Raw genomic sequence first — 115343 nt, forward strand, 5'->3', positions numbered from 1 at the left:
ACAATTTACTTTAAAAAAATTGATCCGGTAGTTCAGCTGGTTAGAATGCCGCCCTGTCACGGCGGAGGTCGCGGGTTCGAGTCCCGTCCGGATCGCGGAAGTTTTCTCAATTTCTTTTTAAAAAATTGATCCGGTAGTTCAGCTGGTTAGAATGCCGCCCTGTCACGGCGGAGGTCGCGGGTTCGAGTCCCGTCCGGATCGCAGAAGTTTTCTCAATTTACTTTAAAAAAATTGATCCGGTAGTTCAGCTGGTTAGAATGCCGCCCTGTCACGGCGGAGGTCGCGGGTTCGAGTCCCGTCCGGATCGCAATAAGTAAAGCCTGTAATTTTTTACAGGCTTTTTTATTTGTTAATGAAGATTCAATTGTGCTTATTCTGTGTGGACTTGGTTCTTAATATCAATAGGGCTTAACTTATTTACGTATTCCTGTGGAAATATTATCTGCAGATGTGTAGAGTCTTTCAGAATAACAAAGTCTGTGCTGTATTTTTATTGAATAAGGCATACAGCATATCTTTCTGATAGAAACCCAAAATCATTTTCTAAGAATGCATAAACAAGTTTTTTTAGATAAAAGGCTAAAAAATGCAGATCGGAAAATATATTCTTACTCCTTTTCCAAAGCAGCTTCGACTGCAATGACAGGGATATTATATTATAAAATCCGGAACATTGCTATTCCGGATTCTGTAACCTTTTTATCAAATATATCATTTATGGTATTTACCTATAAAGATTTTTTAAACAATTGAATGGTCATGGTTCCCCGTCCCCAATTGTAATTCGGCTGGTTTCCTCCGTCCCACATATTGTAAACAATCATACAGGTTCCCGCTCCACTCCCTTCTGCATATCCTGCTAACCTGTAGGTCACGGTCATATCAGAAGAGGTATTATTAGTGATGTCTTCTGAAAAATTACCATTGATAGTTCCCATTCTTGAAGATGAAGCTAATCCTTTTAGGGATATCTTTCTGGAGCCCTCCTGCTGTTCTACACCATCTTTGTAAAATGTAACCCCGATGTAAGAGAGCCTATCCGGATTTGCGCAATTTAAATCATGAGTACCAGCGGGAATAGAGTAGTTCAAAATGACTCTGCCAACAGTATTGGGAGGGATGGTAATAGTTCTGCTGAAATTAACTAAATCTATATTTGAGTAGCTTATAATAGGGTAGTTGTAATCATAATGTACAGAAGTTCCTGCCTTATTGACGAATATATCATCTAAACTGAATTTATCAGGAGGAAACATAGCTTCCACAGGAACTTTTTTTGCTGTTCCGTCACTTTTCAGCACTACAATTCTTTCTGTAGCGGCTACACCTGTTTCATCCGGAACACCTCTGAATCTTACATTTCCGTCTACATCCAGCTTTTGGCTGGGAGACATGGCGTAATTGATATCAGAACGCCCTATTCCCATATTCCCGTTCTCATTAATTACGACAGCTGGCCGGTCACTGGTAGAGAATGTAAGAGATGAAGAATTGCTTGTTCCGTTTCCCCAATAATCGGCTTTTATCCCTGCTAGTGGAAAATCAGCTCCTGAAATCTTTCCATTAAAGGATAATTTTCCAAGTTCCGTTCCTGAAGATAAGTTATTGGTTCCGGTTCTTTCTAATGCAAGCCAAGGAGAATTGTTTACAGATTCTACTTTTAGCTGATTACTTCCTGCTGTAGAACTTTCTTTTATATGTAATCCGCTGTCGGGAGATGAAATACCGATTCCCACCAAGCCATTGTCTTTAATCACAAAATCAGTATTGGCTGCCCGTCCTGCACCGGAAGACGTATTCCCTAATTTTACCATTGTATTAACAGGATCATCAATAAAAGCATCCGGCGTAAGGTCTCCGGCGGGTATATTTCCTGCATTCAGCTTTTGCCACTTATTCAGGCTGCCGTCAAAATAATAATAACCGGAGCTCTTAATATCAACAGTCTGGCCTGCCGGGGCTGTATCAGCGGCTGTAACATACACCATTGCTCCTGCCTGGCTGGCTGTATAGGTCTTTGCTCTAAGCTGGGCTCCTGTAATTCTCGGTGCAATAATACCGTCCAGTACATTGGTAGAAGTGGGCTTTCCTGTTACATCTAAACTGGCCTGAGGAGTTGCAGTATTGATTCCCACCTGGGAAAATAGAGGTAATGAAATTAAAATACTACCTAATAATAAAACATTTTTTTTCATCTTTTTAAATCATTCTGTATTGTGCCGCAAATCTACAGGATATGGAAATTGGAAAAGAATAAAGGGGTACAACACTAATACAACATTTGTTATTTTGCTTTATTTTACCGGAGATTTAGTTTTTTGGATGGATTACATGATGAACTTTAAAGTTTTGATAATAAATAAAATAAAAAAATCAATCAATTTTATGCCTTGTTTTTGAATGTGTTTTCGGAAGTATTTCCAAATTATATTTTAAATAAAAAATTAATATGTAAGATTAAAAATATTAATTATAATTATTATCTTCGCTCGATAATAGAAACCACAGGTTGTTGAATTAATGGAAAAGATACTTTAGGTTTATTTGTGTATGGGGAATGTTTTTAAAATCAGGGAGTTAAGATATATACCCAGATGGTCGGTTTTTCTTATTGATGTTTCTGTCGTCTTCTTTTCAGTTTTAGTTTCATATTTTCTTTTGAGCAGTCTAGAGGTAAAGCTTAACTTTATTAAGTATCAAAAAGAAAAAATATTTTCAGTCGTCCTTATTAATATTCTGTGTATAGTTTTGTTCAAAACGTATGCAGGAATTATCAGACACTCTACTTTTTTTGATTTTTTTAAAATTGTATGGTCTTCAGGCAGTGCTCTTATCGTCTTGCTGGTTTTGAATTTTATATCGGAACTGGTATTGGATAACCCTATATTTTTATACCCTGTTCTTTTTTTATTTTTCTTTATTTCTATTTTTCTGATGTTTTTTTTCAGAATGATAACCAAAGAGCTTTTTGATGTCTTAGATACTAAGGATACTCCATCCAAAGCAAGGATTGCTATTGTAGGGGTAGAGGATACTTCTGTTTCATTAGCAAAGGCTATTATTCATAATCCCGATCATCCTTATCAGCTTGCAGGATTTCTTAGTGCAAGATCAGATTCAAAAAAAGCAATGTTGCTTGGTCATAAAATTTATAATAAAGCGCAATTTCTTAGGAGTGATAATCTGAAAGAACAATTTGATGCGGTTTTGATCAAAGATATGATGACAAAGCTGGAAATAGAAGAATGGACGAGCTTTGCTTTGGATAAAGGACTGAAAGTATTAAAAGCACCGGTAACCAATATCATAAAAGATGATCATAAGGTGGGAGACATTCGTCCTCTTCAGATTGAAGATCTACTGAATCGTCCGACAATCAGAATAGAGAATGATGAGGTAAAATGTTATCATATTAATAAAAATATTCTGGTAACCGGAGGAGCCGGATCTATAGGTAGCGAAATTGTAAAACAGGTTGCTCAACTAAAGTCATCACTTATTGTAGTGGTAGATCAGGCTGAATCTCCTTTATATGAGCTGCAGCTTGAATTATTGGAAAAATTTCCCAATCAAAGGTTCAAATTTATACTGGCAGATATTTCAAACTATTCCAGAATGGAAAAATTGTTTGATGATTATCAGTTTTCAATAGTGTATCATGCAGCCGCATACAAACATGTGCCTTTAATAGAAGATAATCCTCATGAAGCTATTTTTGTAAATATCGGAGGAACTAAGAATGTAGCGCTCTTATCAAAAAAATATTGTGTTAATCGTTTTGTGATGGTATCTACGGATAAAGCTGTGAACCCTACCAACGTGATGGGAGCATCAAAAAGAGCAGCTGAACTTTTTGTACAGTCTTTACAAAATTCTTCAGGTAATACAACAAAATTTATTACCACACGTTTTGGAAATGTATTAGGTTCCAATGGTTCTGTCATCCCGCACTTCAAAAAACAAATAGAAAAAGGAGGTCCGGTAACGATTACTCATCCCGATATCATTCGTTATTTTATGACTATTCCAGAGGCATGCGAATTGGTACTTCAGGCAGGAACAATGGGGCAGGGGGGTGAAATTTATGTTTTTGATATGGGAAAACCTGTTAAAATCCTGGATTTGGCAGAAAGAATGATAAAATTATCAGGATATACTCCGGGTATTGATATTAAAATTGATTTTATCGGTTTAAGACCTGGTGAAAAGTTGTATGAAGAGCTTTTAACAGATAATGCTACAACAATTCCTACGCACCATGAGAAAATTATGATATCCAGAGATCCATTAATGAAGTTTGAAGATATAGAGAATTTGAGCAAACAAATAATCCTGGCAGCAATGAATAAAGATAGCTTACAGATTGTGAGAATATTAAAAATTATTGTTCCCGAATTTATAAGCAATAATTCGGAGTTTGAAATACTTGACAGCGTATCTTAATATGAAGTGTGTGAATGGAATTAAAGAATAAAATACATGAAAAATTAATATAAAATAATAATTTTGCTATTTTAATTCCAAACGGAATGAAAATTGCTAGAGAAAGAATTAATTTAAATATACAGATTATAAAAGGCTTCAGATCACTAAATTTACTAATATATGTAGTGAATTATATGGGGATGGCTTTCTTACAGTAAGTATCTTAAATTAATAGAGATAGATTTAAAATAATAACACAAGTAGACTTAGAATAAATAACATATGAATAAAAAGATTATTACATATATAACACTGTTATCGGTTATTTTGCTATCGTGCCGACCGAAGCAGAATATGGTTTATATGTCAAAACATAATATGGAAGAAGAGGTTGCAAAAGCTAAATTTCAGGGATTGCATATTCAGGAAGGAGATGTTCTCCTGATTCTTGTATCTGCACTGGATGAAATTGCTGTGAAGCCTTTTAACCTTAATACTGCAAACAAGGTAGGAAGTGATGGTAGCAGAGGAATTAACCAGTATGTAGAACCAAGTCAATACCTTGTTAATGAAGAAGGCTATATCTCCTTTCCGGTTTTAGGAAATGTTTATACTAAAGGAATGACACAGGTGCAGCTAAAACAGGAACTTGAATCACGTCTTAAGAGATATCTGACAGATCCATTGGTGACCATTACCCTTAAAAATTTCAATGTAAGTGTTTTAGGAGAAGTGAAAGAGCCGGGGCAGAAAGAAAGTGTTTCTCAGAAAATCAATATTTTTCAGGCACTTGGACTTGCAGGTGATATGACGGATTTCGGAGACCGTACCAATGTAAAGCTTATTCGTACTGATGATAGCGGAACAGACCAGATTGTTAATATCGATCTTACAAGATCTGATGTTGTGAGTTCGCCATACTATTATATGAAGCAAAATGACATATTATATGTACAGCCTGACAAAAATAAACAGGTTCAGGCTAACTCGAATCCGAACAGAGCCCTTACATTCCAGATTATTGGTGCTTTACTGACAGCTGGTACACTTATTATTGCTTTAACTCGTAAATAAAATATGCAGCAGATAGAATTTCAGGAAAGTGAAGAATCTTTGGATTTAAGAAAGATCATTGGAAAGTATTTAGTCAAATGGCCTTGGTTTATAGCATCGATGTTATTATTCGTTATTGTGGCCTTTATATATCTAAGATACGCTGTACCTCAATATGAATCGACAACTACCTTAAAATTTGATAAAAAGCAGTCTGATTTAACAGGAGCATTAATAGATCTTGATAACTTGGGACTTGGTTTAGGAAATGCAGATGAGCTTAAAAGTGAAGTAGCTGTAGTAAGCTCCAGACCAATCCTGATGAAAGTTGTTGAAAACTTAAACCTTAATATACAATATTATAATTCGGGTGAGATAAGGGATTCCGAATTATTTGTCAAAGTACCGATTGTTGCGAAAATTATTTCTTACAATAACACCAAAAAGTTCATTTCTTCCCAATATATGGTAAAGGAAGTTAACGGAAACGAATTTGTTTTGGAAGATAAGGACAACAAAAAAATAAAGGGAGCTTTCGATAAAAGCCTGGCACTTGATTTCGGAACTGTAGTTCTTCAAAAAGTTCCGGGTCTTACCTTTAAAGATAAATATAAAATTGTATTCTGGAATCCGATAGAGAAGATAAAATCTTTGGAAAAAAAGATTCAGGTTGATCTCCCGGATCAGAAAGCGATGCTTATGGACATTAAGATAGTAGGAACTGTTCCTGAAAAGTCAGAAGCCATTCTTAATGAAGTAACCAAACAGTATAATCTGGATGGGCTAAGAGATAAAAATTTACAAGCTCAAAATACACAGGAATTTATCGATAAACGATTAGAAGTCATTTCACGTGATCTTTCCGGAGTTGAAAATCAGAAAGAAGATTTCCAGAATCGTAACCAAATTGTAGACTTGCAGGCTCAGGCGCAGCTGGCACTTCAAAATACAAACGATAACACAAAACAACTGCTTCAGCAGCAAACACAGGTTGATCTTCTTAACTCTCTTCAAAATGAAGCTGCAAAAGGAGATAATCAGCTTATGCCTTCAAATTTAGGACTTAATCCTGCTTTGGAACAGGCAATTTCACAATATAACACTCTTGTTATCACCCGAAATAAAACTTTGAAGCAGGCTACCAATGAAAACCCTGCTGTGATAGAAATGAATAAAGAAATTTCTTCGCTGAAAGAAATTGTGAGGGATAACATCCGCCAGCAAAAAGCAACGATTCAGGCATCTATTGCGCAGATAAACAGCCAGATTTCAGCCAGTACAGGAATGATTGAAAAAGTTCCCGGACAATCGAAAATTTATAGAGGTATCGAACGTCAGCAGAATCTTAAAGAACAGCTTTTTCTTTTCCTTTTACAGAAAAGAGAAGAAAATGCAATCAATCTTTCTGTTAATGTTCCGAAAGCTAAAATTGTAAACCCTGCTTACACTGATGATATTCCGGTTTCGCCTAAGAAAAATATCATTCTTTTGGCTGCTGCCTTATTGGGATTAATGCTACCACTTGTAGTGTTCTACCTTTTCTTTATGTGGGATGATAAAATCTACAACCGTACAGATATTTCAGAAAATTCATCACTTGGGGTACTGGCCGATATTCCTGCTCTTAAAGATGATCAGCTTCACCTTGTACAGAAAAATGATTTCTCAGAATTGGCGGAAGCGTTCAGAATATTGGTTTCCAATCTTAAATTTCTACTTCCTAAGAAAGATTCGGCGAAAGTTATACTGGTAACTTCTTCAGTGAAAGGAGAAGGAAAAACATTGGTTTCAGTGAATCTTGCTCTGACATTGGGAAGCAAAAACGGAAGATCATTACTAATCGGTTCGGATGTTAGAAATCCGCAGATACAGAGATATGATGATGAGCGTGTTAAGAATGCTGGTCTTACGGAATATTTATATGATGAAACGACAGATGTAGAAGACCTTATCCATACTTCCGATACCAATCCTGAATGTGATGTAATCTATGCGGGATCTATCCCTCCAAATCCTCAGGAGCTTCTTTCCAATGGTCGTTATCAGAAGCTTATCAGTGAGATGTCTTCCCATTACGAATATATTGTGATCGATTCTGCTCCACTGATGCTTGTTTCAGATACATTGAGTATTTCCGATACAGCCGACGCTTCTCTATACGTAGTGAGATCGGGAGTATCAAGAAAAATATTATTAGATTTTGCAAATAAACTCGTTAAAGAATCAAAAATATCAAACGTCTCTTTCGTGATCAATGATGTTGCTAAAAATGTCGGTGGTTACGGGTATGGATACAACTATGGCTATGGTTACGGATATTCAGCTGATACGAAGAAAAAATGGTGGCAGAAGCTTTTTAATAAATAAATCAAATTATCTTCAAAATAAACATTAAAATAAAGTAAGAACATCACATATAATATGAATATACAGAATAAAATTGGGGTAATCGGACTGGGGTATGTAGGATTACCTCTGGCCCGTTTATTTGCAACAAAATACGCGGTAGTTGGTTTTGATATTAATCAGGCCAGAATTGCAGAACTTAACAGCGGAAAAGACTCTACTTTGGAGGTGGAAGATGAAGTACTGCAGCCGGTTTTAGTAAAAGAGAATCCATTTTCAGGTTTATCAAAAGGATTGCTTTGCTCATCTAATATAGAAGATATTAAAGAGGCTAACATCTATATTGTAACTGTTCCTACACCGGTAGACAAACATAGTCGTCCGGATCTGACACCTTTATATAAAGCATCTGAAACAGTAGGAAAGGTACTGAAAAAAGGGGATATTGTTATTTATGAATCTACTGTTTATCCCGGTGTTACAGAAGAAGAGTGTATCCCTGTGCTGGAAAAAGTTTCGGGATTGAAATTTAACGAAGATTTTTTTGCAGGATATTCTCCTGAAAGAATCAACCCGGGAGATAAAGAACGTACCGTAGAGAAGATCTTAAAGGTAACTTCAGGTTCTACACCGGAAATTGGTAAAAAAGTAGATGAATTATATAAATCTGTAATTGCAGCAGGTACCCATTTGGCACCAACTATCAAAGTAGCTGAAGCATCAAAAGTGATCGAAAATTCACAGCGTGATATTAATATTGCTTTTGTGAATGAGCTTGCAAAAATATTTAATCTTTTGGACATTGATACTCATGCAGTTTTGGAGGCAGCAGGAACGAAATGGAATTTCCTGAAATTTAAGCCAGGACTGGTAGGAGGACACTGCATTGGGGTCGATCCATTCTATCTTGCCCAGAAAGCGCAGGACGTAGGATATTATTCTGAGCTGATCCTTACCGCAAGAAGGCTGAATGATTCTATGGGACAGTTTGTAGCTTCTGAGGTGGTAAAAACAATGATTAAGAAAAGAATCAACATTACGGATGCCAAAGTGCTGAATCTTGGAATCACATTCAAAGAAAACTGTCCGGATGTGAGGAATACGAAAGCAGCAGATGTTATCAATGCGCTAGAAGATTATTCCATCGAAGTTACAACGTACGATCCGTGGGCAAATCCAGAAGAAGTAATGCACGAATATGGTATAAAATCTACAAATTCTCTTGAAGATGTGGAGGGGCAGTTTGATGCAGTTGTTCTCACAGTTTCTCATGACGAATTCCTGAATATTGATCTTTCCCGTTATCTGAAGGAAGGAGGAGTTTTATATGATGTTAAAGGAATTTTAGAGAAATACGATAATCGTTTATAAAAAATTAGAGAATGAAAATAGCAGTTGTAGGAACAGGATATGTAGGTTTATCTAATGCCGTTCTATTGGCCCAACATAATGAAGTTGTAGCTTTAGATATTGTTCAGGAAAGAGTAGAATTGCTTAATTCTAAAAAATCTCCTATTGAAGATGACGAGATCAGCAACTTTCTAAGTACTAAACCACTTAATTTCAAAGCCACTTTAGATAAAAAGGAAGCTTATGATAAGGCTGAATATATTATTGTTGCCACCCCCACAGATTATGACCCTACTACCAACTATTTCGACACAAGCAGTGTTGAAAATGTAATTAAGGAAATTGCAGAATATAATTCTGATGCTGTAATTATTATTAAATCTACAGTTCCGGTGGGGTATACCGTAGATTTAAAAAGCAGAATGCATTCAGATAACGTGGTGTTTTCTCCGGAATTTTTAAGAGAAGGCAAAGCTTTATATGATAATTTATACCCTTCCCGAATTATTGTCGGGGAACAAAGCGAGAGAGCAAGGATTTTTGCAGAATTACTGAAAGAAGGAGCCGTAAAAAAGGATATTCCTGTTTTGTTTACTAATCCTACTGAAGCAGAAGCTATTAAGTTGTTTTCAAATACCTATCTGGCATTGCGTGTGGCTTATTTTAACGAATTAGACAGCTATGCACAGATCCACGAACTGGATACCCGCCAGATTGTAGAAGGTGTTGGTCTGGATCCAAGAATTGGTTCGCATTATAATAATCCATCTTTTGGATACGGAGGATACTGCCTTCCTAAGGATACCAAGCAGCTTCTTGCGAATTATAATGCTGTTCCCAATAATATTATTCAGGCAATTGTAGATGCAAACAGAACCCGTAAGGATTTTATAGCAGATTCTGTACTCGCCAGAAAACCAAAAAAGGTAGGCGTTTACCGTCTGATCATGAAAGCAGGCTCCGACAATTTCAGAGCATCTGCCATACAGGGAGTAATGAAAAGGATTAAAGCCAAGGGAGTAGAAGTGGAAGTATTTGAACCGGCACTTAATGAAGAGTCTTTTTTCGGTTCCAGAGTGGTAAAAGATTTAGAGCTTTTCAAGAAAGAATGCGATGTAATTATTTCTAACCGTAATGCTTCGGAACTTGCTGATGTACAGGAAAAAGTGTACACAAGGGATCTATTTGGTAATGATTAAAAGTAAATAAATTGTCGAGTACAAAAAAGATCGCAAAAAATACAATACTACTCTACATAAGGATGATCATCAATATGGGGATCTCCTTATATACTTCAAGGATTATTTTACAGAAGTTAGGAGTAGAGGATTTTGGAATATATAATTTAGTGGCTGGGGTAGTTGTATTATTTTCTTTTTTAAATAATGCAATGACAAGTGCTACTCAACGATTTTTGAATATTGAATTAGCTTCAAATAGTAAAGAAAAAGTTAATAGGGTGTTTTGTATGAGTCTCAATATTCATATAATTATCTCAGTTATCGTATTGATTTTGTCAGAGACTATTGGATTGTGGTTTTTAAATTACAAATTAAATATTCCTGTTAACCGGCTTAATGCAGCAAATTTTGTATTTCAGTTTTCTATAATTACAACAATCATTAATATCATTAGAATACCTTTCAATGCTACTATACTTGCGAATGAAAGGATGTCATTCTATGCCTATCTGGGGATAGCAGAGACAGTGCTAAAACTAGCTATTGTATTTTTATTATCGCTTTTTGTTGATTATGATCAGCTGATAATTTACTCCTTTTTATTATTACTGGTCAATCTTATAGTGAATGTAATCTATAAAATTTATTGCTTTACCAACTTTAAGGAAGAAACTGCTTACCATTATTTTTCTGACAAAAAATTGTTCAGAGAACTGTTATCTTTTTCCGGCTGGAGCTTATTCGGACAAGTGGCTGTTTTGAGCTCAACGCAGGGATTGAATATGATTATGAATATATTCATAGGTGTTACTGTAAATGCAGCCTTAGGTATTGCGAATCAGGTCAACAGTGTTTTGTATAGTTTTGTTTCCAATATGCAGGTAGCATTTAATCCACAGATTACACAAAGTTATGCTTCAAATGATTTGGAAACACATAAAAAATTAGTCTTAAACACTTCGAAATATTCAGTATTTCTTTTTTTGGTTTTATCAATACCGATCTTATTACATACTGAATTTATTTTAAAATTATGGCTGGGAGTTAATTTACCTCAATATCTTGTAAGCTTTACCCAAATCGTTATCATTGGTTCTATCATTAATGCTATAGTTGGGCCGTTTTGGATGTCTGCTAATGCAATTGGAAATATCAGAAATTATCAGTTAGGTGTTTCATTGATATTATTATTAAATCTCCCACTGGCATATATATTCTTAAAATTAGGTTTTTCTCCTGTCTATATTATGAGTTTAAACGTTATTTTGAATTTATGCACATTTGTGTTTCGTTTTCTTTATGTTAACCATAAACTGAAATATGATTTGCCAGATGTACTACTTTATTTAAAACAGACCTTCCTGGTTATTTTCTCTTGTTTTATTCTGGTATGGCTCATAAAAAAAGTACATTTTAACAGCTACTTTTTTGCAATATCTTCAACCATTGGAGCTGAGATTATTTTGTTTGTATTAATTATTCTTATTGGTATTAAGCGGGAAGAGTATTTACAGGTTAAGAAAAAAATCATTAAAAAAATAGGAAATAAATATGGATTTATTTAGCAGAATAAAAAATAAAGCAAATTCAATTATTAATAATATAAATAATAATGCCAGAGTAGACAAAATTGCTGATGAGATTACTAATTGCAAGTCGAAGCGAGTATTTTTATTTCAAACTCCTACCCATACTAATATTGGGGATCATGCTATTGCTGAAGGACAGCTGAAGTTTTTTCAGGAAAATTTACCCGAACATCATATTTTTGAGATTAACCAGTCTCAGATGAAGTATTTTATAGAAAAGTACAGACATACTATTCATCCTGATGATTTGATATTCATTCATGGTGGTGGAAATTTTGGGAATGAATACATGAGGGAAGAAAATTTGAGAAGAATGGTCATTCAAAACTTCCCTGAAAATAAAACTATATTGTTTCCACAAACAATCTATTACAGCAATGATCAGATTGGTGAAGCTGAATTAAAAAGAACACAGGATATTTTTGAAAAACATGCAAACTTGATTTTGACAGCCAGAGAGGAACAGTCATTTGAATTAATGAAAAAATATTTTCCAAAAAATAAAGTAATTCTGACTCCCGATATTGTTCTTTACACTGAATATAGCTTTGAAAATGAAAGAGAATATGCATTGGAAGTAATCAGAAATGATCAGGAATCAATACTGACAGCTGATGATAAAGATAAAATTACCCAAATCTTAAAAGAAAGATTTAACAAAATAATTAAATCTGATATGCATTGTGATAAAATAACAGATTTAGATATAAAATCAGTTAGAAAGAGAGTATTGACTAATAAACTATTACAGTTTTCTAAAGCAAAAATAGTGGTCACTGATCGATTACACGGAATGGTTCTTTGCATAATTTCTGGAACGCCATGCGTGGTTTTTTCAAATTATAATCAAAAAGTTATAGGAACCTACAACTGGATTAAATATCTGAAATATGTAAAGTTTGTTAAGAATGTAGAGGAAGCAAACAAAGCAATAGATGAGTTATTGAGTAACGATAACTACGAAAAATATAATCCTCAGGAGATAAGGAAGTTTTACTTACCATTAATAGAGAATGTAAATGAATGATGTTTTTTTATCAATTATCGTCCCCATATATAATGTTGAAAATTATATAGAAAAATGTATTGCCAGCATAGTACAAAATACTTCTGCTAATTTTGAACTGATTCTGGTAATTGACGGATCTCCGGATAATAGTATCAGTATCTGTAATAAATACAAAGAAACTGATAATAGAATTGTCATCCTGGAAAAAGAAAACGGAGGGCTTTCTGATGCCAGAAATGCAGGATATAAAATAGCCAAAGGGGAATATATTTGGTTTGTTGATGGTGATGATTATATTGAAAGTGATAGTATTGACATCTTTTTTAAAAAAATTAATAAAGAGACAGATATTTTCTTATTTAATTATCAGGAAATTTATGAAAATAAAATTGTCAAATTTGAAAAATTTGAAAATGAAGAAAATATCAGTGGCCACAATTTGCTGTTAAAGTATAATAACTACGGTATTCAGGCATGGACACAGATCTATTCCAAAAAATTCTTAGATCAGCATAATATCATATTTGAAAAAGGAGCCATATACGAGGATGTATTATTTAATACACAAGTATACAGTAAAAATCCTGAGCTGCAGGTTATTGACAATATCTTTGTAAATTATGTACAGAGGGGAGAGTCGATCATGAAGAAAAAGCAGACTATCAAAAATGTACAATCAGTATTAAAAATTTTAGAACTCTATAATAAGAAGGAAATAATAGACTTTTTTCCAAAAAAGTTCATCATAAATAGGCATCACTACTATTTTAGTTTGCTGTTCATTTTTTTACATAAGAGCAATATGAAAAAAGATGAAATTATGGATCTTTTAAATACTATCAGTGCCAAAAACTTTTTTGTTTTTACCAGACACTATGATTCTTTTATTGTGAAGCATATTAAAAGAAAGCTATTTCCTTCCAAATCGATTTTTATTTATAAAAACTGGACCTTTATTTTCCTTCTGATACGATTGGATAATTTGATTAATAGATGAATTACTTAAAGAAAAATATAACCCCAATATTAATTATTTCTCAAATATTTGGTTTATACGGTGGTATGTTACAGGCACCGAGAATTCTTGCTATTTTATTTTTACCATTATTAATAAGGGAGTTAAATAAAAAACTTATAAAAGGGAAAGAGTTTTTATTCTTTTTCTTTTCTTTTATTATTTATTGTGTATTGTCAATGTTATTATTAACATTTAATAATGACCAATCCCTAAAAGAGTTTGCATATGCATTAATAAATTTTATCATTTTCGTTGAAATACTGACTTTTAGCAAGTATGTCAGCTTAAATAAACTGATAAATGGCTGGGTTATATTTGTATTACTAAGTATTCCGATTGCAATTATAGAAATTAATTTTAATTTGCACTTTTCCAATTCTAAATTTGGAGATGATACGGTATTAGGAGGGGTTGGAACGCTTAGAAAATATGCAGCTATTACTTTTGGAAATTATAATTTGTACAATCACCTTTTGGCGATTTCATTTCCCTTTATTTTAGCAAAATTTAAGTTCATTACGAACAAGTTATTTAAAATATTTTATATTGTTTTTGTTTTAGCGATCGTCTGGGTTGTACTGACTAATGCAAGCCGCGGAACAATGCTGTGCTTGTTAATCTCTACAATTATTTATATTATTTTTTATTCCAGTAAGTCAATAAGCAAAACCATTATTTACACATTCATTTCAATAATAGCATCCTTTGCAGGGTATTTATATGTAATGAATAATGCCGCATTTGCTTACTTAAAGACAAGAATCGAGCAAAAAGGGCTGGAAGACAATTCAAGAAAGGAAATGATTAATGTCGGTATCGATATGTTTATAGACTCAAAATTTCTGGGTGTGGGAGCTGGAAATTTTTCGGAAACAGCTAGTAAAATGACGAACAATCCTATCCTTGTACCCCATAATTTATTTATAGAATTACTTTCTCAATATGGGATCATTGTCTTTGTTGCATTTCTCTTATTGTTATTTAAAATTTTCAATCCGAGAAGGATTTTTAAAAAGCGTGAAATTCCAAATTATATTTTATTAGGATCATTATTGGTAATGCCATTAGCATTTACAATTAATAGTGTTTATTTAAATAATCCTTACATGTGGATTTGGCTAGCAAGTCTTTATTGTATATCATCATTTTATAAAACGACAGCTAAAAATGTTAATTGATCATATAGATAAAAAATATTCATCGTTAAGACAAATTTCTAAAGCGCAGTCTTTAGCAAGATTTTCTATAAGAAAATTTTCAAATTTTGTCTTTCCGATATATCTCAAAAACACGAAGAAAGAAATTTTACTTCCCGAAAAATTGTCGGAAAATATTATTGTATCACTCACAACATTTCCGGGAAGGATATCCAAATTATGGATGGTTATAGAATGTATGTTACGACAAACTCTGCTTCCCAATAAAATTGTATTGTATTTGGCAAAAGATCAGTTTCCGAATGAGTTAAAAGATCTACCGGATAATCTGATGGGTTACTACAATAAGAAGCAATTGGAAATAAAATTTGTAGAGGAAGATTTAAGGTCTCATAAAAAATATTACTATGCCTTTAAGGAATATCAAAATGATGTGATCATAACAATAGATGATGATATTTTTTATCCGTCCAATATCATTAAAGATTTAATGGATTTGCACGAAAAATTTCCTGATACAATTTGTTGTCACAGAGCGCATAAAATCGTGAGAAATGATGATAATACAATAAGCAAATATTCTAAATGGAAAAAAGTCTTCGGAAATTGTGGACCGACATTTGATCTATTTCACACAAGTGGGGGAGGGACTTTATATAAGAGTAACTTTTTTAGTGGAGAAGTTCTGAATAAAGATGCATTTGTCAGCTTATGTTTTATGGCGGACGATGTCTGGTTGAATATGATGGCTCAGTTGAATAAGACAAAGACCGTGAAATCCGGTTATTTTTCAAACTTAATTCCCATTGAAAATAAGAATTCGCTCTTTAAGTTAAGTCAGGAAAATGTTGCGGATGGAGGTAATGATAAGCAGTTACAGAATCTGATTCAAAATTATAATATTGATAATTATGAAATATTTAGGTAATTTTATAAAGCTTAGTGCGGTATTATTATTTAGCTTTTCGTTTGCTCAGCAAAACAGAGTAAGCAGATATAATGCAGATATGCAGGCATCCAAAAGTTATGGTCTGCAGAAAATGGAATTGTCATCGGTCAGTAAAAATACTTACGATTTCATGGCATTGGGATATTTTATCAATGCCAATAACAATATGTATCTTAAAACAAAAGATAAAAAATATATTGATACTAATATTTCTGTCATAAAACCAATTCTGATTGATACCAATTCAAATACCTCATACCAGAAAAACGGCTGGGTGATGAATGTAAGAAAAGGCAATCAGAATGCAAAAGCGAACGGCCAGGAACATTTAATTTCAGAAGGATACTTTTTCCGATACATCGGTGAGTTTTTGGATATTTTAAGCAAAAATAAACTGTATACAAATTATCAGCCGGCGATAGAAAGCGGTTTAAAATACTCCTTCGATAAATGGAAAGCCAGAAGCTTTAGCCAATATGGAGATTATTCTTTATTGTTTCATCAGAGGCTTCATACAGGAGCAAACTGGGCAGTTGTGGCGCTATATCTGATGAAGTATGATGAATCTGATAAAAGTTCATATGCTACATTTGTTAATCAGTTTGATCAGCAGCTGAAAAAAGCATTGGTTTTAAACAAAAGCACAGGTAGCATTTTGTATTATACATGGAACAGTACCTATCCGGATGCTTTTTGTAAGGCTTTACAGAAAATTAAAAATTATAAGCCTGTTGTACAGGATGTATCACATGGAAATCATGTCGTATTATATTTAATAAAAGCAAAAGAATTGGGAAATGCCAATTGGGCTGACTTTAATTTCAGCTACCTCTGCAATACCCTGAAGCTTAAGATTCTGAAAGGAAACAGTATTGCCGATAATGTAGACGGTACTACAGATCCAAGTGTCCAGAATACAGGATGGAAAATATCTGATGGCTGGATGAAGCTTATTTATTTTGATACAAGTTTATACCCTTTAGTTGAAAAAAACCTTTCAAATTACAGTAATAAAATTAGCAATTCTTCTTTAGAACTGCAGTTTAATTCAATCTATCCATAATGATACTTCACATTACAAACGATTACTCAGGATCTACAGTTTATAAAAATTTAGTGAGGGAGCTGGATAATAACGGGGCAGGGCAGATTGTTTATAATCCCGTTCGGGAGGCCTCCAGAATAGGGAAAAATAAAATAGATTTTGAAAATACTGGCTCTCAGATTATCTACAGTCATATTTTATCAAAATATGCAGATCGGGTTTTTTATCAGAAAAAAATTAAAAAAATAGTACAAGACATTGAAGCAAAAATAGACCTCAAGACCGTCAGATTTATTCATGCTCACACATGGTACAGCGACGGTGGAGTGGCTTATGAGCTTCATAAAAAATATAATATTCCATACATAGTAGCAGTGCGCAATACAGATCTTAATCTGTTTTTGAAGTATTTTCTGCACAAAAGAAGTTACGGAAAAAAAATACTTCAGAATGCCAATAAGATCATAACGATTTCGGCTGTCTATAAAAAAAGAATGCTGGAAGATCCCCGTCTGTCTCATATTATGAATGATGTACAGCAAAAAGTAATGGTGATCCCAAATGGTGTAGATCCTTACTGGATAGAATCAAAGGTTGCAGAGAGAAAAATTGCTGAGGACAAAAAAAGCGTTCAGCTGCTGTATGTTGGGAAATTTGATAAGGGAAAAAATGTCTTTAACCTTGTTAATGCTGTTAAGAATCACAATCACAAAATTCAGAACAAAATAAAATTAACACTGATTGGAGGAGGAGGAAATGACGAAAAAAGGATTCTCGATTCCATTAAAAACGATCATTCCTTTGAGTTTATAGGAAAAGTAGACAGTCTGCCTGTTCTAAAATCCTATTACGAACGAAGTGACTTTTTTACTATGCCTTCCAAAGCAGAAACCTTTGGTTTGGTCTATATAGAAGCGCTTCTGCAGGGCTTACCGGTAATGTACACGCAAAATGAAGGAATCGACGGTTTTTATGACGATTCTATCGGGGAAAAAGTAGAAGACACTTCTGTTTCTGCGATCGAACGGGCGCTTGAACGTTTAATCCAAAAACAAAATCATTATAGTTTTGATATTGAACAATTGTTAGAAAATCATGACTGGAAGAGAATAGCTGAAGTATACCAACAATTATATACAGAAAAAAAATAATGAATATATTATACATACACCAATATTTCGTAACTCCTCAGGAACCTGGAGGAACAAGATCATATTGGCTGGCACAGGAACTTATTAAAAACGGGCATAAAGTTACTATGCTCACCTCATCATCCAAATTTTCAGAGGATATTAAAGTTGTACAAATTGATGGTATTGAAGTCGTTTATATAAAAGAAGACTACGACCAGAATATGAGTGTTTCCCGAAGATTAAAGGCTTTCCTGAAATTTATGTACAAATCATCGGTGCTGGGATTGAAACAGAAAGATATCGATTTGGTAATTGCTACATCAACGCCTCTTACAATAGGTATTCCGGCACTTTTATTAAAGTGGTTTAAAAAGAAACCTTTTGTTTTTGAAGTAAGGGATCTTTGGCCGGAGGTGCCAATACAGATGGGAGCCATAAAAAACAGATGGACTATAAAAACAACCCGTCTGCTGGAAAAAACGATTTATAAAAATGCTTCCCGTGTTATTGCACTTTCTCCGGGTATGCAGGATGGAGTCGTAAAATATATTCCAAAAGAAAAAACATCAATGATTCCTAATATGGCTAAAATGGACGAATTCTGGCCCAGAGGAAAAAACGATCAACTGATGGAAAAGCTTGGTTTAAAAAAGGACTCCTTCAAAATAGTTCATTTTGGATCTCTGGGATTGGCAAATGGAGCTCATTCAATTGTTGAATCCGCCAAATTATTAAAAGATAGGGAAGATATAGAATTTCTTTTTGTAGGAGGAGGTTCTACCGAAAAAGATCTGATAGATGAAGTAGAAAAAAACAATCTTAAAAATGTGAAATTTCTAGGAAAGTTTCCTATGACTGACGTATCTGAGATTGTCAATTTTTCAGATGTTTCTATGATTTCCTTTTTGGATCTCCCGATTTTGTATACCAACTCTCCCAATAAACTTTTCGATTCGTTGTCTGCAGGAAAACCTATTATTGTAAACTCTGCAGGGTGGACGAAAGATATTGCCGAAAAATACCATTGCGGATATTATGTAAATCCAAACCGTCCGGAAGAGCTTGTACAAAAAGTACTTCATCTTAAAGACAATCCTGAATTGGTAAAGAAGATGGGGCAGAATGCAAGGAAACTGGCTGAAACAGTGTACGACAAATCTATCCTGTGCAAAAAATTTGTTGACGTTATCGAACAAACAGAATAAGTGATCAGGAGAAAGCATTTCGTACATAAGTGCAAGTAGGTATTTGTTCAGTTATTTTTTACAGATACCATCATAAGAGTGGGCAGAAAATACTAAATATCGGATGAATATTAAAAAAAAGTTGATTGTTACTGTAGAAGAAAAATTACCTGAATTTTGAAGGATAAGCTCTTAAAAAGCTTTTACAGTAAGAAATCTTATTTTTTTGTATTTGACAATCTGTACCTTAATAAAAGCTTTGAAAGAAAAGGAATGCGTTTCTTTGGAAAAGCTAAAAAAAACTATATATTTGCACCAGTTAAAAAGCAACTACCTTAATTGATCCGGTAGTTCAGCTGGTTAGAATGCCGCCCTGTCACGGCGGAGGTCGCGGGTTCGAGTCCCGTCCGGATCGCAAAAAGTCTTCTAGAAATAGAAGACTTTTTTTTATTTATACTTTCATGGGAAAATACAAAGGTTTCTGCTGCCTCTGTTTTTTCATTTTTTACGATTACAGATGGAAAGGTTGGCAGAGAAAAAGTCATTGTTTTTCTGCTTATGAATCTGCCGTGGCTGGCTTTTTGGATGTTTTATTATAACAGATTGAGCATCCGTCTTAATATAACCAAACGTTAATACCATATTAATCATGAAAAAACAATTTCAAAACTGGACTCTCTTTTTTATATTAGGAATCATTGCGATAATTGCGGGATTGATTGCTTCTGTTATTCTGATGACAGGAGTTTCTGCCGCTGATGGATTGTTCGGAATGTATATTCTTTTCAGCCTGATTCCAATATTACTTGTGATTATCATAGACCGGATTTCCGTATGGAAATTCGGAAATAAAAACGTCAATAAAGTTCAGTTTTCACTACTGCTGTTGATCGTATTCTTATGGATGATTAGATTTGTAGTGAATCTGATTATGTAAATTATTCTTATGAAAAAATTATTGCTAGTCTGTATGACCCTTTTTTCAGTTGCGATCTATGCCCAGCCTTTTACATTAAAGTCTGTAGGAGAAGCAAAAGAATTCAGACTGAAGCTTTATTACGGAACTCAGGGTAAAGGAGCGTTTGTACAATATTCCGGAAAGAAAGAAATTATTCCCTTACAGATAAAAAGTTTTAAAGTAGATGACAGCGGAAGAAGTGACGGACAGCCGGATATTAATTATTACGTCTGGAATGAAGAAATTGATGGTAAAGTCACCGGAATATATACCTTCGAAATGATGCATCATACGGCTTCAAACATTACTTATATAAGAACAAAAGACAATAGAAAGTTTACGATGGAGATGATTGAGGATGAAAAAAAATATGACGGAGGCAATCAATATCTTCTTCATGATGTGATTCTTACCTTTAATCATTTTTATAACAATCATCTTATTATTACTTATCCTGATGGAAAAAAGACAGCTACAGAACTTCCGGCTCCGGATACACCTTCTTTTGCCAGACAGAGTATTATAGAAGACTATAATTTTGACGGTTACGATGATATCGCATTTTCTGTTCCAGACGATGGAATGGGCGTTTACAGGATGTTTGAAATATATCTGTATCATCCCCAGAGTATACGTTTTGAAAAGCTCAGAGAACCGGATTATTCCCACTCAAGCTGTTCCTGCTTATGTGATGTCACTGTAGAAAAAGATAAGAAACTTTTAATAACAGGATGCAGAGGCGGGGCACGATGGCATCAGGATGTTTACCGATTTAGCAAAAAAGGAAATTTAGAATGGATTTCTACAAGAGAAAATACTGATGAATAATTTTTATTTTCAATCGTTGGAAATACCTTTAAAACCTATTATTTTTTTTGAGAATGTTAAGGATAACTCCTCATTTACAGTGATAAAGCCCCCGTTTTTTTACGGTATTTTTAAGATTGTCTTTTAGGATTCAAATTTAGGTCTGATATTTGTACTGGGTAGCCAAACTAAATGGCCGATTTATTTATGAAAAACATATCTGTGAAAAAATCCTTTTTTTATGCCTGCTTATGCGTTTTTTCTCTTGTCTCCTGTAAAAAGGAAATAGAAAAAATAAGTGATACTTTTAAAGATACTGTTTCTTCTTCGGAAGTTTCGGAGGTAGAAAAGGATTCTATAAAGAAAGATTCTGTTCCTGTAGTAAAAAAAGAATCCGTTCCGCCTGTCATGCAGGAGAATGGTTTTTATAATGCTTTTGTTCTTCCAAAAGATAAAAAAATGCGTGATTCTGTTTATGCAGAATTCAGCAAGAAGTATAGTGTAGAGGAAAGAACAGCTATTTTAGCCTTAAACAGATTAGATTCTAAAAGTAAATGGAATGCCGATACATTGGTAGTCCCTGCGAAAATAGATACAACATTGATGGCGTATTCGCCATTTCCAATGCAGCTGGATGTATTAAGCGGAGTGAAAAAGTTTGTCATTTTCTCATATCCTATACAGGCTTTTGCGGTATACTCTAATGGAAGCCTTGTAAAATGGGGTCCGACAAGTATGGGGAAAAAATCAGCCCAGACCACAAGGGGACTTACTTTTGCCAACTGGAAAAAGAAACTGGCTATTTCCACCGTGAGCAGCGAATGGAAACTGCCCTATAATTTTAATATCCACAACATAGGAGGGATAGGGTGGCATGAATATACACTTCCCGGATATCCTGCCTCACACTCATGTTTACGATTGCTGAGAAAAGATGCCCAATGGCTGTATTCCTACGCAGATACCTGGATTCTGAATCCCGGTGGTGCTACCACTAAAGCCAGAGGTACAGCAGTAATGGTATTCGGAGATTATAAATGGGGAGGAAGAAAACCATGGAGAAATCTTTTGGATGATCCTAATGCCAACAATATTTCCGTTGAAGAATTGACGAAACTTTTAGAACCAGACGTTCCGAAGATGCTTAAAGAACAAAGCAACAGAGAAAAAGTGGCAGATTCTATCAAAGCAGCCAAAGCAGCAGCACCTATTCAGAATGAAAAGCCTGTAGAACCTCTATCTAATTAATTTTCTTTTCAAACTGTAACGTAGATTCTTCAGCAAACTTTCTAAGCTTAAGCATTTCCTCTTTACCTTTATGTTGTCCGAATCTGGCAGCAATATACGTAAGAAGAATAAAAAATAACATGATAAAAGAAGCGCTCAGTGCCCAGGGGTATTCGGCGCTTTTTATTTGCTTTTCTACATAATACATAGTGAAAAAGGTCATCCAGAGAATAGAAAAAGAAAAATAAAGAAACATAAAGAATGTCCACACAGCAGAACTTGGACCAAATACTCCGCGTATTGCCGTATGCTCATCCTCCATTTCTATCCGTAAGGCAAGACAGGGTTTCCAGTAGTTATCATATTCTGTTTTTATCCAGATCGTAGCCACTTCTTTATTGATGTTTCCTGAAAACTCATCTTTATGCTCTTCCATATATTTTTTCAGATTTTCAGCATACTCTTCCTTGGTAAGATGCGTAAACATTTTAAATCTGGGTCTGGTTCTTATTCTGTCTAAGGTGGTTTCTTCAGTATTCATATGATTATTCTTGATATGGAATAGGATCTTGAAGGGTAAAACTTAGCATAAGTTTTTCATTTTTCCTTTGAATCAGCATATTGATAGTCCGGCCTTCATTAGATTTCATAAGTTCTACAATTTTCTCCAGTGTCATCTCAGAAGTCTGGTCTCCATTAATACTTAAAATTCTGTCATCCTTTTTAAGGCCTGCTTCATAGGCCGGAGAATCTTTTCTTACTCCGGCAATGGAAAATATAGGTTTTAAACTGAATTTATATTGAAATGCATCTTTATAGGCACCGTTTACGATAGTTGTAGATTTTTGGGTTTCAATATTTATTCTGTCTTGCTGCCATTCCAGTCCGTCCTGTTTGAAATCCAATCCGCTCATATTAAAATGAAAAGGATCATTAAAGTATCTGTTTCTTTTCAAATATAACCTTTTGTTGGGATAATCAAAAATCACTGTAAACCTGCGCATAATTTCACTGCCTATGGAACCTTTTCTGTTTTCCACTAAATTAACGTGCTGTATAGAGAATTCATCCGGCATTGAAGTAAGAGGTTTTTCAAACTTAAAATTTCCAAGGTAAAAATTATGAATACGGCTTCTTTTACCATAAATATCTCCATTGAAACCACGGCCGAGAAAATCATCAATATTAGGTCTGTTATAAACAAAATTTTTAATAAGAGTGGGGAAGAGCCATATCGCATCACTGTTTCCAAGATCAATCAGCAGTTTTGAATCTTTCTTTTCATTTGTCATTTCTACACCTGCATACAGATAGGGTTTATCTCTTTCAATGGTAATGGGGAATTCTTCAAATTTTCTGATTTTCTTTTCTGAAAGAGCTGCATTTTCAAACACAGTTATTTTCTTGGATGAATAATCAATATATATAGGGTGGTTTTTGAAGAAATGATATCCGATCACTCCGTTTACAGGAATTCCTACGTGTGGAGAAATGTTGAATTCTTCATCAATAATGATATAAAGAGACATAGTGGTATTGATGATCCCATCACCTATTTTACCAATATTGCGTTCGGACTTCAGCCCATCAATACTTAAGCTACCGCCAAGGCCGGAAAATTTGACTTTTTCAACATTGCTTAGCTTCACTTCTTTGTTTTCCAGGCTAAAAAGAATGGTTTCAGAAACTCCCGTATCCAGAAGAAACGTAAGTTCAGCACCATTTATATTGATCGGAATAAAGATAAGATTGTTGATAAATTGAAAAGGAATAACTGCTTTTTTAGTATTGATCAGTTCAAAAGTATTCTGGGCATTTACAAAAATGCTTAGAAATAATCCCAGTAAAAGCAATTTAAATTTCATTTACTGAATTTAGTGATTTTATCTTTATAATAATAAAAAAACATTCCAAAAGCTGGAATGTTTATATAAACTACAATGAAGTAGTGTTTTTTATTGAATTTGTTCTAAAACGGTTTTATTTACTTTGAAAAGAAGTCCATTAAATCCATATAATTCTTCTGATTGACCCCATGCCCGCTCATATATTCTCTGAAAGTGAAGTAGCAGCTAAGATCATAAAGAAGATCTGCCGCTTTTCTTCCCCATTCAAGTGGAATTACAGCATCGTCCGTACCGTGAGAAATGAAAAAACGAAGTCCCTCCAGTTTCTTTTTATCTTTTACAATACCGTCCAGAATTTTATCTTCGGGATAACTGCTCATACAGGCAACACGACTGAAAAGCTCAGGATGTTTTAAAGCCAAAGCATAACATAATATACCGCCCTGGCTGAAGCCGCAAAGATGAGCTTTACTCTCCGTAAGTCCATAATGGTTGATAATCTTCAGCATACTTTCCAGAACTGCATGTAAAGATTCCTCTGCCTGGGGAACATCGATGAAATTTTCGGGATCATTAAAATTGATATCATACCATGAGTATCCTTCAAATTGAGTATCACGTGGAGCTCTGAAACTTACAATGATCCAGTCATTGGGAAGTGTTTCTCTAAAACTGAAAAGATCCTGCTCATTGCTGCCATAGCCGTGAAGCATAAAAAGAATGGGAGTTTGGGAAGTAATATTTTCCGGCTCTCTTACTAGATAATCTAAATTCATACAGCAAAGATAATTAAATTACCTGCAGAATCTTAACTTTTATTATTCACACAACGAACTTCTGCCACATAATGGTTTATGTGTAAAGATTAATTCTTTGGAGTATATTTTTGAATTTTCCACACGCTTTTTATTTTTATTGATTTGATATTATTTGGAAATCTTTATTGGAAAATTTTCATAAAAGTTATTTTTATATTAATAAAAAACTTATATTTGAAACATTAAAAAATCTATTTGGAGAAATGAAGCAATTTTACAATTCAAAAAGTTTACTTAGACTTTCTTTTTTATTCGTTTTATTATTTTCTGTAATCACCGTTGTTAGTTCTTGTAAAAAAGATGACGATGAAGAATTTCAGGATCATGTGGTTCAATTCGAAGTGAAGACAACTTCCGGAGGAAGTATTATAAGTGTTGTAACACAAGTAGGTACAGCTCAGAATACAATATACAATACTCCGCAGTCTCCTGTAACTTCACCATGGACAAGTGGAGAATTCTTTGTGAATTCCAGCCAGGCACAGCTGAATCTTGATGCTAACGCTTCAATGCCGGATGATAATTCTGAATTGACAATCACCCTTTACATTGATGGTGAGGTGGCAAGAACAGTGAAGAAGAAAGGTAAAGGTGTATTGGTTGCTTCTATTGATTACAGCTTCTTAGAACCGTAAATTACTTTAACATTATAAAAAAAAACCGCTTTTAAAGCGGTTTTTTTATTCTTCAATCAGACGTTGCTGTAACGCTAAGTTGATCAGTTCTGTTGAGTTCTTTGCTTGAAATTTCTGTAGCAGATTCTTACGGTGAGTGTCCACGGTAAGTGGACTTAAAAACAGTTCTTCAGCAATTACATTACTTGTTTTTCCCTGTGCCACCATCTGTAGAATTTGTTTTTCCCTTTTAGTAAGTCTGGGAACAGGAAGATGAGTCTGGGAAGGAAGACTGAGAATCTGTTTGGTTTCATTGCAGAAAACTATATCTCCCGAAAGTGCCCCTCTTATACCTATTACAAGATCATCAATGGACGTGTTTTTGAGAAGATAACCGCTCGCTCCGTTTTGTATAGACTGCATAATAATGCTTCGTTCCGAACGGTTACTGAACATAATCACAGAGGTATTTGGCGATATTTTTTTGATTTCCCTGCAGAGTTCCGTTCCATTAGAATCGGGGAGGGTAATGTCCAGAAGAACAATATCCACCATTTCTGAACGGATGAAACTTAATGTTTCTGCTCCGGATGCAAAACTTCCTGCTACATTAAAGAAAGGCTGGCTTTTCAGCATCATTCGTAGTCCTTCAATAACAATAGGATGATCATCTACAATAACAATATTTATTTTTTCATTCTCCATGGATGTTGAGTTCTATATTAATTGTTGTTCCCTGATTATCAGAACTTATTTCCATTTTTCCTTTCAGGTAGTTGACTCTGTTTTTCAGATTACGAAGTCCCATACTTTTGGTAGTGTTTTCTATATTTTTATCGAATCCTTTTCCGTTATCTTCAATCGTTATCAGAAAATTCTCGCCGGATTGTGAGCATTGAAGCAGGATATTGCTGGCCTCGGCATGTTTTACAGCATTGGCCAATAGCTCCTGTACAATTCGATAGATATTAAGCTGGACATTTAAAGGTAATTTCTTTTCAATATCAATAGCCTGAAAATCAATTTCAAGGTTTTTTCTGTTGTAAAATTCACACAGGTCGAGTATAGCGGTTTCCAAACCAAAATTAAGCAATGATTCAGGCATTAAGTTTCTGGCTACATGCCGGAGTTCACTTACAGAGCTGTCCAGCTGTCCCAGTATCTTATAAAACTCCTGATCTTTTTCAGGGTGCAGGTGGTTGGAAGACCAGGTAGAAAAATTGATCTTTACTCCGGCAAGCATTCCTCCCAGACCATCATGAAGGTCTCTTGCAATACGTTCTCTTTCCCTTTCTTCACCGTCAAGAATGGCTTTGGTTAACGATAATTCTTCCTTTTGCTTAATATCATTGATTCTCTGTTCGTTTATTTTTTTGTTTTTTCTGAAAATAATAAACAGGAAGATCAGAAGACTTAATGCCAGTAATAAAACAAGACCCATTCCCCACAAATAAGAGTTCTTCTTGTTTACTTCCAGATCTTTTTGATTTTTCTCAGCATTTAAGGTTGCTATTTTTCTTTCTTTCTCAGCGGTATTGAATTTAGATTCAAGTTTGTTGATTTCAATTTTTACATTCTCTGTATTAAGGCTGTCATTCAACCTGGAGTATTTCTGTTCCCATATCAGCGCTTCTTTGGTATCTCCCGATTCTTCATTAAGTAAAGAAAGCTGTTTGTAAAAGGTTTTTCTGTTATTAAGATCAATAGCTAAAGATTTTTCTTTTAAAACATCTTCCAGGGTAGTCTTGGCCTCCTTATACCTTTTAAGTTTCTTTAAAATATCAAACTTGTTGAAATAAAACATTTGAGCCAGAAGATTCTGATTGTACTTTCTGGTATAAAAAATTCCCTTTTCTATCACAGGAAGTGCTTCTTCATTTTTTTGGCGGGTAATATACAATAAGGTTTTACTGTAATAATAAAATGCATTGGATGAAGATTCAGGATATGCTTTGATAAGTTTTTCAGCTTTACGCAGATACTTTTCCGCTTCATCTCCATGGGCCTGATAACAGAAATTGTTGGCAGCATTGAGATAGGTAAAAAATAACTCAGCAGAATTGGGGTAGTTTTTTTCAAGGATTTCCAGGGCTTTGTTATTGTAATCCTCAGCTTTTTTAAACTGAGCATTATAAGTAAGAATAACCGCAAGCTGAGTATATAGAAATCCTAAATTCCTGCTGTTTTCATATTTTTCAACCAGTGGGATACTTTTTTCAAGCATTATCTTGACCAAAGGAATATAACCCTCTTTATCCTTTTGAGAAACTCCGTAGCTGTACCACGCGAGTGCCTGAAAGAAATCAGACTCTTCATTTTTGAACTTCGATAACGATTGTATCGCCTGTTGATAGGAAGCCGCAGCTTTCTTCTTATTCCTGTCCAGATTATATTGTCCTTCGTAATAATAATATTTTGCCGAAATAAAAGGATTGTTTTGAGCCAGTATTTTCCCTTTTGCAAGATATTTTTTACTTAAAACGGAATCACTGTTCCTGTAATAATTTGATAAAAGGAATGAAGCGGTTGCTTTTGATGTATCGGGATAAGTTCCTTTTGTAATGTTTTGTAAGCTGTCTATATAAGATTTCTCATTAAGCGGAATGATTTGTTGGGATTGTAACGCAAAAGACAAAAACAGGCTTAACAGGACAAGTAATCTCTTCATTATGGATCGATTCTGTAGAATATTTTTTTAAACGCTCAATTTAACTAAAAATTTTAGCATAAAAAATACCTGAATTTAGGTAGAAAAAATTACTGGTTTTTAAGGATTGATAGACGTAGGTGATGCTCATAGCTTTGCAAACATCAAATCATGAATCATAGAATATTCAATATAGTAACTAAAATTTAAACAAAAAGATTATGAAAAAAATGAGAATGAATCAGCTGTTAAGAGGAGCATTTGTTGCAGTAATAGCAGCAATGTTTATTGGATTTACGGCTTCATGCAGTAAAGATAACGATGACAATGAGAATGGAGCAGGGAAAAGTCATAAAGTGGTTTTTAAAGCAATCGCTTCTTCAGGAAGTAATATTGATGTAGCGGTGTACGGAATTGACGGTAACCCAACTACAGCATCAAGTCTGAGCGGATCAACATGGTCCAGCCCTGAAGTGACATCAGAACCCGGAGCATACAGTGCCAATGTTGCCGTAAACGCAGTTGGACCGAATGCTTCTGCAACTTTGAAGGTTCAGATCTGGGTAGACGGAGAGTTGAAGAAAGAAGGAACTTCCAGCGGACAATATCTGTCAGCTTCTACAAGCTATACATTTTAATATTAAATTATTTAGGACAAAAAAGCGGCGCTGAGATCATTCTCAGCGCCGCTTTTATATATATTCTACTAGTTTGCTTTTACAATAAAGTAGCTTTTCTTACCTTTTTGTAATAATAAGAACTTACCATCGATAAGATCTGTTTCATTAGCGGTAAAAGTATCATTCACTTTTTGCTTGTTGACAGAGATTGAATTTCCTTTGATCTCTCTCTGAGCTTCACTCTTAGATTTTAAGAACCCTGATTTTTCAGAAAGAAGATCAATAATATTTACTCCTAAAACATCAGCTTTTGCAATTTCTTTCTGAGGAACCCCGTCAAAAACTTCAAGGAATGTTTCTTCATCAAGACTTACAAGATCTTCAGCAGTAGAACGGCCGAAAAGAATTTCAGAAGCTTTAAGCGCTTTTTCATACTCTTCTCTTCCATGTACCCAAACTGTAACCTCTTCTGCAAGTTTCTTCTGTAATTTTCTTTCGTGGGCAGCTGTTTTGTGCTCTTCAATTAAAGCCTCAATTTCTTCTTTTCCTAAGAATGTGTAGAACTTGATAAATCTTTCAGCATCCTCATCAGTAGCATTCAGCCAGAACTGGTAGAACTTGTAAGGAGAAGTTTTCTTTTTATCCAGCCAGTAATTTTCACCGCTCTCAGACTTCCCGAACTTCGAACCGTCTGCCTTGGTAATCAATGGAACTGTTAATGCAAATGCCTCACCCTGAGCTTTTCTACGGATCAATTCTGTTCCTGTAGTAATATTTCCCCACTGGTCAGAACCTCCCATCTGCAGCTTCACATTGTTGTTTTGGTATAAATGTAGGAAATCATATCCCTGGATAAGCTGGTAGGTAAATTCTGTAAAACTCATTCCGTCTGCCCCTGATTCTCCAGAGAACCTTTTCTTTACAGAATCTTTAGCCATCATATAGTTGACCGTGATATTTTTCCCGACATTTTTAGCAAAATCAAGGAAAGAAATATTCTTCATCCAGTCGTAATTGTTCACTAACTCAGCTTTGTTAGGCTCGTTTCCTTCGAAATTTAAAAATTTTGAAAGCTGATTTTTTAAACAGTCAACATAGTGTAAAAGAGTTTCCTCATCCAAAAGATTTCTTTCAGCAGATTTCCCGGATGGATCACCAATCATTCCTGTTGCACCTCCCACCAAAGCAATGGGCTTGTGGCCATGCAACTGGAAGTGAGCCAAAATTTTTATCTGGATAAGACTTCCGATATGTAAAGAATCGGCGGTAGGATCAAAACCAATATATGCAGTAGTTACCTCTTTATTCAGTTGTTCATCGGTTCCTGGCATCATATCGGCAAACAGACCACGCCATTTCAGTTCTTCTATAAAGGAATTCATTGATTTTTAACTTTAATTTTAAGTTGCAAAGATAGTAAATTCATAAGTATTAAGGGTAAAGCCTTTTTACCATTTTACCTTTCCTATACTTTGTTTTTCAGCCCAAATAATCTATATTTGTTATTAATGAACGACGAACAGCTATTCCTGCTCATCCAGAAGGCCAAGGACAAAGACCAGAAGGCCCAGACTAAACTCATCAATATTTTTTGGGTGGATGTTTTCTCTTTTGTCATGAAAAAGGTAAGAGACGAAAATGATGCTGATGAAATTACAGTGAATGTTTTTTCAAAAGTATTGTCGAAACTGGATATGTTTGATCCTCATTTTCAGTTTAAAACCTGGATACTGACTATTGCCCAGAATACCGTTATTGATTTTTGGAGAAAGAAAAACCGGGACAATGAAGACGCCGTGGAAAACCTTGATGAGGTCAAAAACCAATATGCAAAATCTCCCGAAGAACTGTTGATTTCTGAAGAAGAACAAAAGAAGATCATCAAAACCATAGAATCCCTGGATGCTAATTATCAGGACATCATTAAGCTGAGATTTTTTGAAGAAAAAAGCATCAAAGAAATTGCTGATGAACTGGGAATCTCCGTTGCCAATACCAAAGTAAGGGTAATGCGTGCCAAAAAAGTCTTAGCCGAGTTGTTGAAGAATAATGAATTTGATGATCATTAAACCAATACTATTCAATAGAAACGGGTTTAAACCCGTTTACTAAAAAATACGAATTCAAAATTGGCTTTAGCCCAAACTTATATCCCACAACTTTTATTTAAAAATAAACCTCTTCCTTTGTTTTCGGAAGAACTATTTTTTGCTGCTTTTCCTGATTCCTGTTTTGCAGATTGATCTTTAGCCCCTTTTTAATATAAGTTTCCTTTAAAGATTTACCATACTCAGCAGTATTCTCAACCTCTTTTGAATAGTTCAGCTGCCCCGTTGAAAGATTAAAATCAACATCTTTCCAGTAATCTCCAGGTCTTCCCGAAGTAGAAGAAGTTCCTATCAGTTCAAAATGACCGTTCTGAAATCTGTATTTGTCTGTAACATCCCATTTCCAGCTGCTTCCGCCGTTTTGAGAAATGATCAGAATTCCTTTTTCTATTTTAGTTTCTCTGTAAGGATCACCCATCATGCCTCCACCATTGCTTTCCATAACAGCATTTCTGGATTTTTCAAGAACTATCCATGCTCCACCAGCTTTTTTCAGGATCTGAATTTCACGGATGTTTCCCATATCTGTGGTGTCTTTTGTATTGTAAATAATTACTTTTTCAGGAATTTTATCACCATCAAGATCTCCATCTACTGTTTCAATGATGGTAGAACCTGTGGGTTGAAATTGTTTTTGGGCAAGACAAAATGTTCCGCATATCATGGATAAAAAGAAGAATATTTTTTTCATAAGAATATTTTGAAGAGATAAATATACAAAGGAAATCTGAATGATCAATTTCATCAATATATCCGGTTGATGGTTTCCATTAAAAAATCCTTAACTTTGAACTTCAATTTTAGAAATGGAAAATTCAGTTCAAGACACTACCGTTCAAAAACCAAAATGGATCCGCGTAAAACTTCCTACCGGAAAGAATTACAGAGAGCTGAGAACTTTGGTTGATAAATATAAATTAAATACCATTTGCCAAAGCGGAAGCTGCCCGAACATGGGAGAATGTTGGGGTGAAGGTACAGCTACTTTCATGATTTTAGGAAATATCTGTACAAGAAGCTGTGGATTCTGTGGTGTAAAAACAGGAAAACCGCTTGATGTAAACTGGGATGAACCTGAAAAAGTAGCAAGATCCATCAAATTAATGAAGATCAAACATGCCGTTCTTACTTCTGTAGACCGTGATGATCTGAAAGATATGGGATCTATTCTTTGGGGAGAAACAGTGAATGCTGTAAGAAGAATTTCTCCGGGAACAACTATGGAAACTCTGATTCCGGATTTCCAGGGACTTACAAAACATCTTGACAGATTAGTAGAGGTAGCTCCTGAAGTGATCTCTCACAACATGGAAACCGTAAAACGTCTGACCAGAGAAGTAAGAATCCAGGCAAAATATGAAAGAAGCCTTGAAGTATTAAGATATCTGAAAGAAGCGGGACAAAGAAGAACCAAAACAGGAGTAATGCTTGGATTAGGTGAAACTAAAGATGAGGTTTTCCAGACAATCGAAGATATCCGAAACGCTAATGTAGATGTAATCACACTTGGACAATATCTGCAGCCGACGAAAAAACATCTTCCGGTAAAGAAATTTATCACGCCTGAAGAATTTGATGAGTTCGGGGATTTTGCAAGAAGTTTAGGTTTCAGACACGTGGAAAGTTCTCCACTCGTAAGAAGTTCTTACCACGCAGAAAAACATATTCATTAAAATATAGACCGTTCAGCAATGAACGGTTTTTTGTTTTTTCAGGTGGCAGGGATCAGTTAGCAGATATTAGGTAGTGGATTATAGGTACTAGGTTGTAGATCAGTGGTCAGCTAATGAATGTGGCAATTTTTACATTAATGGGTGTCATTATTCCCATCCTTTGGAGGGGTGGCGAAAATTCAAAGAATTTTTGACGGGGTGGTTCATACAACACTCACAAAAACATCCACAGCAGCCGAATTTAGTCCACTTTCATTAAAAATTATTTAACAAGTTGTATCCTTCTTAATCACTCCAATTCTTCCATTAATTTCAATAGGCCTGAAATGTTTCTTCTTGAATTCAGAAGGCGTTTCTCCCGTATGCTGCTTGAATAATTTATTGAAATAAGAAAGACTTTCAAAACCTACCTGAAAACAAACTTCCGTCACAGATTGGTCTTTCAGCAGAAATATTTTAGCCTGATTGATCCTGTAATTGTTGACAAAATCTGTAAAGGTCATATTCGTCTGCTTTTTAAAATACCGGCAGAAAGCAGGAGTACTCAAACTAACAACTTTGGCCACTTCATTTACGTTGGGTTTTCTGTCATAATTTTCGTGGATATAGTCGTAGATGGTTCCCATTCTGATTTTATCATTCAAAAACCATTTAATCCGGGTATCATCTTTATTGAGTTCCTTTACTTCGGTAGATCCGGCGAGAATTTGCAGAATTTCAATTAACCCAACCAAAGATTCAAAAGAGTTTTTATCTTTAATAACCTGTAGTTTTTCAACAACTGTATTTTTGGTTTCACCTGAAAATGAAAGTCCGAGATAGGAACGTTCTAAAAGATTTTTAATATTTTCAAATTCAGGAACAGGAAGAATAATGTCCTGAAGGAAGCTTTCCCTCATCTGCAATACAAGCTGCTTGCATTCAGTCTGAATACCATAGTCAAAATTAAGGTGAGGGACATTGGAACCAATCAGTAAAAGATCACTGTCTGTAAAACCGGAAATGTTTTTGCCAACGTGGCGGATTCCGTTCACAGCTTCTACATATACCAGTTCAATTTCCGGATGATAATGCCAGAAAAAGCAGTTTTTCAGAGAAGGTGCAAATAGCTTGAATGATTTCCCATTTTCAAATTCAATAATTTCTTTCTGGATTTTCATTTTGTCCTGATTTGATTGTTTCTGAATTTAAAATTAAATAAAAAGGTTAATATGGAGCAAATTTTTATCATTCAAAGAGGTGTGAAATTCAAACTTTCTTTCGATTTTTGCACTTTCAAAATAAAGATACTCAGGCGATCCTTTAATTTGAACAAAATTAATTCAGAAAAAAGATTTAGATACAATGAAGATTGATAAAAGAATAATACCGCTGGCAATCGGTGGCTTAGGAATAGGAACTACGGAATTTACCGTAATGGGACTGCTGCCGGATATTGCCAAAACATTACAGATTACGATTCCGCAAGCCGGACATTTGATTTCAGCATATGCCATGGGCGTAGTTATCGGAGCGCCAATTCTGATTGGATACTCTGTAAAATTCCCCCCTAAAAAAGTCCTGATGGCTTTCATGATCCTTTTTACATTATTTAATGCACTTTCAGCTATAGCTCCGGGATACAACAGTATGCTTGTTATCCGTTTTATGTCCGGACTTCCGCATGGAGCCTTCTTCGGAGTAGGAACAGTGGTAGCTTCAAGAATGGCAGGAAAAGGAAAAGAAGCCTTTTATATATCGATGATGTTTACGGGGCTTACAGTTGCCAATCTGGCAATGGTGCCTCTGGTTACCTATATCGGACATACGTTCCACTGGAGGCTGTACTTTGCTATTGTGGCTGTTATCGGGCTTTTTGCCATCTTATTTTTAAAACTGTGGCTTCCAAATCTGGAATCCAATCAGAATACCCACTTCATGGAAGAGCTGAAATTCCTTAAAAATAAACAGTCGTGGCTGGTATTGGCTATTACAGCCATTGGATTTGGAGGATTGTTCACATGGCTGAGCTATATTACTCCGTTGATGACTATTGTTGCCGGGATTAAAAGCAGTCAGATGGCTTATGTAATGGTTCTTGCCGGAGCCGGAATGGTAGTTGGAAACCTGGTGGGAGGTATCGTTTCTGATAAGCTGGGACCTGAAAAAACGTGCGTATTACTGATTTTCCTGATGATGATTTCTCTCGGAGGTGTTTTCTTCCTTGCAGAATATACGAATATTGCTTTGGTACTGACATTTATGTGCGGTGCTCTATCCATGTCAATCGCCTCACCCATCAATATTATGATGATGAAAGCTGCCCCGAAAAGTGAAATGATGGCCGCCGCTTTTATGCAGGCCGGTTTTAATATTGCGAATGCAATGGGTGCTTTCCTTGGCGGAATTCCTTTAGAATATGGCTACTCATTCAAATATCCATCGTTGGTAGGAGTAGGCATGACTTTTATTGGAGTGGTTATCAGTGTAAGATATATGTACCTGTATGGTTCAAAGACTCAGGATGAAGAAGAAATGGCTGCTGAATGTGTGTCATGCGATAAATAAATATGAGCCTTAGTTAAGAATAAAATCGCCTGTTTCAGTAAGAAACAGGCGATTTTTTATCAAATAACCTTTATGCCTCTACCTCATCTCCATTTTTACACCAGTAGAGTGCATTGTATAAATTTTCTTTGGGGAAAGATTTAAACTCTCCCGGCATCAGAACACTGAAAACACTGGTGAAATCACGTATCCCTTCTTTATCTGTAACAATAGCTGAACGATTCCAGTTGGTAAGATTTTTCAGTCCCAACAATAAATCTTCAAGCCATGCACCCATGGTAAAATTATCCAGATCGGTATCCAAATACAATAAATAATTCAGCTCACCGAACTGCTCTACCTTCTCTTTTACGCGCGGAATTACCAGTTTTTCAAAATCCTCTTTCGTTACTTCTCCCGTTGCATTGAATGCCGCAACATTCTCCGGAGCTTCTGGAATAATTGTTATCATAATCAATATTTTATGGTGGTTCAGTTTAAAAGAATAACAATAATTACACCATAATTTAGTAGAAAATTGTTAAAAAAGGTATAAATGTTGTTAGTTTCAGTGTAAAATATTAATATGAATCTCAAATCAAATGAACCTTTCTGGCTTCTAAAAAACGGATTGTTAGCATCTTATCCATCTTTAAAATCAAATGAGGAATGTGATGTTCTCGTCATAGGCGGCGGCATTACAGGAAGCCTGATCGCTCATCAGATGATAAAAGACGGATACAAGACCATCCTGATTGATAAGCGCGAGCTTTGCAACGGAAGTACTTCCGCTACCACTTCAATGTTACAATATGAAATAGATGTTCCCCTGTATGAGCTGATTGATCAGATAGGGAAAAAAGGAGCGGTCTTAAGCTATAAAGCCTGTAGCGATGCTATTGATACACTGGAAAAAATTACAAAAACCATCAGGTCCAAAGCAGGTTTCAAACGCAAAAAATCATTGTATTATGTTTCAAAAAAGAAAGATCTGGAATGGCTGAAAAAAGAATACGAAGCGAGAAAAGCTGCTGGATTTGAAGTAAAGTGGCTGTCTTCAGATCATGTTCTGGACCAGTTCGGGTTTGAAAATACGTATGGTGGAATCTTGTCAAAACAGGGTGCAAGCATTGATGCTTTTCAATTTGCTCATGAGCTTTTTATGCATAATGTAAAGAAAGGATTGAAGATATTTGATAAAACTGAAATGGTAAAAGTGGAGGAGCATAAAGGATTTAATCTGGTCACCACGGACAGCGGATTTCAGATTAAAGCCAAAAAAATGATTTACTGTATAGGATACGAAAGCAAAAATCTGATCAAAGAAAACTTTGTCAACCTTAAAAGTACCTACGCGGCCGTCTCTGAAATTGATAAAGACAAGTTCAAAAACATCAGCAGCACATTAGTATGGAATACCGATACTCCTTATCTCTATATGCGGACTACCGATGACGGAAGGCTTTTAATAGGAGGTGAAGATGAAGATTTTTATAATGCAGAAAAGCGTGATGCTATTTTAGATAAAAAAGAAGAAAAGATCATCAAAACACTAAAGAAAATAAAACCTGACTATCATTTCTATACAGACTTTGTGTGGGCTGGAACTTTTGGAGAAACAAAAGATGGTTTACCCTATATCAGCGAGCATAAAAAATTTAAAAATTCTTATTTTGTGTTAGGTTTCGGAGGAAACGGAATTACCTTTTCAGTAGCGGGAATGGAAATGGCTTCTTTGTTTATGAAAGGCAAAAAGCATCCGTTATCAAGGTATTTTACGTTTGGAAGATGATATTTTTACCACAAAAGCCACATAAGTTTTTAAAAACTTGATTTTTTATAACTGCAAATATTAACCGTAATCATCTGTGAAAATCTGTGAAATCTGTGGGAAAAAACAAACCACAAAAGCCACAAAAGTTTTTAAACACTTCAATAAGCTTTCGGGGATATCTTTGCGCTTAATAAGTTCACATAAGTTTTTAAAAACTTGATTTTTTATAACTGCAAATATTAACCGTAATCATCTGTGAAAATCTGTAAAATCTGGGAAGAAACAAACCACAAAAGCCACAAAAGTTTTTAAACACTTCAATAAGCTTTCGGGGATATCTTTGCGCTTAATATGTTCACATAAGTTTTTAAAAACTTGATTTTTTAACTGCAAAGTTGACCTTAATCATCTGTGAAATCTGTGAAATCTGTGGGAAAAAACAAACCATAAAAGCCACAAAATATTTTACACATTTTAAGCTTCAGATTTGCGAATACCAGATATAAAAAGGTTATTTAGATTCCTTCGGAATGACAACTGCCTGGATAAATCATTATTTCAATTGTGTCGTTCCATAGGAATCTAATCTAAATTATTGTAAGATATAGAGCACTTATCATAATGTAGTGAATAGCAAAAAAGCGGGCCTCAACCCGCTTACACTACAAACTATACCCATTCTTTTTCGCAAGCTCAACAATAGAACTTTCAATGGCCTTTCCCAGATCATCAGAATCATCACTTCCCCGTTTTTTCATTTCGGAATCAATATAAGTCTGGCGTTTCTTGGATAGTTCTTCTATTTCTTTTTGAATTTTATCGCGTGCCGCAGATTTGGCAGCAATTGTTTTTTGAATTTCTTCTTTGCTTTTTCCTTTCAACTCTGCAGGCAGTTCACTTTCTTTTACAGTAGCAATAAATCCTGCATCTTTTTCAGCTTTATCCACCAGATCCCAGTGATCATTTTTGTAGGCATTCTTTTTGGATTTTGCAACTGTTCTTTCTACCAGATTGGAAGCTGACTGCATTTCTGCGTTTTTATCCTGTGTAATCTGCTTTAGTCTGTATTCCGAACCGTGATTTCCGTAATAGATATAAGTGTCATTCAGCTTTGCATTACATTCGGAAATTTTGAGGTCATAAGGAGTTTCAATATAAAGTACCTTTCTGTCACTATCAATATTGAAATACTTTCCACCTCCTAATAAAGCTCCAATTTGCCAGAACGTCTGGATTCCTTCTTCCCGGCTTCCACAGAAAATAGTGTTGGTGTATATATTTTTAGCCTTTGATTTTGAAATCACATCTTTATAATTTATTTTACCCTGGTCAAATGCTTCATTTCCTGCAATATAAATCAGTTTCATACTTTTCTCATTTCCATCCCAATTGAGGTTGGCAGCAGCATCACGGATGACAGCACCGCAATATTCATTTCCGCCATTGGTTCTTAAGGCAAATAATTTTTCAGAAACCAGATCAAGATCCTGAGTAAGAGGAGTTACCTGACGGATATAATTTTCATCGCGGATTCCGTCATTACCATATTCATAAAGCGCAATTTCGATCTGGGGAGCTTTCCCGTTGTACTTAAGTGTTGTTAAAGTATTTACAATATTCCATAATCTGGATTTTGCCTGATCAATCAGCCCGTCCATACTATTCGAGGTATCCAGTAAAAGGGCAACCTGAATTTTATTGTCCTTTAAGGTTGCGTTGGCCGGAATCAATGTTCCTTTTTGTGCCGGTAAATGGCTTTCAATATTACTTTTTGCAGAGCGGTTTTCCGGAATATTACCGGAGCTTAAAAAAGCTGTTCCCGCTGCAAGTGCTAAGATTTTTAACGTTGTCATAGTCGTATTTTTTATTGGTTATTTGTTGTAATTAGGGAATAGTGTTTTATTGTTATTTTGAATTCCTGAAGTAAAATTATCTCTATTTAAAGCTGTAAATCGGGAAACTTGGTGAAGCGGGCTTTTGACTTGGTGAGTTGGGAAGCGGTAAAGAAATAAAAAACAGCTCCAAAGGAACTGTCTTTTAAATCTGTTATTTTAAAGGATTTCGTATTTTGTTTTAATGCTGTATTTCAGTTTAATGTTTTCAATATTATCAAAAGAGAAATCTACTGGAGCATCCGCCATTTCCAACTGGATATTGCTGGTTCTTGCTTTATAAGCTACAGGCATGATCATATCGCTGGTGTAATCTTCTATTTCTACAATTTCAAGAGCATTACCTGTCTTTTTGCCCATACTTTCCAATAAATAATCTGCTTTTTCTTTAGCGGCTTTCAGAGCATTGATCTTTACTGCTTTTCTGAAATCTGCAATTTTGGTATTCTTTACCTCTGCAATGTTCAGGCTGCTTACCCATTTTTGGTTCAGGTCTTCAAAGATTTTGCTAAGATTTGATTTTGCACTGGCTTTAAAATGATAGTTCTTAGAAAACTTAGCTGATTTAGAATAGATATTCTGGTACATAGATTTGAACTTGATGTCCTCGTTCTTTACACCTGCATTTTTTAAAATATCAAATAACTTCTTTTCATTTTCTGCCAGATCGTTTTTATTATCAGCTTTTATCCCGATGCTGAAGATAATTTCATCCGGTTCCACTTCCATTTCGGCAACGCCTGTTACTTCAATGGCGTTTTTCTTTACTTCCTGAGCATTTACAAAGCTTCCAAGGGTTAAAATTCCGATTAATAAAAAATGTTTCAATTTCATAATTTCCTGTTTTTAAATTTTTAATTACTGATGTAAAATTACGCCGATCAGAAGCCCGAAACCGGGAGACTTGGTGAAACAGAGCTTTCGCTTGGTGAATAGTTTTGAGTACACTATATATATGTATATCTTTGTTTTATGAAAATGCTTACACTCTTTACTATCTTTTTACTGGTGTTTTGGGGAAATATGATCCATTCCCAAACCACTAATAACAGCAGTGCTGCTGTGGAAGAGGTACAGGTAGAAACGAAGAAGCTGAAAAAAGCAATGGATTCCAAAAATGAACCCGCGCAGGCAGATTCTTATTATAATATTGGTGAAACATTCTTCAATGGCGGAAATTTTCCGAAAAGTGAAGAGTATTATACAAAAGCAAAAAAACTGTATGAAAAGCTCAATGATAAGGCCAATATTGAAAAAGTAACCCGAAGATTAGCCCAGTCACAGGAAAAACAGAATAAAATAACTCCTGCCATCAGCAATTACAGCATGGCAGCACAGATGAGCTACAGCGAAAAAAGCAGGGCTGTAAATTCTAATGATGCGGCAAGACTTTCTTCTCCCACGCCGGAACTGAAAGCAGAAGCCATCCAGAGTAATATCAATCTGACTAAAAAAGAAAATGAGCAAGGCGATCTTGCAGAAAGCTACAGCCAATTGGCGGAGGTTAATCTGAAACAGAAAGATGTTTCCAGTGCTGAAGAAAACCTGAATACAGCCTATAGAATTTCTAAAAAGGAAGCTCCTCAACAGGCTCTGGCCATCAATCAAAAACTGGCAGATCTTTATGTAGAAAACAAAAATTTTGAGAAAGCTATTGAAGCCAAAAAGAAAGTTCTGACAGAAGATTTCGTAAAAGAAAACTCACAGGAAAAAGTCAACCAGATTCAGGAGCTTGCAGATATTTATATTAAGAAAAACGATCCGAAGGAAGCCGTGGATCTTTTGAAAAATGCCTACGGAATTGCTTTAGATAAAGGCCATACACTGGAAGCTCAGAAAAGTGTAAAAAAACTGGACAGCCTTTATGCTATTTCAGGAAATGTAGATGCTTCCGTTCAGCTGTACAGAGATTTTTTGGGAAAACTTCCGAGTCTTGTCTCTAAAGACAGAAGTCTTGTTGATAATAAAATTCTGGAAGATACAGAACAGCGAATTTCACAACTGGAAAAAGAAAAAGAGCTTAAAGATGAATTGATCAGAAAGAAGAACGTTTTTAATTACAGTCTGATTGGAGCTTTAATTCTGTTGACAGGATTAATTATTTTTATTTTCAGAACACTGAAGAAGGTTCAGACAAAAAATAAAAAGATAGCGCTTCAGTCGCTTCGGAGAGAAATGAACCCTCATTTTATCTTCAATAGTTTAAATAGTGTCAATCACTTTATCGCAACCAATAATGAACTGGAGGCGAATCAGTATCTTACAAAATTTTCCAAGCTGATGCGTGGCGTAATGGAAAATTCCACTGAAGATTTTATTCCTTTTCAGCAGGAACTCGACCTTTTGCAAAATTATCTGGCGCTTGAAAAGACCCGTTTTGCGGATAAATTCGATTATGAAATTGAAGTAGATGAAAGTTTGAATATGCAAAACCTTCAGGTTCCGGGAATGCTGATACAGCCGTTTCTGGAAAATGCTGTCTGGCACGGACTCCGCTACAGAACCGAAAAAGGATTTTTAAAATTAAGCTTTGAGAAAAGTGAATCCCATCTTAAAATTCTTATCGAAGACAACGGAATAGGTATTGAAGAAAGTAAAAAGCAAAAAACAGAACATCAGAAAACAAGAGAGGGCAGAGGCATGAAAAATACATTGGAAAGAATTCAGTTGCTGAATGATTTATACAAAAAAGAGATCACCTGCTCTGTAAAGGATAAGGAAAATAATAATGGTGTTTTGGTAACAATCCGTATCAATCTGAAGTAATTGAATCCGGATTGATCTGCGGTTTCTATTTGATGTATTTTTTCTTTAAAACAGAAAAATTCTTTTTGATATAGTCCAGTTCATAATGAGCAGGAATGATTTCAGTACCTGAACGGTTAATAAATCCATAGGTTCCCGTTATGTTTTTTACCAATGCCAGATCCTCGGAGTATTCACCGAATTTATTAATCCTGGAATATACAGGTTGAGTGATGATTTTTCCGCTTATATCTGAAATTCCATACGTCCCGGAATTGGTTTTTGTAAGTCTCCAGTTGTTGTTGATCTTACTGATATCCTCTCTTTCCGAGATTTTCATCTGTGAAAAAGAAAAACTGAATACACTCATGCAGCAAAGAATAAGAAGCTTTGATTTCATATGATGTTGTCTGGTTTATTAATTTTAATCTCTAAAATAATTCTTTTGCATCTTTCTTGCAATAAAAATGAATAAAAGTATGGCTTGAGAACTTGTGTCAGCAAATTGTAAGGTTGGTTAAATATTCCTAATTTGCATCTGCAACCTATTGCCTGCCATCTAAAATCTGATGTATGAAAATAAAAGCTGTCATTGTAGATGATGAACTCATAGCTAGAGAAGTTTTACGAAGCTATCTTACCAAATACTGTCCGCAAGTGGAGATTTTGGGTGAAGCCGAAAATATTAAAGAAGCCGTTCCGTTAATTGCTGAAAAACAACCTCAACTGGTCTTCCTGGATGTAGAAATGCCTTTTGGAAATGCTTTTGACGTTCTTGAAGCCACCAAAGATTTCTCCTATGAAACCATTTTCATTACCGCATTTTCACAATATTCTTTGCAGGCTTTGAATAAATCAGCAAGTTATTATATTTTAAAACCTATTGACATTCAGGAGCTGATTCTTGCGGTGAATAAAGTAGCGGAAAGCCTTGAGAAAAAAGAAGAGCTCAACCGGAATAAGATTCTTCTTGAAAACCTGAAATTAAAGCCCGAAAAACAGCAATTGATTTTACCAACTTTACAAGGATTTGATGTGGTAAAAACCGAAGATATCGTAAGACTTCAGGCGGATGGAAACTTTACTCAGGTGTATCTTACAGACGGCTCGAAAAAGATGGTATGCCGTTTTCTGAAACATTTTGATGATCTTCTGGAAAATCCCTTTGTGAGGGTTCACCGTTCCCATATTATCAATACAGGTTTTGTAAAATCCTATCATAAAAGCGGAACGGTCATGTTGTCTGACGATACAGAAATTGAAGTTTCAGGAAGCTTTAAAGATAATTTCCTGAAAGTATTTTCATAGAAATTATTGTACCTTAACAGGCATAAGGCATTATTTTTGACGTTTTTATAGCAACCACACAAAATCTTTCTGTCATGAAAACTATTCATAAAATTATACTTCCCGTTTCGTTAGGAGCATTGGGGCTTATTGTTTTCAATTCCTATTCTGTAAGAATTCCCAGAGGAGCATCTGCGGTAAAGAATTTTAATCTGAAAAAATACCTGGGCAGATGGTATGAGATAGCCCGTTTTGATTACAGGTTTGAGAAAAATATGGATAATGTTACTGCAGAGTATACAGAGAATCCGGACGGAACAGTTCAGGTCAGAAATAAAGGCTATGATTACACCAAAAAAGTATGGAATGAATCTATAGGGGAAGCAAAATTTGTAAAAGATTCCACAGAAGCACGTCTGAAAGTGTCATTTTTTAAACCGATCTGGGCAGGCTATAATGTTATAGATATTGATGAAGACTATCAATATGCCCTGGTTGCAGGAAGCAGTTTAAAATATTTATGGATTCTTTCCCGTACTACCAATATTCCTGAAAGTATCCGCCAGCGTTTTATTCAGAAAGCAAAAAAAATCGGCTATAATACCGATGAATTGATCTGGGTGAAGCATAATCAATAAAAAACAAAATCGCAAAAGGATCAATTTGTACATCAGCCGTTTTGCGATTTTATCTTTTCATTATTAGCTATTTATATATTCCTTCCATTCCTCAAAACGGTGATCAATAACCTGTTTCATCAGATCATAGTTTTCGTAGGTATCCTCGATGTGGTAGAAGGTCTCATATTCGTAGTCACTTTCCTCAGCTTTCGCATCAAAAATATTTACATAATCATCAGCAAATGAGCTGTATCTGTTTCCGAAATCTGTGTCGTCTGCATAATAATCCTTTGCAAAAAGATTTCCCAGCTCATTCAGGTCATATTCAGAGAATTTTCCGTCGCAGGAATCCATAATGAATTCTGCACCAGTAATTTCTCTTCGTTTTAGTTTTTCTATTTCCTCTTCATCATCTTCTTTCAGTTCATCAGAAATCAGATCGTTGTGAATACACCAGTTCAGGAACATTCCGGTGTGTGTAGCCCCGTTTTTCTGAGGAAGTTCTTCCGGAAAATCACCGCCATAATGCCATGAAGCATCATCATATTTAGACATAATCTTGTTGTAGTTTTTGATAATTCAGGCAAAAATAGAAAAAATCAATTTATATTGTCCCAGCCACAGAATTTTCCGTCATTTGCATAGAATTTTTTTCAACAAAAAGATATATGGAAAAAGCTGTTCTGATTACTATCGGTGATGAAATCCTTTCCGGAAATACGGTAGATACCAATTCTAACTTTATTGCTGCTGAACTTAAAAATATAGGAATAAAAGTTATTCAGATTCTTACAATCTCAGACGAAATTGAAACCATTAAAAATACATTGAGCACTGCCTTTGAAGCCGGCGATTTGGTCATTACTACAGGAGGACTTGGGCCCACCAGAGATGATAAAACCAAAAAAGCACTGGCAGAATATTTCAACGATGAAATAGCTTTGGATGAGGTAACCTTCAACCACCTTAAAGGGTATATGGAGAGAAGAGGAAGGGCAGATATTCTCGAAAGAAACAGAGAGCAGGCTTTTGTTCCTACCAAATCCTTTGTTTTTCAAAATCATTGCGGAACCGCTCCATGTATGATGATGGAGCAGGATGGAAAACTATGCTACAGTCTTCCGGGTGTTCCTTATGAGGTGAAACCGCTTATTAAAGATCAGATTATTCCTTATTTACAGCAAAGATTCAGTCTTCATTATATCCATACCAGAATTGTTTCTGTGGTAGGAATTCCTGAAAGTATTCTTGCAGATAAGATTGAAGACTGGGAACTGGCACTTCCCGAAAATATTGCACTGTCTTATCTTCCGGTGGGAACGCGCGTGAAACTTCGTCTGACAGCCTCCGGAGATAGCGAAGAGCAGTTGAAACAACAGACAGAAGAAGAAATTCAGAAGCTGCTTCCTCTGGTAGAAGGCCATGTGATTGCAGTATCTGAGGATAAAATTGAAAATATTCTGGCTGAAATGCTTACCGAAAGAAATCTCACAATTTCAACTGCAGAGAGTTGTACCGGAGGTGAGCTGGCAAAAATGATCACTTCAGTTTCCGGCAGCTCAAAATATTTCCTTGGTGGGATGGTAGCCTATGCCACAGAAAAAAAGATTAAAATTCTAAATGTTTCCAGACAAACCGTTGATGAGTTCACTGTGGTGAGCGAACAGGTAGCTCAGGAAATGGCCAAAGGTTGCCAGCAATTGTTTGAAACTCATATTTCTCTTTCTACAACAGGTGTTGCCGGACCAGGAAAAGGAGAAGATGGCAAAGATATAGGAACGGTTTACTATACGATCAGAATCAATGATCAGGAAGTGACCTCCAAATTATACATGCCCCATCTGGAAAGAGTAGATTTTATGGATTTTGTTTCCCAAAAGGTAATTCAGGATTTGGTTAGTCTTCTTGTAAACAGTTAAATACAGGCATATCTTTTTAATTTTTTTTTAATTAATTTTTATATAGTTTTTCACACTTTTTGAGAGCCCTTCAATAAATTTCAAAAATCGTGGAAAATTCCAAACAGATTTTTCAGACCAGCAGCAAAAAGCGCTGGAAAAGTGTACAATGGGGAAGCCGTGTTTTTATCTTTATAGGAATACTGCTTCTGCTTGCTTTAGGTCTGATGATGACCCTGGACAGAAGTCCTAAAATTCCTTTTAAAGAAGATTATAAAGCTGTCATTACAGCCAACAGACCTTATCTTCAGGAGAATAAAATTTCCAAAGAATATAAAGGTTTCAGGAGCTTTATTTCTGAAAAAACAATTCATACCAACCTTGACAAAATTCAGAAGGCAAGAGCAGAACGATACAAAAATCAGAACCGAAACTGGGATCAGTTTCCCGGAGGCATCCGTTCTGCATTTTATGTAGCCTGGGATCCTCAGTCGCTGATGTCTCTGAAAAGAAATATCAGACACGTCAATCTTGTTTTCCCTGAATGGTTTTTCCTTGATCCCAAAACAGGTGACCTTAAAACCAATGTGGATCCGGAAGGTTATAAAGTGATCAAAAGAACAGGTGTGGCTGCAATGCCCATGCTGAGTAACAATTCCGACAGAGAATTCCGTTCAGAAGGATTGGTAAAAGTTCTTAATGATCCGCAGAAAAGAACCCGTCTGATTCAGAAAATTACCCAGCAATGTCAAAAATATCACTTCAAAGGAATTAATATTGACTTTGAGGATATGAACCTGAATTCTGATGACAATCTGATTGCTTTTATGAAAGAGCTTTCAGAAACCTTCAAAAAGAATCAGTTGCTGGTAACGATGGATATTATGACGGATAATGATGATTACAATATTCCAAGACTGAATCCTTATGTAGATTACTTTGTACTGATGGCTTATGATGAATATTCTGTAGGAAGTGATGCAGGACCTGTTTCTTCTCAAAAATGGATTGAAGAGCAGACTGGCAAAATTGTGAAACAAACCTCTCCACAAAAAATTATTTTGGGATTGGGAGCTTACGGTTACGACTGGAGCTCCAATAAGGATGATAATACCTCCGTCACTTACATGCAGGCGATTACCAAAGCCAGTGCCAGTAAAGCCGTTATTGATTTTAATGATAATACCTTTAATCTGAATTATTCTTATACAGATTCTAAGAATTTAACCCATACCGTATTTTTCAATGATGCGGCCTCCATTTTTAACACAATGCGTTTCTCGTCAGAATATCCTTTGGCAGGAACTGCACTCTGGAGACTGGGAAGTGAAGACAGCAGGGTCTGGAATTTCTATGACAAAGATCTTACATTTGCCGGCCTTTCTAAAGTGAATTTGAAATCGCTTGAAAATGTAAAAGGGCAGACCATGGTGGATTATATCGGAGATGGAGAAGTACTGGATGTTCTGAACACCCCTCATGACGGAAAAATTGCCCTGGAAATTGATCCGAAGGAGAAAATTATCACAGATGAGAATTATATCACTTATCCAAGTTCGTATGAAGTGAAAAAATATGGAAGTGCTCCTCAGAAAGAGCTCGTTCTTACTTTTGATGACGGCCCGGACGAAACATATACTCCGCAGGTATTGGATATTCTGTCCAAATATCACGTTCCGGCAGCCTTCTTTTTGGTAGGATTAAATGCTGAAAAGAACCTTCCGCTTGTTAAACGGATTTATCGTGAAGGACATGAGATCGGAAACCACACTTTCACCCATGAAAATGTAGCTAAAGTAAGTCCGGAAAGGGCTTTACTTGAAATGAAGCTTACCCGTTTGCTCATAGAATGTGTGACGGGACATAGTACGATTCTGTTCAGAGCACCTTATAATGCCGATTCTGAGCCTACCACTTCAGAAGAGATCATTCCGGTAGCTTTGGCAAGACAGCAAAATTACCTTGACATCGGGGAAAATATAGATCCCGAAGACTGGCAGCCGGGAATAAAAGCAGATGAAATTGTAAAACGTGTCATGGCTGGGCTTAAAGAAGAGAGAGGAAATATCATTCTCCTTCATGATGCAGGCGGAGACACCAGAGAAGAAACTGTAAAAGCTTTAAAAATTCTGATTCCCACTCTTCAGAAACAAGGTTATCATTTTACTAATCTGACGAATATTCTGCACAAAAGCAGAAGCGAACTGATGCCTGAAGTTCCTAAAACAAAGTCGTATTACATTATGCAGCTGAACCTTCTATTGGCAACTGTCATCTATGGAATAAGCCATTTTCTGGTGGCATTGTTTACCATTTTCATTGTGTTAGGAATGATCCGACTAATGCTGATGGCATACTGGGCTTTTAAAGAAAGAAAAAAAGAAAAAAAACTGGATGAATTTCCTGTTATGGAATCTTATCCGAAGGTTTCAATCATTGTTCCTGCCTATAATGAAGAAGTGAATATTGTCTCCTCCCTGCAGAATTTGTTGAAACAGACCTACCCGAATTTTAACATTATTATGGTAGATGACGGAAGCAGGGATTCTACCTATGAAAAGGTATCAGAAGCATTTCCTGATCATCCGAAACTGAAAATCTTCGCCAAAACAAATGGCGGAAAAGCCACTGCCCTGAACTTCGGAATATCACAGACGGATGCTGAGTATGTAGTATGTATTGATGCAGATACCAAACTACAGCAGGATGCAGTGAAATATATGATCGCAAGATTCTTAAATTCAGACCCTGCAGAAAAAATTGCAGCGGTAGCAGGAAACGTGAAAGTAGGAAACAGAGTCAACTGGCTGACCAGATGGCAGGCTATAGAATATACAACCAGTCAGAATTTTGACAGACTGGCCTATGCTCACATCAATGCTATTACCGTAATTCCGGGTGCTATCGGTGCATTTAAAAGAGCTGTGATTATTGAAGCAGGTGGTTATTCATCCGATACTTTAGCAGAAGATTGTGATATCACAGTAAAAATATTAAAAGCCGGATATACGGTTGCTAATGAAAACAGGGCCGTTGCAGTCACAGAAGCACCGGAAACGGTGAAACAGTTTTTAAAACAACGTTTTCGATGGACCTACGGAATTATGCAGATGTTCTGGAAACAGAGACAGACTTTCCTTAATCCCAAATATAAAGGATTGGGACTCTGGGCAATGCCGAATATTTTATTATTCCAATACATCATCCCATTTTTCTCACCATTGGCAGACGTGATTATGTTCTTTGGAATCCTGTCCGGAAACGGAGATAAAATATTTACCTATTATCTGATCTTCCTTTTGGTGGATGCCTCATTAGCTTTAGTAGCATTCATCATGCAGCGGGAAAAACTGATCAATCTGCTGTATATTATTCCGCAGAGATTCGGGTATAGATGGCTGATGTATATTGTATTGTTTAAAAGTTTAAGAAAAGCACTGAAAGGCGAAATGCAATCCTGGGGATTTCTGAAAAGAACGGGGAATGTGAAAGAGATAGCAGCTTCTTAAGAAGCCGGGAAGCCGGAAGAATGAGGCTGGAAGTTATTGTACGATTTTCATAACTTCCAGCTTCCTGCTCGCAGCTTCTATTTTTTATAGATTTTTATAATGCTGTAATGTTATTTATTTAAATTTGTTTTCATAAAAAGTAACAAATTCAAAATAAATCATACATATTCTATAAATTGTTATCATAATGAAAAAAATAACGCTTTCTTTGTTTTTAATAGCAGGGATCTGCACTCAAACTACTATGAGCGCACAAGCTAAAGCTGCTAAAGTAGCAGTAACTAACACAGACAAAGGCTTAGACCTTAGCTTGATGGACACTTCAGTACGTCCTCAGGATGATTTTTACAACTATGTAAGTGGAACCTGGATGAAAACTGCCAAAATTCCATCTGACAAACCAACTTGGGGTAGTTTCAATAAACTGGCTGAGGATACGGATAACAATTCCATGACTATCCTGAACTCTCTTCTGAAAGATAAATTTGCTGACGGAAGTGAAGGGAAGAAAATTCAGGATCTGTATGCTACTTACATGAACATGCAGAAGAGAAATGCAGACGGAATCAAACCAATCCAGGAAAATCTGAACAAGATTGATGCTATTAAAAACATGGCTAATCTTCAGAACTACCTTGCTTCTGTAACCAAAGAAGGCGAAAACGTTTTCTACGGATGGGGAGTGGATGCAGACCTTAAAGATTCTAAAATGAATGCGGTTTACTTAGGTAATGCTTCTCTAGGTTTAGGAAGAGATTACTATCAGAAAGTAAACGAGAAAAATACAGAAGCTATTGCTGAATATCAGAAATATGTAGCTTCCATGCTAAAAGAATTAGGATACAAAAATGCTGACGAAGCAGCAAAAGGTATCGTTAATTACGAAAAAAGCATTGCACAGACTTATCTGACCAACGAGCAGAGCCGTGATAACACACTTCAGTACAATCCTAAGACGATGGCTGAACTTTCTGCTTTGGTAAAAAATGTTGACCTTCCAGGTTACCTTAAAAAAGTAGGCGTAAATTCTGATAAAGTAATTATCAGTGAATTAGGATTCTACAAGAATTTTGATAAACTGGTAAATGCTCAGAATCTTCCCGTAATCAAGGATTATCTGAAATTCCACATGATCCACGGAAGCGCTTCTTATTTAAGTGAAAACTTAGGAAACATGAAGTTTGCTTTCTATGGTAAATACCTTAGAGGACAGCAGGAACAAAGAGCTCTTAACAAAAGAGGTTTTGAGCTGATCAACGGTTCTTTGGGAGAAGCTTTCGGAAAATTATATGTTGAGAAATATTTCCCTGCTGAAGCAAAAGCTCAGATGGTGGAATTGATTGACTATTTAAAGAAAAGCTTTGCCGTCCATATCAATAACTTAGCCTGGATGTCTTCAACGACTAAGGAAAAAGCAATGCAGAAGCTGAACAAGTTCACGGTAAAAGTGGCTTATCCTGATAAATGGAAAGACTATTCAAAATTAAATATCGTTTCTGAAGCTAAAGGAGGAAACTTATATCAAAACCTTCAGAACATTGGTGAATGGCAATACAATAAAGACTTAGCTAAAATTGGTAAGCCGGTAGATAAAACAGAATGGGGAATGACTCCACAAACTGTAAATGCATATTACAATCCGGTAAACAACGAGATTGTATTCCCTGCTGCTATCCTTCAGCCGCCATTCTTTAACCCTAAAGCTGATGCTGCCGTAAACTTCGGAGGTATCGGTGCCGTTATCGGACACGAAATGAGCCATGGATTTGATGATTCAGGAGCTCAGTTCGATGCAGATGGTAACCTGGTAGACTGGTGGACTCCGGAAGATAAAGCGAACTTCGAAAAAGCAACAAAAGCTCTTGCTTCTCAGTATGACAAATATGAGCCTGTAAAAGGAACTTTTGTAAACGGTACTTTCACAAACGGTGAGAATATCGCTGACTTAGGAGGAGTAAACATCGCTTATGACGCTCTTCAAATGTATCTGAAAGACAAAGGAAACCCAGGAAAAATCAGCGGATTCACTCAGGATCAGAGATTCTTCCTAAGCTGGGCAACCGTTTGGAGAACATTATCAAGTGAGAAATATATGGTAAATCAGGTGAAAACTGATCCACACTCTCCGGGATATTTCAGAAGCTTCGGTCCGCTTATCAACGTTGACGCTTTCTACAAAGCATTCGATGTGAAAAAAGGAGACAAATTATACAAAGCTCCGGAAGACAGAATCAAAATCTGGTAACAATAACAACCGCTCAGCAATGGGCGGTTTTGTTTTTTTAGGTAGCAAGTGGCAGATGTTAGGTAGTAAGTAGGTGGCAGGTGATAGGTAGCAGTAAGGAAAATAAGTAATAAGTAATAAGTAATAAGTAATAAGTAATAAGTAATAGGGCTTGTGAGACGGAAGTAAAGGTGTACTCTTTTAATAATAACGGCTCTCATCATTCCCCTCCTTCGGAGGGGTGGCAAAAATTCAAAGAATTTTTGACGGGGTGGTCTGCATATCCACTAACCTTAAACCTGAATTATCAATTATCATTCATTACATATCATTAAAGTTTGTATATTTGATAAGTTTGTGTAAAATCAAAAATTATCTTTAATGAAAAAGCTAAATATTGGAATACTTGCCCTTTCGGGTATTGTATTTCTTAATTCGTGTGGTGCCGCTAAGACTGCAGGGACGGAGAATAAAACTGAAGCTACAGCAAAGGTGGCTGAACCGGTAAAAGAAGAAGCAAAAGAAGAGGGAATCAATTTATCGTATATGGATACCAGTGTCCGTCCACAAGATGACTTTTTTAGCTATGTGAATGGAAACTGGGTGAAAACAACTCAGATTCCTTCCGATAAAGCCAACTGGGGTTCTTTCAATGCGTTGAGAGAAAATGTAGATGATGCTTCATTAGATATCTTAAACAAAATTCTTACAGAATCATATCCTACCGGATCGGAAGGACAGAAAATCCAGAATCTGTATGCCTCTTTTATGGATACCAATAAGAGAAATGCAGAAGGTCTGGCACCTATCAAAGCTGATCTTGCCAAAGTAGATGCTATTAAAAGTCTGGGTGATCTTCAGAAATACCTGTTGGAAGCTACAAGATTAGGTGACAACTCTTTCTACGGTTGGAGAGTGGGTGCTGATATGAAGAATTCCAATATGAATGCGGTATATCTTGGTGGTCCGGATCTTGGCCTTGGAAGAGATTATTATCAGAAAGTAAACGATGCCAATACTAAAACACTGGCCGAATATCAGGCTTATGTTGGAAAATTATTTGGCGTTTTAGGATATAAAAATACCACTCAGGCTGCACAGAATGTAGTAGATTTTGAAAAACAGCTTGCCAATTACTTACTGACACTCGAACAAAACAGAGATGCTAATTTAAGATACAATCCTAAAAATGTATCTGAATTATCAGGTCTTGTAAAAAATGTTGACCTTGCAAAATACCTTAAAGATGCAGGTGTAAATACAGACAGAGTGATCATTGGAGAACTGAAATATTACCAGAATATGGATCAGTTCATTACTCAGAAAAACCTTCCTTTACTGAAAGACTATCTGAAATACCATATCATCAACGGAAATGCAAGCAATCTTGATGACAGCCTGGAACAGATCAGATTCGATTTCTATGCGAAATACTTGCAGGGACAGAAAGAGCAGCGTCCGATGAACAAAAGAGGGCTTACCCTTGTGAATGGTGTTCTTGGAGAAGCTTTCGGAAAATTGTATGTAGACAAATATTTCACTCCTGAAGCTAAAAAGCAGATGGAAACCTATATTGACTATCTTCTAAAATCATTCAAAACACATATTGCCAATATCGACTGGATGTCTCCTGAAACCAAAGTAAAAGCTCAGGAGAAATTATCCAAGTTTACCGTGAAAATTGCCTATCCGGATAAATGGAAAGACTATACTCAGTTAAAAGTAGAATCTCCAAAAGAAGGGGCTACACTTTATTCAAACCTTCAGAATGTTGCTGCATGGCAATACCAGAGAAGTTTAGATAAAGTAGGAAAACCTGTTGATAAAACAGAATGGGGAATGTCTCCACAAACTGTAAATGCTTACTACAGCGGATCAAACAACGAAATTGTATTCCCTGCAGCTATTCTTCAACCGCCTTTCTATAATCCTAAAGCTGATGCAGCCGTGAACTTCGGGGGAATCGGAGCCGTTATCGGTCACGAAATTTCTCACGGATTTGATGACAGCGGGTCACGTTTCGATGGAGATGGTAACCTGAATAACTGGTGGACGGATGCAGACCGTAAAAACTTTGATGCAAAAGTAGGTCAGTTAGCCGCTCAGTACAGTGCCTACGAACCAGTAAAAGGAAGCTTCGTGAACGGTAAATTTACAAGTGGTGAAAATATCGGTGACTTAGGTGGAGTAGCAGTGGCTTACGATGCGCTTCAGATGTATTTAAAAGATAAAGGGAACCCAGGTAAGATCAGTGGTTTCACTCAGGATCAGAGATTCTTCATGAGCTGGGCTACTGTTTGGAGAACTAAAGCTACCGACCAGTATATGATCAACCAGGTGAAAACAGACCCACACTCTCCGGGAATGTTCAGAGCATTTGGTCCGTTGGTCAATCAAGACTCATTCATTAAAGCATTTGACATCAAACCGGGAGACAAAATGTATAAAGCTCCTCAGGACAGAATAAAAATCTGGTAATTTTACCATAAATTGTTAGAAAAGAAAGAATCCGCCTCAATATGAGACGGATTCTCTTTTTAATATTCTTTCTTATAATTCCTAAGAACAAACTTTATTCCGGTTTCTATAATATCCCCCATGGTTTTACAGTACTTAAAATTGACATCGTAGGTGAGTTTTTGTAAAGCGGTCCTTAGTTCTATGACATTAGCTTCCGGTGCAATACTGTCTTTTTTCATAATAGAAATCAGTTCATCAAATCTGTTTTGACTGCTCGTTACTCTTTTCACGATTTGTGAACGTACTTCCTTGCGGTATTGCTCTATAGAACTTGGTTTCAGTTTTTCCAATACCATTTTTACCATTTGATTATTTTCTTTAAAATACTGGGGAAGATAGACTTTCAGGTTTCCCTCATACGTTTGCTGGTCAAAATCGATAGGACGGATTCTGTAAATAACCTGGTCGAAATCATGGATGGGAATCACTACATAATTATAAGAACGCATGTCGCCAAGAAGCCCAATAAGACAGCGCTCATTGAATTTCACAAATTCCTTGGAAATCTGTGCTTTTTCAAGTTCTGAGCAGCCGGATAAATGTTTCTGAATAAAAACATCTCCGGGAATTCCCAAAATATGCTCTTCAATTAAAGTGTTTTTATAAACCAGAAAGTTAATCCGGTTGGGAGAAAGCAGGTCTTCAAGTTCCAATCCGAATATTCGGGAAGCATCGGCCTGTTTAATATAAAAATAAGTATAATTATCGTTCAGTACATTTCTTACCCGAATCCGGAAAGGTTTGGAATTTCCGAAAGTACAAAAGTCGATCGTGTCAACTTTCAGATAAGGTAAAGTAGCAGTATCTCCATCAGAATGAAGGAGTGTATAAATTTTATTTAAATTGGCCTCTATTTCTTTAAACTCATATTCAGAATACAGTACCCCAAGCCACAAAGTATCTTTGCCATCTTTATCCAGAATTCTCACACTGTCACTGAACCTTAAAAGGTCTTCATACAGAAACTTAATCTTGGTAGTTCTGTTATATTTTTCCAAATATTGTTGTAATGCTTCTGAAACTGGAAATATCGGTTTTCTGAACGCTATTTTTACATCTTTCATGAAACGGTTCACTTTGTTTAAATATAAAAATATTTTTTGGTAAAGTCTTAGGATTTCTTATTTTAACATTCATCAGACATGTTTATAAATGAGTAAAGCGGACAAAAATTTTATTTTATTTTTCTTGGAAGACTTTATTTATTTTTTCATAGCTTAGTGATATCGTAATATGGTGATTTTATGTTGAATAAATGTAAACAGATTTAGATGATTCAAGAAAAATCTTAGTAAAATTTTGTATGTTACAGTTTTTTTTTAAATTTAAACATTGGATTGGTAATTTATTTGATTCATCGGTAAATTACTCAAAGACAGATCCAAACCAAAATAGTAAATCTCAAAATAACAATAATATGGCAATGTTTAATTATGGTGTTGGCGGAAACGAGGTAAAAGTAGACGCTAATGAAGCTATTCAGGAAATACAGGAAAATAAATCACTGATAGTAAGCCAACTTACAACAGACGAGTCTTATACCCCTGAAATCGTAACAGGATTAAAAACAGTGGAAGACGTTTTCAAACATTTTCAGCCTTCAGTATCGGTACAACACGAAACAGAAGACGGAGGAATGGTAGAAGAGGAATTCCGTTTTCAAAACCTTGGAGACTTTACCCCTAAAAGCCTTACTCAGAAGTCAGATTATCTGCAGCAATTGAGCATGGAACAGGAGCAGTACAACAAAATAGTACGTCAGCTGAAAACAAACAAAATTCTACGCAATATGCTGGAGAACGATCAGACAAGAGCGGCGTTCATAGAAGTATTGAAAGAAGTGGCACAAGAACTTGAAAAATAATTAAAGACTTACATTAAATCATGGATAGCAAATTACAGGCACAAGAAAGCCAGCAGCAGGGGCAGCAGCAACATGCAGGACAGCCGAAGGGCAACCCGCTTGCGGAGCTCAATAAAATGGGAGGATTTGGCTTTGTTGAATCCGTTGTAGACGGTATTGCCAATATGAACCCAACAAGAAAGGCAAGAAAAGAAATCTTCCTGAACGACAGCAATAAAGCAGACGAAAGAAAAGAACTTCTTCAGAAGATCAATCTTTGGGTAAACCTTTTAGAAGGCAGCGAATCTGCTGATAAAATGGCTGATACGTGCAAAAGTAAGGCACAACAGGCCGATCAGAACTTAAAGAAAAACTTAAAAAATACACTGGATGCTGTTCGTATGCTGGAGACCAACTACAGAACAGTAGCGCAATTCTATAAAAATACAGAATTGGATAAAGTGGATAACGTAAGTATCGTCAATGCAAGCCTTGAGCAGGTTTCCGATCTGGATAATCCTCTGTTCATTGATGCAATCTCAGAAGAATTCAAAAACTATTACGACCGTCTTGACCTTAGAGATAACTACTCAATCCTTGCAATACCTGGATATTTAGGATCAAATAAGGTCATCGAGAAGTGGGCAAAAATCTGTAACGAAAACAAAGTAATGATGGTTACAGACTTCGCCAACCTTGATAAGCCGGATGACGTAGTAGATTTATTCCACTCTGCGAATCTTACCGGAGGAGAACTTCACAGAAGTAACGTTATTATGACGTGTAACTGGCTGGTAGGACGTGGTAAAGCTGAAGAAGTAGGTGAAGAAGAAAACGTAGAACTTCCGCCTTCCACTTCATTAGCCGGAAAAATCCACAAAACACTGATGTCTCAGGTAGCAGCAGGTAAAAAACATGGTAATATCAACGAAGTAGACGCCGTAAAATTCGAACTGAAGAAAAGTGAAATTTCTCAGTTGGAAAAAATGGGTCTTGTACCAATGGTTAACGAATACGGAAAAATTATGGCTTTCTCTGCAAAGACATTATTTACAGGAGACAATATCGGTCTTCAGACGTATTCCGTAGTTCGTGTATTCGATTACGTAACCAAAGTACTTCTGGACTTCCTGAACAGAAGAGCTTTCGAAAACTGGAATGCTAAAAACGAGGACGATTTGAGAAGACAGATCGTAACTTTCCTTGATAATATCAAAGGACCGGACAAATTGATTGAAAAATTCAAAATTGTTCGTTTCGAGCAGGATAGAGTAAACAAAGACAGAGTATGGCTGGATATCCGTATGACGCCTTATTTCCCTACAAAAAGTTTTGTTATTAAATTGGACGGACACAAAGGAGATGATGGTAACGAATGGGATGCAGAATATACTCAGGAGTAATATAAACATACTTTACATAACAAAAACCGATGCAATTTTACATCGGTTTTTTTTCAACCAACACCTATGAAATTGAATATGAATAAGAAACTTATCATTGGTTTACCAATGTTATTAATGGTTCTTTTGATAAGCTGCGAAAAAAAATACCAAAGTCCAGGCACCTACGAAAATGATCTTTTCGCACAGGAACGCCAGGAAGGAAAAGCATACATCATGAATAGGGATGAATGTTTTGATGGAAGTGAACTCGTTATTGCAAGTTCAGAGGTAAAACTATCAGACAGTTCAAAAGGCCGCGGAAAATCGTTCTATCTTTATAAAGTAAAATCCGGAAAAGTATTGAAAACAGTAAGAGATTCTGCTGTAGAAATGCCAATGCTGTTCTTATCTCAATATAAATTAAAGATAAAGAACACGGATTCTATGTATGTTTATCTGAAAAAGCTTGAAGGATACCGTTTTATAGCTAAAGACAGAAATCTTAAATATCAGTGGTTAAAAGCGGCTCCTGTATATTCTGTTGAGAAAAATTAACTTTAAATTCAAGTTTTTTATATCACTATGTTATGATTTTTTTTATTTTTGTTTTTGAACAAACACAAAAACAAAATGAAAAAGAATGTAACCCTGTATGAGGATATAATCCTACATCCTCTCCAACAATTTAATCTGAAAAATAATACCTGTCCGAATAACTTCCAGCTGGAAGTTAGTTAAATTCTATTAGCCATGACAGGGAATATTGCCGGGGATCAGAATCCTCGGGTTGGAACAGCGTGTTCCTACGAAATAAAACCTTCAGGACTTTCATTAGTACTGAATGGGGACTATAAATGGTATCTTTTTAAGAAACAGAAAAACGGAAGCTGGAAAGATATCACCGGAAAACCAAAAACCGGTGAAAAGGTAACGTACAAATTTGGAGAAATAGCGTTGGGAATAGAATTTCAAATGAAGGTGTATGAAATTAAAAAAGGTCTTTTACCTGGCCTTCCTTCTACCAGAGAACTGGCTGGCAGCCTTATAATTATTCCTATCAGCAACAAGGTTCCAAAGATCGATAAAGTAGTACTCTTCAACAGAGGAGTAAAGGATTTCAATAAAGCCAGTTATCATGATACTCTTATTGCGCAGGCCCATTGTATTGCGATGTTTAATAAGGAAATTGAGTTTCACCTTTGGGAAGATGATGCTCCTGGAAAAGGTCACGATGCCAATATTAACAAAAACAACCGTCACACCCGCAGCTACAAGGCTCGGGTCAATGAAAAAGGGATTGCGGAAGTCTCCATTCCTCTGATGTCTGATGAAAAAATCCTTAGTCAGATGGCCAATCAGTTTTTGATGAAGGGTGACAGAAATGAAGGCGCGAATCATGAATATTATGTTACAGCCACTTATTCAGGGCAAATTCTGGGAGCCAGCCAGGTGAATGTAGATGTGGCCAACCCGGATTATAAAGGCCAGCCTCAAAATCAGCCCCAACCTAAGCCGCAGCCTGAGAAACACACCCCAAAATTCCCGGCCGGACAAGGAGGTAGTCCCAAACAACCGGATCCTAAAGGCAATATTATAGAAGCTGTTTTCATTGATAATAAAGGAAATGAGCTATCCAAAGTAGCGGTAGGAGATAAAGTAAGGGTAAGAATCCACTCCAAAAATATGGTGGGAAAACACATCCAATATGTCATCTGGGAATCTGATTCGGTATTCCATGATGAAGTCTACAGAAGCAGAATGATTAAAATACCCGCAGATATATGTGACACTTCAGGATTTGTCATTACCAAAGACATTTTCGGAAAAGGAACAGGCTCTCCTATCGGCGGTCCGGACTGCTATATACAAAACTATTTCATCGAAATTATCTCCAAAGATCTTTCTGCGGAATCTCAGAAATTTGGGGTAAATTCGGATAGTTTGTTGGAAGTGGAGAAGGTGAGGAGTGCGGTGGTGGTGCAGAAGCAACCGGAAGCGGAGAAACCTAAAGATGGGAAATGTCCTAATTGTGATAAAGATATTACTTTAGATCAAATGAAAAAAATATTCCCTGACTGTAAAGATGAAACTAAACTTAAATCAGTCATGGAAGCATATAATAAATATATGTCAAAATTTCAGATGAATACATGTTGGAATAAGGCGCATTTTTTTGCACAAACCAGAATAGAAGCTGGAACATCTTTACATATTAAAGATGAAGGCTTAAATTATTCTGTTAAGAGATTAATTGAAGGTGACAGATATAAAGGCAAAAATTGGGTTAAGGGAGATCCAATAAAAAAAATAGGAGGTTACTATCTTGACGGGGAATTTAAAAGTCGACCTTTCTCATATTTTGACACTCATAAAGAAGATGCGAATAAATATGGTCGAAAAGATTTAAATAAAGTGAATGATAATGGGATACAAAAAGCTAATCAGGAGATGATAGCAAATTTAGTATATGATGATAAAAACCGTCCAGTTAAAGCCAAATTAGGAAATACAAAAGATGGAGATGGTTGGAGATATCGAGGAAGGGGATTCATTCAACTAACAGGTAGAAATAATTATACAGCAGCTAGTAAATACACTGAAAAATATGCTAATATTGAAATTATATCTGATGAAGGAGCTAATAAAGTAGGCACTAATGCAGAAGTTGCAATGCTAGCTTGTATGGGATACTGGGTTGCAGATGAAAGAACTATTCAAAAAAAAGCTAATGGAGAAAAAAATGTAAATTTAATTTCAAAATTAATTGGAACAGATGTAGATTGGAAGGGAAAGAAAAAATCATTCGATGAAATAACATCTATTCTATTTAAAGTAAACGAATGTATATACGACAAGAAAGAAAATGATACAGAAAAAGGAGATAAAAATCAATATGATATTAATGTAGATACTTTTGAAGTTAAAAAGATAACCACAAAACCCGATAGTACAGATTATGAATATAACATTTATCAATCAGGGCAGAAAATCAAAACTTTTAATATCAAAAAAAACAGTCACAATCTTTTACCTTTTCCCGAAACAGGACCTAATTGGGGAAGGTTTGGAACAAGAGATAAAGGTGGAGATAACTGGGTAAATGAAAAAGTCTGTGCTGCATTATTAGGTTTCTTTTACTCTTTACCATTAAATAAGTATTCAAAAGCACTATATTTTAATGATATTTCGGCTAGCGATGGAAGAAATATTGGGCATGCGGGACACTACATAGCAGGAAATGATGTTGATATAAGATATCCAGGAAGTACAAATGGCGCACAAACACTTTGGAATGATGCTATGAAAACATATAAAAATGAAGAAGCATTTATAAAAGATTTAGAAAATATACTAGATGTAGCTGTCAAATGGAAATTTATAAAAAAACTATGCATATAAAAAGGGAATAAAGAACACAACTGGTAAAGCTACCGGTGTTCATCAAGATCATTTTCATATTGGATATAGATAATTTAGTAATAATAAAACATGAAAAAATTTGTAATCATTTTCTTTTCAGCAACAAGTCTTATTTGCTGTCAAAATAAAGAGAAAAATACAACAGTCGAAAATATAAATAATGATATAGATTTAATAAAAAAGCATATGAAGCTTCAAGAAAAAATTGAGCTTTCTGAAAATGACACAAATACATCAAATCAGTATAAGCTAACAGAAAAAGATTTAGAATTAGGTGGAGAGTTAACCTTACAAGGATTGAAGGAAAATGGTTATCAAGTTTCTGAAAATAGCTCCTTTTCAAAGCAAATTAAAGATATTTTTGAAACACAGGAAGATTGTTCATGTACCTCAGTACAGGAGCATCAAAATTTCACTACTTATTTTGTCAATCCGTCACAGGAACAAAATATTAAACAAACAGAATTTGATTACACTTATGATCATATATATGTTTATCCCAATCTTAAAATTTTAACAGATCTGCCTCTTTTAAATGATATTGTGGAGTTAAAAAACAATAATTTGAAAGTAAATTTAAATCAAACTATTATTGCTAGAAACAAATATTTATTTAACAACAGTAAAGGAGACTTGGCTTGGTTATTAGCTAATGACAAGGATTTTTTAAAAATATTACTCGTAAATTTTGGCTTTGATAAAGAGGATAAAATAAATGAAGTAATTCTAAATGATCTATTTCAAAAATATTCCAAAGAAACGCCAGAATCCTCTCAAAAAATAGGAAATATTTTATTTGTAAAAAATTGTGAAGGAAAACTAAGTATTAGAAAAAATTTACTTAAGTATATAGAAAAAAACACAACTAAAAATAATGATAAATATGTCTCCGCTTTGTCAAATTATGTGATTGGTATACTTTATAATGACAGTATAAAATCTCTATTTTCACCTGATGAAAAGGCTGAAATTGTAGCAAATATATCCAATATAGAAATCCCTGCATTCAATCAATATAAAGGTTTAAGTGTGGATTCTTGGAACTCGCAAGCTACTACATTGTTCTACCTTCAAAATAAAAGCACAATGAATCACCCTGAAGTACTAGATATTTTAAAAAAACACAACTATTTTGGTTATCAATATTTAAAAAAATATATTGAAAGCGGTGAACTAGAAAATGAGAATACAACTTCACCCCAAGATGAAGATTATCAATAAATCGCTGATAAATATCAACTAGTTCATAAAAAACATACATCCTTATGAAAAACTTTCTAATTATTTATATTTTTCATACGCAAATAGTAGGAACAGATCAGATTAAAAAATAAATTTATACAATAACGGATTCACAAAAAATCTCTTTTAAAAATCAAAACAGGTAAAAAAATAAAATAAACCTATCTTTGCAACATTGAAAACAATGTTCAGGATGAAGAGAAAATCATCTCTTCAATGATTTAAAACAAGATTGGTTTTTGGGAAAAAATAAAACAGCCTCAGATTTTCTGCATATTGGCAGCAAAATCCTAGAATGGTATAAAAATAATGCAAGAGATCTGCCTTTCAGACAGACAAAAGATCCGTACAAAATCTGGATCTGTGAAATCGTATTTCAGCAGACAAGGATCAATCAGGGATTAAATCATTACAATAATTTTATTAAAAGATTTCCCAACGTAAAAACGTTGGCAGAAGCTGAAGAAAACGAAGTTTTACTTTATTGGAAAGGCCTAGGCTATTATTCCAGGGCGATCAATATTCATAAAGCTGCTCAACAGATCATGAATGATTATCATGGTGTTTTTCCCGATCAATACGAAGAAATTTTAAAACTGAAAGGAGTGGGGAAATATACAGCTGCAGCAGTCTCAAGTATATGTTTTGGAGGGAAAATGCCTGCTGTTGACGGAAATTTCTACCGCGTTTTGAGCCGCCTTTTTGCTGATGATTTTGATATTTCAAATTCAAGAGCATTTACCTACTTTTCTGAACTGGCGGCCTTGGTAATACCGGAAAATGTGGGAGACTTTAATCAGGCCATGATGGATATCGGCTCGGAAATCTGTAAGCCTAAAAATTCATTGTGCGGAGAATGCCCTGTAAATGCCGACTGCCTGGCATTTTCTATGCAGAAAATTTCAGATTATCCTGTGAAAACGAAAAAAATAAAAGCAGAAGATCTTGCTTTGACGTATTATTTTGTTCACAGAAACGGGCAATTTCTGATCCGCCAGAGAGCAGATGACTTCATCTGGAAGAAATTATTCGAATTTCCTACGGCTATTCCCACTGATATGGAAACCTTCATTACAGGTTCAAAGACGGTTACCCATAAACTGACCCATAAGAATTTAAGCATTGAAATATTGAATGTTGACGTCACTTCAGAAAAAAACTGGAATGATTTTATCGCTGAAAATCAATACCTGATTACAGATGTTGTAAGCTCTCATGAAAAATCATTTCCGAAGCCCCTGGAAAATTACATTCAAAACTCTCTGAAAGACTGAAATTTGTCTTCTGAAATCTGAAATCTAATTTGTACTTTTGCAAAATGATTAAAAAAGTCATTTTTATTTTTGTATCGCTGCTTTTGATTTCATGTGGAAAAGACCCTTCACCAAAACCTTATGGAGAACTGCGTCTTGAATATCCTGCACCGAAATACCAAAAGTTTGAAAACGATTGTGCCTACACCTTTGAATATTCAGACTTTGCGTCGATTGCACCTGCCAAAAAACCTTGCTGGTTCTATCTGAACTATCCGAAAATGAAAGCCAAGATTTTCGTGACCTATTACCCTATACAAAACGACTTTGCTGACCATATCAAAGAAGCTGAGAAAATGGTATACGAGCATACCATTAAAGCCAGTTCCATAGATACAAAATCCTTTGAATACCCTGAAAAGAAAGTATACGGGAACTTCTATGAATTGAAAGGGCAGAGTGCTTCCAACCTTCAGTTTTACATTACAGACAGTACGAAACACTTCGTGACTGCTTACTTATACTTTAATACGAGACCGAAACCGGACTCTCTTGCTCCTGCAGTAAACTATATCAAAAATGATATGAAACATCTGCTGGACACTTTTGAATGGAAAAAATAATTACTTTTAATATACATTGAAAAATATATGAAACTTTTAGTTGTAGGAAGTGTTGCATTTGATGCAATTGAAACACCATTTGGTAAAACGGATAAAATTTTAGGAGGTGCAGCCACGTATATCGGAATCACTTCATCAATTTTAGGCGTTAAATCCGGAATTGTTTCTGTAGTAGGAGGAGACTTTCCACAGGAACATCTTGATATGTTCACAGACAGAGATGTAAACATCGAAGGAATTGAAATCGTGAAAGAAGGAAAAACATTCTTCTGGTCCGGAAAATATCACAACGATCTGAATACAAGAGATACTCTGGCTACAGAAGTAAATGTGTTGGAGAATTTTGATCCGAAAATCCCGGATTCAATGCAGGATGCCGAAATCCTATTACTCGGAAACCTACACCCTGGAGTTCAGCTATCTGTACTTGAAAAAATGAACAACCGTCCGAAACTGGTTATCCTTGATACCATGAACTTCTGGATGGATTCTGCATGGGATATCTTAATGGATATGATTGCGAAAACAGATGTAATTACCATCAATGATGAAGAAGCAAGACAGCTTTCAGGAGAATATTCTTTAGTAAAAGCAGCTAAAAAGATCCATACAATGGGTCCTGAATATGTAATTATCAAAAAAGGAGAACACGGAGCTTTACTTTTCCATGACAATAAAGTATTTGCTATCCCGGCACTTCCGTTAGAAGATGTTTTCGATCCTACAGGAGCCGGAGATACTTTCGCAGGAGGTTTTGCAGCTTATCTTGCTAAAAAAGAAAAAATAGATTTCGAAACCATGAAATCTGCCCTTATCGTAGGATCTGCTATGGCTTCATTCACCGTAGAGAAATTCGGAACAGAAAGAATAGAAGAAGTAAACGAAGCAGATATGTTCAGCAGATTGAGACAATTCAAAGAATTAACGACATTTGATGTTGAACTGCAGTAAATAAGTCTTTTTAAGAAATATTTATAATAAAAAATTGAGTGAAATTCGTTAAGAATTCTAAATTTGCAACTTGTTAAAATAGTAAAATGACAAATAAACTAAAAATCACTTTTCTTCTTGGGATTTTCATCATGATATTCTCTTCAAATATGATGAATGCCCAGCTAAAACAAGGAGATTTGGTGGATGGTATTGCCGCTGTTATCGGGGATGAGATTGTATTGGAATCTGATGTCCTGGAGCAGATGAATTATGGTAAACAACAGGGAGCTGCCAACACAGACAAATGTGAGTTCCTGGAAAATCTTATCAGCAATAAGCTTCTTGTATACGAAGCAAAAAAAGATACCTTAATTGAAAATCGTTCTGCAGCAATAAAAGAACAGGCTAATGCAAAATACCGTCAGATGCTTTCTCAATTTCCGGATGAAAAAACAATGCTTGCAGCCTATAAGTTCAGAAACGCTTATGAACTGAAAAATGCTATTGAAAAAATAGATACAGACCAGTATTACGGGCAGGCAAAGTACCAGAGAATTACAGATAAAGCAGACGTAACTCCTAATGAGGTTACTGATTTTTATAATATGTATAAAACACAGCTGCCACAGGTAAAAGATGAAGTTACTTTAGCTCAGATTATGATCTATCCGTCACTGACAGAAGCTCACAAACAAGATCTTATCAACAGGTTGAAAAAAATCAAGCAGGACATTATCGGAGGTGAGACTTTTGAAAGCCAGGCAAGAATTTATTCTGAAGATGAAGGATCTGCTGCTAACGGAGGATTATATAAGAATATCAATAAAGGGCAGATGGTGAAGCCATTTGAAGCTGCTGCACTGAACCTTCAGGAAAATGAAATTTCAGATCCTATTGAATCTGAATTCGGATTCCATATTATTCAGTTAGTGAAAAGATCTGGTAAAGTATATGATGCGAGACATATCTTGTTAAAAGCAGTACCTACTGATGATGAGATCAAAACTGCAAAAGCAAAATTAGACAGTATCAGAGGTCTCATTGCAGATGGGAAAATAACCTTCAAAGATGCGGCATTTAAATTCTCAGATGATAAGAGAACAAAATTCAATGCAGGGATCATTCCTGGAGCTGATGGTTCTGATAAAATTGAAAGAGAAAGTATCCCCGGAACAATCAGCTACGAATTGGCAGGATTAAATAAAGGCGATATCACAACTGCTTTTGAAGATGAAGAAAATAAGAGAAAACAAATCAAGATCATCAAAGTTGAAGATGTGATTCCTTCTCACCAGATTACCCTGGAAACAGACTTCAGCAGAATTAAGCAAATGGCGCTGAATAAAAAGAAAAGTGAAATGGTTGAAAAGTTTGTCAACTCAAAGTTACCGACAACCTTTATTTCAATTGACGGACGTTACGACACCTGTAACTTTAAGTCTAACTGGAAGAAACAATCCTTAACAAAATAAAATTAAAACCTTCAGAATTTCTGAAGGTTTTTTTTATCATTAAACTTTAAATCCATGATGGAAAATATTGACATATTTTTCCCGTAAAACCTTTGTTTTTAGTATTTTTACGCATGAGCAATTTTATAGATTTTAACGCTGCAAAAAAACTTCATGACATGGAGGGAACACACAATAGAATTTCACACCTTTTTAATATTAAGTATCCGATTATCCAGGCAGGTATGATCTGGCATTCCGGATGGAGACTTGCTTCCGCAGTTTCAAACTGTGGAGGATTAGGGATAATAGGAGCTGGAAGCATGTATCCTGACATCCTGAAAGAGAATATCCGGAAATGTAAACTGGCAACAGATAAACCATTTGGGGTAAATGTACCGATGTTATACCCTAATATTGAGGAAATCATTCAGATCATCCTTGAAGAAGGAGTAAAAATTGTATTTACGTCAGCCGGTAATCCGAAAACCTATACGGAAACCCTTCAAAAAGAAGGTATAAAAGTAGCTCACGTAGTATCCTCTACCAAATTTGCTGTAAAATGTGAAGATGCAGGAGTAGACGCTATTGTTGCAGAAGGTTTCGAAGCTGGAGGCCACAACGGAAGAGATGAGACAACAACATTCTGTCTTATTCCCAATGTTAAAAAACATATTTCTAAGCCGCTGATCGCTGCCGGAGGAATTGCCTTAGGATCACAGATGAAGGCTGCAATGATTCTAGGTGCAGATGGTGTACAGGTCGGTTCCCGCTTTGCTGCAACAACTGAAGCAAGTGCCCATGAAAACTGGAAAAAGAAAATTACAGAATTACAGGAAGGAGATACGCATCTTACTTTGAAAGAACTGGCACCTGTGAGAATGGTTAAAAATAAATTCTTCAATGAACTGGAAGATATCTATGTAAACGGAAGAGATAAAGACGCTTTAATTGCTTCATTAGGAAGAGCCAGAGCAAAAAAAGGAATGTTTGAAGGAGATATGGAAGATGGAGAGTTGGAAATAGGGCAGGTTTCTGCTTTGATTGATGAAATTCTTCCGGTGGAAACTGTTTTCAGACACCTTTTAAAAGAATTTGAAGAAACGAAAATGCCGGTTTTTTAATATAATTTTATTCGATGGAGGGAAGAATAATTGATGTAAAGGGTAAAAAATTATATATAGAACATGATCATCGGTTTACAGACAGACCTACGATTGTTTTTCTGCATGACTCATTAGGTTCAGTACAGCTTTGGAGAGATTTCCCGGCTAAACTATCAGAAATTACACAATGCAATACTCTAGCTTATGACCGTTTAGGGTATGGAAAATCATTTCCTATGTCTACTCATGAACGGCCGGTACACTATATGGAGCTGGAAGCAGATCTCCTGAATGATGTATTGATTGAAATGAATCTGGACAATGTAATTCTCTTCGGGCACAGTGACGGAGGAACAATAGCCCTTATAACCGCTGCAAAATATCCTGAAAGAGTAGAAGCTGTCATTTGTGAAGCAGGACATATTTTTGTGGAAGAGATAACTTTAAAAGGTGTTTATGATGCCTGGGAAGCCTACAAAACAACCAATCTTCCTGAGCGTTTACAGAAATACCATGGAGATAAAGTAGAAATGCTTTTCAAAGCCTGGACAGAAACCTGGACCCGCGAAGATTACAGAACCTGGAATATAGAATACCTGTTGAAAGATATTAAAGCCCCACTGTTATTTATTCAGGGAGAAGCTGATGAGTACGGGACATTGGATCAGGTAGAAAAAACAGTTACTCAGGTCAGTGGAAGTGCAGAAAAATATATCATTCCCGGTATAGGCCATACTCCGCATAAAGAAATTCCTGAGCTTGTATTGAAGAAAACAGCAGAATTTATTGGTAATTTTTTTTAATCTGAAATCATATAAAATTAAGGCATCTTTCAAAGGTGCCTTTTATGTATCTGAAAGTCTAACCATATACCATCAATTACAGTAACTGAAGTTCAGCAGCAATGTTTTCCTTTGCCTGAGCTTCATACTTCTCCTTAAAATACTCTGTTTTAAATATACTTTCAAGCTCCAGAAAATGCTTAAGTACTTTTCTGCGTCCCGGCTTGTAAAGAAAGTCAGGATAAATAGAATATTCTTTCCTGATATTTTGGGTATATTTCAGATAAGTTTTAAAATCTTTGCCCAGAACAGAGAGATCAGCATCCAAAAGATAATTGGTATCTCCGTCATCAGAGCGTTGATGGGCTTTTGTGGCAAGAATTTGCTTTAAGATTATTGAAATTCTGTCTTTATTGAACTGAAGTTCGGAAAGCCTTTTTTCTGCTTTGGCTGCACTTTTCTCCTCATTAGACTTTGAAGAAGCATCATAGATAACATCATGGTAAAATACGGAGAAAGAAATGGCTGTATAATCGGAAATGTTACCTTTCACATCTTCAAGTTCTTTAAACATATTTTCAAGATGAAGAAGATCGTGGTAATGTCTGCCTTTTTCAGAATATCTGGTTTCAATCTCGTTCCACAGGCTGTTGATCAGTGGTTTGTTTTCAGTGAAAGGAGAACAAAGTGCTTCAAATTGATTTTGCAGATTCATAGAAATAAGATATAAAAAAAGGAACTTTTAAAAAGTTCCCTGATTTGCTTCCAGTACAGCCTTCAGCTCAGCCCAGCCTCCGCCGTTGTAACCGTCCTTTAATCCTTGAGCGTTAAGATAATCCAATGCCTTTCCGCTTCTGTTTCCACTTCTGCAGAATAAAATGACAGGCTTTTCAACAGATAGGATCTCTTCCTGTCTGTCTTCTACTTCACCTAAAGGAATATTCTTAGCGCCATCTATATTACCGTCCATTTCAAGCTCCATTGGCTCACGAACGTCGATTAATTCATAGTTTCCTGATTGTATTACTTCTATTAAAGACATAGTTTTTGGTTTAAACATTAAATTAGAAACGAAATTACGTAATTTTTTTTTGAAAAAAATCCTAATGAAAACATAATTTTCAGAAAAGAACCATCATTGGGATGAACTTTGGCAGAAATCAGAAGATTGATAAAATAATCTTAATTTTGCAGGGTGAAATTAATGAATGCCGGTGCCGAAAAATATTCCGAACTGATCAAATCCAAAGCAAAAAGTTTTGGGTTTCAGAGTTGTGGCATTTCCAGAGCTGATTTTCTGGAGGAAGATGCTCCTCACCTTGAAAAGTGGCTGAAGAATAATTATAACGGCGAAATGAAGTATATGGAAAATCATTTCGACAAAAGACTCGATCCAAGGCTCCTGGTAGAGGGTTCAAAATCTGTGATTTCACTTTCCTATAATTATTTTCCTGAAGAAAAAATATCCGTTCTGGAGAATTTCAAAATCTCAAAATATGCCTACGCAGAAGACTATCATGAAGTAATTAAAGAAATACTCCGTGAAATGGTTGCAGAACTGCAGGAAGAAATAGGTGAGTTTGGATTTCGTGTCTTTGTAGACTCTGCGCCGGTGATGGAAAGAGCCTGGGCGAAAAAGTCGGGAATAGGCTGGGTAGGAAAAAATGCCAATCTCATTACCAAACAAAGTGGTTCATTCTATTTTCTGGCTGAAATTATCTGCGATCTGGAGCTGATTCCTGATCACGCCACTACAGATCATTGCGGAAGCTGCAGAAAATGTATCGATGCCTGTCCCACAGATGCTATTGTTTCTGAAAAGATTATAGACGGAAGCCGCTGCATCTCTTATGCAACCATAGAGCTCAAAAATGAAATTCCGGATTATTTTAAAGATAAAATGGAAGACTGGATGTTTGGCTGCGATATCTGCCAGGATGTTTGCCCCTGGAACAGATTCTCAGCTCCCAATAAACAGAGCCGTTTCCAGCCCAATGAAGCCTTGAAAAATTTTAAAAAAGGAGAATGGAAGGAGCTGACCCAGGAAATTTTCTCAGAAATCTTCAGAAAATCCCCCGTAAAACGTACTAAATTTGCAGGTCTCAAGAGAAATATTGAGTTTTTACAGAAGTCTTCCGACTGATTTTTCTCTGAACTTTCGGTGACAATTCCTCCTTTGGAATTTTTTGAAGTTCCAAACCAGAGCTGATAGTTGACCATTCCTTAAATTTTTCGCTTTAAGGAGGTGAAGATTTACATCAATAAGTTTCTTAAAAAGCTTTTCCTATAAAGAAAAATTGATTTTCAGGAGATTAAAATCTCACCGAAAATCAACGTCTTTTTTGTATTCTTTTAGGAGCAGTTTTTACTCTTACTTTAAACCTTTTTTGGGATTTAGTATTTTTACGCATATTTGTGAATATTTCGTAACTAAATATAGCTAATTTTTCGATTAAAACAAATACTTTTACTAAAAATTAAAGATTAAATTTTATTAAAAAACATGACTGTGAAAACGATGTTAATGTATATCCTGAAAGTGGTAGGAATTATTTTAGGAATTGTGATTATTTATGTCATCCTTGGACTGCTGATTCCCTATATTCCCGTTTCTGCAAAAGATGACGGGCAGAAAAAAGAAATCCCGATCTATATTTATACCAACGGAGTGCATACCGATATCGTAATGCCTGTAAAAAACGATCTTCAGGACTGGAGCCGGAAAATACCTTTTGCCAATACTAAATCCCAAAAAACAGATTATCAGTACATCGGAATAGGATGGGGCGACAAAGGCTTTTATCTTGATACTCCTACCTGGGCAGACCTGAAATTTTCAACAGCCATAAAAGCAGCCTTCTGGCTAAGTGATTCCGCAATGCATTGTACCTATTATAATACGATGAAAGAAGGGGATGACTGTAAAATGATTATGATCAGCAGAAATCAATATCAGAATCTGGTGAAATTTGTAGAAGATAAATTTGACAGAGATCAGAATGGAAACTTCATGCTGATCCCTACCAATGCTGTGTACGGTGATAATGATGCATTCTATGATGCAAAAGGAACCTACAGCTTTCTTTACACCTGCAATACCTGGTCAAATAATGCTTTAAAAGCTGCAGGACAAAAAGCTGCACTTTGGACACCTTCAGATTTTGGAATTTTTCAACACTATAAATAATATATGAAGAGGGTTTATCTGTTATTCATTATCTTTTGGATGTGTTCATGTTCCCAGGAGAGAAAAAACAATACAATAACAACAATAGATGCGCCTCAGGTAGCTGAAAAGAAACCAGAAGCCGATCTTTCTAAATTAAAAATAAAAGCAGAAGAAGCATTGAAATTCTGTATTTCAAAGAATCTCAACAAAGATTTCTGCATTCTTATTGATATGAGTCTTCATTCCGGTGTTAGCCGTTTTTTTGTTTGGGATTTTAAAAATAATAAGATTTCACAAAAGTATCTTGTAGGACATGGCTGCGGCTCCAATGCATGGAGTAAGGATCATTCTAAAGCAAACCCCGCATTCAGCAACGAAGACGGAAGCCATCTATCCTCTTTAGGGAAATATAAACTGGAAGGAAGAGGGTACAGCGATTGGGGAATCAATATAAAATACCTCATGCATGGCCTTGAAGATACCAATAGCAATGCTTTAAAAAGAGTTATTGTATTTCATTCCTGGGATATGATGAGTGATGATGAAGTTTTTCCCAATGGATCTCCTGAAGGATGGGGTTGTCCAACTGTTTCCAACAAGGCAATGAAGGAAATAGATCCAATGATTCAGAAGTCGGGAAAACCTGTACTGATGTGGATCTACAATTAAATCTTTGTTATACCTTTGTTTCATACCATTTAGGTTAAATGATTCCATCTTATGAAACATATTCTTTTCCGTGAACAACAGCTCAATTGTGATATAGAAACGGCATGGAAATTCTTTTCCTCAGCCAACAACCTTTCAGAGATTACTCCGAAAGATATGGGCTTTATTGTATTAACGGAAATGGAAGATGACGAAATCTATCCAGGAATGCTCATTGATTATTATGTTTCTCCATTATTCGGTATTAAAATGAAGTGGCAGACCGAGATCACCCATGTTGATTTCCGGAAAAGCTTTATTGATTTTCAGAAAAAGGGCCCATACAAACTCTGGAACCACCACCATGAATTTATTCCTAATGAAGAAGGCGTTCTGATGAGAGATACCATAGATTATGAACTTCCCATGGGATTTTTAGGAGAAATGGCCCATCGCCTTTTTGTCAGAAAGAAACTGGAACATATCTTTGATTACCGTTTTCGGATTTTGAGTAAATTGTTTTAACTGTTCAGTCTCAATTATTTAATAGAAACGGGTTTTAATCCTGAGCTTAGACGAAGGAAGCCCGTTAACAATAAGCCAAAATTCATCTGGCTTTAGCCAAAACCTGATCCCATTTTTCATTCAGAATTTTAAAAATTGGATTTCTACGCAATAACAGACTGCATGAACAGACTTCACGTCCTCTTTGTCATTTCACATACAAATCCAGATATGAATGAGCAGAATTATTCACTAATTGTTTAAGTTTTTTTAACAATTCAATGGCCGGATTTCCCAGCAGAAATCCCTATTTTTGCACAACTATCGTTTTTTACTGAAAAACTAATGTGTTCTGATTGACATGGCAGGTGTGAGGTCATTTTTCTTATTCTATATTATACTGGTTTTTTCCCTTTTCAATTCGAATTGGGCAGAAAAATCATTGCAGAATATTCCTCATGTTCCTCCTGTAACCAACATTCATGTTCTGGATGTTTACGAAGAGGCAGATATGAATACGCATGCATTGCCTGCGGCTGCCAAAATTGTAAAACATTCAGTCAAAAAAAACGATCCTGCCATTGCAGATTTTTCAGGAATATTAAAAGTAATTCCAAAAGTTGCTCTTCCTGAGATCGCAATTTCTATTATTTGTGGCGTTAAATCTTTTCTCCATCTCCTCCAGCTGTACTAGGTTTAAGTTTCTGAATACCAAATCATTTTTACGGAAATCTTATAACTTAAACATTTAAAAATGTATTTTAAAAACGTAATAATTTGCATTCTTGCAACATTATTCGCTGTGTCATGCAGTAAAGACAAGAAAAAAAACAATCAGAAAGATAAAGAAGTTCCCGTACTGGAAATCAAAGAAAAAGACACCTTGGTGAGCAACCAGTTTGTCACGGATATCCAGGCTAAAAAGAATGTTGAAATGCGTTCCAGAATCGGAGGTATTATACAGCATATTTATGTCAATGAGGGACAGTTTGTGCGCCAGGGACAGGCTTTATTCAAAATTAATGATGCTGAGCTGCAGATGGAGCTTCTGAAAGCCAATGCAGCATTAAAACAGACTGAAGCAGACGTCCGCATCGCAGAAGTAGAACTGAAGCAGATTCAGAGTCTTCATGCCAAAAAATTTGTGGCCAACAATGAGTTGGAAATGGTGAAGGCGAAATTGTCTTCAGCAAAGGCCAAACATGCCTTTGCCGATGCAGAAAAAAGAACGGTTCTTCAGAAAATAAGCTTTACAAGAATTACAGCACCTTTTGATGGAGTGATTGACGTTATTCCCCATAAAGACGGAAGTTTAGTGGAAAACGGAACACTTTTAACCACGCTTTCACAACTGAACGAAGTGTACGCCTACTTCTCCATTCCTGAAAACTTATATTTTGAGCTTTTGGCCAATGATAAGATCGGAAATCATCAGAAAATTGAACTGACGCTGCCTAATGGAGTGAATTACCAGTTTAACGGAGCTCTAAAAACAGCTGAAGGAGAAATCGACAGAACTACAGGCTCTATCCGCTATAAAGTGCTTTTCCCAAATCCGGACCGCCTCATCAAACACGGTACCTCAGGGAAGCTTATCATTTCCGAACAACAGAATAATGCGATCCTTATTCCGCAAAAATCCACCTTCTCCATTCAGGATAAGACCTATGTTTTTGTTGTGGATCAACAGAATAAAGTGAAAATGACCAATATTAAGATCGGAACTACCTTAAGAGACTCTTATGTGGTGGAAAGCGGTCTTAAAAAAGGAGATTTAATCATTTATGAAGGAACTCAGTCTTTGAAAGATGGTGATATCATCAAAATCAAAAAGAAGTATTAACCTTTCATAATCTTTAAATCAATCAACTATGGTAGAAATGTTTATAAGACGAAAGGTTCTTTCGTTGGTTATTTCCATATTATTTGTATTGCTGGGAATTATGGCATTGCTGAAAATGCCGATCACCCAGTTTCCTGATATTGTACCGCCTTCAGTAACCGTTACAGCAAAATATACCGGAGCGAACGCCGAAGTATCTGCCAATGCGGTAGCTCTTCCTCTGGAACGAGCCATCAACGGAGTGCCGGGGATGACGTATATGTCTACGGTAACTTCCAATGACGGGCTTACCCTTATTCAGGTGTTCTTTGAAGTAGGAACAGATCCTGATGTAGCAGCGGTAAACGTTCAGAACAGGGTGACCACTATTCTTGATGAACTTCCTGAAGAGGTGATCAGGGCCGGAGTTACCACTGAAAAAGAGGTGAACAGTATGCTGATGTACCTCAACATCACGAGTACAGACCCAAGCCAGGATGAACAGTTCATCTATAACTTTACGGATATCAACGTCCTTCAGGAGCTGAAACGTATTGATGGAGTAGGCCGTGCTGAGATTATGGGGCAGAAAGAATATTCGATGAGAGTATGGTTGGATCCTCAGAAAATGGCAGCATACAATATCTCTGCGGATGAAGTGATCACTTCGCTGCAAAAACAGAATATTTCCGCAGCACCCGGAAAAGTAGGGGAAACCTCTGGTAAAACCTCAAGCCAGCTTCAGTATGTCATTAAATATAAAGGGAAGTTTTTTGAGCCTAAACAATATGAAGAAGTTCCCATCAGATCTGACGTTGACGGAACAATTTTAAAGCTTAAGGATATTGCTAAAGTTGAATTCGGAGCGATGAACTACGGAATGGTTTCCAAAACAGACGGAAGACCTTCTGCATCGATTATGATGAAACAACGTCCCGGTTCCAACGCATCTGAAGTTATCGAAAGTGTAAAGGCAAAAATGGAAGAATTAAAAGTCACTTCTTTCCCTCCCGGAATGGAGTATAACATGGCTTATGATGTTTCCCGATTCCTTGATGCTTCCATCAGTGCAGTACTGACAACCCTTATTGAAGCCTTTATTCTGGTAGGAATTGTAGTATTTATTTTCCTTCAGGACTGGCGTTCTACATTGATTCCTGTACTGGCTGTACCGGTAGCATTGGTAGGAACTTTTGCATTTATGAATATGCTGGATTTCTCTGTCAACCTTTTAACATTGTTCGCGTTGGTTCTGGCCATCGGAATTGTGGTTGATAATGCCATTGTCGTCGTTGAAGCCGTTCACGTGAAAATGGAAGAAGGAATGAATGCGATGGATGCCACCATCAGTGCTACCAAAGAAATTGCAGGAGCTGTAGTAGCGATTACCATCGTAATGTCTGCTGTATTTATTCCTGTGGCTTTCCTTGATGGTCCGGTGGGAGTGTTTTATCGTCAGTTTTCATTAACGCTGGCTATCAGTATTGTGATTTCCGGGGTAAATGCATTGACACTTACTCCGGCGCTTTGTGCTATTATTTTAAAACCTCATGATCATCATAAGAAGAAAACCATCATCGACAGGGCTTTCCAGAGTTTCAATACTGGTTTTGAAAGACTAACGAATGGCTATGTAGGCATTTTATCAAAATTTGCGACAAGAACTACGGTAACTTTCGGACTGCTGTTTTTATTTGTCGGACTTACTTTTGTAACCAGCAAATTCCTGCCAACCGGATTTATCCCAATGGAAGACCAGGGAATGGTTTACGTAAGTGTTACCACTCCGCAGGGTGCAACAGTAGAAAGAACAGAAAAAGTATTGGATGAGGTAACGGTTATCGCCAAAAAAATTAAAGGAGTCGAAAACGTGACCACGCTTGCAGGATACAGTATCGTCACAGAAATTGCAGGTTCCTCTTACGGAATGGCAATGATCAACCTTAAAGACTGGAAGGAAAGAAGTATTTCCGTAAATGATCTTATTGCAGAGCTCTCTGATAAAACAAAAGGAATCGCAGATGCACAGATTGAAATCTTTGCACCGCCAACCGTCCCCGGATTCGGGAATACCAGCGGTTTTGAATTACGTTTGCTGGACAGAACCGGAGGAACCATTGAAAATACCGATAAGATTACCAAAGATTTCGTTAAAAAACTCAATGAAGCTCCAGAACTGCAGAACAGTTTTACCAGTTTTGATGCTACTTTCCCGCAATATATGATCAATGTGGATTATGATATGGCAGCGAAGAAAGGAGTATCAGTAGACAATGCGATGTCGACATTGCAGACGATGCTGGGATCTTATTATGCCACAAATTTTATCCGTTTCAGCCAGATGTATAAAGTGATGGTGCAGGCAAGTCCGGAGCACAGGGATACGCCTGAAAGTATTTTGAATTTATATTTAAAAAATGACAAAGGCGAAATGGTTCCTTTCTCCACCTTCATTACCATCGAAAGAGTATACGGCCCTGAAGTGCTTACAAGGTATAATATGTATATGTCTGCGATGATCAACGGAGAACCTGCAGACGGTTACAGTTCCGGAGATGCCATTGCAGCAGTAGAACGTGTAGCCAAAGAATCTTTGCCAAGAGGATTTGATATTGAGTGGTCAGGAATGACAAGAGAAGAGATCTTATCAGGAAATCAGACCGTTTATATCTTTGCCATCTGTCTTTTATTCGTGTATCTTTTGTTAGCGGCACAATATGAAAGTTTCCTTCTTCCAATGCCTGTATTATTAAGTCTTCCGACAGGAATCTTCGGTTCCTATATCGCTTTGGTAATCATGGGATTGGATAATAATATTTATGCACAGGTAGCATTGGTTATGCTGATCGGACTTCTGGCCAAAAATGCCATTCTGATCGTAGAATTTGCCGTGGCAAGAAATAAACAGGGATTTGATATCATTCCGGCCGCTATTGAAGGAGCAAGACAGCGTCTGAGACCGATTCTGATGACGTCTTTTGCATTCGTAGCAGGACTTATTCCTCTATGTATTGCATCGGGAGCCGGAGCCATCGGTAACCGTTCCATTGGTACGGCAGCAGCAGGAGGAATGCTGATAGGAACTATCTTCGGACTGGTGGTGATTCCGGGACTCTATATATTCTTTGCGAAACTTGAAAATAAGAAGAAAGATGAAAAGATTAAATCATAGAAATATATTGTACGGAATAGCATCTCTGAGCCTGGTTTCATGTGCTGTTCCCAAAGTAACGGAGCTGAAAAAGGCTCAGCGGTTACCAGAAGAGATTGTTAAAACAGATCAAAATAAAAACCCTGATGAGTTCCGGCAGATCAATCTGAAGGCCTACTTTACAGATCCGCAGCTGCTTGAACTTTTTGATAAAGTGGTTCAGGCAAATCCGGATTTCCAGATTGCCCGGCAGAGAGTGGAGATTGCCAACAGTTTTCTTCAAAGATCAAAAATGGATCTGCTGCCGTCTCTTGAAGTGGGAGTACAGGCTTCCGGCGACCGTTACGGAAAATATACAATGGAAGGTGTTGGAAACTATGATACCAACCTTTCACCCAATATTACGGAAAATCAGAAAATCAACAGGGATTTTACCCCTAATTACTGGCTGGGTGCAAGAAGCAGCTGGGAGATTGATGCATGGGGCAAACTGAAAAATAAGAAAATTGCTGCCCAGAAGAAATATCTGGCATCCACAGAAGGATTGAGATTATTACAGGTAGAACTTTTCACAGATATTGCCAATCTCTATTATCAGCTGGTTGCTTTGGATAACCGTCTGGCAATTTATCAGAAGAACTATAAACTTCAGCAAAGAGCTTTTGAAATTGTTCTTGCCCAGCGTGAAGTGGGAAAAGCTACCGAGTTGGCAGTACAGCAGTTCAAAGCTCAGAATAACAACTGGCTGGCAGAGATTGAACATATCAGAGTGGAAATTGTTACAGTAGAGCAAGCGATCACTACATTAACAGGAAGCTACGGCGGAGAGGTGAAGCGCGGAAAAATACTGATGCCTACCAATATGGAAGTTTTGAATAAAACCATTAATGTAGAAAATGTGATCCATTCCAGACCGGATGTAGCCGCAAACTATTATGTTTTGGAAGCTTCGCAGGCTGATGCAAAGGCTGCAAGAGCTGCTTTTTATCCCAAGATTGATCTGGGAGCCGGTTTCGGACTGAATTCTTTTTCTGTGGAAACATTCTTTAAACCAACCTCTCTGGCAGGCCAATTATTAGGAGGATTAATGGTTCCTGTTTTCAATAAAGGACAGCTGAAATATGAATTTAAGGTAGCGAGCAAAGAGCAGGAAATTGCCTTTTTAAACTATCAGAAAAGTATTACGACAGCTTTTAATGAACTTCAGTCGATTCTGAAACAGACCAGAATCTATGAGCGTGTCTTAAAACTGAAATCGGAGGAAGTAGGTTTCCTTGACCGCGGTGTTGAGGTTTCCAACGATCTGTACCTGACAGGCTACGCCAACTATTTTGAGCTGATTAACTCGCAGAAGAGCAAATTAACTGCTGAACTGGATCTACTGCAGTTTCAGCACCAGAATACCAGAAATAACGTCCTGCTGTTTAAAGCACTGGGAGGAAAGCTGGATTAATTTTTACTTTTTTTTACGATGAAGGAAGCTGTCTGAAAAGGCAGCTTCTTTTCTGTTTAATGATATTCTACGGATTCCCGTAATGCTATTTGAAATAAATCCAGGATATTGCGTTACAATCTAACTTTTTATAAGTTGAGTTAACTTTTTTATATGTCCCTAAAAAAAGAGACTGTCCTCGCGGGCAGTCTCTTTGTGTATGGTTTAAAATGAATCTGCTTTCAGGGCAGAAACACTTTATAAGTACATATTATTTAACAAGCTGAATTTCAACAGCAGAAAATCCTTTAGGAGATTTTTCTTTTTCAAAAGATACCTTATTTCCTTTTTTTACCGGTTCTGCACAGTTGTTATTGTGGAAGAAGATGTTTTCTTTGGAATTGTCTTCCGTAATGAAACCATATCCTTTTTCACTCAGGAAAGTAACAATTCCTGTTTTTCTTGGATCTTCCTCAATGATAGGTGCAGCACCCAATTGAATGTCATCAAGATTTACTTCCTGTCTTTGTTCAGGTGGAGTAGATGTTAATCTTCCGAATTCGTCTACATACATGAAGACATCCTCTGCTCCTTTGTTGTTGTTCGTTTTACGTTCTTCGCGTCTTAGCGCCTTTTCTTTTTGCTTTTGAATTTTTTTCTTGAAATTTTCCTTTTTAGAAAAAGAATCTGCCATAAATTATTTTTAGTATTTAGTTTCTATAAATTAATGAGTTCAAACTGGTCTGTTAGACCCCTATAAAGCCTGGCTATGTTTTCTGTCCTGGATAATCCCAATCATACAGAGCTTTAAAATTCCGACAAGTATTGTTCTTTAATAGAAGAATAAAAGTTAAAAAGATGGCTGCTCAAAAGGCAAAGACTGAATAAAAAATATTCGGGTCGTTACAGAAAACAAAGTAAAGACTTGGTTTATTAATATGCAAATATACAACAATAAAATGAATAATCATATTTAAATGATTGATTATCAGAAATGGTTTTAATTGATCATAATGTTATGTGTGAATATGTACATAAAATTAAAATAATACCATAAAAAAATCCTCAGAAGTCTGAGGATTATAAAAAAATATATTAAAAATGAAGTGGTGGTGCGTGATACGGGAGGAAGGTATCAAATGTTATGCCTAAAATTGATGCGTGTTTGTGAATTATATAAAAGTGTTTAACTGAAAAGAGGCATTTCAAGGCGTATCTGGTTGGTAAATAACATTCTATTAAAAACTATTGTTTACATAAAATAATAAACATTTTTCTTTTAGTTTAAAAATAATAAATAGAAATTTCCGAAAATTTCACCATGTTGAGGCCATTTTTATTATTGATCTTTGTCTCATTAACATTTAAATATAAAAACATGTCAACACAAAATGTACAGGGAAAAGTTGTTTTAATTGCAGGAGGAGGTAAAAATTTAGGAGGCTTATTAAGCAGAGATTTTGCATCCAAAGGGGCAAAGCTGGCTATCCACTACAACAGCGAAAGTTCAAAAGCCGAAAGCGAAAAAACACTGGCTGAAGTGCAGGCTTTAGGAGCTGAAGCATTTTTATTTCAGGGAGATCTTACCAAAGTAGATAATATCACGAAGTTTTTTGACGAAACTATTTCCCGCTTCGGAGGAATTGATATTGCAATCAATACTGTAGGAATGGTACTTAAAAAGCCATTTTCAGAAACTACAGAAGCTGAATATGATACCATGTTCAATGTAAATTCAAAGTCTGCGTATTTCTTTTTGCAGGAAGCGGGTAAAAAGCTAAACGATCACGGAAAAATCTGTACCATTGTTACTTCATTGCTGGCGGCTTACACCGGATTATATTCTACATATGCAGGAGCAAAAGCACCTGTAGAACATTTTACAAGAGCGGCTTCCAAAGAATTCGGAGCAAGAGGCATCTCTGTAACGGCAGTAGCGCCGGGTCCTATGGATACTCCTTTCTTCTACGGACAGGAAACGGATGATGCAGTGGCTTATCATAAATCTGCATCCGCATTGGGAGGTCTTACCGATATTAAAGACATCGCTCCGCTGGTAGAATTCCTGGTAACAGAAGGCTGGTGGATTACCGGACAGACGATATTTGCCAACGGCGGATACACAACAAGATAGTATATTGAAAATGTATTAAAAAAAAGAAACTCACTGAAACAACTTTCAGTGAGTTTTTTATGGTAATAGAAGTAAGGAAATTAAGTAGTTTTAACCTTTCCTTTTTCCAGGATACTTTTGATAATAAAGAATAATCCGAGAAGAACAAACGGGATACTCAGTATCTGTCCCATATTTAAAATCATTCCGTGCTCAAATTCTACCTGATCCACCTTGATAAACTCAATCAGGATTCTCATAATAAAGATCAGCAGAATACTGATTCCAAAATAAAATCCTTTTCCGATTTTAAAAATATTCCTCCTGTAAATAAAATACACCGCAAGGAAAATAATAAAATAAGAGATGGCCTCATAAAGCTGGGCAGGATGTCTCGGAAGATCATCCACCTGACGGAAAATAAAAGCCCACGGAACATCAGTAGGAATTCCTATAATTTCAGAATTCATAAGATTAGCCAGCCTGATGAAAGTACCACCCAAGGGAAGTACAATCGCTATGGCATCCAGAACGGTCATGAACGGAATAGAATATTTTCTCGCATAGATGAGAAGCATAATCACCAAACCAATTCCACCACCATGACTGGCAAGACCTGCAAATCCGGTGAAGTGGTAAGATCCATCCGGTCCTTTCTGAATAGGTAAAAATATTTCAAGCGGATGTTGTGAATAATAATCAAAATCATAAAAAAGGCAATGCCCCAATCTGGCACCCACCAGTATTCCTATCAATGCATAAGAGAATAAAGCTTCGTGGGCTTGTGAACTGAGACCTTCTTTTTTATAGATTCTTTTTAAAATATTAAGAGACAAAACAAGCCCTGCAAGGAATAATAATCCGTAATATTTTATGGGAAGTCCTAAGATATTGACGATTTCGGGATTAATATCCCAGTTGATATATAATAAATTCATTGCTGCAAAGATAAGAAAATAGGATTTTCCGGGAAGAATAGTGCTGTTCAGGAGTTCTATGATCTGAGTCATAAAGCGTTAGCATGATGTTGTCTACATTTGATACTACACACACCACAAAATTTAATAGTATGAAATTTATCGTATCATTCATTGTACTTGCCGGCCTTTTTGTCGTCAGCTGCAAAAAAGAACCCCAGACACAACGCACCAATACAGATACCATTATGGCATCTGACAGCCTTACTTCCGGCTCTGCCCAGATTTCACCGGATTCGGCAGATCAAACACCTACGGTGGACAGTTCTGCGTATGACGTAGATTCTATTAAAAAAAGTAAATAATCGTATTTACAGCCATTAACGTTTTAAAATGCGGAATTGATCTCTGTTAAAGAGACCAATAGAGATTCTATTAAGAAAATAAACCAGAAATCTTGATTCATTAATCCATAATAATACTGTTATGGCAGATATCTCATTATTCAAAGAAACCGGGATACAGATTACCCTGTTGCTTACTTTAATGGTCATTGTAGCCGGCCTTGTCATTGTTGTTCTTAAGTTTTTATCCATTTATGCTAAAATATTAAGACGGAAAGAGTCTGCCGAGACCAAAAAAGAAATAGAGAATCTTTCCCCGGAAGAAGTAGCCGATTATGAACAAAGGGAAAAAGAACTCAGTTTCAGGCTGCCGGAAAATGACCTTTCCGGTACTTTACCTCCCGCTGATACAAAGGGAATGGTCAGGAATATCAATTCCGTTGAAGAACTGAGGGTATTTCCTGATAAGAGAAGAACATCTTCTTTTCAGAAATATATCTCTCCTGAATTGAGTCGCCTGATTCTTTATTTCCTTGGAACAGCTATCTTCTGGCTTGTGCTGGGAACAACCTTTGGCTTATATGCAGGGATAAAGCTTGTGGCTCCGGATATAGAGCACACAAGCTGGTTCAGCTATGGGAGACTCAGGCCGGGACATACCAATGCCGTATTCTGGGGTTGGGCTTCCCTGGCCATGCTGGGGTTTGCACATTATGTGATACCAAGGGTAAGTAATGTTGAGAAGTTTAATATAAAACAAGGGTATCTTTCTCTTATTCTGGTCAATGCAGCTGTTCTTGCCGGAACAATCTCTGTACTTTCAGGGGTAAATAACGGCGGGGGAGAATACCGGGAATATATCTGGCCGATCATGATTACTTTCGGAATAGGAGTAGCGCTTTCACTGCATAATTTCTTTAAGCCCATTGCACACAGGAAAACCAAAGAAATTTATCTGTCTAACTGGTATATCGTATCAGGAACAATGTTTATCGTTATTGTGATTGTTATTGCGTACATTCCTATCTGGCAGGACGGAGTTGGGGAGACCATTATTCAGGGATATTATATGCATCAGGCCATCGGAATGTGGTTCATGATGATCAATCTGGGACTGATGTATTATTTTTTGCCGCAACAGCTCAATAAGCCTATTTATTCCTACAGCTTAGGGATACTGGCTTTTTGGACCCATACGTTCTTTTATACTCTGATCGGAACCCATCATTTTATTTTCAGTGCAATTCCCTGGCGTTTGCAGACAACAGCAATCATTGCAAGTGCGGGAATGCTGATTCCTGTGGCAGCTGGTACAGCCAATTTTCTTCTGACATTTAATGGTGCATGGTATCAGCTTAGGAATAGCTATACGCTTCCGTTTTATTTTATGTCTATCATATTTTATTTTACAGGATCATTCCAGGGAACAGTGGAAGCTTTCAGGTATACCAATCTTCTCTGGCATTTTACGGATTTCACTGTAGCACATTCGCATCTTACCATGTACGGAATCATCACATTTATGCTTTGGGGATTTTTTTATACACTGGTTCCGCGGCTTACAGGAAAAGAACCTCCGAAGCTTCTAGTGGGAATTCATTTCTGGTTTGCACTGATTGGACTGTTGTTTTATGTTATTGCATTAATGATTGGCGGAACACAGACAGGAGAACTCTGGATCAGGAAAAAACCTTTTATTGAAGGAGTAATCAATATGGCTCCTTTCTGGCTCTGGCGGGCTATCGGAGGAACATTAATGTGGGTATCCCACTTGATTTTTGCCTATAATTTCTACAGAATGGTAAGAAAAGAAGATCAGGTAAGAGTTCCCAGAACACCTGCAGAAATTCTGGCAGCAAAGAAACAATATGGAAATACAGAGTTTAATACATAAAGATCAACATCATGATATTTTTAAATGACCACCGGATCCTTTTTGGCTCTGCACTTTTACTTTTTGTTTCTCTTACTCTTTATATTGCCATATTGCCTGCTTTGGATAATCAAAGGATTAATAAACCTTTACCAAGACAGTCTAAAATTCTGACAAAAGAGGAACAGGCGGGTAAAAGAGTTTATATCGATAACGGATGCATTGCCTGCCATACGCAGCAGGTAAGAAATGTAGAAATGGATAATGTGTTTGGGAAAAGACCAAGCATACCGGCAGATTTTGCCATCAATACCCGTACAGATTTCTGGAGAAATACAGCCAATCTGATGGGAACCCAGAGGACAGGGCCTGATCTTACCAGTATCGGGGAAAGACAACCCAGTGCAGAATGGCATCTGATTCATCTCTATCAGCCGAGAGCAGCAGTTGAAGAATCTGTAATGCCTGCCTATCCCTGGCTCTTTATAGAGAGGGATTATCTTCAGCCCGGGGATGTTGAGGTGAAAGTTCCTGAAAAATTCCGTCCCAGATATAAAAAAATTGTAGCAGGCCCCGAAGCTTTGCTGTTGGTTGCCTATCTGAAATCTCTGAAGCAAACAGATTATACAGATAAATCTATTGTTCCGGCTTTTCTTTATAAACAGAAAAAAGAAGAAGGAGCAGCACAGGGAGGAAATGCCGGTTTACCGGATGGAGATGCTCTTTTTACCGCAAACTGTGCCAGCTGTCATCAGGCTAACGGAGAAGGCGTTCCCGGAGCATTTCCGCCATTGAAAGGAAGTCCTGTCGTTGCTGGAGGAGATCTTGAATTGTATGTCACCATCATCATGAAAGGCTATGATCCGAGACCGGAATTTGCCACGATGCCGCCGGTGGGTACCAATGCCAATTTTACCCCTGAAGATGTGGCTGCAATTATGAATCATGAGCGGACAAGCTGGGGAAATAATGCCAAAAAAGTAACCGCTGAAGAAGTGAAAACCATAATGGATAAAATAAAATAACAATGAAAGATTTTTTTAAAAAGACAGCAATACTGTCTGGAATATTGTTTACAGCTTATGTGTCTGCCTGCGATGCCTGTAAACTTCAGCAGCCCGAGGTGACAAGAAACCTTACCCACGGAACCGGCCCGGAAAGCAACTGGGATTGGTTCATTGTAGGATTTGTCGTATTGATAACTGTACTGGCTTTTATACTTTCTGCCAAATATCTGTTCAGACCGGGAGAAAAAGATAAATCCCATATTAAATATTCCGTTTTTTCAGGTGAAAATTCAAGATCATGACTAAAGATAAAAGCAAAGTTTTTTTATTTATTGATGACGATCCGGCTCCCATTGCAGAACTGGATACTCCCATTGTTTTTGATCTCGATACCCAAAAGCTTACAGATGGTGAGCATACCCTTAAAATCATAAGTCATTCACCATCCGGAAAAGAAGGGATCAGAAAAATACAGTTTACCGTAGCCAATGGCCCGGCAATACGGATAGAAGGCCTTAAAAATAAAGACGTGGTGGACGGAACACTTTCTTTAATGATCAATGCGTATGATAAAGGAAATCAGAAAAGCTTCCTGATCAATGGAAGTGAAACACCCCAAACCATTCCTTTCTGGATATGGATCATTGTCATTGTGTTTGCAGCATGGGCGATTTATTATGAAATAACAAGTTACAACATTCAGTAGTATCTTATTCAATGGGAATTCATTGGTAAGAACATATTGAAGGAGAAACATTAAAAAAAGGAATTATGGCAATCAATGAAAGAACTCTTCATTCTGCAGGAGCAGAAATTAAAGAATACGGACCCGGCGAATTTATTTTCCAGGAAGGAAATGAAGCACTATATTACTATCAGATCATGCAGGGAGAAGTAAAACTTGCCAATACCAGTGAAGATGGTAAGGAATTTATCCAGAATATTTTTTCCTCCGGGCAGAGTTTTGGAGACTCCATTCTGTTCCTGGACAGAAAATATCCTGTGGATTCGGTAACGCTCACAGATTGTGTCATTTTAAGACTATGTAAAAATAACTTTTTTAGCTTGCTCAGGACATATCCCCATTTATATTTTAATGTCTGTCATGCGATGTCAAGTCATCTGTACTACCAGTATATTATGCTGCAGAAAAACTCCTCACTGCATCCGGCTGAGCGGCTTATCGGGATCATGACATGTTTTAAAAACCTTCAGGAAAAAAAAGCACCTTTCTCTTTTAAAATACCCCTTACCAGACAGCAGCTCGCTAATCTTACCGGGCTTTGTGTGGAAACGGTGATAAGAACAATAAAAATGCTGGAAAGAAATAATACGGTTAAAATTGAAAACCGTAAGATCTTCTTTTAGTTAGCATAGATTTATAGAGATTAATGTTGAAAACCGGTCATATGGAGCAATCCGTATGGCTTGTTTTTACAAAAGGAATTTTAAAAAATAATAAGTATGATTAAAGATATTTTAAACCGATGGCAGGATTGGCCTGTATATATTAAAGGAAGTGCCTTTTTAGGTATTGCCGGGCTTACTGTATTTTTTATCCGGAATGCACAGAATAAAGATATAAAAGCGCTTCAGGATAAGCTTGATGAATTGACGGCAGCGAGCAAAAGCTCCTACACAATAAAAGAAATTGAAAATCTTACAGACGATGAAATGAAACAGCTTCATGCGTTCTATAAAGATCTCGAAAAACAGCGCAGAGAAAAAAATATTCCTGATAATGACAGGCCGGAAAATAAGCACATGGCTTATCATAGATATAAATAGATGATCATTGAGGTACATAATATCTCATGAAAATGGACTTCATAAATCGTGCTTCATGAAAAAATACCAAATTCCGGCCTATATTCAAATGTTTTATTTTCTGTTGACCATCATATGGCCATTTGTACACCTGGAAAGCTTTTTGAAAATCACGGGTCCCAAAACGGATATATGGCTGGTAAAAACGGTCAGCTTACTGCTTTTTCCTTATATTCTTCTTATTGTATATGTACTAAGAATAAAGCAGAGCCCTTTGGTTATTCTCGCCATCATGCTCTGTTGTACCGGGCTGGCAGGGATTGATCTCTATTATTATCTGAACAATGTGATCAGATGGACTTATATGATCGATTGTATTCTTGAAATACTATTCATTGGTTACTGGATTTTTATACTGAAAATAAGGTCTGAAAATAAATCTGTCCCAAATGAAATGAGGTAATTTAAATTGATTCTTGACGAAATATTGGGTAACTTTAACGTGCACCAAAATAAAAATTATGCATCATCAGCTGGAGAAACATTATGTAAACAGGGTAGGCTGGCTCCGGGCAGCTGTACTGGGAGCTAATGACGGATTGTTATCCACCACAAGTATTGTCATTGGCGTTGCGGCTGCAGAACCGGAACGTCATATCATTATTCTTGCTGCATTAGCAGGAATGATCGCGGGAGCAATGTCTATGGCTGCCGGTGAATATGTTTCTGTAAGCTCTCAGGAGGATACGGAAAAAGCAGATTTGATCCGTGAAAAGCGTGAACTTGAAGAGATGCCGGAAATAGAGCTTAGAGAACTCGCCAAAGTGTATGAAAAAAGAGGCTGTACCAAAGAAACGGCAATGCAGGTTGCCATTGAACTGACAGAACATGATGCACTTGGTGCCCATGCCCGTGATGAACTGGGAATTAATGAAATAACACAGGCTAAACCATTGCAGGCAGCAATGGCCTCATTCTGTTCATTTGCTGTGGGAGCTTTATTACCTTTTACCGTTTCTCTTCTGGCGCCACTCAAACAAATGGTGTATTTCCAATATGGTTTTTCAATCATCTTTCTGATGCTTTTAGGAGCAATTTCTGCAAAAGCCGGAGGTTCCGGTATCAAAGTAGCCGTACTGAGAATCTGTTTCTGGGGTACCGTTGCGATGGGAATTACAGCGTTGGTGGGGCATATTTTCGGAGTCAATGTAGCATAAAAATTATTATATCTTGGGAATCCGGAGTGGTAACCCTATTTAAACAAAAAATAAGAACACCAGTATTGTTGCTGGTGTTCTTTTATATTTGTGTTGATAGAATTTTGCCTGTAAGGTAAATGGGAATGTTTTACCTGTTTCATTGTAATCCGAAAGATTAGTCGATACGGACTACGTTAATGGTGAAAGGAGCTACAATATTGGTGGTGTTGGGGGTAGATCCAAAAGAAAGTGCCTGAAATGAAAGTACCTGACCCGCATTCATTTTGATCAAAGTAGAATTGGTGCATGAAACAAATGATGGAGCTCCACTGGCTTCGGGTAAAGTGACTTTGGTATTGGTAAACGACTGCTGAATTCCGTTCAGACTGATCTGGGCGTATCCAAGATATCCGTCTCCACCATCTTCTGTTGCTCCTCGTTGAGGATAATTAACAATGAAATCAACCTTATACAATCCTGTAGAAGACGCAATGAAAGTATTTCCTGCCATTTCACTGAGGTTATCAAAAGTTTTTGCCGAAACTGAGGTGTTTACAAAAGTATTGTTCGTCGTAATTGTTACGATCCCTGTGCCTCTTGCAGCACTGATGCTTGCTGAGTTCTTTAATTGTACCACACCCGTACTGTTGACCGTTAAACTTCCTGAAGTTCCTGAAGCGGCTTGTAATCCTTCCAGTCTTACCGGGTTGGTAGCGTTAATGTGAAGTTTATTCGATGCAGAAGAAGTTCCTATTCCTACATTTCCTGTGGTAGGGTTAATTCTCATTCTCTCGATTAAACCTCCACCGGTAGAGTTTCCGATATAAAAATCTTCTTCCGAACCATTGGTCAATGTTGATCCTGTACGGATTGATCCTAATGCCCAGTTGGCACCTCCCGAAGCGGGTCCGCTGTTGGTAAACCCAAGTAAAGAATAATTTCCTGTGGCCAGAGCGGAAGTGTTTCGTAAAGCCATAATTCCATATTGGTTGGTTCCGGCAGTAGCATCAATTAAATTATATCGGTTTAAGGTTGGAACGGTAGAAACCACATGGAATCTTGCTTCAGGTGATGCGGTTCCTAATCCGACTCTGTCATTGGCCGCATCCACAGAAAATGTTGCTCCATCCACAGAAAAACCATTGGTAGAGGTTGAAGTAAATGCCAGTGTACTGGCATCTTGCGTTACCACTCTGTTTCCTGAAAGTATTCCATCTGCATTATAAAGGTTGACCGAAAAAGGAACCCATGCTGATCCTGTAAAATAATAATATCCATTGTTGCTGATATCTGCAACCTGTGATAAACTTGGTGTAGTTCCTGAAGGAGCTGTAGTATCTGTAATATAAACCAGTGCTCCTGCCTGAGCACTTCCATACGTTCCGGCATCTTTAGAAGCCAACTGTTGTTTAGAAACTCTTGGAGGTAAAATACCATCCTTCATAGTTGTGCTTGTATTTCCTGCAACATCCAATGTTGCCTGGGGGGTTACTGTATTAATTCCTACTTGTGCGTATGTGATCGCTGTAGCTGTAAATACTGTAATCAGGGAATAAAGATTTTTGATTTTCATGCTTAGTTGTTTTTAATTTAGGTTATTATGCTTTAATAATTCATTCATACACTCATAGTATTAGTTTAATGGTGTTAAAAAAAAGTGATTGGTGAAAAAATGGAACTCAATGGCACAAATTTATTTTTATTTTAAAAGATATGATTACGTATAAATACTGCATTTTACAAAAAAAACACTACCTGGACGTAGAATTTAGGAAAATCAATTTTTTTAGGCGGAGATCAATAAAAATGTGTATATTTGCCCAGCAAAAAAAGAAAATGATTTTATCTAACCTTAAAAAAGCAAAGAAACAGAACTTACGTCGAACGTCGTGAGTCATTTTCCTTTGGTTAGAAACTAAAATATATCAGGAGCTTGTCATCACGACAAGCTCTTTTTTTTTGGAAAATATTTAACAATTATATCTATTATGAAAGTATTAAAATTTGGAGGAACTTCAGTAGGAAGTCCGGAAAGAATCGAACAGTTATTACCTATCATCAGATCTCAGGCAGCAGACAAACATCTGGTTGTTTTATCAGCTGTTTCCGGAACTACCAACGATTTGGTAAAGTTATCAGCGCTGTATGAAAACAAAGATATTGAAGCTGCTTACCAACATATTGATGTACTGTATGACAAATACAAAAAATTTGTCCATGAATTATTTAAAACGGAAGAAGGTACTTCAGAAGCATTACTGTTCATTGACAAAATATTTGATCTCTTTTATCAATTTAAAAATAAAAATTTTAATTCCAGTGCGGAACGTGTTATTCTGGCTCAGGGAGAAATTATTTCAACAACGCTCTTCCATTTACATTTAAAAGAAATTGAAATTCCGTCAGTGTTATTGTCAGCACTTGACTTCATGCTGATTGATGAAGATAAAGAACCCAATATTGATTATATCAGAGAACATGCAGCCCGTAAAATTTCAGAATATCCTGAGGAAACCTTATTTATCACCCAGGGATACATCTGCAGAAATGCTGAAGGTGAAATTGATAATTTACAGAGAGGTGGTTCAGATTATACCGCGTCATTATTAGGGGCGGCACTCCAGGTTGAAGAAATCCAGATCTGGACAGATATTGACGGATTCCATAATAATGATCCGAGATATGTTCAAAATACAAAATCCATTGCCAGACTGAGCTTTGATGAAGCTGCTGAATTATCTTACTTTGGGGCTAAAATTCTTCATCCCCAAAGTGTTTTTCCGGCAAGAAAATATAATGTTCCGGTAAGATTGCTGGATACGATGAATTTGAGTGCGTCCGGAACACTGATCTCCGGAGAAGCTACCAATCAGAATCAGATTGTGGCTATTGCAGCAAAAGATCATATTACGGCAATTCGTATTCAGTCTTCAAGAATGTTGATGGCTTACGGATTTTTAAGAAAGGTTTTTGAAGTTTTTGAACGCTACAAAACCCCTATTGATATGATTACCACTTCTGAAGTAGCCGTTTCACTTACCATAGACCAAACCGATTATCTTTCTGAAATTGTGAAAGAACTGGAATCTTTTTCAGCCGTTGAAATTGATAACGAACAGTCTATCGTTTGTATCGTAGGTGATTTCAGAAAAAACAACAACGGATATGCCACTATTGTTTCCGAGGCGGTAAAACATATTCCGATCAGAATGATTTCCTATGGAGGAAGTGAAAATAATATTTCGCTGCTTGTTTCCTCTGCTTACAAGATAGAAGCCTTGAGATCTCTTCATAACAGATTGTTTTAAAAAAGAACAGCAATCCTTAAATAAGACGATCATACATATGTTATTTCATGTGAACGTTTTATAAATTATAAATAATGAATCCCAGACTACAGGCTGGGATTTATTATTAATGAAATTAAATGATATAAGCCGTAGTTGAGGATAGGATTCAGCTTAGAAATGATCAGCAAAAGGGATATTTTTGTATATTTAAAAGTGATTCAAAATATACTTCAAAGCTGGCTTAACATGTACAGATAACCTAAAAGAACGAATAACCAATGATACAGCAAGAATTCGCCAACAGAGCAAAAGAGATTTTAGAACCGGACGACAATGTTATAGGATTAGCTGTTGCAGGTTCCTGGATTACCGATGAAATAGATGAATTTTCAGATCTTGACCTCATTCTTGTCACCCAACAAAAAATTTCCCACGATAAGAATCTAATGCTTGACTACGCAAAAAAGCTGGGAGATTTCTTGTCAGGGTTTACAGGCGAGCACGTGGGAGAGCCGAGATTGCTGATATGCCTGTATGACAATCCGCTTTTGCATGTGGATATCAAGTTTTTAAACCTTGAAGAATTTCAGAACCGTATTGAAACTCCGGTTCTCCTTATTGACAAAGGTGAGAAGCTTACGAACATTATTCATCACACAGAAGCCAGGTTTCCTTATCCGGATTATCAGTGGATAGAGGACCGTTTTTGGACCTGGATCCATTATGCATTGCTGAAAACTGGACGTGGAGAATATTTTGAAGCATACGACTTTATGGGATTTCTGCGCATGGTTGTGTTTGGACCTTTACTCCACATCAAAAACGGAAATTTACCTCGTGGAGTCAGAAAAGTGGAAACAGCTTTAAAAACTTCAGACCTCGAAAAATTAAAACTTACCATTCCGGATTATAACAGACAATCTTTATTGGAAAGCTTGAGAAACGCAGTATCCTTATACAGGCACTTAAGAGCAGAACTTTTTGACAGTAAGGTCAATTTGCAAAACAACACTGAGGAAAAAGTGATGAGGTATTTTGAAGAAATAGAGAACAGGCATTAGTCACATCTTACAATGGAATCAAGAGAAATACCGGACTTGTACCTTCATTACTTTAATTTGTCGCATTTTTACAAAGTGCAGATCGTAGTATAGAAGTAAATTTGCTGCAATATTAAAATCAAAATCAATGCGAAATCTATCACTTTTCATTGCCATGAGTTTAGATGGCTATATAGCAAAACCCAATGATGATCTGAGCTTTCTGAAAATAGTTGAAAAAGAAGGCGAGGATTACGGCTATGCAGACTTTAATGCCGGAATTGATACCATTATTATAGGTAGAAAAACCTATGATTATGTGATGAAAGAAATTGGCTCATCTCATTATGACAACGGGCAGCGGGATATTTACGTAATCACGAGAACCACAAGGCCAAAAGAAGGCAGGACGACTTTCTATACCGGAGATATAGCAGAATTAGTTAACCGTTTAAAATCCATGGAAGGAAAGAATATTTATTGTGACGGTGGTGCTGAAATAATCAATGAATTGTTGAAACATGATCTGATAGACGAATTTATTATTTCGGTAATTCCTGTATTATTAGGCAGCGGAACAAAACTTTTTAAAGATGGCCGGCCTGAACATGCACTTGAATGTATTACCGCAACAACATTTGAAACCGGATTGATACAGCTGCGGTATAAGCGAAAAAGATAACATTTTTCTGATGAGACTAAAACCGGTAAAGGATTAAATTTTTAAAAATTTGATATATATTTAAGTCTCTAAATTTTTCCTATGCTTAAAAACTTTGAATTTTACCTGTTCCTGGTTTTCTTAATTACTATGCTGATCATGCTGGCTAATAAGATTAAAGTAGCATATCCGGTTTTACTGGTATTGGCCGGACTTGTCATAAGTTTTATTCCCGGGGTGCCACCTGTTAAAATAGAGCCCGAATTATTATTTATCATCTTCCTGCCTCCATTATTATACGAAGCGGCATGGTCAACCTCATGGAAAGAACTTTGGAGATGGCGCAGGATTATTTTCAGCTTTGCTTTTGTAGTGGTCTTCTTTACCGCACTGTCCGTTGCTGCTTTTGCTAATTATTTTATTCCCGGGTTTTCTCTCGCTCTCGGTTTTTTATTGGGCGGAATTGTTTCTCCACCTGATGCTGTGAGCGCCGGAGCAATTTTAAAATTTGTAAAAGTCCCGAAAAGGCTGGCTTCTATTCTGGAAGGCGAAAGCTTGCTGAACGATGCTTCTTCTTTGATTATTTTCAGGTTTGCCATGATCGCTGCTGCAACCGGGCAGTTTGTCTGGCATGAAGCAGCCGGAAGTTTTGTATGGATGTGCTTAGGAGGCCTGGGAATAGGACTTGTGATTGCATACGTTTTTCTGAAAATCCATAAAATGTTGCCTACCGATTCAAATATAGATATTCTGCTGACTTTTATCGCGCCGTTTTCTATGTATCTGGCGGCAGAACAACTTCATGCATCCGGAGTTCTGGCCGTGGTAACCGGAGGACTGTTTCTTTCTTACCGGAGTCATGATTTTCTAAGCAGTGCATCCCGGATACGTACCGTAACAGTATGGGAAAGTCTTTGCTTTCTGTTGAACGGGATCGTTTTTATGCTTATCGGCTTAGATTTACCGGAAATTGTTTCCGGCTTAGGTGACACTGATATTTATACTGCGATAGGCTATGGAATTGCAGTCACTGTGGTGCTGATTATTGTCCGAATTTTAGCAGGATATGGTGCGTTGATAACAACCTTAATTATGAGGAATTTTATTACCGTTGCCGATCCACAGTCACCGGGCTGGCAAACTCCCCTGATTATTGGATGGACCGGTATGCGGGGTGTAGTTTCCCTGGCAGCAGCTCTTTCCATTCCCATGACTTTAGATGACGGGTCTCCGTTTCCGCAAAGAAATATGATCCTGTTTATCACATTTATTGTAATCCTGTTGACACTGCTTTTACAAGGACTTACGCTTCCTTTTTTACTTAAGAAATTTCCGCCGGTAGACCGCGATTTCATAAGAAGTGCGAAAGAGATAGATTACGACATTCAGAACAGTCTGGCAAAAGTAGCCCTTGAAAAAATCCGCAACGACTATGCTGATAAAATAGAAAGCTTTCCGGCGTTGAAGGATCAGTTACAGAAATATGAAAATCAGTTGAGCAGTTCTGAAATTATTTTAAATTACGAAGAATACAGGCATATTTATATTGACATTCTCAACACCCAAAGAAACTGGCTCATCCATAAAAACCGCGAAGAACTTTTACTGGATGAAAATATCATCAGAAAACACCTGCGGCTATTGGATCTGCAGGAGGAAAGATTGAATATGAAAGGCTGATACTGTTTTAAATTACAATTTAGGCTGGGAATAAAAAGAATTTGAGCGCATGGCCAGTACGCAAAAGCCAGAGGATTCAGTATTAAAACAGCTGTTAAGAATTCTTTTTTTTGTACAATTGGACTAGGGGATTAGTGGAAGGCTTGTGGAGTGAGTGTAACGTAAATTTTTTCTATAAGATAAAATAGTTGTTGGAATTCTTAAGAATTATAGTTGTTTTATATTATTTGAATATTCAGATGTATTTTTTGTTATTGAATTTCAGTTTATTATTTGTTTTGTTGCATGCTTGATATGCTGATGTTGTATCTTTGATGTAGTGCTTATCTTGTTGTAGCTCTGGTTTGTTTTTAGTTTTGCCATATCGAATTTAGAATGTCGATATTATTAAAAATTAAAACAAAAATTTATGAAAAAAAAAGTATTACCAGTGGTGATATTGTTGCTTGCTTTTTGCAAAGTACGTTCACAAGTAGGTATTAATACCACCAGCCCGGCTGCTACTTTTGATATCAATGCCAAAAATGCAACAGGCACTTCTACCAATGTAGATGGTGTTCTGATTACCAGACTGGACCGACAGAGAGCTCAAAGTATGACAGGTGTTCCTACTTCAACCCTAATTTATGTAAACAGCGTAGCTACCGGAACGCAAACGGGTACTGCTGTGAATATTGATGCCGTTGGCTATTATTATTATAATGGTTCCGTATGGACAAAGCTGGCCAATCCCGTTAATATCTATAATGCAGACGGGACCCTTACCGGAAACAGAACCGTAACACAGGGAGCTAATACTTTAGCATTCACAGGGACAAAAACCAATGCATTCTCTGTGAACGGGAAAAACTTTTCCGTAGATGCAGCGAACAGCAGAGTGGGAATCGGTACCATAGCTCCTGCTTCTTCCCTGTCTGTGCAAAACAGTTCGGGAGCTACAAACAGTACCATTTCTGCAGGAATTGAAAATTGTGGTGCTGCATGTCTGCAAGGAATAGCAAGAAATATTACGCTTTATAATTTAAACAGCACCGGTGGGCAGTTTGCTGAGCTGGGGTTTATTCCGTCAACATCTGAAACAGGACTTTCCGGAGCCAGCATTACAGGAATTGACCGTGATGCTGCCAACAGCTATGCCGGGTTACAGTTTTCCACCAGAAATGCAACAGACTACGCACCAAGACTGACGATCAAATCCTCAGGAAATGTGGGTATCGGTACAACGAGCCCTACCAATAAACTTCAGATTGAATCCACCACAAGCGGAGCTTTGAAAATCGTAGATGGTACCCAGGGTACAGATAAGGTGTTAACATCCGATGCCAGCGGAGTGGCAACATGGAAAGCTTTGCCGGCAGCACCTGCATCTGCCAATATTTATAACACAGACGGCACTTTAACAGGAAACCGTACCGTTACACAGGGAGCCAATACCCTTGCCTTTACAGGAACACAAACCAATGCATTTTCTGTGAACGGAAAAAACTTTTCCGTAGATGCAGCGAACAGCAGAGTGGGAATCGGTACCATAGCTCCCGCTTCTTCTCTGTCAGTCCAAAACAGCCCGGGAGCGACAACAAGTACCATTTCTGCAGGAATTGAAAATTGTGGTGCTGCATGTCTGCAAGGAATAGCAAGAAATATTACGCTTTATAATTTAAACAGCACCGGCGGGCAGTTTGCTGAGCTGGGGTTTATTCCGTCAACATCTGAAACAGGACTTTCCGGGGCCAGCATTTCAGGAATTGACCGTGATGCTGCCAACAGCTATGCCGGGTTACAGTTTTCCACCAGAAATGCAACAGACTACGCACCAAGACTGACGATCAAATCCTCAGGAAATGTGGGTATCGGTACAACGAGCCCTACCAATAAACTTCAGATTGAATCCTCCACAAGCGGAGCTTTGAAAATCGTAGATGGTACCCAGGGTACAGATAAGGTGCTAACATCCGATGCCAGCGGAGTGGCAACATGGAAAGCTTTGCCGGCAGCACCTGCATCTGCCAATATTTATAACACAGACGGCACTTTAACAGCAAACCGTACCGTTACACAAGGAGCCAATACCCTTGCCTTTACAGGAACACAAACCAATGCATTTTCTGTAGACGGGAGCACCTTATCAGTGGATGCTGCCAACGGCCTTGTAGGCCTTGGTACCACAACCCCTGATACGAAACTTACCATCAGTACGCCTGATAGCAGCTTTGGATTAAATCATACCAATGGTACAGTTAACTTAAAAACGTATATCGGAGGAGGGGCAGCTACCGTGGGAACCACTACTGCTAATGATCTGAGGTTTATGACCAATAACACCCAAAAAATGACTGTTACTTCAAGTGGAAATGTAGGAATAGGCACAACAACACCCAATACTAAGCTGACTGTTAGTACAGCTGATAATAGCTTTGGTATTACACATACCAATGGTACAGTTAGTCTGGAAACTTATATTGGAGGAGGATCGGGCTACGTGGGAACCACTACTTCAAATACCCTGAATCTGATGACCAATAACAGTCCCAAAATGACCATTACTCCTACAGGAAATGTCGGCGTAGGAACTTTAACGCCAGGGGCCAGATTAGAAGTAAATTCTGGTACCGCCAATGTTTCAGGATTGAAGTTTACGAATCTAAACTCGTCTTCACCCACGGGAACGGGACAAGCTATTGGGGTGGATGCGTCAGGTAATGTTATTGCAGTATCTACAACGGCCCAGGTATCAACAACTGAAAATGCAGTTAGTAATGTTCCTGGCTCACCAACCTTTAGTGTGAATGATCTGGGGTATACTCCTGTTCCGGGTACTGTTCAAAATATTACAATACCAGCAGGTGGTAAGGCTTTATTTATTAATTTTATGCTGGGTATCGATTATTACTCGTTACCTTCAGGTGGTGGTACAGGCTTTTATCAGGCTATTCTGTTTATAGATAATGTAGCTACAAATGTTTACCAGACAGTTCAGGAGTCAGGGCCAGGTGCTCAGGCACAGTTCAATTTATCCTCTGTTAAATTTTTAACTGCCGGCAATCACATGCTATACATAGCAATGATCAGACAATATAATAACGGAACTGCGTCCGGAGCCAATATGGCTTGTACTCCGATATCTGTTTCTTTTAACTCAACATATATTAATTAAATTTTACAAGTATTCGTATTATAATCAGTCAGTAAAAATAAACAGTTAATAGAATCTTCAATTACTGATGATGGTACTGAAAAATATAATGTAAAATAAAGATAACCCCTGAAAATAGTTTTCAGGGGTTTTTATCTGAAAAATTCTATATGTCTGATAATAAAAATAAAAGCTCTGACATCTTTTATTTTTTATAGGTTTTTTACCGACATCGGAATTAACCGTTATTCCTCAAGAAACTATAAAGCAGAAGCTGGTTTATTCTTGCCTAATAAGCTGAAGTATAATACGTAACATATACTTAGTGGCTTTAAGTTACCTGATAAAACTATTATTCAGCTTTTCTATTTCTGGAAATTATTTAATGGAGTATTATTTATTGAGAAATCTCTTTTCAACCAGGTTGTAAAAAATAGTTGTTACAGGTATGATTAAAATAAAGATCGAAACAAATATAATCCATTGCCGGGTATCATTGGTGAGATCAAAGTTTTTCAATAAATAAAGGTTTGTAATTGCAAGGAGCGGTCCATGTATAAGATATAAGCTATAGGATATTTTTCCTAAAAATTCTAATGGTTTGTTTTCAAGAATAAGGATTGATTTTTCTGTTGTTTTTTTATAAGTAATATTTCTACTTTTTATTGAAGAATCTGGTTAGACTTTGATCATTACAGGGATTCAGAAAACAATCTTGAGCCTATATACTCAATATTAAAATTTGGAATTATGAGGGATCAGTCTTAAGATGTAATATTTAAAATAAAAACCTCTGAAAATCAAATGATTTCAGAGGTTTTTTGTACCCAGGACCGGGATCGAACCGGTACTCCTAAGAACTGGTGTTTGAGACCAGCGCGTCTACCAATTCCGCCACCTGGGCTTGATGTTGATGACAAACCTGATGTTTGTTTCAAATTGGTGTGCAAATATAGGAACTTTTTTCAATGTTCAAAAGCTTTTTGAAGAATTTTTTTAAAAATTAAGTTCCAGACCATCGTAGGCAAGGTGTATTCCGGATGGAAGCTCCTTATCTTCAATATCATGCAGTCCCAGATGATGACTGATGTGGGTTAAAAATAATTTTTTAGGTTTTAGCTCTTCAAATAATTTAATAACATCGGGAAGGATAAAATGAGCAGGATGGGGATCAAATTTTCTGATGCAGTTTAAGATCAGAACGTCCAGATCTTTCAGTTTTTCCTTCTCTGTTTCAGAAATAAAACCGGCATCCGTAATATAGGCAAGCTTTTTAAACTTATATCCAAACACGGTAATTTTATAGTGAATGACCTCTACAGGAGTAATTTCCGTATCCAATACCTGAAAAGGTTTATTTTCAATTTCATGAAGTTCAAAAGCAGGCGCTCCGGGATATCTTACATCCGCAAAAGCATAAGGAAATCTGTTTTTTATTTCATGAGCCACTCTTGAATAGCAGTAGAGGGGAACATCTTTTCCACTCTTAAAAATCAGTGGCCGCATATCATCCAATCCGATGACGTGATCATTATGTTCATGGGTAATCAACGCAATGTCTACGGTATGTTCGTGGTTGGTAAGCATTTGCTGCCTGAAATCCGGTCCGCAGTCGATCAGTATTTTTTTATTTTCCTCCGTAGTAATCATTACGGAAGAACGTAAACGTTTGTCTTTGGGATTTTCTGAAGTACACACTTCACATGTACAGCCTATAACGGGTACACCTTGTGAAGTACCGGTTCCTAAAAATTTCAACTTCATTTTGTTTTGAGGTTGGTTTAATTTTGGTAAATTTACAAAAAATTTCATGTCCTAATGTATCAGAAACTAACTCCTAAACAAAAAGCATTAACAATTAATCTAGATCCTACTATTTATGGTACTTTCGCAGAAATTGGAGCAGGGCAGGAGACTGTTCGCCACTTTTTTAGAGCAGGAGGAGCTTCCGGTACGATTGCTAAGGCAATGTCTGCTTATGACAAAGATTTTAGTGATGCCATCTACGGAAAAGAAGTAAAAAACAGGTACGTTACCCAAAACAGGCTTCGCAAAATGCTTCGATATGAAGTAGCTTTGATTGAAGAGAGAATTTCAAGAGATAATAATCCGGATAGAAAATTCTTTTCTTATGCCAATACAGTAACAACTATCAATTTTGATAAGACTGTAAAAGGCCACGGCTGGGTAGGGATCCGTTTTCAGACTAAAGAAAATGAAGATTACAATGAGATCGTTATCCACGTAAAATTCAAAGAAAATGATGCTACCCTTCAGCAGGAAACTTTAGGAAACCTTGGGGTAAACCTTATTTTCGGAGCCTTTCATTATTTTGACAATCCGAGAACTTTAGTAGAATCTCTTTACGATGATATTGCAAAAGATAATCTGGAAATTGATATGATCGACTTCAGCGGACCCGCTTTTGCTTACGTTGATAACAGACTGATGTCTCTTCAATTGGTAAAGAATGGAATGACTGATGCAGTGATCTTCAATTCTCAGGGAAGTAATATGCTTCCGGCAGATGTTTTGTACAAGAAAAATATTTTCGCGGTAAGAGGAAGTTTCAGACCGGTAACGAAAGTCAACATTGATATGCTTAAAAACGGTATGGATATGTTCTTCAAAGATGCTACCTGTACCCATGAAGAAACAGAAGTCCTTATCGAAATCACTATTTCCAATCTGAGAGCAGACGGAGATATTGATGAACGGGATTTCCTGGATAGAGTAGACATTCTTGCCAAACTGGGGTATACTGTTATTATTTCAAACTTCTCTGAATATTACAGACTGATTGATTATTTTGCCTCTTACACAAGTGGAGATATCGGAGTAGCGATGGGGGTAAATAATATGCTGATGGTATTCGATGAGAAATATTATAAAAATCTTTCAGGAGGAATTCTTGAAGCATTCGGTAAGTTTTTCAGAAACGGAATGAGAGTATACCTGTATCCTTACAAAGATCCGGAAACTCATCAGCTGTTGGATTCTTCCAACCTGAAGGTAGAAGAAAATCTGAAAGAATTATACAAATATTTCAAACACAACAACCGTATCGTAGATATTACGAATTATAATCCGGAGTTTTTGGAAATTTATTCCAGAGAAATATTGAGAAAAATTGCATGTTGTGTGAAAGGCTGGGAAACTCAGGTTCCGGAAGGCGTAGCAGAAATGATTAAAGAGCGCGGAATGTTCGGATATAAAGAAGAACTTTCCCTAAAACAATTCTCTTAAAAATATAAATACAATGTCAGAATTAAAGAAAAGACTTTCCTCAATTCTTGAAAGTCCCAAACATAATACAGAAGAAAAACTTGAAAAAGTCTGCCACCTGTTGGATCAGGAAATTCCTTACTTCAACTGGACAGGTTTCTATTTCAAAAACGGAGATAAGGATGAATTGATTTTAGGCCCTTATGTGGGAGCACCTACAGATCATACAATTATTCCTTACGGAAAAGGTATCTGTGGTCAGGTTGCAGTTTCTAATGAAACATTTGTAGTTCCTGACGTACATGAAGAAAGCAATTATTTAAGCTGTTCCATTGATACAAAAGCAGAGATTGTAGTTCCGATTTTTAAAGACGGAAAAAACATTGGTCAGATTGATATTGATTCTCATACGATCGACCCTTTCACGAAAGAAGACCGTGAATTGTTAGAATGGCTTTGTAATGAAGTTTCTAAGATTTTGTAATCGAAACTTACTGTAAAAAAATAAAAACTCCGGCTATATCAGCCGGAGTTTTTTATGGATTGTTGGTAGTAATCACAAACATGATTAAAGGCTCATCTCCCGTATTTTCAATAGAATGATAGCCTATAGAATTGATAGCCGTAATATCACCTTTTTGAAGTACTTTCTTACGTATTGCTCCATCGGTTCCGGTTCTTTCACGGTATTCTCCGTTTCCATGTACCACAACGTACAGTTCCTGTTCATTTCTTTGGTTGTGTGTGTGAAACCCGGATTCATCACCATTGTTCAGTAAAACCATATAGGCGGCCAAACGATTATTGGCAAGTTCTTCCTGATCAAACATCTGTATCATGTATACCGTACCGTTTCCTCCATACATATTTTCGCGTTTGTCTACACGTGTAATGGTTCTTTCTTCTTTTTCAAACGCCATTACATACAGGTGAATATATTTTGAAACCTCCTGTAGTACGTGATCAAATTCTGCTCCTTCAGATAATATAACTGTACCAGACATGTGAATTGAATATTTAAAGTTTAATGTTTAGGGTTTAAAGTGTAAAGATGAGGTGAAAAACTAACTTTGCTGCATTGAATGAATTTCTGTGAGAAGTTCTTTAAAATAATTCTCGCATTTGGCAATATGGGTTCCATACCAGGAAAAGGCTTCACCATCTACAATCATTATCTTTTTGTCAGGATAGAAAACCTGGAGTTCCTCAATATGTTTTTCTTTAAACGGAAAAGGTTCGGACGAAAGCATAATGACATCCGCATCTGCTAGGTCTTCAGTGGTGATTTGAGGATAACGGGTTTTGTCTTTAAAAATATTTTCAAAACCAATTTCAGTTAAAATCCTGTGAATAAAAGTATCGGAACCAATGGTCATATAAGGATTTTTCCAGATAAGATAAGCTGCTTTTATCGGAGTTTCCAGTTTTGCCTGATTCAGGACATCATAAATTTTAAGATTGAAAAGCTGTGCTCTGTCTTCCTTTCCGAAAAGCTTTCCGAGGTTTTTAAGCAGATAATAATTGTCCTCAATCGTGTCAATATTGGTTACCATTACCTTATAATCGTCCATCAGAGCTTCTACCTGTTCTTTTACATTTTCTTCCTTATTGGCAAGAATAAGATCCGGCTGTAGAGCTTTAATTTTCTCAATATTGATATTCTTAGTTCCTCCGATGACGGCAACATTTTTTATTTTATCCTGAGGATGAATACAGAATTTTGTTCTTCCTACCACTTCATTTTCGGTCAGTCCAAGGTCAAATAAAGCCTCAGTAATAGAAGGTACAAGTGAAACGATTTTCATATTGGCATGTTAGATGATGCCTAAAATTACAAAAGTTTTCCGGTTAAGAAAAGTCCGGCTACGGTAAAATAGATAATAAGTCCGGTCACATCCACTAATGTTGCTACAAACGGAGCAGAAGAAGTAGCAGGGTCGAGATTTAATTTCTTTAAGACAAACGGAATCATAGAGCCTGATAATGTTCCCCACAATACAATGGCAATCAGGGAAACAGAAACACTCAGTCCTACGTAGACCCAATATTGTCCGTAATCAAACAAACCAATCTGCTGCCAAAGCATAATTCTGATAAATCCGATCACTCCTAAAATTGCTCCGAGACATAATCCGGAGATAATTTCTTTTTTCATGACGTACCACCAATCTTTCAGACTGATTTCCTGCAGCGCCATGGCTCGGATAATCAACGTTGCAGCCTGAGATCCGGAATTTCCTCCACTGGAAATAATCAAAGGAACAAATAGAGCGAGAACAACTGCTTTTTCAATTTCTTTATCAAAATATCCCATCGCAGAAGCAGTCAGCATTTCCGAAACAAATAAAATAATCAGCCAGGTAGCTCTTTTTTTAATCATTTCTGTCCATGAAGTCTGGATGTAAGGAAGATCCAATGCTTCCAATCCCCCGAACTTCTGGATGTCCTCCGTGTTCTGCTGTTCAATCTGATCGAGAATGTCATCAATTGTCACAATTCCTACCAGAACACCGGCTTCTGTAATAATAGGAAGAGCACCACGGTCATACTTTTCGAAATAAGTTACCGCATCTTCTTTGGACGTAGTGGTAGTAATCGCCACGAAATGATTGTCTGTAATGTCGGAAACCAAAGTATCTTCCTCTTCCAGCAGTAAGGTTCCGATGGCAAGGTCATCAATTAAGCGGTTCCTTTCATCCACCACATAAAGGTAGTTCATGGTTTCCACTCTTTTTCCTACCTTTTTGATCTGCTGAAGACATCTTTTTACCGTCCATTCCTTACGGATCTGGATATAGTAAGGCGTCATCAGACGGGCAATCGAATCCGAATTGTAACCAAGAAGCTTTAAAGCAATCCTTCTTTCCTGCGGATTAAGATGATTAATGGAATACTTGATCAGCTCATCCGGGAAATCCTCGAAAAGAGCAGTCCTGTCATCCGGAGTCATAGCATTCAGGATTTCAGAAACTTCATCGCTTCCGATACTTCTGATGGTTTCCTCCTGAAAATCGGGATCAAGGTGTGAAAAAACTTCTGCTTTGTATTCTTTCGGAACCTTCAGGAATGCGAGCAGCCTCTCATCAGCAGGAAGTTCGCTGAGTGTTTCGGCAATATCGGCAGGGTTGAAGATAAGTTCGTCTCTAGAATTCAAAACGTGAAATTTTTTGGATATGCAAAAATAATTCAAATTTTTAAGACTGAGCAATAAACTGGCAAAATTAAGGATTAATTAAAGTTTAATGCTTCAGAATAAGGGTAAAAAAAACACCCGCCGAAACGGATGTGCAAAAATTAAATTTTAAATTCCAATATTCTTTACATTGGTTCGCATTCTGAGGTGGGAATGTAGATGCAGACAGCGTTTGTACAGCATTGATAAGGGCCACAATCTGAATTGTCACCACATTTTTTTATTCCACTTCCTTTAATGTTTTTTTGTTCCAGCCTGTTAAGCTTCTTAAGATTTAAATTCTTCATATGATATGATTATATTTAAATTAAGGCTCTATCATGCAGTCATGGTCAAGGCATTCTCCATTACAGCAATATCCAACAGAACAAGGTCTTGTAATGCTGCATCTGAACGGTCCGATACCACCATTAATTTGCTTGGCGGCTTCTCTGCTGAGTTTTTTTAGATTTTTCATAGCGTTATAGTTTGGATTTAATGTCAGACTAAAATAGTAAATATTTCTATATTATTCATTTACGAGTGAAAATATTTTACTCTAAATCAGTGTTTTATTGATGTTTTAAATAAAAAACACCTACGAATGCAGGTGTCTGTAATGATCATATATTATTCCAGCGGACATGGATTGACAACACAGATGTTGTGACAACATGATCCTCCCGGACATTCGTAATGTTCTGTACATCTTTTGAAAGGTCCGCTGCCTTTAATTTCTTTTTGTACTTGTCTGCTGAGTTTTTTTAGATTTTTCATGAGTTTTGATTTTTATGATTTGATTTTATCTTTTATTCAAGGCAGATGAAGGGTGAACAGATTCCAAAACAGCACCATCCGACAGCACAAGGATTCGTTTCGCTGCATCTTTCCATGGATCCGCCATTAATTTGTTTCGCTTTTTCCCGACTGAGTTTCTTTAAATTTTTCATGAGATTTTGGTTTTAATGTTAGTCTAAAATAGTAAAAAATATTTAATAAATCATTATTTGGCGAAAATATTTAATTGTTAATCAGTTGTTTATAGTGTTTTTTAAATAAAAAGCACCTGTTCTTAAGAGTGAACAAGTGCTTTATTTAACATGAAAATATTTATAATTCGGGACATGCGTAAGCAATACATACTCTGTGACAGCACGAGCCTCCGGGACATTCAAAATGATATTGACATTTTTGGAGGTGTATGATACTTCCCAGGATTTCTTTCCGGCTTTCTCTGCTCAGTTTTTTTAGATTTGAATTTTTCATAATTATTTAGATTTAAGATGAAACTAAACTAATGAAAGTTGTCAAATCATTGATATACATGGAGATATACTACAGGTTGAAGTCTATAAATGTATTATGAATGATAAATGATAAATGATAAATGATAAATTTGTCCGATAAGCCATGAATCTTCCTGACAAAATTCACGATTGACTTGCGAAGCAAAATTGACTATTGATGATAAAAGGCTGTGTGTTTCAACCTTAAACTCAAAACCTTAAACCCTAAAGCTCTGCTTCCGTCGATTTCAGCTTTCTCAGTTTTTTTATGATTCCTTTGATCGCTCCTTCGGTTCCTATTTTAACAGAGTTGGTGGTAGAACCCAGCAGGCGCATATTTTTGCGGTAGGTATCATGATCGGTTTCGGTGACAAGCGTTCCGTCAGCACCAAAGAGTTTCATACTCACAACCACCTGATTGGAGAAAACATACTTGCCAAATCCTACTTTGAAATATCTCACTTTGGAGACAATAGCAAAATCTGCATCATTGTTCAGACAGTAATCGGCAATAGTTTGCTTATCTATACTGTCGAAGGGAACCTGAACTTCAGCGCGGAGCATTTTATTTCTTCTGTTACTGAAGTTATCGGTAACGGCATCAAAGAAAGCGTTGTTGGTAGGGTCTTTTATTTCGTCAATATCAGGCTCTACCTCAGGATTGAAGTAAAGAACTTTTTTTATTTTATCATCAGCATTCTTCTGGGCTTTTACCGAAGTAAATCCGATGAATAAAAAAGTAGTAACCGCTGTAAAGAATATAATTTTTTTCATTTGTAATTCGTATGCAAAATTACTGCCTTTTCGTTGGATTGCATACAATTTGTTAAGAAATTTTTAACATTTTTTTCTATCAAATTTGATATATGAAATCAATAATGTTTGCAGAATCAAAAAATAGTCGTAATTTTGCACCCGTTACATAATAATCATTAAACAATATTGGAATGTACTTAACAACAGACAAAAAGCAGGAAATTTTCGCAAAACACGGGAAATCTGCACAAGACACAGGAAGTGCTGAAGGACAAATCGCTCTTTTCACTTTCAGAATCAATCACTTATCTCAACACCTAAAGGCTAACCGTCACGATTTCAACACAGAGAGATCTCTAGTGAAATTGGTAGGTAAGAGAAAAAGTTTATTAGATTACCTTAAAAACAAAGATATCGCAAGATATAGAGCAATTATTGCTGAACTAGGTTTAAGAAAATAATCTATAAAGATTTTCAAAATAAAAAGCAACTTCGAAAGAGGTTGCTTTTTTGTTTATACTACAAAGAGTTTTTAATAGCAAAAGGTAGATAGACCATCGTTACCATTGTGTCATCCAGTAGAAATCCCGCCGCATGAAACCAACAAGAAAAGCATCAACAGAAATTCAATCCTGACCAAAAATATCAACTGAAGGTGCGATAATTCCCCTCCCTTGGAGGGGTGGCGGAAATTCAAAGAATTTTTGACGGGGTGGTTTTCAACATCACTACTCGGCCTTCTTCCCAATCCTTTCCAAATGCGTATTCTGAAAACTATCCGGATACTTCAAACCGTACCCCAGAATTCTGTCAAACACAGAATGAGCAAATAAAATAGTGCCAGTCATCTGTAAATAGGGTAGAGACAAAGCTGTTCCTGCAAAGTAAACGATAATAGCCATTCCAAAATGATGGAAGAGGTTATAGCAAAAAGCACCCACTTTTGCATTCACTGTATATCCCAGCATAGAAATGTCCGGTGCAAGGAAAAGTCCGGCAAACCACCACCAGGAATATCCGGTCTGTGCAAAGGCATAGATTCCTGACAGTAGAAATACTGCATATTCAAGCTTTAACTGTATTTTCATAATAATAGTGTCTGTTGATAAGATAAGTTCTTTTTTCTGATGAAAAGTTACATTTTAGAATTGGAAAAAAGAAAGCGGAATATCATTGAGATATTCCGCCTATACATTTTGATTTGATTTTGATTTTAATGACCTGATTTGGTTTCTGTAGTTTCTACATGACCCAGATATTTGGTACAGTAAGCCCCGAATATCAGAATAACCAGATAGCAGAATACAGGGATAATAAACGAATGCTGTACTCCAAACTGATCTGCAAGATATCCCTGGAATATCGGAACAATAGCTCCTCCCAGAATAGCCATTACCACTAAAGAAGATCCCTGGCTGGTATATTTACCCAATCCTGAAATCGCCAGTGTGTAAATATTCGAGAACATAATAGAGTTGAAAATTCCGATCCCTAAAATACTGTACATCGCCAGCTCTCCATGATTTACCATAGCAGAAATTAACAACGCAACATTGATGGCGGCAAAGATGGATAATGTTCTTGCCGGAGCTGCTTTACCTATGAAAAAGGCAATAAAATTAAGGATGATAAACACAATGAAAAAGCTGATCTGGCTGAAAGTAAGATTGACAATACTGAAAATCACAAGGAAAACGGCTGCTGCTGCTCCCAGCATATATAGAGCCTTTTTTTGCTGACTTAAAGACTGGTTTAAAGAAATAGCTCCGAGAAAACGGCCAATCATCGCTCCTCCCCAATATAAAGAAAGATAATTTTTACTGATGATCTCATTAAAACCCATAATCTGTGGCTGCTCCAGGAAACTGATGATAAAACTTCCTACGGCAACTTCTCCTCCTACATAGCAGAACATGGCGAATACCCCGAATTTCAGGTGGCTGAATTCAAGGGCTCCCCAACCTTTTACAATCTCCTCTTCTCCCATCTGGAATGAAGGAAGTTTAACTCTGGAAATCAATAAAGCAACCAGTAAAAGGATCCCTGCAAAAATAAGGTAAGGAATTCTTGTCGCTACCGCACTGAAAGATCCGTCCGGAGAAGAGAAAAATTCAAAAATAAGATGACCTCCAAGTACCGGGGCAATCGTTGTTCCGAACGCATTGAAAGCCTGAGTCATATTCAGTCGGCTGGATGCAGATTCTTCACTTCCCAGCAGGGAAACATAAGCATTCGCGGTAATCTGCAATACTGTAAAGCCTAGTCCTAAAATAAACAAAGCACCCAGAAACAGAGGGTAATATGAAAACGTAGCTGCCGGGTAGAACAGAACACAGCCCAATGCCGCGAGAAAAATTCCGAACAGAATTCCTTTTTTATAGCCTAATTTATTGATGGGATCTCCTTTGGTAATGGAGATGATGAAATAAATCAGTGATCCGATAAAGTAAGCTCCGAAAAAACAGAACTGTACCAGCATGGATTCGAAAAAGGTAAGATTGAATAGTTGCTTCAGATACGGGATCAGGATATCATTCATACAGGTGATGAATCCCCACATAAAAAACAGCAGGGTAATGGTAATCAACGGAACCGTATAATTCCTGCTTTGAGATTGTACTTCTTTATTAATCATAAACATTTATTTATCTGGATAAGGATAATTCCTTAACTTTTTTAACCTACAGCATTGTAATTGGTGAAGTAGGGCAAATATAGGGATCAGCCTATTGGTTTGCAATAATTTTACTAATTTTTAAAATGAAACATATACTTTTTTCAGATCAATGTGTTATTTTCATTTTTTGAGACAATAATACAAAAACAACAGGATTTTTCAATACATTATCCTCAAAAAAGTACTTTTTATTTTCATAAATGGTGAATAAGTTCACATTAATGATATAAATTTTCAGACATTCATCAATTGATAGCCAATTTTTTGTATTTTAAGCGCCTATTTAAGCAATCGAAAAATTTAATATATCATTATTATATAGTACCTTTGCAAACGAAAATTTAAAGAGTTTAAATATTAATCATACTCAATACGGAGTATAAAGAAGCAAATTTATGAGTATACCTCAAGCGTTTACAGAAACGATTATCCTTGCAGACGGCAGGGAAATCACTATTGAAACGGGAAAGCTGGCTAAGCAGGCTGACGGATCTGTAGTGGTGAAATGTGGTGGAACTATGCTTTTAGCAACAGTTGTAGCCAACAAAGAAGCAAATCCTGGTGTAGACTTTTTACCATTAACGGTAGATTACAGAGAAAAGTTTTATGCAGGTGGAAGAATTCCTGGAAATTTCTTCCGTAGAGAAGCAAAACCATCTGATGATGAAGTGCTTACAATGAGATTGGTGGACAGAGTATTGCGTCCTCTTTTCCCTGAAGATTTCCACGCAGAAGTACAGGTGATGATCTCATTAATTTCTTACGATAAAGAAGTAATGCCTGAAGCATTGGCAGGTTTGGCAGCTTCTGCAGCGATTGCCATTACAGATATCCCTTTCAACGGACCAATGTCTGAAGCAAGAGTAGTAAGAATTGACGGTCAGCTGGCTGTTAACCCAAGTTATGAGAATTTATTAAAATCAGATATCGACATTATGGTTGGAGCTACTAAAGACTCCATCGTAATGGTAGAAGGAGAAATGAAGGAGATCTCTGAGCAGGAAATGCTTGAAGCCATCAACTTCGCTCACGCTGAGATCAAAAAACAGATCGAAGCTCAGGAGAGATTAGCTGAAAAAGTAGGAAAATCTTTCCCTAAAAGAGAATACAACCACGAAGATCACGATGAAGAAATTCGTGAAAAAGTATGGAAAGAGTGCTATGATAAAGTATATGAAGTAGCAAAAACTCCATCTAACAAAGAAGAAAGAGGAGAGAAATTCAAAGCGGTTCTTGCAGATTTCTTAGCGCAGTATGCTGAGAATGAAGAGGAATTGGCAAGAGTAACTCCTTTCGTTAAAGTATATTACCACGATGTAGAGAAAGAAGCAATGCGTCAGATGATCCTTGAAGACAATATCCGTCTTGATGGTCGTGATCCTCAAACAATCCGTCCGATCTGGTCAGAAATTGATTACCTTCCGGGAGCTCACGGTTCTGCAGTATTTACAAGAGGAGAAACTCAGTCTTTGACGGCGGTAACTCTAGGTTCTGTAAAAGATGCGAACATGATCGACAGCGTAATTACGCAGCACGACGAAAGATTCTTCCTACACTATAACTTCCCTCCATTCTCTACTGGTGAAGCAAGACCTTTAAGAGGTACTTCAAGAAGAGAAGTAGGACACGGAAACTTAGCTCAAAGAGCTTTAACAGCAGTAATTCCGGCAGAAAACCCATATACAATCAGAATTGTTTCCGATATCCTGGAATCTAACGGTTCTTCTTCAATGGCAACAGTTTGTGCAGGTACATTAGCATTGATGGATGCAGGGGTTCAGATTACAAAACCTGTTTCAGGGATTGCAATGGGTCTGATCACCGATACAAAATCAGGTAAATTTACTGTACTTTCTGATATCCTAGGAGATGAAGATCACCTTGGAGATATGGACTTCAAAGTAACAGGTACTGCAGACGGTATCACAGCTTGTCAGATGGATATCAAAATCCAGGGACTTTCTATGGATATCATGGAGAAAGCTTTGATGCAGGCTAAAGACGGAAGATTACACATCCTGAACAAAATCACAGAAACAATCTCTCAGCCAAGAGCAGACGTGAAGCCTCACGCTCCGAAAATGGTGGTAATGGAAATTCCAAAAGACTTCATTGGAGCTGTAATCGGACCTGGTGGAAAAATTATCCAACAGTTACAGAAAGATACGGATACGGTTATTGCTATCGAAGAGATGGGAGAAATCGGACGTATCGAGATTTCTGGTACAGACAGAGAGAAGATCAATGCTGCTATTGCAAGAATCAATGAGATTACTTTCGTACCGGTTGTAGGTGAAGTTTACAAAGGTAAAGTAGTGAAAGTAATGGACTTTGGTGCATTCGTGGCTATTGCTAAAGGGACAGAAGGACTTCTTCATATTTCTGAAATTGAATGGGCTCGTTTAGACAAAGTTCCTTATGCAGAAGGTGATGAGGTAGAAGTGAAGTTCATGGGTTACGATGACCGTAAGAAAATGAAACTTTCCCGTAAAGTTCTTTTACCAAGACCTCCAAGACCGGAAGGACAGGGTAGACCTGAAGGGCAGAGAAGACCAGAAGGACAAGGCAGACCAGAGGGACAAAGAAGACCTGAAGGACAGAAACCACAAGGTGAAAAGCCAGTGGAAAACCAAACTCCATCTAACGAAGCTTAATAAGATTTATTCTTAAACATAAAAAATCCCTCAATTTGAGGGATTTTTGCTTTTTATACCATAAGTTATAAGTTGGAAAACGCAGAGGCGCAAAGTAATTTTAATTTTATATTGATTAGGGCGCAAGAAAATCGAAGATTTTCAGCAAGCATATTGTTTTATTTTTTTGCATTTGCTTTGCCTGCCCAATCGTGAGAGACTAAAATACAGGTACAGTTATTTGGTGCTTCAATTTTATCGAAGATAAAATCTTTGCGTCTTAAAGACAGTATTTTATTTCTCCTTCTTGGCGTCTTTGCGTTTTCCAACTTCTTACAATTAATTTCCCACTCTCTGCTTCAGATCCTCCGCGCCTCCTGTTTTTCTGGGCTGACCGTTTTTGGAAGAACCAAAATTATAAGTATAGGAGAGGGTTGCCACGCGTGTATCTCTTTTTACGGCAAAGTTTTCTAAATAATCATTGTAAACTGTCTGCCCCTTGATATTGCTGGTAATGAATACGTCTGTAAATGACAGTTTCAGAACACTGTTGTTCTTAAACTTCTTCTGAGCTCCGATATTAAGATACCAGTTCGGGCTCACATTCAGATAAGCATAGATTTCTCTGGCTTTGTAATTTCCGGTAAGTTCGGCAGTGAAGCCATTGCCCAGTTTAAAGGAATTAATACTGTTGATGCTGAAGGTAAAATTCCCTTTATTATTGATCTGTGTTCCGGAGACATTTCCGGTATATGAACCATAGTAGAAATTGGCGCTGTTGTTCATTTCCCACCATTGGGTCACCTTTACAGGAGCAATCAGGTTTAACCCGAAATAAGAAGCAGAATTGAGGTTTTCAATGGTCTGTACGGTTACTGTTTGCCCGTTTTCTATGACAGGTTTTAAGATGTCTGTGATATTGTCAGAATTCCTGCTGTAGCTCAAAGTAGCAAAATATTTATTATTCAGACTGTAGGTTAGTTCATAATTCATCGTGATTTGTGGTTTCAGATCAGGATTTCCTGCTTTCAGGGTGGTAGGATCAAGATAGAATTTAAAAGGATTCAGCTGGTTGTAGCTTGGTCTCGTAATTCTTCTGCTCAGATTGATTTCAAGGTTACTTTTCTCTGTCAGATCATAACTCAGAACAGCGCTTGGGAACAGTTGGGTATAATTTCTTTTGTTGATTTGACTGGTGGTAATCTGAGTTCCTTTTACATTCGTATTCTCAAGCCTTAAACCTCCGGTAGCTTTAAATTTCTCCCATTTTTTGGATACATTTCCGTACACTGCATTAATGTTTTCTTCATATATAAAGTGATTGGTTTTCCCGAGATCCGGAATAGGGACACCAGAACTGGCATTGAAGAACTTCAGATCGTTGTCTGTTTTCACAAAACTGGTTTTCACCCCGCTTTCCAGCTTCCAGTCGTTGCTGAAATTTTTCGTAAGATCAGATTTTAAAGAATAGATATTCAGTTTTCCGTCCATGTCACCCTTGATAATGTCAAGGTTGTCTGTACCGCTGGAAATATCATGGGTACTGGTATCAAAGCGCTGTAAAGATGAGTTGGAGTAATTGATATAGTCAAAATCGGTAGAAATATCAGACCCCAGCGAATCAATCGTGTATTTATGATTAAGATTGAATGAAACATTGGTCCAGCGGTCATTCGATCTGTTGACCGTTGTGAATGTGCTTTCCGGAAGATAGTTGCTGCCCAGCGTGACGTTGGAATTATCTCCGTTGATATTGAATTTGTTGGAAACCAGTCCTACAGAAAATCCTAGCACATTCTTGTCGTTGAGATAATAATCCATTCCCGCTTTGGCCACATGACTGTTAAATTTGAATTTCAGATAATTATCCTGTACATATGCTTTTTTGAAGGTATTGGCTTCATAAAAATTTCTGTCGAGAACCAATCCATTGTAAGCTTCCCTGTAAGCAAAGCTATAATTTCCGAAAATATTGATGTTTTTATTCCTGTGATTAATGCTGAAACTATTGTTGTTTTTCACATATTTCCCCGATCCTAAAGAGCTGGAAATACTTCCATTAGTTCCTCTTCGCTGCTCTTTTTTAAGTTTAATATTGATGATTGCAGATCCTGCAGCATCATACTTTGAAGAAGGATTGGTGATGAATTCTATTTTTTCAATAGTAGAAGAAGGAATCCCTTTCAGGTAATTGGCAAGGTCAGCTCCCGTCATCGGTGTATTTTTACCGTCGATTTGGATCAGAAGATTTCCTTTACCACGAAGACTGATATTATCGTTGTTATCAATATTCACTCCCGGAGCTTTTTCCAACACTTCAAAAGCAGAATTTCCGGTGCTGGCAATACTGTTTTCAACGTTCATGATCATTTTTCCATCCTGTCTTTCGATAAGAGGCTTGGTTTTCGTAATGGTAACGCCTTCAATAGATTTTACATTAAGATCAATAGGATTGAGGGTCTTATTTTCGGTTAATGAAATATTTTCTGAGTGATAAACCTCAGTACCGTTTTTATTAATTTTTACCTGATAAGTTCCTTCTTTCAAATCATTAAAATTGAACTTACCGCTGTTATCAGCAATTTCTGTTTTGATCAATTTCTGATCAGCATCAAAGAGATTGATCTCCATCTGCTCTGTTTTGTCGGATTTTATGTTTCCTGACAAAGTCAAACTCTGTATTGCCTGCTGGGCAGAAATCCTGCTGCTGAAAAGCGTCAGCAGGCAGGCAATAATAAGTGAGAATATTCTGGTCATAGCGTTTTACTTTTTAGGGTTAAGACAGTTTTCTGAAATTTTCAGTAAAGCTGAATACATCACTTCCAGTTCTTCTTCCCTGATTCCCTTCAAAGCAGTTTTACGGTTCTTCTCTACAATATTCTGAACTTCTTTGATTACTTTTACCCCGGAATCTGTCACTTCCAGATTGGTTTTTCTTCGGTCTTCAGGATGAACTTTTCTGATAATGTATTCGCATTTTACCATTAAATCAATAATCCTCGTGACAGAAGCATTGTCCTTAAAAACAAGATCACCAATTTCGTTCTGGGTAATTCCCGGGTTTTCCAGAATCGCTTTGATGATAAGCCACTGATCGATCGTAATCGTGTAACCATGGGCTTTCAGCTGCCGCTGAGCATAGTTTCTGTAGGCTCTGATTGCTTTGTCTATGTTGTAGAATATAATTGAATTTAACTTTTCCATATTTTCAGATTTAAAATGATGTATCAATTATTGATATATCAATTAATTAGTAAATCACCATTTTACTTTGTTACAATTCCTGAAAAATATTTTCAAAAAAAATTAAAAACTATCACCGGATTCTTTGGGTTTTGCCTTTACAGAAGCAGTTTCACGCCCCGAAGTAAAAGTTATATTTTCTATAGATTTGAATAATCTGTCAATCTGTTTTCTGGTGGAAACATCCGGAGCAGCCTTATAAAACTCATTGATCAAATCTAATGAACGTGGTTTTTTGGGGTACTGGTTGTTGCTTAGAAAATTTTTCAAAGCCAGATTCACTTTATTTTCACCGATTAAATTACTCAGCTGTACCATGGCTGCAGCTCCTTTGGAATAGGAAATATGAGTAACGTCTCCCGTAGCTTTATAGATCGGAACATTTTCAGACAGTCCCTTTTCATTATCGTAGATCTGTTGATGTACTTTGATTCTTTCCATCATTTTTTCTCTGCCATGCATTTTTTTGTAGATCATCATTTCGGTATACATGGCAAGGGTTTCAGTAAGCATTACAGCACCTTCTCTGTCATCAGGGTTGATCCGACTGTTTCCCCACCAGAGATGGGAAAGCTCATGCCCGGCCAGTTCATTGATGACATCCTGTTTTTTGTCTGCCTGTATATTAGCGTGGAAAATCATGTCTTCCGGCATAAAAATCGAAGAAGGGTAAGCTGTAGCCGCAAAGCCTCTGGTAAAAGAAGAAATTTCTGCAAAATTGATGGTTTTAAAAGGGTATGGACCAAAGTTTTGCTGACAGTAATCTAAAGTAAGCTTTGCATTTTCAAGAAGGTGATTAACGTTTTCAAA

The 115343-nt window shown here is 36.6% G+C and carries 101 protein-coding genes and 5 tRNA genes (1 of these 106 only partly in view); 71 read left to right on the top strand and 35 right to left on the bottom strand.

The features are described 5' to 3' along the window. Window positions 1–21 precede the first annotated feature (21 nt). From FB551_RS00435 to FB551_RS00445, 3 genes are all read left to right on the top strand, one after another. A tRNA-Asp gene (locus FB551_RS00435) sits at window positions 22–95 on the top strand. 32 nt (window positions 96–127) lie between these two features. Then, a tRNA-Asp gene (locus tag FB551_RS00440) sits at window positions 128–201 on the top strand. Window positions 202–233: 32 nt separating this feature from the next. After that, window positions 234–307: transfer RNA gene (locus FB551_RS00445), tRNA-Asp, on the top strand. Between the two features lie 421 nt (window positions 308–728). On the opposite strand, the gene FB551_RS00450 is transcribed toward FB551_RS00445, so the two are convergent. Then, complete coding sequence (locus FB551_RS00450; protein ID WP_142013946.1) at window positions 729–2195, bottom strand: hypothetical protein; 1467 nt, start codon at window positions 2193–2195, stop codon at window positions 729–731. Window positions 2196–2550: 355 nt separating this feature from the next. Between FB551_RS00450 and FB551_RS00455 the strand changes: the two genes are divergently transcribed. The 17 genes from FB551_RS00455 to FB551_RS00535 all read left to right on the top strand — a co-directional run bounded on the left by FB551_RS00455 (window position 2551) and on the right by FB551_RS00535 (window position 22452). Then, window positions 2551–4443: a polysaccharide biosynthesis protein gene (locus FB551_RS00455; RefSeq protein WP_142013949.1), complete on the top strand. Its 1893-nt coding sequence runs from the start codon at window positions 2551–2553 to the stop codon at window positions 4441–4443. A 345-nt stretch (window positions 4444–4788) separates the two neighbouring features. Then, a complete protein-coding gene (locus tag FB551_RS00460) occupies window positions 4789–5499 on the top strand; it encodes a polysaccharide biosynthesis/export family protein (protein ID WP_226798586.1) in 711 nt (236 codons plus the stop codon). 3 nt (window positions 5500–5502) lie between these two features. Continuing rightward, complete coding sequence (locus FB551_RS00465; RefSeq protein ID WP_142013952.1) at window positions 5503–7845, top strand: GumC family protein; 2343 nt, start codon at window positions 5503–5505, stop codon at window positions 7843–7845. A 54-nt stretch (window positions 7846–7899) separates the two neighbouring features. Continuing rightward, window positions 7900–9195 (top strand): nucleotide sugar dehydrogenase, encoded by a 1296-nt coding sequence (locus FB551_RS00470; RefSeq protein ID WP_047433032.1) that lies wholly within the window; start codon window positions 7900–7902, stop codon window positions 9193–9195. Between the two features lie 11 nt (window positions 9196–9206). Beyond that, entirely contained in the window at window positions 9207–10373 is a 1167-nt protein-coding gene (locus tag FB551_RS00475) for a nucleotide sugar dehydrogenase (RefSeq protein WP_047433029.1), read from the top strand. A gap of 11 nt (window positions 10374–10384) precedes the next feature. Further along, a complete protein-coding gene (locus FB551_RS00480; protein WP_047433026.1) occupies window positions 10385–11920 on the top strand; it encodes an oligosaccharide flippase family protein in 1536 nt (511 codons plus the stop codon). Beyond that, window positions 11907–12971: a polysaccharide pyruvyl transferase family protein gene (locus FB551_RS00485; RefSeq protein WP_142013954.1), complete on the top strand. Its 1065-nt coding sequence runs from the start codon at window positions 11907–11909 to the stop codon at window positions 12969–12971. Before FB551_RS00480 ends, FB551_RS00485 begins: the two co-directional genes overlap by 14 nt. Continuing rightward, entirely contained in the window at window positions 12964–13950 is a 987-nt protein-coding gene (locus FB551_RS00490; protein ID WP_142013957.1) for a glycosyltransferase, read from the top strand. The genes FB551_RS00485 and FB551_RS00490 overlap by 8 nt, the downstream gene beginning before the upstream one ends. After that, a complete protein-coding gene (locus FB551_RS00495; RefSeq protein ID WP_047433019.1) occupies window positions 13947–15149 on the top strand; it encodes an O-antigen ligase family protein in 1203 nt (400 codons plus the stop codon). The genes FB551_RS00490 and FB551_RS00495 overlap by 4 nt, the downstream gene beginning before the upstream one ends. Next, window positions 15139–16056, top strand: a complete 918-nt coding sequence (locus FB551_RS00500) for a glycosyltransferase (RefSeq protein WP_142013959.1) — start codon at window positions 15139–15141, stop codon at window positions 16054–16056. Before FB551_RS00495 ends, FB551_RS00500 begins: the two co-directional genes overlap by 11 nt. Further along, window positions 16040–17140, top strand: coding sequence for a hypothetical protein (locus FB551_RS00505; RefSeq protein WP_047433016.1), 1101 nt, complete (start codon window positions 16040–16042; stop codon window positions 17138–17140). Before FB551_RS00500 ends, FB551_RS00505 begins: the two co-directional genes overlap by 17 nt. Further along, on the top strand, window positions 17140–18273 hold the full coding sequence (locus FB551_RS00510; RefSeq protein ID WP_142013961.1) for a glycosyltransferase: 1134 nt from the start codon (window positions 17140–17142) through the stop codon (window positions 18271–18273). Before FB551_RS00505 ends, FB551_RS00510 begins: the two co-directional genes overlap by 1 nt. Then, window positions 18273–19460 carry a glycosyltransferase family 4 protein gene (locus FB551_RS00515; protein ID WP_047433011.1) on the top strand — a complete coding sequence of 396 codons (1188 nt, stop codon included), beginning with the start codon at window positions 18273–18275 and terminating at the stop codon, window positions 19458–19460. Before FB551_RS00510 ends, FB551_RS00515 begins: the two co-directional genes overlap by 1 nt. 320 nt (window positions 19461–19780) lie before the next feature. Beyond that, a tRNA-Asp gene (locus FB551_RS00520) sits at window positions 19781–19854 on the top strand. Window positions 19855–20088: 234 nt separating this feature from the next. Next, window positions 20089–20376 (top strand): hypothetical protein, encoded by a 288-nt coding sequence (locus FB551_RS00525; RefSeq protein WP_047433007.1) that lies wholly within the window; start codon window positions 20089–20091, stop codon window positions 20374–20376. A 9-nt stretch (window positions 20377–20385) separates the two neighbouring features. Further along, window positions 20386–21225, top strand: coding sequence for an XAC2610-related protein (locus FB551_RS00530; protein ID WP_142013964.1), 840 nt, complete (start codon window positions 20386–20388; stop codon window positions 21223–21225). Window positions 21226–21411: 186 nt separating this feature from the next. Beyond that, window positions 21412–22452, top strand: a complete 1041-nt coding sequence (locus tag FB551_RS00535; protein WP_185150193.1) for a L,D-transpeptidase — start codon at window positions 21412–21414, stop codon at window positions 22450–22452. Here FB551_RS00535 and FB551_RS00540 read toward each other — a convergent pair. The 3 genes from FB551_RS00540 to FB551_RS00550 all read right to left on the bottom strand — a co-directional run bounded on the left by FB551_RS00540 (window position 22445) and on the right by FB551_RS00550 (window position 25054). Continuing rightward, window positions 22445–22972, bottom strand: coding sequence for a hypothetical protein (locus FB551_RS00540; RefSeq protein WP_142013969.1), 528 nt, complete (start codon window positions 22970–22972; stop codon window positions 22445–22447). The two genes, FB551_RS00535 and FB551_RS00540, sit on opposite strands and share 8 nt — an antisense overlap. Before the next feature lie 4 nt (window positions 22973–22976). Then, the gene (locus FB551_RS00545) at window positions 22977–24296 is read right to left on the bottom strand and encodes a PDZ domain-containing protein (RefSeq protein ID WP_142013972.1); all 1320 of its coding nucleotides are present in this window, start codon (window positions 24294–24296) and stop codon (window positions 22977–22979) included. Between the two features lie 119 nt (window positions 24297–24415). Next, on the bottom strand, window positions 24416–25054 hold the full coding sequence (locus FB551_RS00550; protein WP_142013974.1) for an alpha/beta hydrolase: 639 nt from the start codon (window positions 25052–25054) through the stop codon (window positions 24416–24418). A 245-nt stretch (window positions 25055–25299) separates the two neighbouring features. Here FB551_RS00550 and FB551_RS00555 point away from each other — a divergent pair, with 245 nt between their 5' ends. Next, complete coding sequence (locus FB551_RS00555) at window positions 25300–25731, top strand: hypothetical protein (protein ID WP_226798587.1); 432 nt, start codon at window positions 25300–25302, stop codon at window positions 25729–25731. Between the two features lie 45 nt (window positions 25732–25776). On the opposite strand, the gene FB551_RS00560 is transcribed toward FB551_RS00555, so the two are convergent. After that, window positions 25777–26415: a response regulator gene (locus tag FB551_RS00560; protein ID WP_142013977.1), complete on the bottom strand. Its 639-nt coding sequence runs from the start codon at window positions 26413–26415 to the stop codon at window positions 25777–25779. Further along, window positions 26405–28378 carry a tetratricopeptide repeat-containing sensor histidine kinase gene (locus FB551_RS00565; RefSeq protein WP_142013980.1) on the bottom strand — a complete coding sequence of 658 codons (1974 nt, stop codon included), beginning with the start codon at window positions 28376–28378 and terminating at the stop codon, window positions 26405–26407. Before FB551_RS00565 ends, FB551_RS00560 begins: the two co-directional genes overlap by 11 nt. 200 nt (window positions 28379–28578) lie before the next feature. Between FB551_RS00565 and FB551_RS00570 the strand changes: the two genes are divergently transcribed. Next, window positions 28579–28995 carry a hypothetical protein gene (locus FB551_RS00570; protein WP_047432990.1) on the top strand — a complete coding sequence of 139 codons (417 nt, stop codon included), beginning with the start codon at window positions 28579–28581 and terminating at the stop codon, window positions 28993–28995. A gap of 68 nt (window positions 28996–29063) precedes the next feature. On the opposite strand, the gene tyrS is transcribed toward FB551_RS00570, so the two are convergent. Continuing rightward, window positions 29064–30359, bottom strand: a complete 1296-nt coding sequence (tyrS, locus tag FB551_RS00575; RefSeq protein ID WP_142013983.1) for a tyrosine--tRNA ligase — start codon at window positions 30357–30359, stop codon at window positions 29064–29066. A 126-nt stretch (window positions 30360–30485) separates the two neighbouring features. Here tyrS and FB551_RS00580 point away from each other — a divergent pair, with 126 nt between their 5' ends. Next, entirely contained in the window at window positions 30486–31046 is a 561-nt protein-coding gene (locus FB551_RS00580) for an RNA polymerase sigma factor (protein WP_079240799.1), read from the top strand. 97 nt (window positions 31047–31143) lie between these two features. Here the strand turns inward: FB551_RS00580 and FB551_RS00585 are convergent, their stop codons facing one another. After that, window positions 31144–31776 (bottom strand): hypothetical protein, encoded by a 633-nt coding sequence (locus FB551_RS00585; RefSeq protein ID WP_226798588.1) that lies wholly within the window; start codon window positions 31774–31776, stop codon window positions 31144–31146. Window positions 31777–31891: 115 nt separating this feature from the next. Here FB551_RS00585 and lipA point away from each other — a divergent pair, with 115 nt between their 5' ends. Then, window positions 31892–32758: a lipoyl synthase gene (gene lipA, locus FB551_RS00590; RefSeq protein ID WP_142013988.1), complete on the top strand. Its 867-nt coding sequence runs from the start codon at window positions 31892–31894 to the stop codon at window positions 32756–32758. 266 nt (window positions 32759–33024) lie between these two features. Here lipA and FB551_RS00595 read toward each other — a convergent pair whose 3' ends face one another. Beyond that, window positions 33025–33918, bottom strand: a complete 894-nt coding sequence (locus tag FB551_RS00595; protein ID WP_142013991.1) for an AraC family transcriptional regulator — start codon at window positions 33916–33918, stop codon at window positions 33025–33027. 184 nt (window positions 33919–34102) lie between these two features. Here FB551_RS00595 and FB551_RS00600 point away from each other — a divergent pair, with 184 nt between their 5' ends. Beyond that, the gene (locus FB551_RS00600) at window positions 34103–35305 is read left to right on the top strand and encodes an MFS transporter (RefSeq protein ID WP_185150194.1); all 1203 of its coding nucleotides are present in this window, start codon (window positions 34103–34105) and stop codon (window positions 35303–35305) included. A gap of 70 nt (window positions 35306–35375) precedes the next feature. Here the strand turns inward: FB551_RS00600 and FB551_RS00605 are convergent, their stop codons facing one another. Then, on the bottom strand, window positions 35376–35756 hold the full coding sequence (locus tag FB551_RS00605) for a SpoIIAA family protein (RefSeq protein WP_047432974.1): 381 nt from the start codon (window positions 35754–35756) through the stop codon (window positions 35376–35378). A gap of 114 nt (window positions 35757–35870) precedes the next feature. On the opposite strand from FB551_RS00605, the gene FB551_RS00610 reads away from it, so the two are divergent. Then, window positions 35871–37076: an NAD(P)/FAD-dependent oxidoreductase gene (locus FB551_RS00610; protein ID WP_142013994.1), complete on the top strand. Its 1206-nt coding sequence runs from the start codon at window positions 35871–35873 to the stop codon at window positions 37074–37076. Window positions 37077–37720: 644 nt separating this feature from the next. Here FB551_RS00610 and FB551_RS00615 read toward each other — a convergent pair. Then, entirely contained in the window at window positions 37721–38911 is a 1191-nt protein-coding gene (locus tag FB551_RS00615; protein WP_142013996.1) for a VWA domain-containing protein, read from the bottom strand. 198 nt (window positions 38912–39109) lie between these two features. Then, entirely contained in the window at window positions 39110–39784 is a 675-nt protein-coding gene (locus FB551_RS00620) for an SIMPL domain-containing protein (protein WP_047432967.1), read from the bottom strand. 138 nt (window positions 39785–39922) lie between these two features. On the opposite strand from FB551_RS00620, the gene FB551_RS00625 reads away from it, so the two are divergent. Next, window positions 39923–41716, top strand: a complete 1794-nt coding sequence (locus tag FB551_RS00625) for a tetratricopeptide repeat-containing sensor histidine kinase (protein WP_142013998.1) — start codon at window positions 39923–39925, stop codon at window positions 41714–41716. Window positions 41717–41741: 25 nt separating this feature from the next. Here FB551_RS00625 and FB551_RS00630 read toward each other — a convergent pair whose 3' ends face one another. Next, window positions 41742–42095, bottom strand: a complete 354-nt coding sequence (locus FB551_RS00630) for a WG repeat-containing protein (RefSeq protein ID WP_142018039.1) — start codon at window positions 42093–42095, stop codon at window positions 41742–41744. Between the two features lie 173 nt (window positions 42096–42268). Between FB551_RS00630 and FB551_RS00635 the strand changes: the two genes are divergently transcribed. Both FB551_RS00635 and FB551_RS00640 read left to right on the top strand, forming a co-directional pair. Continuing rightward, window positions 42269–43003 (top strand): LytR/AlgR family response regulator transcription factor, encoded by a 735-nt coding sequence (locus tag FB551_RS00635; RefSeq protein ID WP_047432960.1) that lies wholly within the window; start codon window positions 42269–42271, stop codon window positions 43001–43003. A gap of 74 nt (window positions 43004–43077) precedes the next feature. Continuing rightward, on the top strand, window positions 43078–43620 hold the full coding sequence (locus tag FB551_RS00640; protein ID WP_142014001.1) for a lipocalin family protein: 543 nt from the start codon (window positions 43078–43080) through the stop codon (window positions 43618–43620). Between the two features lie 63 nt (window positions 43621–43683). On the opposite strand, the gene FB551_RS00645 is transcribed toward FB551_RS00640, so the two are convergent. Then, a complete protein-coding gene (locus FB551_RS00645; RefSeq protein WP_142014002.1) occupies window positions 43684–44157 on the bottom strand; it encodes a DUF7832 domain-containing protein in 474 nt (157 codons plus the stop codon). 113 nt (window positions 44158–44270) lie between these two features. On the opposite strand from FB551_RS00645, the gene FB551_RS00650 reads away from it, so the two are divergent. The 4 genes from FB551_RS00650 to FB551_RS00670 all read left to right on the top strand — a co-directional run bounded on the left by FB551_RS00650 (window position 44271) and on the right by FB551_RS00670 (window position 53711). Next, window positions 44271–45521 (top strand): CinA family nicotinamide mononucleotide deamidase-related protein, encoded by a 1251-nt coding sequence (locus FB551_RS00650; protein ID WP_142014005.1) that lies wholly within the window; start codon window positions 44271–44273, stop codon window positions 45519–45521. An 89-nt stretch (window positions 45522–45610) separates the two neighbouring features. After that, window positions 45611–49009 (top strand): polysaccharide deacetylase family protein, encoded by a 3399-nt coding sequence (locus FB551_RS00655; RefSeq protein ID WP_142014008.1) that lies wholly within the window; start codon window positions 45611–45613, stop codon window positions 49007–49009. A 187-nt stretch (window positions 49010–49196) separates the two neighbouring features. Then, window positions 49197–51254, top strand: a complete 2058-nt coding sequence (locus tag FB551_RS00660; RefSeq protein WP_142014011.1) for a M13 family metallopeptidase — start codon at window positions 49197–49199, stop codon at window positions 51252–51254. Between the two features lie 360 nt (window positions 51255–51614). Continuing rightward, window positions 51615–53711 carry a M13 family metallopeptidase gene (locus tag FB551_RS00670; protein WP_142014017.1) on the top strand — a complete coding sequence of 699 codons (2097 nt, stop codon included), beginning with the start codon at window positions 51615–51617 and terminating at the stop codon, window positions 53709–53711. 59 nt (window positions 53712–53770) lie between these two features. Here FB551_RS00670 and FB551_RS00675 read toward each other — a convergent pair whose 3' ends face one another. Beyond that, on the bottom strand, window positions 53771–54817 hold the full coding sequence (locus FB551_RS00675) for a hypothetical protein (RefSeq protein WP_047432941.1): 1047 nt from the start codon (window positions 54815–54817) through the stop codon (window positions 53771–53773). 353 nt (window positions 54818–55170) lie between these two features. Here FB551_RS00675 and FB551_RS00680 point away from each other — a divergent pair, with 353 nt between their 5' ends. From FB551_RS00680 to FB551_RS00730, 11 genes are all read left to right on the top strand, one after another. Then, window positions 55171–55617 (top strand): type VI secretion system contractile sheath small subunit, encoded by a 447-nt coding sequence (locus FB551_RS00680; RefSeq protein WP_034692320.1) that lies wholly within the window; start codon window positions 55171–55173, stop codon window positions 55615–55617. A 20-nt stretch (window positions 55618–55637) separates the two neighbouring features. Continuing rightward, on the top strand, window positions 55638–56999 hold the full coding sequence (locus tag FB551_RS00685; protein ID WP_047432939.1) for a DUF5458 family protein: 1362 nt from the start codon (window positions 55638–55640) through the stop codon (window positions 56997–56999). A gap of 78 nt (window positions 57000–57077) precedes the next feature. Then, window positions 57078–57536, top strand: coding sequence for a hypothetical protein (locus tag FB551_RS00690; RefSeq protein WP_226798589.1), 459 nt, complete (start codon window positions 57078–57080; stop codon window positions 57534–57536). Between the two features lie 195 nt (window positions 57537–57731). Next, the gene (locus FB551_RS00695) at window positions 57732–60380 is read left to right on the top strand and encodes a glycoside hydrolase family 19 protein (protein ID WP_142014023.1); all 2649 of its coding nucleotides are present in this window, start codon (window positions 57732–57734) and stop codon (window positions 60378–60380) included. A 90-nt stretch (window positions 60381–60470) separates the two neighbouring features. Beyond that, window positions 60471–61622 carry a hypothetical protein gene (locus tag FB551_RS00700; RefSeq protein ID WP_142014026.1) on the top strand — a complete coding sequence of 384 codons (1152 nt, stop codon included), beginning with the start codon at window positions 60471–60473 and terminating at the stop codon, window positions 61620–61622. 260 nt (window positions 61623–61882) lie between these two features. Continuing rightward, window positions 61883–62917, top strand: coding sequence for an A/G-specific adenine glycosylase (gene mutY / locus FB551_RS00705; protein ID WP_142014028.1), 1035 nt, complete (start codon window positions 61883–61885; stop codon window positions 62915–62917). Between the two features lie 44 nt (window positions 62918–62961). After that, the gene (gldD, locus tag FB551_RS00710; RefSeq protein ID WP_002981020.1) at window positions 62962–63519 is read left to right on the top strand and encodes a gliding motility lipoprotein GldD; all 558 of its coding nucleotides are present in this window, start codon (window positions 62962–62964) and stop codon (window positions 63517–63519) included. 27 nt (window positions 63520–63546) lie between these two features. Beyond that, on the top strand, window positions 63547–64470 hold the full coding sequence (locus FB551_RS00715; protein WP_047432933.1) for a PfkB family carbohydrate kinase: 924 nt from the start codon (window positions 63547–63549) through the stop codon (window positions 64468–64470). 86 nt (window positions 64471–64556) lie between these two features. Beyond that, window positions 64557–65924 (top strand): peptidylprolyl isomerase, encoded by a 1368-nt coding sequence (locus FB551_RS00720; RefSeq protein ID WP_047432930.1) that lies wholly within the window; start codon window positions 64557–64559, stop codon window positions 65922–65924. Window positions 65925–66037: 113 nt separating this feature from the next. Further along, window positions 66038–67027: an NAD(P)H-dependent flavin oxidoreductase gene (locus tag FB551_RS00725; RefSeq protein WP_226798590.1), complete on the top strand. Its 990-nt coding sequence runs from the start codon at window positions 66038–66040 to the stop codon at window positions 67025–67027. A gap of 14 nt (window positions 67028–67041) precedes the next feature. After that, a complete protein-coding gene (locus FB551_RS00730) occupies window positions 67042–67812 on the top strand; it encodes an alpha/beta fold hydrolase (protein WP_142014035.1) in 771 nt (256 codons plus the stop codon). A 76-nt stretch (window positions 67813–67888) separates the two neighbouring features. On the opposite strand, the gene FB551_RS00735 is transcribed toward FB551_RS00730, so the two are convergent. Both FB551_RS00735 and FB551_RS00740 read right to left on the bottom strand, forming a co-directional pair. After that, window positions 67889–68506: an HD domain-containing protein gene (locus FB551_RS00735; RefSeq protein WP_142014037.1), complete on the bottom strand. Its 618-nt coding sequence runs from the start codon at window positions 68504–68506 to the stop codon at window positions 67889–67891. 27 nt (window positions 68507–68533) lie between these two features. Continuing rightward, window positions 68534–68833 (bottom strand): rhodanese-like domain-containing protein, encoded by a 300-nt coding sequence (locus FB551_RS00740; protein ID WP_047433386.1) that lies wholly within the window; start codon window positions 68831–68833, stop codon window positions 68534–68536. Between the two features lie 162 nt (window positions 68834–68995). On the opposite strand from FB551_RS00740, the gene queG reads away from it, so the two are divergent. The 8 genes from queG (at window position 68996) to FB551_RS00780 (ending at window position 78538) form a co-directional block, all read left to right on the top strand. Beyond that, window positions 68996–69934, top strand: coding sequence for a tRNA epoxyqueuosine(34) reductase QueG (gene queG / locus FB551_RS00745; RefSeq protein ID WP_047432922.1), 939 nt, complete (start codon window positions 68996–68998; stop codon window positions 69932–69934). Between the two features lie 360 nt (window positions 69935–70294). Next, complete coding sequence (locus FB551_RS00750; RefSeq protein ID WP_142014040.1) at window positions 70295–70978, top strand: TIGR02117 family protein; 684 nt, start codon at window positions 70295–70297, stop codon at window positions 70976–70978. A 3-nt stretch (window positions 70979–70981) separates the two neighbouring features. Continuing rightward, entirely contained in the window at window positions 70982–71629 is a 648-nt protein-coding gene (locus FB551_RS00755) for a murein L,D-transpeptidase catalytic domain-containing protein (RefSeq protein WP_142014043.1), read from the top strand. Window positions 71630–71680: 51 nt separating this feature from the next. Beyond that, window positions 71681–72133: an SRPBCC family protein gene (locus FB551_RS00760; RefSeq protein ID WP_142014046.1), complete on the top strand. Its 453-nt coding sequence runs from the start codon at window positions 71681–71683 to the stop codon at window positions 72131–72133. A gap of 421 nt (window positions 72134–72554) precedes the next feature. After that, window positions 72555–72806 carry a hypothetical protein gene (locus FB551_RS00765; protein WP_142014049.1) on the top strand — a complete coding sequence of 84 codons (252 nt, stop codon included), beginning with the start codon at window positions 72555–72557 and terminating at the stop codon, window positions 72804–72806. Between the two features lie 60 nt (window positions 72807–72866). Continuing rightward, window positions 72867–73955, top strand: coding sequence for an efflux RND transporter periplasmic adaptor subunit (locus tag FB551_RS00770; protein WP_142014052.1), 1089 nt, complete (start codon window positions 72867–72869; stop codon window positions 73953–73955). A 28-nt stretch (window positions 73956–73983) separates the two neighbouring features. Continuing rightward, the gene (locus FB551_RS00775; RefSeq protein WP_142014055.1) at window positions 73984–77106 is read left to right on the top strand and encodes an efflux RND transporter permease subunit; all 3123 of its coding nucleotides are present in this window, start codon (window positions 73984–73986) and stop codon (window positions 77104–77106) included. Beyond that, window positions 77087–78538, top strand: a complete 1452-nt coding sequence (locus tag FB551_RS00780; RefSeq protein ID WP_142014058.1) for an efflux transporter outer membrane subunit — start codon at window positions 77087–77089, stop codon at window positions 78536–78538. The genes FB551_RS00775 and FB551_RS00780 overlap by 20 nt, the downstream gene beginning before the upstream one ends. Window positions 78539–78788: 250 nt before the next feature. Here FB551_RS00780 and FB551_RS00785 read toward each other — a convergent pair whose 3' ends face one another. Continuing rightward, window positions 78789–79211 carry a cold shock domain-containing protein gene (locus FB551_RS00785; RefSeq protein ID WP_047432903.1) on the bottom strand — a complete coding sequence of 141 codons (423 nt, stop codon included), beginning with the start codon at window positions 79209–79211 and terminating at the stop codon, window positions 78789–78791. A gap of 684 nt (window positions 79212–79895) precedes the next feature. Between FB551_RS00785 and FB551_RS00790 the strand changes: the two genes are divergently transcribed. After that, window positions 79896–80651 carry an SDR family oxidoreductase gene (locus FB551_RS00790; RefSeq protein WP_047432901.1) on the top strand — a complete coding sequence of 252 codons (756 nt, stop codon included), beginning with the start codon at window positions 79896–79898 and terminating at the stop codon, window positions 80649–80651. 80 nt (window positions 80652–80731) lie between these two features. Here the strand turns inward: FB551_RS00790 and lgt are convergent, their stop codons facing one another. Next, on the bottom strand, window positions 80732–81568 hold the full coding sequence (gene lgt, locus FB551_RS00795; RefSeq protein ID WP_142018040.1) for a prolipoprotein diacylglyceryl transferase: 837 nt from the start codon (window positions 81566–81568) through the stop codon (window positions 80732–80734). A 131-nt stretch (window positions 81569–81699) separates the two neighbouring features. Here lgt and FB551_RS00800 point away from each other — a divergent pair, with 131 nt between their 5' ends. The 9 genes from FB551_RS00800 (at window position 81700) to FB551_RS00840 (ending at window position 87755) form a co-directional block, all read left to right on the top strand. Next, window positions 81700–81912 (top strand): hypothetical protein, encoded by a 213-nt coding sequence (locus FB551_RS00800; protein ID WP_047432899.1) that lies wholly within the window; start codon window positions 81700–81702, stop codon window positions 81910–81912. A 121-nt stretch (window positions 81913–82033) separates the two neighbouring features. Beyond that, a complete protein-coding gene (locus FB551_RS00805) occupies window positions 82034–83785 on the top strand; it encodes a cbb3-type cytochrome c oxidase subunit I (protein WP_142014060.1) in 1752 nt (583 codons plus the stop codon). An 11-nt stretch (window positions 83786–83796) separates the two neighbouring features. After that, window positions 83797–84789 carry a cbb3-type cytochrome c oxidase subunit II gene (locus FB551_RS00810; RefSeq protein ID WP_047432895.1) on the top strand — a complete coding sequence of 331 codons (993 nt, stop codon included), beginning with the start codon at window positions 83797–83799 and terminating at the stop codon, window positions 84787–84789. Between the two features lie 2 nt (window positions 84790–84791). After that, window positions 84792–85073 carry a hypothetical protein gene (locus FB551_RS00815; RefSeq protein WP_047432893.1) on the top strand — a complete coding sequence of 94 codons (282 nt, stop codon included), beginning with the start codon at window positions 84792–84794 and terminating at the stop codon, window positions 85071–85073. Then, window positions 85070–85477 carry a hypothetical protein gene (locus tag FB551_RS00820; protein WP_047432891.1) on the top strand — a complete coding sequence of 136 codons (408 nt, stop codon included), beginning with the start codon at window positions 85070–85072 and terminating at the stop codon, window positions 85475–85477. The genes FB551_RS00815 and FB551_RS00820 overlap by 4 nt, the downstream gene beginning before the upstream one ends. Before the next feature lie 65 nt (window positions 85478–85542). Continuing rightward, complete coding sequence (locus FB551_RS00825) at window positions 85543–86139, top strand: Crp/Fnr family transcriptional regulator (protein ID WP_142014063.1); 597 nt, start codon at window positions 85543–85545, stop codon at window positions 86137–86139. 96 nt (window positions 86140–86235) lie between these two features. Next, the gene (locus FB551_RS00830; protein WP_142014066.1) at window positions 86236–86559 is read left to right on the top strand and encodes a low affinity iron permease family protein; all 324 of its coding nucleotides are present in this window, start codon (window positions 86236–86238) and stop codon (window positions 86557–86559) included. Between the two features lie 55 nt (window positions 86560–86614). Then, window positions 86615–87001: a hypothetical protein gene (locus tag FB551_RS00835; RefSeq protein WP_142014070.1), complete on the top strand. Its 387-nt coding sequence runs from the start codon at window positions 86615–86617 to the stop codon at window positions 86999–87001. Between the two features lie 58 nt (window positions 87002–87059). Then, entirely contained in the window at window positions 87060–87755 is a 696-nt protein-coding gene (locus tag FB551_RS00840) for a VIT1/CCC1 transporter family protein (RefSeq protein WP_047432883.1), read from the top strand. Window positions 87756–87912: 157 nt separating this feature from the next. On the opposite strand, the gene FB551_RS00845 is transcribed toward FB551_RS00840, so the two are convergent. Next, complete coding sequence (locus FB551_RS00845; RefSeq protein WP_142014073.1) at window positions 87913–89310, bottom strand: hypothetical protein; 1398 nt, start codon at window positions 89308–89310, stop codon at window positions 87913–87915. Window positions 89311–89725: 415 nt separating this feature from the next. Between FB551_RS00845 and FB551_RS00850 the strand changes: the two genes are divergently transcribed. The 5 genes from FB551_RS00850 to FB551_RS00870 all read left to right on the top strand — a co-directional run bounded on the left by FB551_RS00850 (window position 89726) and on the right by FB551_RS00870 (window position 97562). Further along, on the top strand, window positions 89726–91045 hold the full coding sequence (locus FB551_RS00850) for an aspartate kinase (RefSeq protein WP_142014076.1): 1320 nt from the start codon (window positions 89726–89728) through the stop codon (window positions 91043–91045). Window positions 91046–91305: 260 nt separating this feature from the next. Then, window positions 91306–92088, top strand: coding sequence for a nucleotidyltransferase domain-containing protein (locus tag FB551_RS00855; RefSeq protein ID WP_142014079.1), 783 nt, complete (start codon window positions 91306–91308; stop codon window positions 92086–92088). Between the two features lie 127 nt (window positions 92089–92215). After that, window positions 92216–92749 (top strand): dihydrofolate reductase family protein, encoded by a 534-nt coding sequence (locus FB551_RS00860; protein ID WP_142014082.1) that lies wholly within the window; start codon window positions 92216–92218, stop codon window positions 92747–92749. 81 nt (window positions 92750–92830) lie between these two features. Further along, a complete protein-coding gene (locus tag FB551_RS00865; protein WP_047432868.1) occupies window positions 92831–94408 on the top strand; it encodes a Na+/H+ antiporter in 1578 nt (525 codons plus the stop codon). A gap of 409 nt (window positions 94409–94817) precedes the next feature. Then, a complete protein-coding gene (locus FB551_RS00870) occupies window positions 94818–97562 on the top strand; it encodes a beta strand repeat-containing protein (protein WP_142014085.1) in 2745 nt (914 codons plus the stop codon). A gap of 372 nt (window positions 97563–97934) precedes the next feature. Here FB551_RS00870 and FB551_RS23640 read toward each other — a convergent pair whose 3' ends face one another. The 3 genes from FB551_RS23640 to FB551_RS00885 form a co-directional block, all read right to left on the bottom strand. Then, window positions 97935–98207, bottom strand: coding sequence for an acyltransferase family protein (locus tag FB551_RS23640; protein WP_142018041.1), 273 nt, complete (start codon window positions 98205–98207; stop codon window positions 97935–97937). Between the two features lie 158 nt (window positions 98208–98365). After that, window positions 98366–98445: transfer RNA gene (locus FB551_RS00880), tRNA-Leu, on the bottom strand. A gap of 92 nt (window positions 98446–98537) precedes the next feature. After that, window positions 98538–99305, bottom strand: coding sequence for an MBL fold metallo-hydrolase (locus FB551_RS00885; RefSeq protein ID WP_047433369.1), 768 nt, complete (start codon window positions 99303–99305; stop codon window positions 98538–98540). Between the two features lie 54 nt (window positions 99306–99359). On the opposite strand from FB551_RS00885, the gene FB551_RS00890 reads away from it, so the two are divergent. Together FB551_RS00890 and FB551_RS00895 are read left to right on the top strand one after the other, a co-directional pair. Then, entirely contained in the window at window positions 99360–100787 is a 1428-nt protein-coding gene (locus FB551_RS00890; RefSeq protein WP_047432722.1) for a hypothetical protein, read from the top strand. A 13-nt stretch (window positions 100788–100800) separates the two neighbouring features. Next, entirely contained in the window at window positions 100801–101250 is a 450-nt protein-coding gene (locus tag FB551_RS00895; protein ID WP_034692242.1) for a GAF domain-containing protein, read from the top strand. A gap of 52 nt (window positions 101251–101302) precedes the next feature. On the opposite strand, the gene FB551_RS00900 is transcribed toward FB551_RS00895, so the two are convergent. From FB551_RS00900 to FB551_RS00915, 7 genes are all read right to left on the bottom strand, one after another. Next, on the bottom strand, window positions 101303–101770 hold the full coding sequence (locus tag FB551_RS00900; protein WP_052187015.1) for a cupin domain-containing protein: 468 nt from the start codon (window positions 101768–101770) through the stop codon (window positions 101303–101305). 60 nt (window positions 101771–101830) lie between these two features. Then, window positions 101831–102571 carry an ABC transporter substrate-binding protein gene (locus FB551_RS00905; RefSeq protein WP_142014089.1) on the bottom strand — a complete coding sequence of 247 codons (741 nt, stop codon included), beginning with the start codon at window positions 102569–102571 and terminating at the stop codon, window positions 101831–101833. A 26-nt stretch (window positions 102572–102597) separates the two neighbouring features. Beyond that, window positions 102598–103920 (bottom strand): magnesium transporter, encoded by a 1323-nt coding sequence (mgtE, locus tag FB551_RS00910; protein ID WP_047432715.1) that lies wholly within the window; start codon window positions 103918–103920, stop codon window positions 102598–102600. 346 nt (window positions 103921–104266) lie between these two features. Beyond that, a complete protein-coding gene (locus FB551_RS23125) occupies window positions 104267–104416 on the bottom strand; it encodes a bacteriocin-like protein (protein ID WP_156106369.1) in 150 nt (49 codons plus the stop codon). 152 nt (window positions 104417–104568) lie between these two features. Continuing rightward, on the bottom strand, window positions 104569–104715 hold the full coding sequence (locus FB551_RS23130) for a bacteriocin-like protein (RefSeq protein ID WP_156106370.1): 147 nt from the start codon (window positions 104713–104715) through the stop codon (window positions 104569–104571). Window positions 104716–104747: 32 nt separating this feature from the next. After that, entirely contained in the window at window positions 104748–104888 is a 141-nt protein-coding gene (locus tag FB551_RS23135) for a bacteriocin-like protein (RefSeq protein WP_167497809.1), read from the bottom strand. Between the two features lie 561 nt (window positions 104889–105449). Next, the gene (locus tag FB551_RS00915; RefSeq protein ID WP_142014092.1) at window positions 105450–105998 is read right to left on the bottom strand and encodes a pyruvate decarboxylase; all 549 of its coding nucleotides are present in this window, start codon (window positions 105996–105998) and stop codon (window positions 105450–105452) included. 173 nt (window positions 105999–106171) lie between these two features. On the opposite strand from FB551_RS00915, the gene rpsO reads away from it, so the two are divergent. Then, window positions 106172–106441: a 30S ribosomal protein S15 gene (rpsO, locus tag FB551_RS00920; protein ID WP_034692246.1), complete on the top strand. Its 270-nt coding sequence runs from the start codon at window positions 106172–106174 to the stop codon at window positions 106439–106441. 267 nt (window positions 106442–106708) lie between these two features. On the opposite strand, the gene FB551_RS00925 is transcribed toward rpsO, so the two are convergent. After that, a complete protein-coding gene (locus FB551_RS00925; RefSeq protein ID WP_142014095.1) occupies window positions 106709–107068 on the bottom strand; it encodes a DUF4260 domain-containing protein in 360 nt (119 codons plus the stop codon). A gap of 125 nt (window positions 107069–107193) precedes the next feature. After that, the gene (locus FB551_RS00930) at window positions 107194–108615 is read right to left on the bottom strand and encodes a sugar MFS transporter (RefSeq protein ID WP_047432709.1); all 1422 of its coding nucleotides are present in this window, start codon (window positions 108613–108615) and stop codon (window positions 107194–107196) included. A gap of 437 nt (window positions 108616–109052) precedes the next feature. On the opposite strand from FB551_RS00930, the gene FB551_RS00935 reads away from it, so the two are divergent. After that, the gene (locus FB551_RS00935) at window positions 109053–111311 is read left to right on the top strand and encodes a polyribonucleotide nucleotidyltransferase (RefSeq protein ID WP_142014098.1); all 2259 of its coding nucleotides are present in this window, start codon (window positions 109053–109055) and stop codon (window positions 111309–111311) included. Window positions 111312–111629: 318 nt separating this feature from the next. Here the strand turns inward: FB551_RS00935 and FB551_RS00940 are convergent, their stop codons facing one another. The 3 genes from FB551_RS00940 to FB551_RS00950 all read right to left on the bottom strand — a co-directional run. Then, complete coding sequence (locus FB551_RS00940; RefSeq protein ID WP_142014101.1) at window positions 111630–114047, bottom strand: TonB-dependent receptor; 2418 nt, start codon at window positions 114045–114047, stop codon at window positions 111630–111632. Window positions 114048–114053: 6 nt separating this feature from the next. Then, window positions 114054–114494 (bottom strand): MarR family winged helix-turn-helix transcriptional regulator, encoded by a 441-nt coding sequence (locus FB551_RS00945; protein ID WP_142014104.1) that lies wholly within the window; start codon window positions 114492–114494, stop codon window positions 114054–114056. Window positions 114495–114596: 102 nt separating this feature from the next. Further along, window positions 114597–115343, bottom strand: the end of a protein-coding gene (locus tag FB551_RS00950) for a M1 family aminopeptidase (RefSeq protein WP_142014107.1). It continues 2496 nt past the right edge of the window; the window shows 747 of its 3243 coding nt (coding positions 2497–3243); its start codon lies off the right edge, out of view; its stop codon occupies window positions 114597–114599.

Source organism: Chryseobacterium aquifrigidense, assembly GCF_006716485.1.
Lineage (GTDB): Bacteria > Bacteroidota > Bacteroidia > Flavobacteriales > Weeksellaceae > Chryseobacterium > Chryseobacterium vietnamense.

What these genes read in the sequence shown, in the direction of transcription:
- rpsO (WP_034692246.1), top strand. Translation starts at nt 106,172, where the DNA reads ATGTACTTAACAACAGACAAAAAGCAGGAAATTTTCGCAAAACACGGG.
- FB551_RS00855 (WP_142014079.1), top strand. Translation starts at nt 91,306, where the DNA reads ATGATACAGCAAGAATTCGCCAACAGAGCAAAAGAGATTTTAGAACCG.
- FB551_RS00455 (WP_142013949.1), top strand. Translation starts at nt 2,551, where the DNA reads ATGGGGAATGTTTTTAAAATCAGGGAGTTAAGATATATACCCAGATGG.
- FB551_RS00925 (WP_142014095.1), bottom strand. Translation starts at nt 107,068, where the DNA reads ATGAAAATACAGTTAAAGCTTGAATATGCAGTATTTCTACTGTCAGGA.
- FB551_RS00715 (WP_047432933.1), top strand. Translation starts at nt 63,547, where the DNA reads ATGAAACTTTTAGTTGTAGGAAGTGTTGCATTTGATGCAATTGAAACA.
- FB551_RS00830 (WP_142014066.1), top strand. Translation starts at nt 86,236, where the DNA reads ATGATTAAAGATATTTTAAACCGATGGCAGGATTGGCCTGTATATATT.
- FB551_RS00545 (WP_142013972.1), bottom strand. Translation starts at nt 24,296, where the DNA reads ATGAAATTTAAATTGCTTTTACTGGGATTATTTCTAAGCATTTTTGTA.
- FB551_RS00585 (WP_226798588.1), bottom strand. Translation starts at nt 31,776, where the DNA reads ATGAAAAAAATATTCTTCTTTTTATCCATGATATGCGGAACATTTTGT.
- FB551_RS00785 (WP_047432903.1), bottom strand. Translation starts at nt 79,211, where the DNA reads ATGGCAGATTCTTTTTCTAAAAAGGAAAATTTCAAGAAAAAAATTCAA.
- FB551_RS00730 (WP_142014035.1), top strand. Translation starts at nt 67,042, where the DNA reads ATGGAGGGAAGAATAATTGATGTAAAGGGTAAAAAATTATATATAGAA.
- FB551_RS00565 (WP_142013980.1), bottom strand. Translation starts at nt 28,378, where the DNA reads ATGAAGAGATTACTTGTCCTGTTAAGCCTGTTTTTGTCTTTTGCGTTA.
- FB551_RS00735 (WP_142014037.1), bottom strand. Translation starts at nt 68,506, where the DNA reads ATGAATCTGCAAAATCAATTTGAAGCACTTTGTTCTCCTTTCACTGAA.
- FB551_RS00890 (WP_047432722.1), top strand. Translation starts at nt 99,360, where the DNA reads ATGTATCAGAAACTAACTCCTAAACAAAAAGCATTAACAATTAATCTA.
- FB551_RS00610 (WP_142013994.1), top strand. Translation starts at nt 35,871, where the DNA reads ATGAATCTCAAATCAAATGAACCTTTCTGGCTTCTAAAAAACGGATTG.
- FB551_RS00870 (WP_142014085.1), top strand. Translation starts at nt 94,818, where the DNA reads ATGAAAAAAAAAGTATTACCAGTGGTGATATTGTTGCTTGCTTTTTGC.
- FB551_RS00805 (WP_142014060.1), top strand. Translation starts at nt 82,034, where the DNA reads ATGGCAGATATCTCATTATTCAAAGAAACCGGGATACAGATTACCCTG.
- FB551_RS00605 (WP_047432974.1), bottom strand. Translation starts at nt 35,756, where the DNA reads ATGATAACAATTATTCCAGAAGCTCCGGAGAATGTTGCGGCATTCAAT.
- FB551_RS00465 (WP_142013952.1), top strand. Translation starts at nt 5,503, where the DNA reads ATGCAGCAGATAGAATTTCAGGAAAGTGAAGAATCTTTGGATTTAAGA.
- FB551_RS00860 (WP_142014082.1), top strand. Translation starts at nt 92,216, where the DNA reads ATGCGAAATCTATCACTTTTCATTGCCATGAGTTTAGATGGCTATATA.
- FB551_RS00825 (WP_142014063.1), top strand. Translation starts at nt 85,543, where the DNA reads ATGGCAATCAATGAAAGAACTCTTCATTCTGCAGGAGCAGAAATTAAA.
- queG (WP_047432922.1), top strand. Translation starts at nt 68,996, where the DNA reads ATGAATGCCGGTGCCGAAAAATATTCCGAACTGATCAAATCCAAAGCA.
- FB551_RS00645 (WP_142014002.1), bottom strand. Translation starts at nt 44,157, where the DNA reads ATGTCTAAATATGATGATGCTTCATGGCATTATGGCGGTGATTTTCCG.
- FB551_RS00770 (WP_142014052.1), top strand. Translation starts at nt 72,867, where the DNA reads ATGTATTTTAAAAACGTAATAATTTGCATTCTTGCAACATTATTCGCT.
- lgt (WP_142018040.1), bottom strand. Translation starts at nt 81,568, where the DNA reads ATGAATTTATTATATATCAACTGGGATATTAATCCCGAAATCGTCAAT.
- FB551_RS00475 (WP_047433029.1), top strand. Translation starts at nt 9,207, where the DNA reads ATGAAAATAGCAGTTGTAGGAACAGGATATGTAGGTTTATCTAATGCC.
- FB551_RS00510 (WP_142013961.1), top strand. Translation starts at nt 17,140, where the DNA reads ATGATACTTCACATTACAAACGATTACTCAGGATCTACAGTTTATAAA.
- FB551_RS00540 (WP_142013969.1), bottom strand. Translation starts at nt 22,972, where the DNA reads ATGAATACTGAAGAAACCACCTTAGACAGAATAAGAACCAGACCCAGA.
- FB551_RS00790 (WP_047432901.1), top strand. Translation starts at nt 79,896, where the DNA reads ATGTCAACACAAAATGTACAGGGAAAAGTTGTTTTAATTGCAGGAGGA.
- FB551_RS00615 (WP_142013996.1), bottom strand. Translation starts at nt 38,911, where the DNA reads ATGACAACGTTAAAAATCTTAGCACTTGCAGCGGGAACAGCTTTTTTA.
- FB551_RS00560 (WP_142013977.1), bottom strand. Translation starts at nt 26,415, where the DNA reads ATGGAGAATGAAAAAATAAATATTGTTATTGTAGATGATCATCCTATT.
- FB551_RS00760 (WP_142014046.1), top strand. Translation starts at nt 71,681, where the DNA reads ATGAAACATATTCTTTTCCGTGAACAACAGCTCAATTGTGATATAGAA.
- FB551_RS00780 (WP_142014058.1), top strand. Translation starts at nt 77,087, where the DNA reads ATGAAAAGATTAAATCATAGAAATATATTGTACGGAATAGCATCTCTG.
- FB551_RS00570 (WP_047432990.1), top strand. Translation starts at nt 28,579, where the DNA reads ATGAAAAAAATGAGAATGAATCAGCTGTTAAGAGGAGCATTTGTTGCA.
- FB551_RS00940 (WP_142014101.1), bottom strand. Translation starts at nt 114,047, where the DNA reads ATGACCAGAATATTCTCACTTATTATTGCCTGCCTGCTGACGCTTTTC.
- FB551_RS00930 (WP_047432709.1), bottom strand. Translation starts at nt 108,615, where the DNA reads ATGATTAATAAAGAAGTACAATCTCAAAGCAGGAATTATACGGTTCCG.
- FB551_RS00835 (WP_142014070.1), top strand. Translation starts at nt 86,615, where the DNA reads ATGAAAAAATACCAAATTCCGGCCTATATTCAAATGTTTTATTTTCTG.
- FB551_RS23130 (WP_156106370.1), bottom strand. Translation starts at nt 104,715, where the DNA reads ATGAAAAATCTAAAAAAACTCAGCAGACAAGTACAAAAAGAAATTAAA.
- FB551_RS00490 (WP_142013957.1), top strand. Translation starts at nt 12,964, where the DNA reads ATGAATGATGTTTTTTTATCAATTATCGTCCCCATATATAATGTTGAA.
- FB551_RS00895 (WP_034692242.1), top strand. Translation starts at nt 100,801, where the DNA reads ATGTCAGAATTAAAGAAAAGACTTTCCTCAATTCTTGAAAGTCCCAAA.
- FB551_RS00635 (WP_047432960.1), top strand. Translation starts at nt 42,269, where the DNA reads ATGAAAATAAAAGCTGTCATTGTAGATGATGAACTCATAGCTAGAGAA.
- FB551_RS00695 (WP_142014023.1), top strand. Translation starts at nt 57,732, where the DNA reads ATGACAGGGAATATTGCCGGGGATCAGAATCCTCGGGTTGGAACAGCG.
- lipA (WP_142013988.1), top strand. Translation starts at nt 31,892, where the DNA reads ATGGAAAATTCAGTTCAAGACACTACCGTTCAAAAACCAAAATGGATC.
- FB551_RS00685 (WP_047432939.1), top strand. Translation starts at nt 55,638, where the DNA reads ATGGATAGCAAATTACAGGCACAAGAAAGCCAGCAGCAGGGGCAGCAG.
- FB551_RS00620 (WP_047432967.1), bottom strand. Translation starts at nt 39,784, where the DNA reads ATGAAATTGAAACATTTTTTATTAATCGGAATTTTAACCCTTGGAAGC.
- FB551_RS00820 (WP_047432891.1), top strand. Translation starts at nt 85,070, where the DNA reads ATGACTAAAGATAAAAGCAAAGTTTTTTTATTTATTGATGACGATCCG.
- FB551_RS00700 (WP_142014026.1), top strand. Translation starts at nt 60,471, where the DNA reads ATGAAAAAATTTGTAATCATTTTCTTTTCAGCAACAAGTCTTATTTGC.
- FB551_RS00800 (WP_047432899.1), top strand. Translation starts at nt 81,700, where the DNA reads ATGAAATTTATCGTATCATTCATTGTACTTGCCGGCCTTTTTGTCGTC.
- FB551_RS00810 (WP_047432895.1), top strand. Translation starts at nt 83,797, where the DNA reads ATGATATTTTTAAATGACCACCGGATCCTTTTTGGCTCTGCACTTTTA.
- FB551_RS00555 (WP_226798587.1), top strand. Translation starts at nt 25,300, where the DNA reads ATGAAGCAATTTTACAATTCAAAAAGTTTACTTAGACTTTCTTTTTTA.
- FB551_RS00500 (WP_142013959.1), top strand. Translation starts at nt 15,139, where the DNA reads ATGTTAATTGATCATATAGATAAAAAATATTCATCGTTAAGACAAATT.
- FB551_RS00840 (WP_047432883.1), top strand. Translation starts at nt 87,060, where the DNA reads ATGCATCATCAGCTGGAGAAACATTATGTAAACAGGGTAGGCTGGCTC.
- FB551_RS00460 (WP_226798586.1), top strand. Translation starts at nt 4,789, where the DNA reads ATGTCAAAACATAATATGGAAGAAGAGGTTGCAAAAGCTAAATTTCAG.
- FB551_RS00885 (WP_047433369.1), bottom strand. Translation starts at nt 99,305, where the DNA reads ATGAAGTTGAAATTTTTAGGAACCGGTACTTCACAAGGTGTACCCGTT.
- FB551_RS00580 (WP_079240799.1), top strand. Translation starts at nt 30,486, where the DNA reads ATGAACGACGAACAGCTATTCCTGCTCATCCAGAAGGCCAAGGACAAA.
- FB551_RS00725 (WP_226798590.1), top strand. Translation starts at nt 66,038, where the DNA reads ATGAGCAATTTTATAGATTTTAACGCTGCAAAAAAACTTCATGACATG.
- tyrS (WP_142013983.1), bottom strand. Translation starts at nt 30,359, where the DNA reads ATGAATTCCTTTATAGAAGAACTGAAATGGCGTGGTCTGTTTGCCGAT.
- FB551_RS00935 (WP_142014098.1), top strand. Translation starts at nt 109,053, where the DNA reads ATGAGTATACCTCAAGCGTTTACAGAAACGATTATCCTTGCAGACGGC.
- FB551_RS00595 (WP_142013991.1), bottom strand. Translation starts at nt 33,918, where the DNA reads ATGAAAATCCAGAAAGAAATTATTGAATTTGAAAATGGGAAATCATTC.
- FB551_RS00640 (WP_142014001.1), top strand. Translation starts at nt 43,078, where the DNA reads ATGAAAACTATTCATAAAATTATACTTCCCGTTTCGTTAGGAGCATTG.
- FB551_RS00515 (WP_047433011.1), top strand. Translation starts at nt 18,273, where the DNA reads ATGAATATATTATACATACACCAATATTTCGTAACTCCTCAGGAACCT.
- FB551_RS00550 (WP_142013974.1), bottom strand. Translation starts at nt 25,054, where the DNA reads ATGAATTTAGATTATCTAGTAAGAGAGCCGGAAAATATTACTTCCCAA.
- FB551_RS00845 (WP_142014073.1), bottom strand. Translation starts at nt 89,310, where the DNA reads ATGAAAATCAAAAATCTTTATTCCCTGATTACAGTATTTACAGCTACA.
- FB551_RS00720 (WP_047432930.1), top strand. Translation starts at nt 64,557, where the DNA reads ATGACAAATAAACTAAAAATCACTTTTCTTCTTGGGATTTTCATCATG.
- FB551_RS00600 (WP_185150194.1), top strand. Translation starts at nt 34,103, where the DNA reads ATGAAGATTGATAAAAGAATAATACCGCTGGCAATCGGTGGCTTAGGA.
- FB551_RS00680 (WP_034692320.1), top strand. Translation starts at nt 55,171, where the DNA reads ATGGCAATGTTTAATTATGGTGTTGGCGGAAACGAGGTAAAAGTAGAC.
- FB551_RS00630 (WP_142018039.1), bottom strand. Translation starts at nt 42,095, where the DNA reads ATGAAATCAAAGCTTCTTATTCTTTGCTGCATGAGTGTATTCAGTTTT.
- FB551_RS00670 (WP_142014017.1), top strand. Translation starts at nt 51,615, where the DNA reads ATGAAAAAGCTAAATATTGGAATACTTGCCCTTTCGGGTATTGTATTT.
- FB551_RS00740 (WP_047433386.1), bottom strand. Translation starts at nt 68,833, where the DNA reads ATGTCTTTAATAGAAGTAATACAATCAGGAAACTATGAATTAATCGAC.
- FB551_RS00945 (WP_142014104.1), bottom strand. Translation starts at nt 114,494, where the DNA reads ATGGAAAAGTTAAATTCAATTATATTCTACAACATAGACAAAGCAATC.
- gldD (WP_002981020.1), top strand. Translation starts at nt 62,962, where the DNA reads ATGATTAAAAAAGTCATTTTTATTTTTGTATCGCTGCTTTTGATTTCA.
- FB551_RS23125 (WP_156106369.1), bottom strand. Translation starts at nt 104,416, where the DNA reads ATGAAAAATCTAAAAAAACTCAGCAGAGAAGCCGCCAAGCAAATTAAT.
- FB551_RS00660 (WP_142014011.1), top strand. Translation starts at nt 49,197, where the DNA reads ATGAAAAAAATAACGCTTTCTTTGTTTTTAATAGCAGGGATCTGCACT.
- FB551_RS00525 (WP_047433007.1), top strand. Translation starts at nt 20,089, where the DNA reads ATGAAAAAACAATTTCAAAACTGGACTCTCTTTTTTATATTAGGAATC.
- FB551_RS00850 (WP_142014076.1), top strand. Translation starts at nt 89,726, where the DNA reads ATGAAAGTATTAAAATTTGGAGGAACTTCAGTAGGAAGTCCGGAAAGA.
- FB551_RS00535 (WP_185150193.1), top strand. Translation starts at nt 21,412, where the DNA reads ATGAAAAACATATCTGTGAAAAAATCCTTTTTTTATGCCTGCTTATGC.
- FB551_RS00675 (WP_047432941.1), bottom strand. Translation starts at nt 54,817, where the DNA reads ATGAAAGATGTAAAAATAGCGTTCAGAAAACCGATATTTCCAGTTTCA.
- FB551_RS00915 (WP_142014092.1), bottom strand. Translation starts at nt 105,998, where the DNA reads ATGAAAAAAATTATATTCTTTACAGCGGTTACTACTTTTTTATTCATC.
- FB551_RS00485 (WP_142013954.1), top strand. Translation starts at nt 11,907, where the DNA reads ATGGATTTATTTAGCAGAATAAAAAATAAAGCAAATTCAATTATTAAT.
- FB551_RS00495 (WP_047433019.1), top strand. Translation starts at nt 13,947, where the DNA reads ATGAATTACTTAAAGAAAAATATAACCCCAATATTAATTATTTCTCAA.
- FB551_RS00815 (WP_047432893.1), top strand. Translation starts at nt 84,792, where the DNA reads ATGAAAGATTTTTTTAAAAAGACAGCAATACTGTCTGGAATATTGTTT.
- FB551_RS00650 (WP_142014005.1), top strand. Translation starts at nt 44,271, where the DNA reads ATGGAAAAAGCTGTTCTGATTACTATCGGTGATGAAATCCTTTCCGGA.
- FB551_RS00690 (WP_226798589.1), top strand. Translation starts at nt 57,078, where the DNA reads ATGAATAAGAAACTTATCATTGGTTTACCAATGTTATTAATGGTTCTT.
- FB551_RS00775 (WP_142014055.1), top strand. Translation starts at nt 73,984, where the DNA reads ATGGTAGAAATGTTTATAAGACGAAAGGTTCTTTCGTTGGTTATTTCC.
- FB551_RS00505 (WP_047433016.1), top strand. Translation starts at nt 16,040, where the DNA reads ATGAAATATTTAGGTAATTTTATAAAGCTTAGTGCGGTATTATTATTT.
- FB551_RS00905 (WP_142014089.1), bottom strand. Translation starts at nt 102,571, where the DNA reads ATGAAAATCGTTTCACTTGTACCTTCTATTACTGAGGCTTTATTTGAC.
- FB551_RS00450 (WP_142013946.1), bottom strand. Translation starts at nt 2,195, where the DNA reads ATGAAAAAAAATGTTTTATTATTAGGTAGTATTTTAATTTCATTACCT.
- FB551_RS00900 (WP_052187015.1), bottom strand. Translation starts at nt 101,770, where the DNA reads ATGTCTGGTACAGTTATATTATCTGAAGGAGCAGAATTTGATCACGTA.
- FB551_RS00530 (WP_142013964.1), top strand. Translation starts at nt 20,386, where the DNA reads ATGAAAAAATTATTGCTAGTCTGTATGACCCTTTTTTCAGTTGCGATC.
- FB551_RS00865 (WP_047432868.1), top strand. Translation starts at nt 92,831, where the DNA reads ATGCTTAAAAACTTTGAATTTTACCTGTTCCTGGTTTTCTTAATTACT.
- FB551_RS23135 (WP_167497809.1), bottom strand. Translation starts at nt 104,888, where the DNA reads ATGAAAAATTTAAAGAAACTCAGTCGGGAAAAAGCGAAACAAATTAAT.
- FB551_RS00625 (WP_142013998.1), top strand. Translation starts at nt 39,923, where the DNA reads ATGAAAATGCTTACACTCTTTACTATCTTTTTACTGGTGTTTTGGGGA.
- FB551_RS00755 (WP_142014043.1), top strand. Translation starts at nt 70,982, where the DNA reads ATGAAGAGGGTTTATCTGTTATTCATTATCTTTTGGATGTGTTCATGT.
- FB551_RS00750 (WP_142014040.1), top strand. Translation starts at nt 70,295, where the DNA reads ATGACTGTGAAAACGATGTTAATGTATATCCTGAAAGTGGTAGGAATT.
- FB551_RS00470 (WP_047433032.1), top strand. Translation starts at nt 7,900, where the DNA reads ATGAATATACAGAATAAAATTGGGGTAATCGGACTGGGGTATGTAGGA.